This is a genomic window from Streptomyces sp. NPDC050997 (assembly GCF_040660135.1).
GTDB lineage: Bacteria > Actinomycetota > Actinomycetes > Streptomycetales > Streptomycetaceae > Streptomyces.
Map to the genome: position 1 here is coordinate 56,597 of NZ_JBFAGK010000001.1, position 97,924 is coordinate 154,520.

94 protein-coding genes and 7 pseudogenes (1 of these 101 only partly in view) are annotated in these 97,924 nt (G+C 70.0%); 46 read left to right on the top strand and 55 right to left on the bottom strand.

From position 1 onward, the window contains the following. Both AB0H86_RS00280 and AB0H86_RS00285 read right to left on the bottom strand, forming a co-directional pair. Positions 1 to 582, bottom strand: the 5' portion of a protein-coding gene (locus AB0H86_RS00280) for a carbohydrate ABC transporter permease (protein ID WP_362431025.1). The gene continues 261 nt to the left of window position 1, outside the view; the window shows 582 of its 843 coding nt (coding positions 1-582); its start codon is at positions 580 to 582; its stop codon lies beyond the left edge, outside the window. Beyond that, positions 572 to 1,207 (bottom strand): annotated as a pseudogene (locus AB0H86_RS00285) (sugar ABC transporter permease); the annotation flags it as partial. The gene AB0H86_RS00280 and the pseudogene AB0H86_RS00285, both read right to left, overlap by 11 nt. A gap of 118 nt (positions 1,208 to 1,325) precedes the next feature. Here AB0H86_RS00285 and AB0H86_RS00290 point away from each other — a divergent pair. The 4 genes from AB0H86_RS00290 to amaP are packed head-to-tail and all read left to right on the top strand — an operon-like array spanning position 1,326 to position 3,256. After that, complete coding sequence (locus AB0H86_RS00290) at positions 1,326 to 1,520, top strand: hypothetical protein (RefSeq protein WP_362432211.1); 195 nt, start codon at positions 1,326 to 1,328, stop codon at positions 1,518 to 1,520. Further along, positions 1,517 to 1,963, top strand: a complete 447-nt coding sequence (locus tag AB0H86_RS00295; protein ID WP_362431028.1) for an Asp23/Gls24 family envelope stress response protein — start codon at positions 1,517 to 1,519, stop codon at positions 1,961 to 1,963. Before AB0H86_RS00290 ends, AB0H86_RS00295 begins: the two co-directional genes overlap by 4 nt. Then, positions 1,960 to 2,640, top strand: coding sequence for a DUF6286 domain-containing protein (locus AB0H86_RS00300; RefSeq protein ID WP_362431031.1), 681 nt, complete (start codon positions 1,960 to 1,962; stop codon positions 2,638 to 2,640). Before AB0H86_RS00295 ends, AB0H86_RS00300 begins: the two co-directional genes overlap by 4 nt. 22 nt (positions 2,641 to 2,662) lie before the next feature. Continuing rightward, entirely contained in the window at positions 2,663 to 3,256 is a 594-nt protein-coding gene (gene amaP / locus AB0H86_RS00305) for an alkaline shock response membrane anchor protein AmaP (RefSeq protein ID WP_362431033.1), read from the top strand. Between the two features lie 242 nt (positions 3,257 to 3,498). Here amaP and AB0H86_RS00310 read toward each other — a convergent pair. After that, positions 3,499 to 4,020: pseudogene (locus AB0H86_RS00310) on the bottom strand (PP2C family protein-serine/threonine phosphatase); the annotation flags it as partial. Between the two features lie 484 nt (positions 4,021 to 4,504). On the opposite strand from AB0H86_RS00310, the gene AB0H86_RS00315 reads away from it, so the two are divergent. The 3 genes from AB0H86_RS00315 to AB0H86_RS00325 are packed head-to-tail and all read left to right on the top strand — an operon-like array spanning position 4,505 to position 5,814. After that, complete coding sequence (locus tag AB0H86_RS00315) at positions 4,505 to 5,146, top strand: DUF5994 family protein (RefSeq protein ID WP_362431036.1); 642 nt, start codon at positions 4,505 to 4,507, stop codon at positions 5,144 to 5,146. Continuing rightward, complete coding sequence (locus AB0H86_RS00320; RefSeq protein WP_362432272.1) at positions 5,143 to 5,316, top strand: hypothetical protein; 174 nt, start codon at positions 5,143 to 5,145, stop codon at positions 5,314 to 5,316. Before AB0H86_RS00315 ends, AB0H86_RS00320 begins: the two co-directional genes overlap by 4 nt. Before the next feature lie 6 nt (positions 5,317 to 5,322). Continuing rightward, positions 5,323 to 5,814: a DUF5994 family protein gene (locus AB0H86_RS00325; protein ID WP_362431039.1), complete on the top strand. Its 492-nt coding sequence runs from the start codon at positions 5,323 to 5,325 to the stop codon at positions 5,812 to 5,814. Positions 5,815 to 6,437: 623 nt separating this feature from the next. On the opposite strand, the gene AB0H86_RS00330 is transcribed toward AB0H86_RS00325, so the two are convergent. Then, on the bottom strand, positions 6,438 to 7,724 hold the full coding sequence (locus tag AB0H86_RS00330; protein WP_362431041.1) for an ice-binding family protein: 1,287 nt from the start codon (positions 7,722 to 7,724) through the stop codon (positions 6,438 to 6,440). A gap of 503 nt (positions 7,725 to 8,227) precedes the next feature. Here AB0H86_RS00330 and AB0H86_RS00335 point away from each other — a divergent pair. Together AB0H86_RS00335 and AB0H86_RS00340 are read left to right on the top strand one after the other, a co-directional pair. Next, positions 8,228 to 8,494: pseudogene (locus tag AB0H86_RS00335) on the top strand (VapC toxin family PIN domain ribonuclease); the annotation flags it as partial. A 284-nt stretch (positions 8,495 to 8,778) separates the two neighbouring features. Beyond that, positions 8,779 to 9,252, top strand: coding sequence for a DUF5131 family protein (locus tag AB0H86_RS00340; protein ID WP_362431043.1), 474 nt, complete (start codon positions 8,779 to 8,781; stop codon positions 9,250 to 9,252). A 67-nt stretch (positions 9,253 to 9,319) separates the two neighbouring features. On the opposite strand, the gene AB0H86_RS00345 is transcribed toward AB0H86_RS00340, so the two are convergent. From AB0H86_RS00345 to AB0H86_RS00355, 3 genes and pseudogenes are all read right to left on the bottom strand, one after another. Next, on the bottom strand, positions 9,320 to 9,574 hold the full coding sequence (locus AB0H86_RS00345; protein ID WP_362431045.1) for an integrase core domain-containing protein: 255 nt from the start codon (positions 9,572 to 9,574) through the stop codon (positions 9,320 to 9,322). A 144-nt stretch (positions 9,575 to 9,718) separates the two neighbouring features. Further along, positions 9,719 to 10,504 (bottom strand): annotated as a pseudogene (locus AB0H86_RS00350) (IS481 family transposase); the annotation flags it as partial. A 180-nt stretch (positions 10,505 to 10,684) separates the two neighbouring features. Next, positions 10,685 to 11,004: pseudogene (locus AB0H86_RS00355) on the bottom strand (hypothetical protein); the annotation flags it as partial. A 70-nt stretch (positions 11,005 to 11,074) separates the two neighbouring features. On the opposite strand from AB0H86_RS00355, the gene AB0H86_RS00360 reads away from it, so the two are divergent. Together AB0H86_RS00360 and AB0H86_RS00365 are read left to right on the top strand one after the other, a co-directional pair. Beyond that, positions 11,075 to 12,295: a metallophosphoesterase gene (locus tag AB0H86_RS00360; protein WP_362431048.1), complete on the top strand. Its 1,221-nt coding sequence runs from the start codon at positions 11,075 to 11,077 to the stop codon at positions 12,293 to 12,295. Positions 12,296 to 12,967: 672 nt separating this feature from the next. Next, positions 12,968 to 14,473 carry a GMC oxidoreductase gene (locus AB0H86_RS00365; protein ID WP_362432214.1) on the top strand — a complete coding sequence of 502 codons (1,506 nt, stop codon included), beginning with the start codon at positions 12,968 to 12,970 and terminating at the stop codon, positions 14,471 to 14,473. Between the two features lie 169 nt (positions 14,474 to 14,642). On the opposite strand, the gene AB0H86_RS00370 is transcribed toward AB0H86_RS00365, so the two are convergent. Beyond that, entirely contained in the window at positions 14,643 to 15,680 is a 1,038-nt protein-coding gene (locus AB0H86_RS00370) for a helix-turn-helix domain-containing protein (RefSeq protein WP_362431051.1), read from the bottom strand. Between the two features lie 372 nt (positions 15,681 to 16,052). On the opposite strand from AB0H86_RS00370, the gene AB0H86_RS00375 reads away from it, so the two are divergent. Next, positions 16,053 to 16,706, top strand: a complete 654-nt coding sequence (locus AB0H86_RS00375) for a hypothetical protein (protein ID WP_362431054.1) — start codon at positions 16,053 to 16,055, stop codon at positions 16,704 to 16,706. A 292-nt stretch (positions 16,707 to 16,998) separates the two neighbouring features. On the opposite strand, the gene AB0H86_RS00380 is transcribed toward AB0H86_RS00375, so the two are convergent. Beyond that, complete coding sequence (locus AB0H86_RS00380) at positions 16,999 to 19,119, bottom strand: SWIM zinc finger family protein (RefSeq protein WP_362431056.1); 2,121 nt, start codon at positions 19,117 to 19,119, stop codon at positions 16,999 to 17,001. 268 nt (positions 19,120 to 19,387) lie between these two features. On the opposite strand from AB0H86_RS00380, the gene AB0H86_RS00385 reads away from it, so the two are divergent. Beyond that, positions 19,388 to 19,864: a hypothetical protein gene (locus AB0H86_RS00385; RefSeq protein WP_362431058.1), complete on the top strand. Its 477-nt coding sequence runs from the start codon at positions 19,388 to 19,390 to the stop codon at positions 19,862 to 19,864. Here the strand turns inward: AB0H86_RS00385 and AB0H86_RS00390 are convergent. The 4 genes from AB0H86_RS00390 to AB0H86_RS00405 form a co-directional block, all read right to left on the bottom strand. Further along, the gene (locus AB0H86_RS00390) at positions 19,830 to 22,658 is read right to left on the bottom strand and encodes a DEAD/DEAH box helicase (RefSeq protein ID WP_362431060.1); all 2,829 of its coding nucleotides are present in this window, start codon (positions 22,656 to 22,658) and stop codon (positions 19,830 to 19,832) included. The two genes, AB0H86_RS00385 and AB0H86_RS00390, sit on opposite strands and share 35 nt — an antisense overlap. A 95-nt stretch (positions 22,659 to 22,753) precedes the next feature. Then, positions 22,754 to 23,338, bottom strand: a complete 585-nt coding sequence (locus AB0H86_RS00395) for a sugar kinase (RefSeq protein ID WP_362431063.1) — start codon at positions 23,336 to 23,338, stop codon at positions 22,754 to 22,756. Beyond that, the gene (locus AB0H86_RS00400; protein ID WP_362431066.1) at positions 23,335 to 24,483 is read right to left on the bottom strand and encodes an ROK family glucokinase; all 1,149 of its coding nucleotides are present in this window, start codon (positions 24,481 to 24,483) and stop codon (positions 23,335 to 23,337) included. The genes AB0H86_RS00395 and AB0H86_RS00400 overlap by 4 nt, the downstream gene beginning before the upstream one ends. Positions 24,484 to 24,763: 280 nt before the next feature. Next, positions 24,764 to 25,501 (bottom strand): GntR family transcriptional regulator, encoded by a 738-nt coding sequence (locus AB0H86_RS00405; RefSeq protein ID WP_362431068.1) that lies wholly within the window; start codon positions 25,499 to 25,501, stop codon positions 24,764 to 24,766. A gap of 129 nt (positions 25,502 to 25,630) precedes the next feature. Here AB0H86_RS00405 and AB0H86_RS00410 point away from each other — a divergent pair, with 129 nt between their 5' ends. Then, positions 25,631 to 26,653, top strand: coding sequence for a Gfo/Idh/MocA family oxidoreductase (locus tag AB0H86_RS00410; RefSeq protein WP_362431070.1), 1,023 nt, complete (start codon positions 25,631 to 25,633; stop codon positions 26,651 to 26,653). A 34-nt stretch (positions 26,654 to 26,687) separates the two neighbouring features. Here the strand turns inward: AB0H86_RS00410 and AB0H86_RS00415 are convergent, their stop codons facing one another. The 3 genes from AB0H86_RS00415 to AB0H86_RS00425 form a co-directional block, all read right to left on the bottom strand. Further along, positions 26,688 to 27,872 carry a cytochrome P450 gene (locus AB0H86_RS00415; RefSeq protein WP_362431073.1) on the bottom strand — a complete coding sequence of 395 codons (1,185 nt, stop codon included), beginning with the start codon at positions 27,870 to 27,872 and terminating at the stop codon, positions 26,688 to 26,690. Positions 27,873 to 27,916: 44 nt separating this feature from the next. After that, positions 27,917 to 28,597 carry a response regulator transcription factor gene (locus tag AB0H86_RS00420; RefSeq protein WP_362431075.1) on the bottom strand — a complete coding sequence of 227 codons (681 nt, stop codon included), beginning with the start codon at positions 28,595 to 28,597 and terminating at the stop codon, positions 27,917 to 27,919. A gap of 126 nt (positions 28,598 to 28,723) precedes the next feature. Then, on the bottom strand, positions 28,724 to 29,974 hold the full coding sequence (locus AB0H86_RS00425; RefSeq protein WP_362431078.1) for a histidine kinase: 1,251 nt from the start codon (positions 29,972 to 29,974) through the stop codon (positions 28,724 to 28,726). Between the two features lie 179 nt (positions 29,975 to 30,153). Between AB0H86_RS00425 and AB0H86_RS00430 the strand changes: the two genes are divergently transcribed. Next, positions 30,154 to 30,354 carry a hypothetical protein gene (locus tag AB0H86_RS00430; protein WP_362431080.1) on the top strand — a complete coding sequence of 67 codons (201 nt, stop codon included), beginning with the start codon at positions 30,154 to 30,156 and terminating at the stop codon, positions 30,352 to 30,354. A 34-nt stretch (positions 30,355 to 30,388) separates the two neighbouring features. On the opposite strand, the gene AB0H86_RS00435 is transcribed toward AB0H86_RS00430, so the two are convergent. Further along, positions 30,389 to 30,784 (bottom strand): ribonuclease domain-containing protein, encoded by a 396-nt coding sequence (locus AB0H86_RS00435; RefSeq protein WP_362431082.1) that lies wholly within the window; start codon positions 30,782 to 30,784, stop codon positions 30,389 to 30,391. Between the two features lie 234 nt (positions 30,785 to 31,018). Next, a complete protein-coding gene (locus AB0H86_RS00440; protein ID WP_362431084.1) occupies positions 31,019 to 31,627 on the bottom strand; it encodes a dihydrofolate reductase family protein in 609 nt (202 codons plus the stop codon). A 175-nt stretch (positions 31,628 to 31,802) separates the two neighbouring features. Between AB0H86_RS00440 and AB0H86_RS00445 the strand changes: the two genes are divergently transcribed. Beyond that, a complete protein-coding gene (locus tag AB0H86_RS00445; RefSeq protein WP_362431086.1) occupies positions 31,803 to 32,552 on the top strand; it encodes a 3-oxoacyl-ACP reductase family protein in 750 nt (249 codons plus the stop codon). A gap of 248 nt (positions 32,553 to 32,800) precedes the next feature. On the opposite strand, the gene alc is transcribed toward AB0H86_RS00445, so the two are convergent. Together alc and allB are read right to left on the bottom strand one after the other, a co-directional pair. After that, positions 32,801 to 33,916, bottom strand: coding sequence for an allantoicase (alc, locus tag AB0H86_RS00450; RefSeq protein WP_362431089.1), 1,116 nt, complete (start codon positions 33,914 to 33,916; stop codon positions 32,801 to 32,803). A 49-nt stretch (positions 33,917 to 33,965) separates the two neighbouring features. Next, positions 33,966 to 35,321: an allantoinase AllB gene (gene allB, locus AB0H86_RS00455; protein ID WP_362431092.1), complete on the bottom strand. Its 1,356-nt coding sequence runs from the start codon at positions 35,319 to 35,321 to the stop codon at positions 33,966 to 33,968. Positions 35,322 to 35,582: 261 nt separating this feature from the next. Here allB and AB0H86_RS00460 point away from each other — a divergent pair, with 261 nt between their 5' ends. Together AB0H86_RS00460 and AB0H86_RS00465 are read left to right on the top strand one after the other, a co-directional pair. After that, positions 35,583 to 36,374 (top strand): IclR family transcriptional regulator, encoded by a 792-nt coding sequence (locus AB0H86_RS00460; RefSeq protein WP_362431094.1) that lies wholly within the window; start codon positions 35,583 to 35,585, stop codon positions 36,372 to 36,374. Between the two features lie 178 nt (positions 36,375 to 36,552). After that, complete coding sequence (locus AB0H86_RS00465; RefSeq protein ID WP_362431097.1) at positions 36,553 to 36,861, top strand: antibiotic biosynthesis monooxygenase family protein; 309 nt, start codon at positions 36,553 to 36,555, stop codon at positions 36,859 to 36,861. A 19-nt stretch (positions 36,862 to 36,880) separates the two neighbouring features. Here AB0H86_RS00465 and AB0H86_RS00470 read toward each other — a convergent pair whose 3' ends face one another. Beyond that, positions 36,881 to 37,195, bottom strand: coding sequence for a DUF5955 family protein (locus AB0H86_RS00470; RefSeq protein ID WP_362431099.1), 315 nt, complete (start codon positions 37,193 to 37,195; stop codon positions 36,881 to 36,883). A 192-nt stretch (positions 37,196 to 37,387) separates the two neighbouring features. Here AB0H86_RS00470 and AB0H86_RS00475 point away from each other — a divergent pair, with 192 nt between their 5' ends. Together AB0H86_RS00475 and aceB are read left to right on the top strand one after the other, a co-directional pair. Further along, a complete protein-coding gene (locus AB0H86_RS00475) occupies positions 37,388 to 37,987 on the top strand; it encodes a nucleotidyltransferase family protein (protein WP_362431101.1) in 600 nt (199 codons plus the stop codon). A gap of 186 nt (positions 37,988 to 38,173) precedes the next feature. Continuing rightward, positions 38,174 to 39,808: a malate synthase A gene (gene aceB, locus AB0H86_RS00480; RefSeq protein WP_362431104.1), complete on the top strand. Its 1,635-nt coding sequence runs from the start codon at positions 38,174 to 38,176 to the stop codon at positions 39,806 to 39,808. Between the two features lie 3 nt (positions 39,809 to 39,811). On the opposite strand, the gene AB0H86_RS00485 is transcribed toward aceB, so the two are convergent. The 5 genes from AB0H86_RS00485 to AB0H86_RS00505 all read right to left on the bottom strand — a co-directional run bounded on the left by AB0H86_RS00485 (position 39,812) and on the right by AB0H86_RS00505 (position 44,196). Next, entirely contained in the window at positions 39,812 to 40,102 is a 291-nt protein-coding gene (locus AB0H86_RS00485; RefSeq protein ID WP_362431107.1) for a SelT/SelW/SelH family protein, read from the bottom strand. After that, positions 40,099 to 41,013, bottom strand: coding sequence for a HipA family kinase (locus AB0H86_RS00490; protein ID WP_362431109.1), 915 nt, complete (start codon positions 41,011 to 41,013; stop codon positions 40,099 to 40,101). Before AB0H86_RS00490 ends, AB0H86_RS00485 begins: the two co-directional genes overlap by 4 nt. A gap of 146 nt (positions 41,014 to 41,159) precedes the next feature. Beyond that, a complete protein-coding gene (locus AB0H86_RS00495; protein WP_362431111.1) occupies positions 41,160 to 42,170 on the bottom strand; it encodes a site-specific integrase in 1,011 nt (336 codons plus the stop codon). Positions 42,171 to 42,481: 311 nt separating this feature from the next. Continuing rightward, positions 42,482 to 43,525 carry a sensor histidine kinase gene (locus AB0H86_RS00500; RefSeq protein ID WP_362431114.1) on the bottom strand — a complete coding sequence of 348 codons (1,044 nt, stop codon included), beginning with the start codon at positions 43,523 to 43,525 and terminating at the stop codon, positions 42,482 to 42,484. Next, entirely contained in the window at positions 43,522 to 44,196 is a 675-nt protein-coding gene (locus tag AB0H86_RS00505) for a response regulator transcription factor (protein WP_362431116.1), read from the bottom strand. The genes AB0H86_RS00500 and AB0H86_RS00505 overlap by 4 nt, the downstream gene beginning before the upstream one ends. 230 nt (positions 44,197 to 44,426) lie before the next feature. On the opposite strand from AB0H86_RS00505, the gene AB0H86_RS00510 reads away from it, so the two are divergent. Further along, entirely contained in the window at positions 44,427 to 45,488 is a 1,062-nt protein-coding gene (locus AB0H86_RS00510; RefSeq protein WP_362431118.1) for an alpha/beta hydrolase, read from the top strand. 185 nt (positions 45,489 to 45,673) lie between these two features. After that, complete coding sequence (locus AB0H86_RS00515) at positions 45,674 to 45,853, top strand: hypothetical protein (protein ID WP_362431121.1); 180 nt, start codon at positions 45,674 to 45,676, stop codon at positions 45,851 to 45,853. A 148-nt stretch (positions 45,854 to 46,001) separates the two neighbouring features. Here AB0H86_RS00515 and AB0H86_RS00520 read toward each other — a convergent pair whose 3' ends face one another. Further along, the gene (locus AB0H86_RS00520; protein WP_362431123.1) at positions 46,002 to 46,412 is read right to left on the bottom strand and encodes a helix-turn-helix domain-containing protein; all 411 of its coding nucleotides are present in this window, start codon (positions 46,410 to 46,412) and stop codon (positions 46,002 to 46,004) included. 79 nt (positions 46,413 to 46,491) lie between these two features. Between AB0H86_RS00520 and AB0H86_RS00525 the strand changes: the two genes are divergently transcribed. Then, the gene (locus AB0H86_RS00525) at positions 46,492 to 47,202 is read left to right on the top strand and encodes an SDR family NAD(P)-dependent oxidoreductase (RefSeq protein WP_362431125.1); all 711 of its coding nucleotides are present in this window, start codon (positions 46,492 to 46,494) and stop codon (positions 47,200 to 47,202) included. A gap of 2 nt (positions 47,203 to 47,204) precedes the next feature. Here the strand turns inward: AB0H86_RS00525 and AB0H86_RS00530 are convergent, their stop codons facing one another. The 4 genes from AB0H86_RS00530 to AB0H86_RS00545 form a co-directional block, all read right to left on the bottom strand. Further along, the gene (locus AB0H86_RS00530; RefSeq protein WP_362431126.1) at positions 47,205 to 47,606 is read right to left on the bottom strand and encodes a hypothetical protein; all 402 of its coding nucleotides are present in this window, start codon (positions 47,604 to 47,606) and stop codon (positions 47,205 to 47,207) included. Between the two features lie 72 nt (positions 47,607 to 47,678). Beyond that, entirely contained in the window at positions 47,679 to 48,137 is a 459-nt protein-coding gene (locus AB0H86_RS00535) for a nuclear transport factor 2 family protein (protein WP_362431128.1), read from the bottom strand. 220 nt (positions 48,138 to 48,357) lie between these two features. Next, positions 48,358 to 49,242 (bottom strand): pyridoxamine 5'-phosphate oxidase family protein, encoded by an 885-nt coding sequence (locus AB0H86_RS00540; RefSeq protein ID WP_362431131.1) that lies wholly within the window; start codon positions 49,240 to 49,242, stop codon positions 48,358 to 48,360. A gap of 10 nt (positions 49,243 to 49,252) precedes the next feature. Further along, positions 49,253 to 49,708 carry a VOC family protein gene (locus tag AB0H86_RS00545; protein WP_362431134.1) on the bottom strand — a complete coding sequence of 152 codons (456 nt, stop codon included), beginning with the start codon at positions 49,706 to 49,708 and terminating at the stop codon, positions 49,253 to 49,255. A 167-nt stretch (positions 49,709 to 49,875) separates the two neighbouring features. Between AB0H86_RS00545 and AB0H86_RS00550 the strand changes: the two genes are divergently transcribed. Then, positions 49,876 to 50,418, top strand: a complete 543-nt coding sequence (locus tag AB0H86_RS00550; RefSeq protein ID WP_362431136.1) for a CGNR zinc finger domain-containing protein — start codon at positions 49,876 to 49,878, stop codon at positions 50,416 to 50,418. 188 nt (positions 50,419 to 50,606) lie between these two features. On the opposite strand, the gene AB0H86_RS00555 is transcribed toward AB0H86_RS00550, so the two are convergent. Beyond that, positions 50,607 to 50,906 carry a hypothetical protein gene (locus tag AB0H86_RS00555; RefSeq protein ID WP_362431138.1) on the bottom strand — a complete coding sequence of 100 codons (300 nt, stop codon included), beginning with the start codon at positions 50,904 to 50,906 and terminating at the stop codon, positions 50,607 to 50,609. 588 nt (positions 50,907 to 51,494) lie between these two features. Between AB0H86_RS00555 and AB0H86_RS00560 the strand changes: the two genes are divergently transcribed. After that, the gene (locus tag AB0H86_RS00560) at positions 51,495 to 51,893 is read left to right on the top strand and encodes a 6-carboxytetrahydropterin synthase (RefSeq protein ID WP_362431141.1); all 399 of its coding nucleotides are present in this window, start codon (positions 51,495 to 51,497) and stop codon (positions 51,891 to 51,893) included. Between the two features lie 995 nt (positions 51,894 to 52,888). On the opposite strand, the gene def is transcribed toward AB0H86_RS00560, so the two are convergent. From def to AB0H86_RS00580, 4 genes are all read right to left on the bottom strand, one after another. Next, positions 52,889 to 53,431: a peptide deformylase gene (gene def, locus AB0H86_RS00565; protein WP_362431143.1), complete on the bottom strand. Its 543-nt coding sequence runs from the start codon at positions 53,429 to 53,431 to the stop codon at positions 52,889 to 52,891. A 127-nt stretch (positions 53,432 to 53,558) separates the two neighbouring features. After that, positions 53,559 to 54,626 carry a DUF4331 family protein gene (locus AB0H86_RS00570; RefSeq protein ID WP_362431145.1) on the bottom strand — a complete coding sequence of 356 codons (1,068 nt, stop codon included), beginning with the start codon at positions 54,624 to 54,626 and terminating at the stop codon, positions 53,559 to 53,561. Positions 54,627 to 54,633: 7 nt separating this feature from the next. Next, positions 54,634 to 55,254 carry a hypothetical protein gene (locus AB0H86_RS00575; protein WP_362431147.1) on the bottom strand — a complete coding sequence of 207 codons (621 nt, stop codon included), beginning with the start codon at positions 55,252 to 55,254 and terminating at the stop codon, positions 54,634 to 54,636. A gap of 961 nt (positions 55,255 to 56,215) precedes the next feature. Next, positions 56,216 to 57,178 carry a helix-turn-helix domain-containing protein gene (locus AB0H86_RS00580; RefSeq protein WP_362431149.1) on the bottom strand — a complete coding sequence of 321 codons (963 nt, stop codon included), beginning with the start codon at positions 57,176 to 57,178 and terminating at the stop codon, positions 56,216 to 56,218. 111 nt (positions 57,179 to 57,289) lie between these two features. Between AB0H86_RS00580 and AB0H86_RS00585 the strand changes: the two genes are divergently transcribed. The 4 genes from AB0H86_RS00585 (at position 57,290) to AB0H86_RS00600 (ending at position 60,525) form a co-directional block, all read left to right on the top strand. After that, positions 57,290 to 57,586 carry an antibiotic biosynthesis monooxygenase gene (locus AB0H86_RS00585; protein WP_362431151.1) on the top strand — a complete coding sequence of 99 codons (297 nt, stop codon included), beginning with the start codon at positions 57,290 to 57,292 and terminating at the stop codon, positions 57,584 to 57,586. 84 nt (positions 57,587 to 57,670) lie between these two features. After that, positions 57,671 to 58,087: an organic hydroperoxide resistance protein gene (locus AB0H86_RS00590; protein ID WP_362431153.1), complete on the top strand. Its 417-nt coding sequence runs from the start codon at positions 57,671 to 57,673 to the stop codon at positions 58,085 to 58,087. A gap of 183 nt (positions 58,088 to 58,270) precedes the next feature. Then, positions 58,271 to 59,299, top strand: a complete 1,029-nt coding sequence (locus AB0H86_RS00595) for a methyltransferase (RefSeq protein ID WP_362431155.1) — start codon at positions 58,271 to 58,273, stop codon at positions 59,297 to 59,299. Positions 59,300 to 59,535: 236 nt separating this feature from the next. Further along, entirely contained in the window at positions 59,536 to 60,525 is a 990-nt protein-coding gene (locus AB0H86_RS00600; RefSeq protein ID WP_362431157.1) for a helix-turn-helix domain-containing protein, read from the top strand. Between the two features lie 318 nt (positions 60,526 to 60,843). Here AB0H86_RS00600 and AB0H86_RS00605 read toward each other — a convergent pair whose 3' ends face one another. The 4 genes and pseudogenes from AB0H86_RS00605 to AB0H86_RS00620 all read right to left on the bottom strand — a co-directional run bounded on the left by AB0H86_RS00605 (position 60,844) and on the right by AB0H86_RS00620 (position 63,871). Then, on the bottom strand, positions 60,844 to 61,482 hold the full coding sequence (locus tag AB0H86_RS00605; RefSeq protein ID WP_362432217.1) for a DsbA family protein: 639 nt from the start codon (positions 61,480 to 61,482) through the stop codon (positions 60,844 to 60,846). 47 nt (positions 61,483 to 61,529) lie between these two features. Further along, complete coding sequence (locus tag AB0H86_RS00610) at positions 61,530 to 62,369, bottom strand: oxidoreductase (protein ID WP_362431160.1); 840 nt, start codon at positions 62,367 to 62,369, stop codon at positions 61,530 to 61,532. A 59-nt stretch (positions 62,370 to 62,428) separates the two neighbouring features. After that, positions 62,429 to 62,536, bottom strand: a pseudogene (locus AB0H86_RS00615) (3-oxoacyl-ACP reductase); the annotation flags it as partial. 453 nt (positions 62,537 to 62,989) lie between these two features. Next, a complete protein-coding gene (locus AB0H86_RS00620; protein WP_362431163.1) occupies positions 62,990 to 63,871 on the bottom strand; it encodes an alpha/beta hydrolase in 882 nt (293 codons plus the stop codon). Positions 63,872 to 64,242: 371 nt separating this feature from the next. Here AB0H86_RS00620 and AB0H86_RS00625 point away from each other — a divergent pair, with 371 nt between their 5' ends. Next, entirely contained in the window at positions 64,243 to 64,782 is a 540-nt protein-coding gene (locus AB0H86_RS00625; protein WP_362431165.1) for a YbhB/YbcL family Raf kinase inhibitor-like protein, read from the top strand. A 41-nt stretch (positions 64,783 to 64,823) separates the two neighbouring features. On the opposite strand, the gene AB0H86_RS00630 is transcribed toward AB0H86_RS00625, so the two are convergent. Next, the gene (locus AB0H86_RS00630; RefSeq protein ID WP_362431168.1) at positions 64,824 to 65,282 is read right to left on the bottom strand and encodes a MarR family transcriptional regulator; all 459 of its coding nucleotides are present in this window, start codon (positions 65,280 to 65,282) and stop codon (positions 64,824 to 64,826) included. 80 nt (positions 65,283 to 65,362) lie between these two features. Between AB0H86_RS00630 and AB0H86_RS00635 the strand changes: the two genes are divergently transcribed. After that, positions 65,363 to 65,740, top strand: a complete 378-nt coding sequence (locus tag AB0H86_RS00635; RefSeq protein WP_362431170.1) for a VOC family protein — start codon at positions 65,363 to 65,365, stop codon at positions 65,738 to 65,740. A 422-nt stretch (positions 65,741 to 66,162) separates the two neighbouring features. Here the strand turns inward: AB0H86_RS00635 and AB0H86_RS00640 are convergent, their stop codons facing one another. Together AB0H86_RS00640 and AB0H86_RS00645 are read right to left on the bottom strand one after the other, a co-directional pair. Further along, positions 66,163 to 66,795, bottom strand: coding sequence for a DUF402 domain-containing protein (locus tag AB0H86_RS00640; protein ID WP_362431173.1), 633 nt, complete (start codon positions 66,793 to 66,795; stop codon positions 66,163 to 66,165). A 141-nt stretch (positions 66,796 to 66,936) separates the two neighbouring features. Continuing rightward, entirely contained in the window at positions 66,937 to 68,778 is a 1,842-nt protein-coding gene (locus AB0H86_RS00645; protein WP_362431175.1) for an ATP-binding SpoIIE family protein phosphatase, read from the bottom strand. Positions 68,779 to 69,079: 301 nt separating this feature from the next. Here AB0H86_RS00645 and AB0H86_RS00650 point away from each other — a divergent pair, with 301 nt between their 5' ends. After that, positions 69,080 to 73,243 carry a HAMP domain-containing protein gene (locus AB0H86_RS00650; RefSeq protein WP_362432219.1) on the top strand — a complete coding sequence of 1,388 codons (4,164 nt, stop codon included), beginning with the start codon at positions 69,080 to 69,082 and terminating at the stop codon, positions 73,241 to 73,243. Next, positions 73,240 to 73,827, top strand: a complete 588-nt coding sequence (locus AB0H86_RS00655) for a response regulator (RefSeq protein WP_362431177.1) — start codon at positions 73,240 to 73,242, stop codon at positions 73,825 to 73,827. Before AB0H86_RS00650 ends, AB0H86_RS00655 begins: the two co-directional genes overlap by 4 nt. Before the next feature lie 22 nt (positions 73,828 to 73,849). Here the strand turns inward: AB0H86_RS00655 and AB0H86_RS00660 are convergent, their stop codons facing one another. Continuing rightward, positions 73,850 to 75,403: an IucA/IucC family protein gene (locus AB0H86_RS00660; protein ID WP_362432222.1), complete on the bottom strand. Its 1,554-nt coding sequence runs from the start codon at positions 75,401 to 75,403 to the stop codon at positions 73,850 to 73,852. A gap of 59 nt (positions 75,404 to 75,462) precedes the next feature. Here AB0H86_RS00660 and AB0H86_RS00665 point away from each other — a divergent pair, with 59 nt between their 5' ends. Genes AB0H86_RS00665 through AB0H86_RS00675 form a run of 3 tightly spaced genes read left to right on the top strand, consistent with a single transcriptional unit; the run spans position 75,463 to position 79,118 of the window. Further along, positions 75,463 to 76,983, top strand: coding sequence for an IucA/IucC family siderophore biosynthesis protein (locus AB0H86_RS00665; RefSeq protein ID WP_362431179.1), 1,521 nt, complete (start codon positions 75,463 to 75,465; stop codon positions 76,981 to 76,983). Positions 76,984 to 77,028: 45 nt separating this feature from the next. Continuing rightward, complete coding sequence (locus AB0H86_RS00670; protein WP_362431180.1) at positions 77,029 to 78,300, top strand: VWA domain-containing protein; 1,272 nt, start codon at positions 77,029 to 77,031, stop codon at positions 78,298 to 78,300. Continuing rightward, positions 78,300 to 79,118: a hypothetical protein gene (locus AB0H86_RS00675; protein ID WP_362431182.1), complete on the top strand. Its 819-nt coding sequence runs from the start codon at positions 78,300 to 78,302 to the stop codon at positions 79,116 to 79,118. Before AB0H86_RS00670 ends, AB0H86_RS00675 begins: the two co-directional genes overlap by 1 nt. 109 nt (positions 79,119 to 79,227) lie before the next feature. Here AB0H86_RS00675 and AB0H86_RS00680 read toward each other — a convergent pair whose 3' ends face one another. Continuing rightward, positions 79,228 to 79,854, bottom strand: a complete 627-nt coding sequence (locus AB0H86_RS00680; protein WP_362431184.1) for a winged helix-turn-helix transcriptional regulator — start codon at positions 79,852 to 79,854, stop codon at positions 79,228 to 79,230. 87 nt (positions 79,855 to 79,941) lie between these two features. On the opposite strand from AB0H86_RS00680, the gene AB0H86_RS00685 reads away from it, so the two are divergent. From AB0H86_RS00685 to AB0H86_RS00700, 4 genes are all read left to right on the top strand, one after another. Then, positions 79,942 to 81,150 (top strand): pyridoxal phosphate-dependent aminotransferase, encoded by a 1,209-nt coding sequence (locus tag AB0H86_RS00685; protein ID WP_362431187.1) that lies wholly within the window; start codon positions 79,942 to 79,944, stop codon positions 81,148 to 81,150. 21 nt (positions 81,151 to 81,171) lie between these two features. Then, positions 81,172 to 81,771, top strand: a complete 600-nt coding sequence (locus tag AB0H86_RS00690) for a histidine phosphatase family protein (protein WP_362431189.1) — start codon at positions 81,172 to 81,174, stop codon at positions 81,769 to 81,771. 85 nt (positions 81,772 to 81,856) lie between these two features. Further along, positions 81,857 to 82,501: a hypothetical protein gene (locus AB0H86_RS00695; RefSeq protein WP_362431191.1), complete on the top strand. Its 645-nt coding sequence runs from the start codon at positions 81,857 to 81,859 to the stop codon at positions 82,499 to 82,501. Positions 82,502 to 82,553: 52 nt separating this feature from the next. Continuing rightward, positions 82,554 to 82,976, top strand: coding sequence for an acyl-CoA thioesterase (locus AB0H86_RS00700; protein WP_362431193.1), 423 nt, complete (start codon positions 82,554 to 82,556; stop codon positions 82,974 to 82,976). A gap of 37 nt (positions 82,977 to 83,013) precedes the next feature. Here AB0H86_RS00700 and AB0H86_RS00705 read toward each other — a convergent pair whose 3' ends face one another. Continuing rightward, positions 83,014 to 83,874 (bottom strand): NAD(P)H-binding protein, encoded by an 861-nt coding sequence (locus AB0H86_RS00705; RefSeq protein WP_362431196.1) that lies wholly within the window; start codon positions 83,872 to 83,874, stop codon positions 83,014 to 83,016. Positions 83,875 to 83,961: 87 nt separating this feature from the next. Between AB0H86_RS00705 and AB0H86_RS00710 the strand changes: the two genes are divergently transcribed. After that, the gene (locus AB0H86_RS00710; RefSeq protein ID WP_362431199.1) at positions 83,962 to 84,765 is read left to right on the top strand and encodes a helix-turn-helix domain-containing protein; all 804 of its coding nucleotides are present in this window, start codon (positions 83,962 to 83,964) and stop codon (positions 84,763 to 84,765) included. Between the two features lie 88 nt (positions 84,766 to 84,853). Here the strand turns inward: AB0H86_RS00710 and AB0H86_RS00715 are convergent. The 7 genes and pseudogenes from AB0H86_RS00715 to polX form a co-directional block, all read right to left on the bottom strand. Then, positions 84,854 to 86,221 (bottom strand): annotated as a pseudogene (locus AB0H86_RS00715) (8-oxoguanine deaminase); the annotation flags it as partial. A gap of 158 nt (positions 86,222 to 86,379) precedes the next feature. Further along, positions 86,380 to 87,309: a factor-independent urate hydroxylase gene (pucL, locus tag AB0H86_RS00720; protein WP_362431201.1), complete on the bottom strand. Its 930-nt coding sequence runs from the start codon at positions 87,307 to 87,309 to the stop codon at positions 86,380 to 86,382. A gap of 4 nt (positions 87,310 to 87,313) precedes the next feature. Then, the gene (gene uraH / locus AB0H86_RS00725; protein ID WP_362431203.1) at positions 87,314 to 87,712 is read right to left on the bottom strand and encodes a hydroxyisourate hydrolase; all 399 of its coding nucleotides are present in this window, start codon (positions 87,710 to 87,712) and stop codon (positions 87,314 to 87,316) included. Between the two features lie 49 nt (positions 87,713 to 87,761). After that, the gene (gene uraD, locus AB0H86_RS00730) at positions 87,762 to 88,271 is read right to left on the bottom strand and encodes a 2-oxo-4-hydroxy-4-carboxy-5-ureidoimidazoline decarboxylase (RefSeq protein WP_362431206.1); all 510 of its coding nucleotides are present in this window, start codon (positions 88,269 to 88,271) and stop codon (positions 87,762 to 87,764) included. A gap of 122 nt (positions 88,272 to 88,393) precedes the next feature. Beyond that, positions 88,394 to 88,762 (bottom strand): helix-turn-helix domain-containing protein, encoded by a 369-nt coding sequence (locus tag AB0H86_RS00735; RefSeq protein WP_362431208.1) that lies wholly within the window; start codon positions 88,760 to 88,762, stop codon positions 88,394 to 88,396. After that, positions 88,759 to 89,010 (bottom strand): hypothetical protein, encoded by a 252-nt coding sequence (locus AB0H86_RS00740; RefSeq protein WP_362431211.1) that lies wholly within the window; start codon positions 89,008 to 89,010, stop codon positions 88,759 to 88,761. Before AB0H86_RS00740 ends, AB0H86_RS00735 begins: the two co-directional genes overlap by 4 nt. A 132-nt stretch (positions 89,011 to 89,142) precedes the next feature. After that, positions 89,143 to 90,885, bottom strand: coding sequence for a DNA polymerase/3'-5' exonuclease PolX (gene polX, locus AB0H86_RS00745; RefSeq protein ID WP_362431213.1), 1,743 nt, complete (start codon positions 90,883 to 90,885; stop codon positions 89,143 to 89,145). A 158-nt stretch (positions 90,886 to 91,043) separates the two neighbouring features. On the opposite strand from polX, the gene AB0H86_RS00750 reads away from it, so the two are divergent. From AB0H86_RS00750 to AB0H86_RS00765, 4 genes are all read left to right on the top strand, one after another. Then, positions 91,044 to 91,901 (top strand): TIM barrel protein, encoded by an 858-nt coding sequence (locus AB0H86_RS00750; RefSeq protein WP_362431215.1) that lies wholly within the window; start codon positions 91,044 to 91,046, stop codon positions 91,899 to 91,901. 44 nt (positions 91,902 to 91,945) lie between these two features. Next, a complete protein-coding gene (locus tag AB0H86_RS00755) occupies positions 91,946 to 92,839 on the top strand; it encodes a 2-hydroxy-3-oxopropionate reductase (protein WP_362431218.1) in 894 nt (297 codons plus the stop codon). Positions 92,840 to 93,233: 394 nt separating this feature from the next. Further along, positions 93,234 to 93,485, top strand: a complete 252-nt coding sequence (locus tag AB0H86_RS00760) for a hypothetical protein (RefSeq protein ID WP_362431220.1) — start codon at positions 93,234 to 93,236, stop codon at positions 93,483 to 93,485. A gap of 156 nt (positions 93,486 to 93,641) precedes the next feature. Continuing rightward, complete coding sequence (locus AB0H86_RS00765; RefSeq protein ID WP_362431222.1) at positions 93,642 to 94,214, top strand: TIGR04222 domain-containing membrane protein; 573 nt, start codon at positions 93,642 to 93,644, stop codon at positions 94,212 to 94,214. Between the two features lie 67 nt (positions 94,215 to 94,281). Here AB0H86_RS00765 and gcl read toward each other — a convergent pair whose 3' ends face one another. Further along, positions 94,282 to 96,066: a glyoxylate carboligase gene (gene gcl / locus AB0H86_RS00770; RefSeq protein WP_362431224.1), complete on the bottom strand. Its 1,785-nt coding sequence runs from the start codon at positions 96,064 to 96,066 to the stop codon at positions 94,282 to 94,284. Between the two features lie 157 nt (positions 96,067 to 96,223). Here gcl and AB0H86_RS00775 point away from each other — a divergent pair, with 157 nt between their 5' ends. Beyond that, the gene (locus AB0H86_RS00775; RefSeq protein WP_362431226.1) at positions 96,224 to 96,928 is read left to right on the top strand and encodes a hypothetical protein; all 705 of its coding nucleotides are present in this window, start codon (positions 96,224 to 96,226) and stop codon (positions 96,926 to 96,928) included. 84 nt (positions 96,929 to 97,012) lie between these two features. On the opposite strand, the gene AB0H86_RS00780 is transcribed toward AB0H86_RS00775, so the two are convergent. Further along, positions 97,013 to 97,921 (bottom strand): Ig-like domain-containing protein, encoded by a 909-nt coding sequence (locus AB0H86_RS00780; RefSeq protein WP_362432224.1) that lies wholly within the window; start codon positions 97,919 to 97,921, stop codon positions 97,013 to 97,015. Positions 97,922 to 97,924: the final 3 nt, after the last annotated feature.

Below are 97,924 nucleotides of genomic sequence, written 5' to 3' on the forward strand. Positions count from 1 at the left end.
CACGATGATCTGGAGCAGGGTGCGCAGCGGGCCCGCGCCGTCCACCTTCGCCGCCTCGTCGAGGTCGCGCGGCACCGTGTCGAAGTAGCCGACCAGCATCCACACCGCGAACGGCAGGGAGAAGGTCAGGTAGGTGACGATGAGCCCGGTCCGGGTGCCCACGAGGTCGGTGCCGAGGTTCTGGTCGGCGTAGACGAACAGCAGGTACAGCGGCAGCAGGAAGAGGATGCCGGGGAACATCTGGGTCGCGAGCACCGCCGACTTGAAGCTCCCGCTGCCGGGGAACTTCCAGCGGCTCAGCGCGTACGACGCGAAGACCGCCACCAGCACCGAAAGGACCGTGGCGGACACGGCCACCACCAGCGAGTTGACGAAGTACTGGGCCAGCGGCACGGTGTGCCAGATGTCGATGAAGGACTGGATCGTCGGCGACGACGGGATCCAGGTGAACTCGCCCTGGACGTCGGGGAGCGTCTTCAGCGACGAGGCCACCATGACGTACAGGGGGGCCAGGACGAACACCGACAGCAGCGTCAGCGTGACGTACCGGAAGACCCGGTAGCCCGGGGTGTCATGATTCATGGCCGGTCCTCCGGGTGAAGGCGAGGTAACAGGCGCTGACCAGCGCCAGGAACAGCAGGAGCAGCACGCTCATGGCCGAGCCGAGCCCGAAGTTCCAGGTGGCGAACGAGCTTTGGTAGATGTGCACGGAGATCAGGTCCCCGGCCGGCGGGGCCGAGCCGCCGAACAGGACGAACGGGGTGCTGAAGTCGTTGAAGGTGTGCAGGAACATCACGAGGACCAGCACCTTGTTGACCGATGACAGCAGCGGCAGGGTGATCATCTGCAACTGCCGCCACGGGCCCGCGCCGTCGATGCTCGACGCCTCGTAGACCTCGCCCGGGATCGCCTGCATGCCGGCCATCAGGATCAGGAAGGCGAAGGGCCACATCCGCCAGATCGCGACGACGCACTCGGCCCAGAAGGCGTTCTGGCCGATCAGCCAGAACGGGTTGGAGTCGATCAACCCGAGCTGGCCGAGCAGGTGGTTGAGCATCCCGTTGTCGCGCTGGAAGATGAAACGCCAGGTGATGACCGCGGTGTACGCGGGCAGCGCGTACGGCACGAGGAACAGCGTCCGCAGCAACCCCCGGCCGCGGAAGCTGCGTTGCAGCGCCAGCGCCGCCGCCATGCCCACGAGCCAGGCACCGGTCAGGTCCGTCACGCGCGGGGTCAGCGTCGAGGTCGGAGAGCCGCAGGCGGAGCAGCCCGCCTGAGTGAAGGAGCGCGTGACGAGCAGGGCCGTGGTGGGCTTGACGGCCGGAATGGCGCTGGGCTTCGCCGCGTATTTCGGTGACTTCTGGGCCTTCCTGCTGGTGCTGGGGCTGGGCGTCCTCGGTCTCGCGATCGGGCGGTTCATGGAAGGTGAATTCGAACCGGGCGACTTCGTCCGCCGCAGGGACCGGCAGGAGCGGATCCGCGATGGCCGGCGACGGACTCGGGGAGACTGGCGGCAGTGACCGGTGAAGCCGATCGACGTCCGGGCATCCCCCGCGCGGAGCGCGGTGCGATCACCGTCGCCGACCGGGTCGTCACGAAGGTCACTTCCCAGGTGGCGCGCGAGGCGCTGAGCCGGTTCACCGAGTCGGCCGGCCGCGTACCGCCCAGCCGCCTGACGCCACGCGTGAGCACCTCCGCGCGGCGGGCACCGGAGCGGAACACCGCCGGAGAAGACGGCGACTCCGCCGTCGGACGACAGGCGGTTCTCGGCGAGGTAAGGATGCGCATCACCGTCGAACTCGGCTGTCCGTCCGACATCGGGGCGCAGTGCGCCGCGGTGCGCCGGGAGGTGACCGAACGGATCAGGACATGTGCCGGCATGGAGGTGTCCGACCTCGCGGTGTCGGTCGAGAGACCGCACTCGGTGCATGCGCGGCACACGGAACAGGAGAAGGTGAGATGAGCGCGAACACCTGGCGAGGGCAGACCGGTCACAGCGACCTCTCCTCCGGTCCGGAACAGGCGGCTCCGTCCGCCGACGGCACCCCGGGGGCGGCCGCGGACGCTACGGCGGCGAACGACGGATCAGACCGGTCGGCGCACCGTTTCTGGTCTGCGCGGCGGATTCCCGCGGCCTTGGTGGCCCTGCTGTCCGCCGCGGCCATTGGATTGCTCCTGTACGACGTGGTCTCGGTGCGGGCGGGCGGGCCTGCGATGCGCTGGCGTCGGCGGCTCGCCGAGGAACTGGCCACACGGCCACTGGACGACATCTGGGTGATCGTCGGGGCCGCGGTGGCGATGGCCCTCGGCCTGTGGCTTTTCCTGCTGGCGGTGACACCGGGTCTGCGCAGGCTGCTGCCCATGCGGCAGCCCACCGGTATCCCCGGGACAGGGGAGATCCGCGCCGGGCTCGACCGCCGCGCGGCAGCCCTGGTTCTGCGCGACCGGGCCATGCAGGTGCCCGGTGTCCAGTCGGCACAGGTCACTGTCGGCCGCCGGAAGGTCAAAGCCCGGGCGCGGGCACATTTCCGCGATCTCCAGGAGGTTCGCGCGGATCTGGACACCACGCTGGGGGAAGGCGTGTCGTCCTTGCGTCTCGCCCGGCAACCCACGCTGGCCGTGCGCGTCCGACGCCCGTAGAAGAAGGGCTGAGGTGATCCTGATGCTCAAGACGGTGAACCGGGTGCTGCTGGGGCTTCTCGGCCTCGGACTGTTCGCCCTGGGCGGCGGTGTGCTGCTGGGCGGGCTGGATCTGCCGCGCCGCTGGGGTTTCGGCATACCGGGCTGGTGGCCTTTCCGCGGGCCGGACGATGTGCTGCTGGGCGCCGAGGGACGCACCCGGTGGCGGGAAGAGGGCTGGTGGTGGCCGACCGTCATCGCGGCGCTCGCCGTGCTGCTGGCCCTGCTGCTGTGGTGGCTGATTGCGCAGCGCGGACACCGCCCGGGCCAGGTCCTCGTCAACAGCGAAGACGGCGCGGCGGCCCGACTCGACGGCCGCACGCTGGAGGTCGCCATCGAGGAAGAGGCGCAAGCCCTCCACGGGGTCTCGCGGGCTCAGGTCCGGCTGACGGGCCGACGCACTGCTCCGACCGCACGCGTGCGGCTGTTGCTGGAGCCTCGCGCGGATCCAGCGCGGGCTCTGGGGCAACTGAGCCGGGAAACACTCGCACACGCACGAGACTCGGCCGGCCTGGACCGCCTCCCGTCGAAGGTCCGACTCCGGGAAGTCCGCCACCGATCCCAACGCACCGCCTGAGATCCCCTGAGCCGAAGCCCATGGGGTACTGGCTGCGAGACGCCCCGGATTCCTGGCCTGCTCGACCGGGCGAGCGTGTGCTGTCGCCTGCGGTATTTGCGACCTTGGGTACGAAACTGCAGGTCAGCGCCATGCTTCAGTGAGGGAGCCAGTGCATTGGTGCGGGGACGCTGAGCCGCTTCGAGCCGACGAGGCGTCGAGCCGCACCATCTGCCCCGGTCCGGCATGCCTTCGCCGCGGGCTCAGTCGAGGCTGGCGAGGTGATCGGCGTCGCCGTCTCGCCACTCGATGAGGAAGATGGTCGCGTCGTCGGTCGACGTGCCGCCGCCTTCCTGTTTGAGGGCGTGGGAGAGCGCTCGTGTCACCGCCCGTACCTCGGTGCGGTCTTGGAGGATCCGGTTGGTCCACTCGATGAGCTGCTCCTCACCGAACTGTTCCCCGCCGGCCTGGTGCTCGTCGATCAGGCCGTCGGTGAAGCACAGCAACCGCTCGCCGGGTCGCAGCATCCGCTCGCTGACCACCGGCTCCTCGCCGCCGAAGCCGACGGGCAACGTGGTCGGGCTCTCCAGCCGGTCCAGCACGGTGCGGTCACGGATCAGGAGCGGGGCCGGATGGCCGGCGTTGACCCACTGCAGCCGGCCTGTGGTGATGTCCAGGATCATCATCTGTGCGGTGACGAAGTGGTCGGGGCCGAACTGGTCATTGATCGCCCGGTCCATGAACGCGTACACCTGGGACAGATCCGTATGGGCCCGTCGCGTGTGGCTCTCCGCGGTCGTGGACCGCTTTAAGAGAGCCCGTCCTGCGCCCCTTCGGGCCCACGACATCGTGGTCGCGACACTCCTGGCACCGGCGGAACGGATCACGCCCTGCTCCCGGCGGCCGCGTCCGTCGTGCTCCAACGACCCCGGCGTATACACACCGGGGTCGCCCTTCCGGGCCGGTCGCACGTGAGAGTGTGCCGACCCGCTTTCAGGCTATCCCTGGTGCACATTTCGGGCATCCGGCGCTTCGCGGTTCTCGTCTCCGTTCGGTTCCGTGCGGTCCGGGAAGGGCTTTCGCCCTGCGGCAGACGCGTTCCTCCTCCAGGGGGCGGTTCATCCGCCGACGGCACTGTCCGTTCGGCTTGGCCGAGGAGTAGCCTGAAGGCACCGAGGATATTTCGCGCACCGGCTACCACGCTCGTGTCGTTTTCGGCGATCGAATAGGCCGGACCGATCGCGGTCGGCCCGGGGCAGGGTTCGCGTCATGACTGCGACCATTTCCCTCTCGCCGACTCTCGACGAAGACCGGCTCTCGTCGTCCTCCCTCACTTCTTCTTCTCTCCGTCTGTCGCTGGCTCCCGCCGGTCCTGCCCCGGCTCTGCTGGACGGCGCATGGTGGCCCCGTTCCCGCGATCTGGTGGCGGAACTCCCCTCCCTGACAGCGGTACTGGATCCGCTGTGGGGGCGGATCACCCGGGTCACGGTGAATCCCACCCACTGGCCGGTCGTTCCGCGCAAGGTGCCCGTCGCCGGGCGTGTGGTGAACGTGGGCTGGTTCCTGCCCGAGCAGGATCCGCACGAACTGCTGCTGCTCTCCTACCGGATGGGCCGCTGGAACCTGCTGGTGATCCCGCCGCGGACGGACCTCGTCTCGGCCGCCTGGCTGATGGCCGCCGCGAGCGACCCCCTGGGCACGTCGACCGCGAGCCGGTTGATGGAGCAGGCCGCGCGCCGGCGGACGGTGACGGAGACCGACCGGGCCGTGGAGGCGGTCTGGGACTCCGAGGGAGGGCATGGGGCCCGCGATTCCACCGCACGGCCACGGATCCCGGCAGCCATGCCCGAGGGCGGAGATCGAGCCGCTGCCGCCGCCGCGACCCCGAATCGGCCGACGATGGGGATGTGAGGACCATGGAGACCTTCGTGACCGTGGTCGTGCTCATGGCGATGATCGCTCTGGGCGTGCTCCTCGTCCACATGGCCAACCGGCAGCGCGGCGACCGCATCGCCGCCTTCCACCGCGGCCGCTCCTGGGCGGCCGCGTGGGGACGCCGCACCTGGAAGGGAGTGGGGTGAGTACTCGTGATCCCCATCAGGCTTCTGGCAGACACCAGCACGGAGCCGATACTCCCGGGCACCGCGGTCCTGCGGATGGAGACGACGCCCAAGCGCACGGGGACGTTCGACGGCGCGTGGTGGCCGCGGTCACGCAACCTCGAGAGCCAACTCTCCGGACTGCTCGCCGCGTTGACCGCCCGACTGGGTCCTCTCGCCCGTGTCGGCCTCGACGCGGGCGCCTGGGACGAGAGGCCGGCCCAACTGGTCGTCGACGGTCGTACCGTCCGCATCGACTGGTCGGCCGTCGGCGACGACACCATGATCGTCACTCGGGGTGACCAGGACCACTTCATGTTCCTCGTGATCCCTCCACAGACGGCTCCGTCGCGCGCTCGCGCCGCGATGGCCATGGCCGTACGAGGCGACAACCACGCCTCGGCCGAACGGATTCTCGCAGCCACCGGCGTCACCCCCGCCGACCAGACGCGCGAACGGCGCGGTGCTCCCGGCTCGTAGCCCATCTGCTCGCACAACACGCACTCCGGTACCGGAGGCCGCCTTCAGGAACCGAGTTCAGGAACCGAGTTCAAGAACCGAAGGCAGGAACTCGGTTCGCCGGAGCGCAAGTTCATCCCGCCCCTCACCGCGCACGCACACCCACACCCTCATGCGTCGGGACAGAGGAGCCAGGCCCCTTCCACAGCTGAACGTCTACCGGCACGACCGCGAAACCCGAGCTCTGATCACCCTCGCAGGAGAGATCGACCTGGCCACAACACCGCGGGTGCACACGGACGACCGGAGCCTCGCCCGGCGCCTTCAGCAGCGCCTGCTCGCCGACCATCACGCCTCGCTCGGCGCGACGTTGATGGAACAAGCCGACTCGGCGGTCTGCGACGCCTTCCTGTCGTGGGGCTGGCAGGACAATGGGCTGGTTCGTCGGCCGTCGGACCAGCAGGTTCTCCGGGCGTCGGACCCCGTGGTGCTACGAGCGCTGAGGGGATCATCGCGTTGCCGGCGGCTCCGCCCGTTCATGGGGAAGGGGCACCTCGGTGAGAGGTGCCCCTTCCCCGTCTTGGTTATCTCCTCAAGGAGATACCGGCGAGGTTTCGCTTAGTCCCCGCATGCCGCCCAGGGCTTCAGCGACACGGCCCGTACCCAGGGGGACGGCCGTCGTGGTCGTTGCAACCGGGCTTGTGACCGCCGTGGTCGCCGTGGTCCCCGTGGTCCCCGTGGTCACCTCCACCGCCAGGTCCCTTGGGTCCGGTGTCTCCCTTGGGTCCCTTGGGTCCGGTGTCTCCCTTGGGTCCCTTGGGCCCGGTGTCTCCCTTGGGTCCCTTGGGTCCCTCAGGTCCGGCAACTCCGGCGTCGCCCTTGGGTCCGGCAGGTCCGGCGTCGCCCTTGGGTCCGGCGGGTCCGGAGACTCCGGCGGGTCCGGCGGGTCCGGTGGGCCCGGCAGGTCCGGCACCTCCGGCGTCGCCCTTGGGTCCGGCGGGTCCGGAAACTCCGGCGGGTCCGGCGGGTCCAGCGGGCCCGGCAACTCCGGCAGGCCCGGCGGGCCCGGAAGATCCGGCGGGTCCGGCAGGCCCGGAAGATCCGGCGGGTCCGGCAGGCCCGGCAGGCCCGGCGGGACCCGTGGGCCCGGCGGGACCAGTCGCGCAGAACGGCGTCGTGATGACGTTGCTGTCCAGTGTCACCGCGCCGATCCTCGCAAGGGCACGGCCTTGGATCGTGGTGCCCGTCGTCACCGTGATGGACTGGTCGGCCATGATGGTGCCGACGAAGGCGGAATTGGTCCCGAGAGTGGCGGAACTGCCCACCTGCCAGAACACGTTGCAGGGCTGTGCACCGTTGACGAGGATGACGCTGCTGGCCGAAGCGGTGGTCAGCGTCGTTCCGGCCTGGAAGATCCAGACGGCGTTGGGGTCACCCTTGGCGTTGAGGGTGAGGGCTCCGGTGAGTCCCATCGACGTCGAGGCCGTGTAGACGCCGGGCACCAGTACCTGTCCGCCGAGATCGGCCGTAACGGCGGCTCCGGGTCCCCGGCTGGCCGCATTGTTGTAGGCGGTGGTCAGATCCGACTTCGCCGTACCGGCCTGGGCGTCGGCCACGTGCAGGTCGCCGAAGATCTGCCCGGGGCCGGAGGGCGTAGACGTTGTGAAGCCCGTCACCGAAGAGCCCGGACTGAGTCCCAAGTCGCCGTTGATGACGGTGGGGCCGGTGTTGGTGACCGTTGAACCGGCCAGGACCGCGTAAGTCTTGGCGGTCCCCAGATCAACGGGGGCTTCTGCGGCGTGCGCGACGCTCGAAGCCAGCGTGACCGTGGCCAGCAGCACTACTCCGGGCAGGAGTGCGAGACGCGCCTTGAGCCGATGGTGAATACGGCTGCTACCTCGTGAACGGGGCGAGTGGGCAACCACTGCCATGCGAGTGACCTTTCTTGTCGCCGTTGAGCTCAGTCGCCCCGGCAAAGGGGACTCCGAACTTCCGTAGTGAGTTCCGGTCGGGCCGGAAGCCGCGTCTCTGCGGAGTCAGCCGCACATAGAGGTCCGCAGGGCGATCGCCTGCGGATGAGCTGATGAACCGTCACTCACCGGTCATAAATTAGCAATAGCCTCATAACGTACATACGGACAAAATGCTGAAGCGGGCGAAGAGGGGCGCGTAATTCACCCTGCTGGCCTTGCTGGTGCTTGATTCCGAGCCATCAGCTTGTTCTCGGGAGGCTGGACGCGAGTGATCGCAGCGGACAACAAAAAGGCCCAGGTCTATGGCCTGGGCCTTCGTCGTGGAGCGGGTGACGAGAATCGAACTCGCGCTCTCAGCTTGGGAAGCGACGGCGTCTGCGTGGCCTCCTGGTCTCGGACCTGGGCAGCTTCTAGGCGCTACGAAAGGGCTGGGGCCTGCTGGTACCGCCAATGCGGGCTCGAGTCCGGTCGATGACCTCCGGCGTTGGATGAGCCGGGGGCCGGGTCGGCCTGCCCGAGACCACGGAGGACCACCTGAGTGCCGCCCAGTCCGTCCGCGTCCGCTACGGCGCACTGGATCTGGACCTCGCCGATGCGGTGAACGTCGCGTCGGCCGCGACTACGACACCGACGCGATCCTCACCCTCGACCGGCGCGACTTCCGTGCCGTACGTCCTTCGGGCCGGTACAAGGCATTCCGGGTCCTGCCCGACGACCTGCCGCTGTGACGAGGGCTTCGGGAAGCGACGGCGCCGCACCGCGTCGATTCAGCGCCCCGCGTTCTTCGGTGCGGCGCGTTCCGGCCGGCCCGCGGTCGGGTCACCTGCGAGGCGGTGGCGGCCCGCACCAATGCGCAGGGGCCATCCACCGGCTCGCTGTGGGGGTTTGGGGCTCAGTGGTCGTCGCGGATGGTGGTCGCGATGCCGTTGCTGATCACGACCTCGGCGCTGAAGTTCTTCTCACGCTGCACCCAAGTGCCCTTGGGGTTCCCTTCCGCTGGAAGGCGCCCCGCATGGTCTTCGTGAACTCGATGAGCGACCTCTTCCACGCAAGGGTTCCTGTGGCCTTTGTGGAACAGGTATTTCAGGTCATCGCGAAGACACCGCAGCACACGTACCAACTGCTGACCAAGCGCGCCAGGCGCCTGCGTCGCCTTGCGGAGCGTCTCGAGTGGCCGCCCAATCTCTGGATGGGCGTATCCGTCGAATCGGAAGATCAGCTCGACCGCATCGACGATCTCCGTCAAGTCCCCGCCGCCGTAGGTTTCCTCTCCTGCGAGCCGCTCCTGGGACCGCTCTCCGGCCACAACCTGCAGGGAATCGGCTGGGTGATTGCAGGCGGCGAATCCGGCCCGAACCATCGGCCACTGAAAGAGGAATGGGTTACGGATGTCCGCGACATCTGCCGCGAAGCCGAGGTGTCGTTCTTCTTCAAGCTTCTCTGCACCAAGCAGAAGGGCACGTTCGCTGTCGGTGGTGCGTGGTGAGTACAGGAACGGCTGTTGAGTGGACCGAGGTCACCTTGAAGTCCCCGTGATGCTGGACACTCGATGCTTACCCTGTGAGGGCGTGTCCTTGTTCGTGTCGCTGTCTGATCTCCAGCGGGGTGAGGTAGCCCCAGCCCGGATGTTTCCGCAGTCGCCGCCGGTTGTAGAAGGTCTCGATGAAGGCGAAGATCTCCGCTCGGGCACTCGGCCGGTCCGGCCAGCAGCGGGTGCCGATCTCTTCCCGCAAAAGCGCGAAGAACGACTCGGCGGCGGCGTTGCCGAAACACGGCCCCGTGCGGTCCACGCTCTGCCGCAGCCCCAACCGGCTTATCTCACGCCGGAGTTCGTCCGAGGCGTATTCACTGCCGCGGTCCGAATGCACGATGCAGCCGGGCTGGAGCCGGCCACGTCCGGCAGCCATGCCCAGCGCGTCCACGACCAAGGATGCGCGGTGGCCAGCAGGGTGCCGGTTGAAGCGTTCGACCTTCCCGTTCGTTTGCGGCCAGTAGGGGCGGGTCCGCTTGTGGGCGATCCCGGCCGCGGCAAGGGCATCGCGCCAGTCGCATGAGCGGTAGCAGGAGCCGTTGTCGGTCAGCACCCGCTGGACGGTGATCCCGGCCTGGGCGAAGAACGTCTGGGCCCGGCCCCAGAAGGCGGTTGCGGCTTCCTTCTTCTCGTCGGTGAGGATCTCGCTGTAGGCGAGGCGGGAGTGATCGTCGACGGCGTTGTTCAGGTAGCTGTAGCCCACGCCGGAGCGGGTCTTGCGGCCTGCCTGGCGGCCCAGGGTCTCGTGGCCGCCGCCGTCGGGGATGTTGCCGAGCTTCTTGATGTCCACGTGCACCAACTCGCCCGGCACGGACCGTTCGTAGCGGCGAATCACCCGTCCGGTGGCGCGGTCGAGATGAGCGAGCCGGGCCAGCTTGTAGCGGGCCAGGACCCAGTGCACCGTGGACGGGTTCAATCGCAGCAGGTAGGCGATGCGGGCCGGTCCCCAGCGGCGCAGGACACGGACCTTGATGATCCGCCGCTCGGTGCGGGCCGGGGTCCGGCCCGGGCTGTGACGCGGTTGGGACGAGCGGTCGCCCATGCCTGCCGCGCCGAGCTTGCGGTAGCGGTCCGCCCATCGCTGAGCCGTGGTCGGCGAGACCTGGAGGCGTTTGGCGGCCCTGCGCAGGGTCCAGCCGTCCTCGACCACGCAGCGGGCCAGACGCAGACGGCCGGTCTCGGTCAAGGGTGCACTACGGTGGGGCACGAGGGCCTTTCTGTTGGTGTAGACGTCGCCATCCACACCGAACCGGAAGGCCTCACCCGTTCAAGGCCACCAAGCCTTGCTGTCCGTCTCCAACCTCCGTGGACAGAACAGCTAACCCTCATGCCGCTCAACTTCGGTGGTACGCGCTCAAGTCCGCGCCATGCCAATGAGGCTCCTGCGTCACCGCTGAACGCTGGCGCTGTGCCCCGCTCCGCGCGGCGTCGCTACAGCCACGCGCGCCTCGCAGCCCGGAAGAGCGAACCGGAGCAGCGCAAACCTCATCACACAGCCCCTATGAGCGGGGCCCGGCTGTAGCTGTTTGACCAGGTGGAAGACCTCCCGGGCAACTAGCGTTTGAGGCAACGGACGATTTCACGTCGGGTCTTGCCCTCCTTGGTGCGGCGCTCGTAGTAGTCCTGAGTGCGCGGGTCGATCCGCAGGCGGGTGAACACGATGCGATGGAGCGCGGCGTTGGCCTGCCGGTCGCCGCCGCGGTTGAGGCAAGACGCCCCTTAGGACGGCCGGATACAGTGCGCGCGACGGCAGTCTGGTTGCTTGAAAAGGGGAAGTGTGACCGCCACCAGCGAAACCCGATCCGCGGACGGTGCAGCGCACGCGACTCAGCAGAGCCGGCTGCGCCGCCTGATGCGCTACCTCCCCCTGATCGCCCCCGTCCTGCTGTGGACCGTGCCCTGCTGGCTGCTGCTGCACGCCGGCCAGCACTGGCCACTCCCCGTGGCGCTGGTCGGCACCGCCCTGTTCGTCCTCGGTCTGATCGCTATGCCGCTCGCGATGGCGCGCGGCCACGGCCGGCGGCAGCAGGACTGGGCGGCGATCGTCGGGGACACCCTCCTTGGGGCCAGCTGGGTGCTGTTCACCTGGTCCGTCCTGCTCGGCGTCCTGCTGCGCCTCGCCCTGACCGTGGCCGGCGTCGGCGACGGGCAGAGCCGGGCCCGGATCGTCACTTGGGCAGTCTTCGGCGTAGCCGCCGTGCTGCTCGCCTGGGGGTACGCCGAGGCCCGCCGGGTGCCACGGGTGCGCCGGCTCGACGTACAACTCCCGCGCCTGGGAGTCGGATTGGACGGCACCCGCGTCGTCCTCATCACCGACACCCACTACGGCCCGCTCGACCGCGCCCGCTGGTCGGCGCGGGTCTGCGCGAAGGTCAACACCCTGGAAGCCGACCTGGTCTGCCACACCGGAGACATCGCGGACGGCACGGCCGAACGCCGCCGGGCCCAGGCCGCTCCGCTCGGCACCGTGCAGGCCACCCGGGCCCGGGTCTACGTCACCGGCAACCACGAGTACTACAGCGAGGCCCAGGGCTGGGTCGACCTGATGGACGAGCTGGGCTGGGAGCCGCTGCGCAACCGGCACCTGCTGCTCGAACGCGGAGGCGACACCCTCGTGGTCGCCGGCGTGGACGACGTCACCGCCGAATCCTCCGGCCTCGCCGGCCACCGCGCCCACCTCGCCGGAGCCCTGAACGGCACCGACCCCGACCTGCCCGTCCTGCTCCTGGCCCACCAGCCCAAGTTCATCGACCGGGCCGCAGCCGACGGCGTCGACCTCCAACTCTCCGGCCACACCCACGGCGGCCAGATCTGGCCCTTCCACCACCTCGTCCGCATCGACCAACCCGCCCTCGCCGGCCTCAGCCGCCACGGCACCCGCACCCTCCTCTACACCAGCCGCGGCACCGGCTTCTGGGGCCCGCCGTTCCGCGTCTTCGCCCCCAGCGAGATCACCCTGCTCACACTCCGCTCCCCGCAGCGACCCCCCACGCGATAGCACGGAGCGGGCCGACAATCCCTCGTGGGCCGGTTCACCGAGTCAGATCCTGCCTCGTCCTCCCTTGCGCGGACGCCGCCGGTCGGCCATTTCAACCCAGAACGCATCCCTGACCTTGCGCCGCCGTCCGACGCGCACCGCTGTTGAAACCCTGGACAACGCAGACTGAGGCCAACCTTCCCGGTCAGAGCTCTTCCCCGCGTGCCGTTGTCTTATGGCGCTCAGGTTCCGAACGGACGTCGCGGTGGTTCAAGTGCGTGCTGTGTCGGTTTTCCTAAGCTTCGACGGCAGAGGGAACACCGGGCTGTTCCTGGACGGCTACACACCAAAGACGAGAAACTCGTGAACCAAGAGAATTCCGGCCGCGTGGGCCACCGGGTCACCTCGGTGTCCGTCAGCACCGGCAACGCCCCACACCAGCAGGGCGCGCGGCGGCCTCCATCCGCACAGCCCTGCTCCGCTGGAGCCCGCTCGCTGCTGATCAGCCGGTTCCACGCCTTCTGCGCGCCGAGCCCGGACGCGGCTGAGCGACCCACAGGGCCGACGTGAAGACAACCAGCCTAACTTTTAGGCCCCTTTAGTACATAAACGTAATCAGCTCCTTGATCGTCGAAGAGCTGTTTTTCTGAAATCCGGTGGTCGGACAAGGCTGCCGTGGAAAGCGGAGACATGATGGGCAAGAGTCCTTATGACTATGTCGTGGTGGGAGCGGGAACAGCGGGATGCGTGATTGCCTCCCGGCTTTCGGAACGCCCCGGCGTGCGGGTGTTGCTGCTGGAGGCGGGAGCCCGGGACGCAACCGAGACGATGGCATCTCCTTGGGGCTTCCTGGGGTTCGACCCGTCGTCCCTCTGGCTGGGCGCCTCGACCGTGCAGGCCGGTACAGGCAGGGCCGCTGACGTGCTGCGCGGCAAGGCGCTCGGCGGATCGTCGAGCATCAACGGCCTCTACCACCTGCGGGGGCACCGCTCCGGTTACGACGAATGGCCCGGCCTCGGTGCTCCAGGCTGGGGTTTCGACGATCTGCTGCCCTATTTCCGCCGCAGCGAGAGCACTAGCAGCCGTAATGCCTCCGTGCGAGGCACGGACGGGCCGGTCGTGGTCGCCCCGGTCCCGGAACCCCACCCCCTGGCCACGGCGGGCGTCGACGCCGCGGTGGAGGCCGGGTTCGCACGCGCCGATGACATCGGCAGCGGGCTGGAGACCGGGTTCGGGTGGAGTGACATGAATCTGCCCGGCGGCGCCCGCCAGAGCGCGGCCGACGCCTACATCCGTCCGTTCCTCGACCGGCCGAACCTGGACGTCGTCACGGACGCGACCGTGCGGCGGCTGCGCACCACCGTGGGCCGCTGCACCGGCGTCGAGTACACCATCGGAGGGGAGCACCTGTCCGTCGACGGCGCCGAGGTGGTACTGACCGCGGGAGCCATCGGTTCCGCACACCTCCTGATGCTGTCAGGGATCGGCCCGGCACAACACCTCGAGGAACACGGCATCGATGTCGTCGCCGACCTGCCGGGAGTGGGCTCCCATCTGCAGGACCATCCGATGGCGGGCGTGGTGTACGAGGCCATCCAGCCCGTACCGTTCGTTCCTGCCAACCCGCCGGCCGAAATGATGGGCCTGCTGTACAGCGACCCCGCCGCGGCCCGGCCGGACCTTCAGGTCTACATCGTCGCCGCACCGCTCCCGTCGGCATGGGGCCAGCCGCCGGCCAACGGCTACTCCATTGCCTTCTCCGCGATGGCTCCGCACAGCAGCGGCACCGTGCGCCTGGCGGACGCCGATCCCGGCAGCGCTCCCGTCGTCGACCCCGGCTACCTGAGCGACGACCGTGATCTGGAGGTCATGCGCAAGGGCCTGGCCCTGGCACGCCGTATCGGGGAGGCGGACGCGTTCGCCGACTGGCGCAAGCAGGAAGCGGTACCGGGCTCCGGGACGAGCGGCGAATCCGTGGACGAGTTCATCCGCAAGGCCACCGGCCCCTACTTCCACTTCACCGGCACCTGCCGCATGGGAACCGACACCGATGCCGTCGTCGACCCTGCGAACCTTCGCGTGCACGGGATGGCCGGACTGCGGGTCGCCGATGCCTCGGTGATGCCGTCCATCCCCTCGGCCAACACCAACGCGACCGTCTACGCCATCGCCGAACGGGCCGCCGAACTGCTCGACTGAGCCTTCTTCAGCGCCCACGGCGCTTCCATAACGCGCTCATCCCCGACGCCTGGGCCGCCGGTAACTGGTCGGAGTCTTCGACCAGTTACCGGCATCCTGCTGGGGGAGCTGACGCCGGTCCGTCGTCGGTCGGCCAGCGGCATCCGCTGAACTGCGGTCGCACCTCTGGTCACGCGCTTTCGGCCGGTCCGTGGCCCGGCGGGTGCCGGTTCGGCGAGAGCGAGGCTGCTCGGGTCGAGCGGGCGTACTCGGTGGGAGTCTGGCCGTAGTGCTTCTTGAATGTCCGGGTGAAGTGGCTGCTGTCCGCGAACTGCCAGTGTGCGGCGAGTTCCGAGATACTCAGGCGGCCTGACGGCGCGGTGAGGGCGAGCCGGGCCTCTTGCAGTCGCCGGTGGCGGATGTACGCGGTCACCTGCTCTCCCACCGCGGCGAATGCCCGGTGCAGCGTACGGACGGAGACGTTGAGTTCACGCGCAAGCATTGCAGGAGAGAGTTCGGGATCAGCGAGCCGGCGGTCCGCGAGGTCCTTGGCCGCCTGGGTGAGCGCGGGAGCCAGCCGGGGTTCTACGTCGTCGAACCGGCCCTTCGCCACTGCCTTGGCCAGCTCGATCAGGGCGCCGTGGGCGGCTTCCACACCGGCCGGGCCGAGGTCGGCCACAGTTGTGTGGATCATGTCCGTGAAGGCCGTCAGCAGGCGTATCTCGGCCGAGTCCGCCGGCCCGGTGATGACCCGGTTCCCGAGTAGGGGTTTGAGCTCGCCGGGGGGCAGGACGAAGAACTTCGCCGTGAGGTACGCCGTCGTCTCGAAGGCCGACAGGCGCCCGACGTGCCGGACGAGGAACTGCCCGGCCGATACGGTCTGATCGCCGCGACCGGGCGGGCCGCCCAGAGTCCATGCGCCGCGCTGCACCACGTACATTGCCACCAGATCCTGATCGCCGCCCGGGGCGTCCGCGGTCCGGGTTGACGACGCGGCGTGAAGGTCGGCGATCGCCGCGCCGTGCACCTTGGCCACCTTGCCCTTGACCCGGAAGTCACCGGTCGTGTCCGGGCTGAAGGCCGGCAGTTGGAAGACATCGTCGCCGATCTGCGTCTCCCACCCGAGCCGAAAGGCGTCGTGTCCCCGCGGTGCGGCGCCCGGGGCGGTCGAGTCCACTGCGAACACCCCGCGCGCGCCGTCGACCTCCGCTCCAGCACGGTTCGTCACTCTCCGATCCCCTCACATTGTTGTTTCAACGCCATCCTGTGGTGCCCGTGTTCCGTACAGGCGTCACCGTGGTTCATGTGGGCGCTGCGCCAATCTTCCTATGGACGGCCCTCAGGGCAGCGGTCGAGGGGCAGGGCTGATGCGCAACCGAGCAGCAGGAGGCCCCTGGTGCTGCGGTCTTCCGCGGCGGCATTGTTGGCGTCCAACTCGGCTTCCCTCACGTGTGATTGCCTCGCTCGCCGGTTCGGGAGGGGCCGACCGCCCGAGTTCCACGACCGGCTGCCCGACCGGGTCCGCGAGGCTGCGGTGAGGGCCTCGGTGCGTCGCGGTGGGGAGGCGGGGCTGTCAGACCCCTGTGCCATTGTTCGTGTCATGACCTCAGTCAAGGATCCAGAAGATTTCGTGGGCGTCACGGACACCATTGACGCCTTGTTACGGCAATGCGTGGATCACATCAACCGCAATCGCGAAATATGCACGATCAAAGCAGAATGGTTCTCCTACATAGGGGAGTTGACGCTAGCGGGGGAGGTTACCTGGTTCGGGATGGGTCGCGGCGGCTGGTGTCACGATGGGCTGCCCACAGGACTGAGCAAGGCTCCGGTATATGCGGGCTTCTACTGGTGCCGGGAGGACGACAAGCCTCCGGTTGCCCGGGCCAACATCGTCGTCGTGCCGCTGGCGGACGCCGCCCGTATCGCGGCGGCCGACTGGGGCGCCGGATATAACGGCTACGAACCGGCCCCGCTGGACGGATACGCCGTCTTGTGCAGCTCCCCGTTCGACCCGAAGCGGGCCGGAGTGGAAGGCGCCGAGGCCCATCTCCGCAATGCCAAGCGCATCATCGCGGCCGGAGACGCTGAGGGTCGCCAAGCCAACTATGCCGAGATCATCACCGATCCGGATCGCGGAGGCAACGCCCTGTTCTTTCCTGTCGAAGGGGAGGAGAGGGACGGCTACTCAGCAGTGGAGCCGGACGGAACCGTTGTCTGCCTCGCCTTCATCGACTACGACTTCGACTACTGAGGTTTTCGGCCCAGGGTGACGGTGATCTCGCTGATAGGTGTATCCCGGTGTCATGCGGTATCCCGATGGGGGTGGCCTGACCGCGGACCAGCGGGCCCGACGGGAGCAAGTGCGGTTCGAGGCTGCCGAGTTATTCACGCAAGGGGTGACGCCGCCGCAGCTCGCACGGCGGTTGGGGTCACGGGCCTGGCCGGCGTCGGAGCACCTGCCTCCCGAACATCGCCGGGAAAATCCCACACCGCCTTCACCGGATGCCGGACGACGGCGTCGAAACGACCGGCGGCATCGGGGCTCAGAGTCCGCCCGGTGCCCCCAGGCCCGTCAGGGCGCCGACCGGGTCCAGGTCGGGGGTGCCGCGGGGCCACCAGTCGTCGTGGCCCGGTTCCGATTCGTAGGCGTACCAGAGTCCGTCGCGGCCGAGGCGGAGCTGGACGTGGCCGCGGGGGTGGGTGAGGTGGTTGTGCCAGGGTCGGAAGGCCGGGAGATCGGCGGCGAGGAGGAGCGGGCGGGCACGGTCGAAGCGGCCGGCCGGCGGATCCCAGGTCTCTTCGAGGACGCTGAGGCCCTCCAGGCCGCCCTGCCGCCACGCGGCGACCGCGCGCGCCAGGTCGGCGGGGGTGCGGCCGGCGGCGGTGGCCAGCGAGGAGTAGAGGGTGCGGGTGCCCGCGGTGAGTCCGGAACCGGGGCGGGCCGCGGCGAGTCGTACCGCGTCCTGCCACAGGGTCAGTTCGCCGACCGGGTCGCGGCCGGTGGCGAGCAGCGCGTGGGCCCGGGCCGCCGCGTCGGTCGCCAGTTGGTCCAGGGCGAAGGGGTCCGGGCCGCCCGAGGTCGCGGGGTACACCGGCGGCTGGCCCGGGTGCGGGGGCACCGGCAACGGCGTCGGAAGCGGCGGGAGGCGACGGGGGGTGAGGGCGTCCGTGGCCCGTACGCCGGGTACGGGTGCCGGTCCCTGTTCCTGGGCGGCGCGGGCCGCGCGGGCGGCACTGAGGCGGGACAGGGCGTCGAGCAGTTCGCGTTCGCCGCGGCCGCGCAGGAGAAGCAGGACGAAGGGGTCGGCGTCCAGCAGGCGGGCGGTCTGATAGCAGAGGGCGGCGGCGTGTTTGCAGGGGTGACCGGAGTCGGGGCAGCTGCAACGGGGGTCCAGGTCGCCCGGGCCCGGGAGCAGCGGCACACCGGAGTCGGCCAGGGTGTGGGGCATCTCCTTGTCGAGCAGCGCGGCGATGTCCCCGGGGCGTTCGGCGGCGCGGTCCAGGAAACCGTCCCAGTCGGCGTCGTCGAGCGTGCGCAGCCGTACCTGGACGCGGTACGGCCTGGGACGGCTCCCCTGCACGTACGCGAGCACGAGCCCCGGTGTCACCGTGATGGCGTCCACGTGCCCCTGCTCGGCGTACGCACGGCCCCGCGCCAGCCGCTTGGCGTCCAGCGCGCCCTCCTCCAGCGCGGCGACCCAGGCATTGCCCCACCATGTCTCGGCGAACCCGGCATCGTCCGAGGCCCTGGGCGGGAACGCGGGGAACGTACGACGCAGCTCGCTGTCACGGGCGGGAGCGGCCATGGAGCGGGGATGGCGGGGCGGGGCGGGCGGGGGCGAGGAAGCCGCGCCTGTGGACGACTGCGGCGAGGCTGAGGCCGGCCACGTGAGGGCAGCGTCGGTGTCCCCGGGCGCCGGGTCAGACACCGACGTTCCGGCGGGCGGACTCGCCTGGCGCGCATTGGGGTCGCCGTCGGTTTCCACTTCCGGCGAGGCCACCGTGTCGGACACCCGAAAAGCACCCGGCGCCTGCGACCCCGCACGCGAACTCCCCGACCCCGAACCGGAGCCGTCACCGGAGTCCGCCTCCGGCGAGGTCGCGGTGTCGGGCATCCGGAAGGCGTCGGCCAGCATGGCCCGTACGTCCCGCGCTCGCCGCTCGGCGGTCTGTTCGGCCGTGTCTGTGCGAGCCCGGCCCGTGGCCGGGGTTCGCCCCGGTCGGCGCGCGGTTTCGCCCTTGAGGCGTGCGGCATTCCCGTCGGAGGGCATGGCGGCGCCACGAGCCTGCCGGGCCTCACTGCGCGCCGCACGCAATGCCTCGCGCACGACATCCGCGGGGCGCGCGTCCCGTCGCCAGGACGCTTCGGCCTCGGCCTCCACATCGGGTGCCTCGGGTGTCTCCGGTGCCTCGGCGCGGGGCTTCGCCGGACCCCCGGTGACGTCTGTCGCCCCGCCGGCGGCGTCATTTCCCCCGGGACGCTCCTCGGCGGCCGACGCCGCACCGCGTCGAGCGGAAACGGCCTGCCGGAGAGCCGCGCGCGCGGCGTCACCGGGGCGGGGCTGGGACGATGCGGGCTTCGCGGGCGCGGCGGGCCCGCCAGATCCGGCAGATCCGACCGCTCCGGCAGACGCGGCAGACCCGGCAGATCCACCAGGACCCACAGGTCCGCCAGGTCCGACAGGCCCGGCAGATCCAACCGGCCCCGCGAATCCGGCAGGCCTACCCGGCCCGGCAGGTCGGACCCGCTCGGCAGATCCGGCGAGTCCGGCAGATCCACCAGGCCCCACCGGTTCGGCAGGTCCGCCAGCTCCGACCGGTCCGGCGGATCCAGCAGGCCCACCCGGTCCGACGGATCCACCAGGCCCCACCGACCCGGCAGGTTCCTCGGGCTTCGCGGCTTCGGCAGGCCTCTCGGATGCCGTGCTGTCGTTGCCCGCACCGGCTTCGTCGGCCGTCGTCGCTGCCTCGGCCACAGTCGCCACCTCGGCCGCCTCAGCCGCCGCCTCAGCCGCAGTCGCCGCCTCGGCCGCCTCAGCCGCCTCCGGCACCTCGGCCGCGTCGGACGGCTCCGCGGCCCCGGGTGCCGACGGCTCCCCTGACGCCGTGGGCCGCTCGGACGGCCCGGTTACCCCCGTCGCCTCCGTCACCCCGGCCCCGTCGGACGGCTCCGCGCCCCCGGGTGCCGACGGCTCCCCCTGCGCCGTGGGCCGCTCGGACGGCCCGGGCACCCCCGTCGCCCCCTCGGGCGCCGCCCATTCCTCGTCCCGTCCGGACGGCGTCGTCGGCCCGTCGGTGGGCGTCGTCGTCTCCTGGGCGGCGTTTGCCCGCGCCTCCCGCAGGGCCCGGCGTACCTCGTCGGCGGGGCCGGCCGTCATGACGTCCTCCGGAGCGAGACCAGGTCGGTGAGCTCGCGGTCCGTCAGTTCCGTCAGGGCCGACTCGCCGGAGCCGAGGATCGCGTCGGCGAGGGCCCGCTTGGCCTCCAGCATCTCCGCGATGCGGTCCTCGACCGTGCCCTCGGTGATGAGACGGTGGACCTGGACCGGCTGGGTCTGGCCGATGCGGTAGGCGCGGTCGGTGGCCTGTTCCTCGACGGCGGGGTTCCACCAGCGGTCGAAGTGGATGACATGCCCGGCGCGGGTGAGGTTCAGTCCCGTGCCGGCCGCCTTCAGCGACAGCACCAGGACGGGGGTCGCCCCGCTCTGGAAGCGGTCCACCATGCGTTCGCGCTCCAGCACCGGTGTGCCGCCGTACAGGAGGTCGAGTGGGACCGCGCGGGCGGCCAGGTGGGAGCTGATCAGCCGGGCCATCCCCACGTACTGCGTGAAGACGAGCGCCGAGCCGTCCTCGGCCAGCAAGGTGTCCAGCAGTTCGTCCAGCAGGGCCAGCTTGCCGGAGCGGGCGGCGAGTCGGTCACCGGCCGTCGGCGGTACGTCCTCCTTCAGGTACAGCGCGGGGTGGTCGCAGATCTGCTTCAGCGCGCCCAGCAGTTTCAGCACCATGCCCCGGCGGGCGATGCCCTGCGCCGTCTCGATGGCCAGCAGGGACTCGCGGACAACCGCCTCGTACAGCGCGGCCTGTTCGCGGGTGAGCGGGACGGGGTGGTCCGTCTCGGTCTTGGGGGGCAGCTCGGGGACGATGCCGGGGTCGGACTTCTTGCGGCGCAGGAGGAAGGGGCGCACCAGACGGGCCAGCCGGGCCACCGCCTCCTCGTCCTCGCCGTTCTCCACCGCGCGGGCGTGCCGGGCGCGGAAGGACTTCAGGGGGCCGAGAAGCCCGGGTGTCGTCCAGTCGAGCAGCGCCCACAGTTCGGAGAGGTTGTTCTCGACCGGGGTGCCGGTCAGGGCCACGCGCGCGGGGGTCGGGATCGTGCGCAGGGCCTTCGCCGTGGCCGAGTACGGGTTCTTGACGTGTTGTGCCTCGTCGGCGACGACCATGCCCCAGCGCTGCTCGACCAGTTGTGGCGCCGCGGACCTCATCGTGCCGTATGTCGTGAGGACGAAGCCGCCGCCGGCGAGGTCGTCCAGGCTGCGGTCCGGGCCGTGGAAGCGGCGGACCGGGACGCCCGGCGCGAACCGGTTGATCTCCCGCTGCCAGTTGCCGAGCAGGGAGGCCGGGCAGACCACGAGAGTGGGCTCCTGCCGGGCCCGGCGCAGATGCAGGGCGATGACGGTGATCGTCTTGCCCAGTCCCATGTCGTCGGCCAGGCAACCGCCCAGGCCCAGGGAGGTCATGAGGTCGAGCCAGGCCAGTCCGCGGAGTTGGTAGTCCCGGAGGGTGGCTCGCAGGCCGGCGGGCGGTTCGGCGGGACGCAGTCCGGCCGTGAGGCGGTCGCGCAGGGTGGCCAGGGCGCCGACTGGTACCGCCTCCACCGTCTCGCCGTCGACCTCCGCGCTGCCCGTGAGGGCGACGGAGAGCGCGTCGACCGGGTCGAGCAGGCCCAGTTCGCGCTTGCGGGCCTTGCGGACGAGTGCCGGGTCGACCAGTACCCACTGGTCCCGGAGGCGGACCACCGGGCGGTGGGCCTCGGCGAGCGCGTCCATCTCGGCCTCGTCGAGCGGGTCGCCGCCGAGCGCCAACTGCCAACGGAACCGCAGCAGTTCCTCGCTCTCGAAGAAGCCGGTCCCGTCGGTCGCCGAGCCCGGCGCGGGTCGGACCACCGCGGTCGCGCTGAGGTCCTGCGCGAGGTCCCGGGGCCAGTGCACGGCGACCCCGGCCGCCGCGAGCCGGGTCGCGGCCACGCCCAGCAGATCACCCAACTCCTCGTCGGACAGGGCGAGTACGCCTGGTACGTCCTGTTCGGCGAGCCGGTCGAGCGGCGGCCAGACGCGGGCCGCGCGCCGCACGGCGAGGGCGGCGTCCACGCGCGCGCGGGGGCCGAAGGCCGCGTCCGCCCGGCCCGCCCACAGAGCCGCCGCGTCCGTCATGAGGGTGGGGTCGGCGAGGCTGTGCACCTGGACGATCGCGGCGCCCGCGCTGCGTACACCGTCGCCCGAGTCGTCGAACAGGTCGTACGCCGACAGGTCCAGGCGGAGCGAGATCCGCACGCCGGCGTCCATACCGGCGGCGACCTCCGCGGCCCAGTCCCGCGCGTCGGGCAGGCGCTGGGGCTCGCGCGCCGCGAAGGGCCTGCCGGAGGCGTACGGCGCGGCCGGGGTGCGGGGCAGGGTGTCCGCCACCGCGTCCAGGAAGGAGCGCATCAGCGCTTCCGGTTCGGGCAGCCGGATCGCGCCCGGGCCGGACAGCGGGACCGCGTGGCCCTCGTACGGCAGGGCGGCGGCGACCGCGCGCAGGTGGGCGATGTCGTCCGGGTCGAGGGGGCCGGCCCGCCAGGCGTCGTGGCCGGTGGCCGTCAGGCCCGGGAGCAGGCGGCCGCGGGCGGTGAGCCGCAGCGCGTGCAGCGCGGCCGCGCCCCAGCAGGCGGTGGCGGGATGGGCTGCTCGGTCCCCGCGGGCGCGCACGAGGAGGGGCAGGGCCTCGCCGAGGGGCAGCGACAGTGCGGGGGCGGTCCTGCGGCGCACTCCGGCACCATGCCGTCGTACGACGGTGATCTCGGTCTGGGCGACGGGCAGTTCGCCGTCCTCGGGGTCCCAGAACGCGACGCGGCCGTCGCGGGGCAGAGGCGCGGGCAGGAAGACGGCGGCGAGCCGGAAGGGGACGGTGTCCGGCGCCCGCCCGACCATCGAAGCCGTGTCGCTCATACGTCCTGCCACCTCCCGCCCTGTCGGATCAGTCGTCTTCGACTCTACGGGCGGGGTCTGACAATCGGCTCCGGTGTCCGGCCGCAGCCCCCTTGTCACGGAACCGTGCGCGAGACGACGTACACCATGGGGGACACCGGGTTGGACAGGTTGACGACTATGTCCTGGGTGGGGGCCGGGTTCTTCTGCGCGTGGTGGAAGCCCGACCAGGGGCCGGGGGTCTTGAAGGACCAGCCGGTGATGTGCTGGTCCCGGGCGCTGACGGTGACCTTGCCCTGCTTGAGGTCGCCCCGGTTCACGCCCAGGCCGGTGAGGAAGGCGTCCAGGCCCGCGCTCGAGGTGCGGAACTGGGCGTACAGACGGCTGGTCTTCCAGTTGTTGGTCTCGTAGTACGCGACCTGGTCCGCCGGGTGCGGGATCGGCACCTGGTACAGCCGGCGCTGGACCTTGGAGGGCCAGCCTTCGGTGAGGCCGGTCGCCGAGTACTTCGCCTCCTTGTCCTTGCCGCTGTCGCGGCTCTGGTTGGCGGAGATCACCAGATAGCCGGCCGGGACGCCGATGAGGAGCACGATGATGCTCAGCGTCAGCGCCCTGCGGCGGATCATGTGCCGGCGGTCCTCGGCCGGCCCGCCCGCCTCGTCCTGGGACGACGAGGCCTGATGTGGGAGCGCAGGGGTCACGCGGACCCCTGCGACGGGCGGCGAGCCTCCACGTACCGCTCGTAGCGCTCGTGGCGCTCCACCCGGCGGCGGTTGGCGCGCCGGAAGCGGCGGGCGACGAGGCGGGCGAGGTCGGCGGCACCGACCATGCCGGCCTCGGGGCCGAGCTGTGCGCGGGCGATGCGGGCCTCGGGGCGGTAGCCGCGCCCGGTGAGCTGCCGCTTGAAGGCGTCCCGCGCGGGGCCGATCAGCAGGTCGTCGGCGGCCGAGACGCCGCCGCCGATCACGAAGCAGGACGGGTCGAGGGCGGCGGCCAGGTTGGCGATGCCGACGCCGAGCCACTGTCCGATGTCCTGGAGCAGTTCGATGCACATGGCGTCGCCGTCGCGGGCCAGCTCGGTGATCATCGGCCCGGTGATGTCCGCGATGTTGCCCTTGACGTGCTCGATGATCCCGTACGCCACCGGGGAGTCGGCCGCGGCCAGTTCGCGGGCCTCCCTGACCAGCGCGTTGCCGGAGCTGTACTGCTCCCAGCAGCCGCGGTTGCCGCACGGGCAGCGGTGGCCGCCGGGGACGACCTGCATATGGCCGAACTCCCCCGCGACGCCGTACTTGCCGCGCTTGACCTGGCCGTCCTCCAGGATCGCGCCGCCGATGCCGGTGCCGAGCGTGATCATGACGAGGTGGTCCTCGCCGCGGCCGGCGCCGAAGCGCCACTCGGCCCAGGCGGCGGTGTTGGCGTCGTTGTCGACGAGGACGGGGACCGCGAGACGGCCGGCGATGCGGTCGCGCAGGGGCTCGTTGCGCCAGGACAGGTGGGGTGCGAAGAGCACACGGTTGCGGTCGGCGTCGACCCAGCCGGCCGCGCCGATGCCGACCGCGTGCACGTCGTGCCGGTCGGACAGGTCCAGGACCAGCTCGCAGATGGTGTCCTCGACCACCTTGGGGCTCTTGGACTTGTCCGGGGTCTCCGTGCGGAGCACCTCCAGGATGTTGCCGTCGGCGTCGACGACGCCCGCCATCACCTTCGTGCCGCCGATGTCGATACCGACCGTGGGCACGCGGGGGGCGGTGAGGTGCGAGCGGCGCTCCCTCGTGCCGACCGTGCGCAGCACTGGCGCGCGGCGGGAGCCGATGGGGGCGCTGAAGTTGCCGTAGGTGCTCATCGCGCCCGATTCTGCCTCACCGTCGGGGTGGGTGCCGTACGGGGGAGCGAAGGGGAGCGTTATCCGTACCGGGGGCGGGCGCTTTGTGGCTGGTCGCGCGTTTTTCCCGCGCTCCTGACGTTCTGCGCTCCTGGAGGACGTGCGCGGCTCGCATCTCACATCATCGAGCTTCTGACCTACGCGAGGGCCTGTTGCCGTGACCCGTCGGTCGATTTGTCCTGACATTGCGACGAAGTCAAGGGACGGTTCGCGCCCGGCCGGGACCGTCCGAGGGTGGGGATCATGACCGGACGAGCAGCTGGAACTCGAACGAGTAGCGCGTCGGCCGGTACGTGTGGGTGCCGAACTCGACCGCGCGGCCGGTGTCGTCGAAGGTCGTGCGCTGCATGGTGAGCAGGGGGGCACCCGCCTCCTCGGCGAGCCGCTCGGCCTCGACGGCGGTCGCCGCGCGGGCGCCGATGGACTGGCGGGCGCTGTGCAGGGTGATCCCCACGGAGCGCATCATCCGGTAGAGGCCGGTGCTCTCCAGCTGCGCGGTGTCCAGGTCCATCAGACCGGGCGGCAGGTAGTTGCACAGGTACGCCATCGGCTCGCCGTGCGCGAGACGCAGCCGTTCCACCCGGTGTACGTCGCTGCCCTCGGCCACACCGAGGGCGGCCGCGATCTCCGCGGGCGCCGGGACGACCGTGTTGACGAGGACCTTCGTCGCGGGGCGCTGGCCGGCCGCCTCCAGGTCGTCGAAGAGGCTGCTGAGCTCCAGCGGGCGCTTGACCTGGCTGTGCACGACCTGGGTGCCGACGCCGCGGCGGCGCACCAGCAGGCCCTTGTCGACGAGCGACTGGATGGCCTGGCGCACGGTGGGGCGTGACAGGCCGAGCCGGGCCGCGAGCTCGATCTCGTTGCCCAGCAGGCTGCCGGGGGTGAGCGCTCCGTGTTCGATCGCGGCCTCCAGCTGCTGGGACAGCTGGAAGTACAACGGCACGGGGCTGCTGCGGTCCACGCGGAGATCGAGCGTCACGGTCGGGTCCACTCCTGGTTTCGGCACGGGCCGAGCGTAGCTCCGTGCGCTGATGACGGGAAGTTGTGTAGTTCGATTGTCCGGACATGCGCATTGACAGCGCGGCGGGTCCGCACGCACTTTGTTCACATGCGCATCGGAGTCATCGGTACGGGTCGCATCGGCACCATTCATGCGAACACCCTCAGCAAGAACCGGGAGGTCGGCTCCCTGATCCTCACGGACGCGGACCCGGCACGGGCCCAGGACCTGGCGTACCGGCTGGGTGAGACGGCGGCGCCGGGGGTGGACGAGATCTTCCGGTGGGGCGTGGACGCCGTGGTGATCACGACGACGACGTCGGCACACGCCGAACTGATCGGTCGGGCAGCACGCGCGAAGCTTCCCGTGTTCTGCGAGAAGCCGATCGCCCTCGACCTCGCCGGCACCTTAGAGGCGATCCGTGAGGTCGAGACGGCGGGCACGGTCCTGCAGATGGGGTTCCAGCGCCGCTTCGACGCGGGCTACTCGGGCGCGCGCGAGGCGGTGCGTTCGGGGCGGCTCGGGCGGCTGCACACCGTGCGGGCGCTGACGTCCGACCAGGCGCCGCCGTCGGCCGCGTATCTGCCGGTGTCCGGCGGGCTGTACCGGGACGCCCTGATCCACGACTTCGACATCCTGCGCTGGGTGACGGGGCGCGAGGTCGTCGACGTGTACGCGGCCGGTTCCGACGCCGGTCCCGCGATGTTCCGTGAGGCGGGCGACGTCGACACCGGGGCGGTGCTGCTCACCTTGGACGACGGCACACTCGCGACGGCCACCGCGACCCGGTTGAACGGGGCCGGATACGACGTGCGGATGGAGCTCGCCGGGGAGCTGGACCAGATCGTGGTGGGCCTGGACGACCGTACGCCGATCGCGTCCACCGAGCCGACCGGGCCGCCGGCCGCGGACAAGCCGTGGACCGGGTTCCTGGAGCGGTTCGGGCCCGCCTACGAGGCCGAGCTGTGCGCGTTCGTCGATGTGGTGCGAGGCGGGCGGCCCAATCCGTGCGACGGCCGGGAGGCCTTGCAGGCGTTGCGGATCGCCGAGGCCTGTGAGGTGTCGCGGCGGGAGCGACGGGCCGTGGGGCTGACGGAGATGGTGGGCGGGGCGTGGCCGATGGCGGGCTGAGCGAACGCCTGGCGAATAGCCGCTCATCGGGGCGCTACCAGCGCACCGGCAGGCTGCGCAGCCCGCGGATCAGCATGCCGGGAAGCCAGTCGCCGGGGCGGCCGTCGAGGGCGAGGGCGGGGGCGCGGTCCAGGAGGGAGCGGATCGCCGTGCGGGCTTCCAGGCGGGCCAGCGGGGCGCCGAGGCAGTAGTGGATGCCGTGGCCGAAGGCCACGTGGCCGCGGGTGTCCCGGCGGATGTCGAAGCGGTCCGGGGCCGGGTAGCGGGCGGCGTCCCGGTCGGCCGAGGTGAGGCCGATCATCACGGTGTCGCCCCGCTCCACGGGGGTGCCGGCGATGTCCAGGGGTTCGGCGGCGTAGCGGAACGTGGCGTTCTCCACCGGGCCCTCGTAGCGCAGCATCTCCTCGACGGCGCTGCCCATCAGGCTCATGTCGGCGCGCAGGGCGGCGAGTTGGTCCGGGTGGGTGAGCAGCGCGTGGACTCCGCTGGTGATGAGGTTGACCGTCGTCTCGTGGCCGGCGATCAGCAGGATGAAGGCCATGCCCCGCAGTTCCTGCGGGGAGAGCCGGTCGCCGTCCTCGGCGGTGGTGCGGATCAGGTCGCCGAGGAGGTCGCCGCTCGGTCCGGCCCGTCGCTTGTCCTCGATCAGGTCGGTGAGGTACTCGGCGAGCCGCGTCACGGACTCGTACTCGGTGTCGCCGTTGGTGGGTGCGACCACTTCGGTCGACATCTTCCGGAACTCCGTCCGGTCCATCTCGGGCACTCCGAGGAGCTCGCATATCACGGTGATCGGCAGCGGATAGGAGAGCGCCTCCACGAGGTCGGCACGGCCCTGCGGCAGCATCGCGTCGAGCAGGTCGTCGGTGATCTGCTGGATCCTCGGCCGCAGTTCCTCGACCCGGCGCATGGTGAAGGCACGCGAGACGAGCCCGCGCAGCCGGGTGTGCTCGGGCGGGTCGGCACCCAGCAGATGCCTGCCGATCAACTCCTCGTCGGGGAACGTCACCCCCAGCCTTCGGCTGTCCTTGGACAGCCGGGAGTCGGCGAGCGACGCGCGCGCCTCCTCGTGCCCGACGACGAGCCAGGTCCAGTAGTCGGCACGGGATCCGGGCGGTCGCACCCGGTGGACCGGGCCGCGGGCGCGCAGTCGTGCGTACACGGGATGCGGGTCGATGCGGAACGCGTCCCCGTACTCCCCCAGGTCGATCACCTCTGTCATGGCACTCCCCCTTCTGCCACTTTCACAACGCCCGGCCTTCGCGGTTAGTGCCCGTTTCCCTCCGGTTCCTCAAGAAGCCCCGCGTCGTACGCCAACAGGGCGATCTGCACACGGTTGTTGAGGTCGAGCTTGGCCAGGATGCGGGAGACATGGGTCTTGACCGTGGCGACGCTCATGAAGAGCGCGGTGGCGATCTCGGCGTTGGCCATGCCCCGGCCGACCGCGACGGCGACCTCGCGCTCTCGGTCGTTGAGGGCCGCGACGCGCTCCCGCGCGCGCGTGCGGCGCGTGTCGGCGGTGGTGCCGGCCGCGTGGTCCATCAACCGGCGGGTCACGGTGGGCGACAGCACGGGGTCGCCGGCCGCGACCCGGCGTACGGCGTCGAGGATCTCGGCCGGCGGGGTGTCCTTGAGGACGAAGCCGGCGGCACCCGCGCGCAGGGCCCGCAGCACCTGCTCGTCGGCGTGGAAGGTGGTCAGGACCACGACCTGCGGGGCCTCGGCCCGGCCGCGCAGCAGCTCCGTGGCGGTCAGGCCGTCCACCAAGGGCATCCGGATGTCCATCAGGACGACGTCCGGGCGGGTGCGGTCGACGAGCGCCTCGACCTCGTCGCCGTCGGCCGCCTCGCCGACGATCTCGATGTCGTCGGCACCGCCCAACATCAGGGACAGGCCGGCTCTGACCAGCGGGTCGTCGTCGACGAGGAGCAGTCTGATCGCAGTCATGAGGCCTACGTAACCACGGTTGTGTCGTGTGGGATCACGGTTTTGGGCTTGCGGGATCAGGGTTGCGCGAGGCGTTGCGCGATGCGGAGTCGCGGTGGTGCCGCGGAAGTTGACGTGTGCCGGCGCTCAGGCCCACGGCAACCACGCCCGCAGCCCGAACCCCCCTTCTCCCTCCACTCCGTGCTCCAGCCGGCCGCCGGTCAGGGTCGCGCGTTCGGTCAGGCCGATCAGTCCCTGGCCGGAGCCGGGGACGTGCGGGATCTCGCCCTCGGGAGGCGGGTTGCGCACCGACAGGGTGAGGCCCTCTCCCGGGGCGCCGGTGACGGACACCGAGACCTCGGCGCCGGGGGCGTGCTTGCGGGCGTTGGTCAGGCCCTCCTGGGCGATGCGGTAGGCGGTGCGGCCGACCGAGGCGGGGACCGCGCCAGGGTCGGTGACGCGGCTGTCGAGGGTGACCTTCATGCCGGCCTCGCGGGACTCGGCGACCAGCACGTCCAGCGCGGCCAGCGTCGGCTGCGGGCGACCGGCGTCGTCGGAGTCGCCCGTCCGCAGCACGCCGATGATCTCCCGCAGGTCCTGCAGGGCCTCGTGCGCGCTCTCCCGGATGACCCCGGCCGCCCTGGCGACCTCCTCGCGGGGCGCGTCCGGCCGGAACTCCAGGGCGCCCGCGTGCACGCTCAGCAGCGTCAGCCGGTGCGCGAGCACGTCGTGCATCTCCCGGGCGATGGCCTCGCGGGCGAGCCGCTGCGCCTGCTCCGCGCGCAGCCGCGCCTCCGTCTCGGCCCGCCGGGCGCGATCGCGCAGGCTCAGCATCAGGTGCCGCTTGGCGCGTACCAGCAGGCCCCAGCCGACCAGCGCGGCGGTCAGCAGCACGAAGATGGCGACCGCGACGACATACGGCAGGTCGGGGTCGGGGCGCAACCGGTAGTAGATCGGGACCAGCGCCATGCTGATGCCGCCCACCCAGGCCACGTACCGGAAGGGGCGGTGCACGGCGAGCGTGAACAGGGCGATCATGCACGCGCCGCCCGCGGTGTCCGAGAAGGCCCCGGCGGGGATCGTCGCCACGGCCAGTCCGAGCGGCCAGCGGCGGCGCAGCCACACCGCGGCGCAGGCCAGGGCGCCGATCCACTGGTCCAGGACGGCGAAATCGTGAGAGACGTTCGGATTGTCGCTCACCGCGTCGGCGCCCAGCAGACCGACGCCCACGGCGAGGAAGAAGGCGGAGAAGTCGACGATCCAGTCCCGCCCGGTGCGCCGGGGCCGCCGCCCGGGTCGGTCGGTGTCCGGGTCGAACTCCGCCAGCAGGGCCGACGGCAGGAGCCATCGCGGCCCGGAGAGGGGCTGCGGCACGGCCACGTTCTCGTCAGCACTCATGGTCGACAAATCTACGCAGTACGGGGGCGGGGCACCCCTCCCTGCACGGGATGGTCGACCAAAGTCGCGGCGGCGGAGACTTTCGACGCGTCCGCCCCGGTGGGAGAGAGGCTTACGTCGGACGTGCCTCGCCCCGCGGCCGATGTGGGTGGGGGGTCCGCGGGGCGAGGGTCTTACCCATGAAGCAGTTGCTGGAGCTACTCGGATTCCTGGCCCTGGTGCAGGGTGCGATGGGCCTGCTGCACGAGTTCACCGACTGGCACATCGGTCTCGTACAGCGGATCGGTTTTCTCGACGGCTACGAAATCTACGCGAGCGTCGCCCTGATCGTGCTGGCGTTCGCGCTGTTCGCCGTGGCCGAGAGCCGGAGGTCCGACTGATTCCGCGCCGGTCCTCCGGCCGGGACCACCCGGCTCAGCAGCCGTAGTCGACCAGGTCGAACGTGACGTAGTGGTCCGCCGTGTAGTAGTCCTCCTGGGTCTTGTTGCCCGTCACGATGCGGCGGGCTCCGCGCGTGGACGAGCCAGGTGTCTTCACCGTGTACTCGTGGTAGTAGCCGCTGGACTGGCTGGGCAGGACTCCTTCCCGGTTCTGGAAGACGCTCCCGTCCTGCGAGTACGGGTAGGGACCGCCCTGCTCGATCAGTTCGAGCGTGTCGTAGGCCTGTGAGGGCAGGTCGCCGTAACAGATGCTGCCGACCGCGGTGGCGGTGGCGTTCGCCGAGGTGGCGGAGACGGTGCCGCCGATGAGGACGGCGGACAGGAGCGTGGCCGCCGCGCCGATGCGAGTGATTCGTGGGGGGAATCTCATGGCCTTATGATGACGCGCGTAGACAGTGACATGTCAATGACAACTCCAGAGATTTTTCCATGACGCCGGATGAGTTTTCCGGGAGTTAACCTTCGCCCCGGGTCAACTCTCCGCCCCGTCACCCGAACTCGATCGACACCTCGTCCGGGGGCTGCGGCAGATCGCGCATCCTGTACGAGAACACGTCCACCCCCGGTGACGGGCCCGACAGCGCCGGATCCGGCCGGGCCGCGCTCAGTACGACCCGTACTCCGGGCGGCCCGCCAGGTCGTACGACTGGATGGAGACGCCCGCTGCCGTGACGCGTCCGCCGGTGTGCCGGAAGGCGGTCGGTACGGCGCCCTCGGTGAACAGGCGACGGCCCGCGCCCAGCACGACCGGGAAGCTCAGCAGGTGCAGGGTGTCGACGAGGTCGAGGGCCAGCAGGGAGCGGACGAGGGCGCCGCTGCCGTGCAGTTGGAGCTCACCGTCGGTGCGCTCCTTGAGGGCGGACACCTCCTTGGCGAGGTCGCCGTCGATCACCGTGGTGCCGGACCACTCGGGCGCGTCGAGGGTGCCGGAGACGACGTACTTCGGCAGCGCGTTCAGCTTCGAGGCGATGGGGTCGGACGGGTCGGTCATCTTCGGCCAGTAGGAGGCGAAGATCTCGTACGTACGGCGGCCGAGGAGGAAGCCGCCGACGCGCTCGAAGACCTCGGTGACGAACCGGCCGAAGTCGTCGTCGCCGTACGGGACGCTCCAGCCGCCCTGGTCGAAGCCGCCGCTGGGGTCCTCCTGGGGGCCGCCGGGGGCCTGGTAGACGCCGTCGAGGGTGACGAAGATGGTGGAGACGAGCCTGCCCATGGGGTGCCTTCTCTCTGCGGTAGGGGTCTGTTGTCATCAGGGCAGACCCCATCGGCACCCGCAACTCATCGGAGAACACTCCGCCGGTCGGGCCCCGCTCGGATTGCTCCGGACAGCTGACGTCGATGTCCGTTCGCCGCCGGTCTTCCGGGGCGGGGGCGGCTGAGATGGACCCATGACGACGACGTACGGATCTCTGAACGGCAAGGTGGCTCTGGTGACCGGCGGCAGCCGGGGTATCGGCGCGGCGACGGCCCTGCGGCTCGCCCAGGAGGGCGCGCATGTGGCCGTCACCTACGTGAACGGCAAGGAGGCGGCCGAGGACGTCGTACGGGCCGTGCGGGCGCTGGGACGGCAGGCGGTGGCGCTGCGGGCGGACTCCTCGGACGCGGACGAGGCGGCGGGAGCGGTGGAGCGGGCGGCGGAGGCGCTCGGGGGCCGGCTGGACGTGTTGGTGAACAACGCGGGGGTGGGGCTTCAGGGGCCCCTGGAGAGACTGTCGGTCGGTGAGGTGGACCGGGTGCTGGCCGTGAATGTGCGCGGGGTCTTTCTGGCGTCCCAGGCGGCTGCCTCCCGGATGGGCGCGCGGGGCCGGATCATCACCATCGGTACGTGTATGTCACAGCGGGTTCCGGGGCCGGGTGGGACGCTCTACGCGATGAGCAAGTCGGCGTTGATCGGGCTCACGAAGGCGCTGGCCAGGGAGCTGGGGGCGCGGGGGATCACGGCGAACATCGTGCATCCCGGGCCGATCGACACGGACATGAATCCGGCGGACGGGCCGTATGCGCAGGCGCAGGCGGCGATGACGGCGTTGGGGCGGTTCGGGACGGCGTCGGAAGTGGCGGGGACGGTGGCGTATCTGGCGGGGGCGGAGTATGTGACGGGGGGCGAGTTCTCCGTGGACGGGGGTCATGCGGCGTGACGGGCGTGGGGCTTTTTCGCCCCCGCCGCCCCTACCCGTCCCGACCCGGGGGCGCCGCCCCCTGGGCCCCCTTCGCGGGGCTCCGCCCCGCACCCCGCTTCGACCCGAAGGGCCTCGTCCTCAAACGCCGGACGGGCTGGATTTGGCTGAGCTGAAATCAGCCCCTCCGGCGTTTGAGGAGCGGGGGTCCGGGGGCTGGCCCCCGGGTCGGGACGGGTAGGGGCGGCGGGGCCGTAAAAAGGTCTGGCTCAGCCGCCCAGCTCCTGATGGCGGGCCGTCAGGGCCGACGTGCCCTCTTCCGTCAGGGAGCCGAACAGGCGCAGTCGGGAGATGCCGCCGTCGGGATAGATGTCCACGCGCGCGTGCGTGCTGACGGCCGGGGCCGGGAGGACGAAGCGGTGGTTGGTGTCCGGCTGGAGGCGGGTGCGCGGGAGGATCTCCGTCCACTCGCCTTCCTCGCCGTCCCGGACCGAGACGGACGCCCAGCCCGCGCTGTTGCCCTTCAGGTACGCGGTGTCGATCTCGAGCGCGCGGATCTGGGACCGGGCCACCAGCCGGTAGCGGATCCAGTCGTTGCCCTGGTCCCGGCGGCGGCGTGTCTCCCAGCCGTCGTCCATCTTGCGGGAGCGGCCCGGCTGGATGGTGTTGGAGGCCGGTGAGTAGAAGAGGTTGGAGGCGTCCTCGGCCCGGCCGCCGTTCTCCAGGGCGACCACGTCGAAGGTGCCGAGGACCTCCAGCCACTTCGGGTCGGGTACGACCTCGCCGTACACCCGGAGCCGCGCGATGCCGCCGTCGGGATGCTGGTTGACGCGCAGGTGTGTGAAGCGCTGTTCGACCGATACGGCGAAACCGTTCGCCGCGTGGCCGCCGACCGGCGTGCGCGGGACGAGCGTCGTCCACTTCACGTCGCCCCCGAGGAGTTCCGCCGGGGACGGGTGCCCCGGCACCGACGTGCCCTCGATCGAAACCGCCTGGGGGTAGTTGCCGCGGAAGTGGGCCGTGTCGACGACGATGCCGCGGATCACGCCCGCCGCGCCGAGGCGGACCAGCGCCCAGTCGTGGTCCTCGGCCGTCGGCCACGGGTGGTCGGCGGATGTGCCCCGGCGGCGCCTTGTCTCCCAGCCGTCCATGATCTTGCCCTTGTGCCCGAAGTGTTCGGGGTCGAACTCGGCGGGTCCGGGCAGCAGCAGGTTCTCGCGCTGGGCGAAGAACTCGTCGTTGGCGGCGATGACTGAGGCACCGAGCTGTCGGTCGGCGAGGTTGGCGTACTGGGTGAAGGGAAATGCGGCGGTGCGGTAGTCCGCGTACGGGTCACCGCCTCCGTAGGGGTTCGCGTCGCCGGTGAAACTCTCCATCGCCGTCACGGTGATCAGGCCTTTCTGGGGGGCTCAGCTGGGCAGGCGGCCCATCGGTTCAAGGGGTTGAGGTCGGGGTGGGGGTTCGCGTGAGCATGTGCCCCTTCGGCTCGGTGAACTCGCCGTCCACGAAGACGCGTTGGCCGCGCAGCCAGGTGGACCGCACCACGCCGTGCAGTGTCTTCCCCGCGTACGCCGTCACACGGTTGCGGTGCTGGAGGGCGGCCGGGTCCACGGTGAAGGTGGCGTCGGGTGCGAGGACGGCGAAGTCGGCGTCGCGGCCGGCCTCGATGGCGCCCTTCTGCCGCAGGCCCACCAGATCGGCCGTCCGCGCGGACATCCAGCGGACCACGTCCTCCAGGCCGTGCCCGCGTCCGCGCGCCTGAGTCCACACCGCGGCGAGGCTCAGCTGGAGGCCCGAGATGCCGCCCCAGGCGGTGGCGAAGTCGTCGGTCTTCAGGTCGGCCGTGGACGGGGAGTGGTCCGTGACCACGCAGTCGATCGTGCCGTCCGCCAGCGCCTGCCACAGCAGGTCCTGGTTCGCGGACTCGCGAATCGGCGGGCAGCACTTGAACTCGCTGGCACCGTCCGGGACTTCCTCGGCGGTGAGGGTGAGGTAGTGCGGGCAGGTCTCGACCGTGACGCGGACACCCTCGGCCTTGGCGGCGGCGATCAGCGGCAGCGCGTCGGACGACGACAGATGCAGGACGTGCACGCGCGCGTCGAGGCGCTTCGCCTGGGCGATGAGCTGAGCGATCGCGGTGTCCTCGGCGTCGCGCGGGCGGGAGGCCAGGAAGTCGGCGTACCGGGGGCCGCCGTGCTGCGGGGCGGCGTCCAGGTGGCCCGGGTCCTCGGCGTGCACGATCAGCAGGCCGTCGAAGGACGCGATCTCCGCGAGGGACTGGGCGAGTTGGTGCCGGCCAAGGTGCGGGAACTCGTCCACGCCCGACGGCGACAGGAACGCCTTGAAGCCGAAGACACCGGCCTCGTGCAGCGGGCGCAGGTCCTTGACGTTGTCGGGCAGGGCTCCGCCCCAGAAGCCGACGTCGATGTGCGCCTTGTCGGCGGCCACGTCCCGCTTCGTACGGAGATGGTCCACGGTGGTCGTGGGCGGGAGGGAGTTGAGCGGCATGTCGACGAGGGTGGTGATGCCACCGGCGGCCGCGGCGCGGGTGGCGGTCCAGAAGCCCTCCCAGTCGGTGCGGCCGGGGTCGTTGACATGCACGTGGGTGTCGACCAGGCCGGGCAGCAGGACGTCGTCGCCGACGTCCTCCAGGTGGGCGCTCTCGGGTACGGGAGCGTCGTAGGGCAGGACGGCGGTGATCGTCCCGGCGGTGACCGCGACCGAGGCGGCGCGCGTCCCCTCCGGGGTGATGACCCGCGTCGAGCGCAACACCAGTTCTACGTCGGACACCGGGGCCTCTTTCACTCCGCTTCCACTCCGCCGTTTACTTCCACGTAACGGAATTCAACTTTCTGTTGAAGGAGTCTTCACTCCCGCTTCCGAGCCGTCAAGGGCACACTTCCCCACAAGGCCACGAGGCGCTCACTCTGGACGTTTCCACAAAGTGGAAATAGAATTCCGGCAAGCAGAACGTACTGACGTACCAGCAGGGAGTCAACCGACTGGCGGGTAGGCTTCTGCTCTTCCCGCCTGTGCCGAAAGGAACGCGCCGTGCCGACGTCCAGCGCCAGCACCACCGACTCCGCCAAGTCCGCCAGCGGCGGAGTCCAGTCCCTCGAGCGCGCCTTCGATCTGCTCGAGCGGATGGCGGACGCGGGCGGCGAGGTGGGACTCAGCGAGCTCTCCGCGAGCAGCGGACTGCCGCTGCCGACCATCCACCGGCTGATGCGCACCCTCGTGGTCTGCGGATACGTCCGCCAGCAGACCAACCGCCGCTATGCGCTCGGCCCGCGCCTGATCCGGCTCGGCGAGTCCGCCTCCCGTCTGCTCGGCACCTGGGCGCGCCCGTACCTCGCCCGCCTGGTCGAGGAGACCGGTGAGACGGCGAACATGGCGCTGCTGGACGGGGACGAGATCGTCTACGTGGCGCAGGTGCCGTCCAAGCACTCGATGCGCATGTTCACCGAGGTGGGCCGCCGGGTGCTGCCGCACTCGACCGGCGTCGGCAAGGCGCTGCTCGCCAACACCCCGGACGGCGAGGTGCGCGCCCTGCTCTCCCGCACCGGTATGCCCGCCGCCACGGAGAAGACGATCACCACGCCGGAGTGCTTCCTGGCCGCTCTGGAGGAGGTGCGCCGAGCCGGCTACGCGGTCGACGACAACGAGCAGGAGATCGGCGTCCGCTGCCTCGCGGTCTCGGTGCCCAACTCCCCTACCGCCGCCGCCATTTCGATCTCGGGCCCTGCGGGCCGGGTCACCGACGCGGCGACGGACAAGATCGTGCCTGTGCTGCAGCAGGTGGCGTCGGAGCTGTCGGAGGCACTGGCGAGCTCGGGGCCGTGAGCTCCGCTGGAGGACGGCGACAACTGCGGGCCGGTGGGGGCGCGCGGTTCCCTGCGGGCCGGTGGGGGCTGGTCGCGCAGTTCCCCGCGCCCCTTACGGGGCCCGGTGCCGCAAGCGACGCGGACACCTTGGGCCTAGCCTGGAAGCAGGGGGCCGGCAGTGGAGCGAGGTGTCCATCATGCTGCAGGAGAACAAGTACTGGTCCTCGGGGAAGTGGCAGGTCAAAGAGGGAAGCGCCGACGAGTTCATCGACCGCTGGCGGGAGTTCCTCACCTGGACCGGAAAGGAACACCAGGGGCTCCTCGGAGCCCGTCTGGTCCGGGACCTCAGGGACCCGAACGCCTTCGTGTCCTTCGCTTCCTGGCACGACCTCGACTCGATGCGCGCCTGGCAGGCCTCTCCTGAGTTCACAGAGCGCCTGAACGCCGCCTCCGCCCTGTGCGAGGACATGCAGAGCGGTGGCTACGAAGTGGTCGTCGACATCTGAGCCGGCCCGGGAGGGCGGTTCAGCGGCGCGGTGGTTCCCCGAACAGGTCCACCGCGCTGCGCACGTCCGACAGCCCCCGGGTCAATGCGCTCACGGATCCGATCGCCCCGGCGATCAGCAGCAACGACCGGCGCAGCCGCGGGATCTCGGGCGTCCCGTCGGTGGTCATCGCCGCCAGGGTGGCGAGTTCGTCCTCCGCGATGGCGCGGTCGGGGAACTCGGCCGGATGCGCGGCGAGTTCGCGGCGCAGCCGGGACACCGCGGCCCGTAGTTCCGCCACTTTGAGGTCCTCGTCGCCGCCGGTCTCCGGTCTCTGTCCCAAGCTCCGCAACACAGCCGTCCCCCCCTCGCACGCCGTCGTGCGCCCGCACGTTCCCGTCCCACCCAGCGCTACCCATGGGCGCTGGTCGGGCGCCGGGGGACGCGGGTCAGTAAACGCCACCAGATGACGGATGCGCCACCGTCAGGACCGAAATTCAGCCCTGCGGAACCGGGTGTCCGCCTGGGCGTCAGGTATGCAGGACGCATGACGGAGAACGAACAGCGGCCGGCCGGACTGCTTCTCGCGGCCGGCGGCGGACGGCGACTCGGCGGACGGCCCAAGGCCCTGCTGCCGTACCGGGGACGACCCCTGGTCGAGCACGCGGTCGGTGCGCTGCGCGCGGCCGGCTGCACCCGCGTCCACGTGGTCCTCGGGGCCGCCGCCGACGCCGTACGGGAACGGGCGGAGCTCGGCGACTGCGTGCTCGTGGAGAACCCCGACTGGGCCGACGGCATGGGCTCGTCGCTGCGGGCCGGGCTCGGCTCGCTCGCCGGGACGGGAGCGCGGGCGGCGCTGGTCTCGCTGGTCGACCAGCCAGGCATCGGGGCGGCGGCGATGGCCCGGGTGATCGCCGCCGGGTCGGACGAGACGTCACTGGTCTCGGCCACCTATGAGGGGGTGCGCGGGCATCCCGTCCTGCTCGGAGCCGCCCACTGGGCGGGCGTCACCGCGACTGCGACCGGCGACCGGGGGGCACGCGCCTATCTGAAGGCGCGTGAGGAGGCGATCACGCTCGTCGAGTGCGGGGATGTGGCGAGGCCGTACGACATCGACACCGTGGCGGATCTGAAACACCTTGAGTGAACGTGATGACACCGAGCGCCACCTTGCCTCGGTGCGGAGAGTCTCGATATCAACAAACCATTGAAGTTCCACGATGAGGAAACTAGTATCCACTGTTCAGAAGCGCCCGGCCCCTCCCGGGTGCTTCCCGCCTCACCCGGGTCGCCCGGCACCCGGTGCCAAGCTCGCTGAAGGAAGTGACAGCTCATGTCCGCACCAGCGCCGTCCCCGCTGGCCATCGTCGACGCCGAGCCCCTGCCCCGGCAGGAGGAGGTCCTGACCGAGGGGGCCCTCGCCTTCGTGGCCGAACTGCACCGCCGGTTCACGCCCCGGCGTGCCGAGTTGCTCGCCCTCCGCGCCGAGCGCCGCGCCGAGATCGCCCGCACCTCCACGCTCGACTTCCTCCCTCAGACGGCCGCGATCCGTGCGGACGACTCCTGGAAGGTGGCCCCATCCCCGGCCGCCCTCGAGGACCGGCGGGTCGAGATCACCGGTCCCACCGACCGCAAGATGACCATCAACGCCCTCAACTCGGGCGCCAGGATCTGGCTCGCGGACTTCGAGGACGCCTCGGCGCCGACCTGGGAGAACGTCGTCCTCGGCCAGCGCAACCTGATCGACGCGTACACCCGGAACATCGACTTCACCGATGCGGGGTCGGGCAAGTCGTACGCCCTGAAGGACGACAGCGAGCTCGCCACCGTCGTCATGCGTCCGCGCGGCTGGCATCTGAACGAACGTCACCTCGTCGACGCCGACGGCACCCAGGTCCCGGGCGCCCTCGTCGACTTCGGGCTCTACTTCTTCCACAACGCCCAGCGGCTGCTCGACCTCGGCAAGGGCCCGTACTTCTACCTCCCGAAGACGGAGTCGCACCTCGAAGCCCGCCTGTGGAACGACGTGTTCGTCTTCGCGCAGGACTATGTGGGCGTCCCGCAGGGCACCGTCCGCGCGACCGTCCTGATCGAGACGATCACCGCCGCGTACGAGATGGAGGAGATCCTCTACGAACTCCGCGACCACGCCTCCGGGTTGAACGCGGGCCGCTGGGACTATCTGTTCTCCATCGTCAAGAACTTCCGTGACGGCGGCGCCAAGTTCGTCCTCCCGGACCGCAACGCCGTGACGATGACCGCCCCGTTCATGCGGGCGTACACCGAACTCCTCGTCCGTACCTGCCACAAGCGCGGCGCGCACGCGATCGGCGGCATGGCGGCGTTCATCCCGTCCCGCCGGGACGCCGAGGTCAACAAGGTCGCCTTCGAGAAGGTCCGCGCCGACAAGGACCGTGAGGCGAACGACGGCTTCGACGGCTCCTGGGTCGCCCACCCCGACCTGGTCCCGATCGCCATGGAGTCCTTCGACAAGGTCCTCGGCGACCGGCCCCACCAGAAGGACCGCCTCCGCGAGGACGTCCACGTCGAGGCGGCCGACCTGATCGCCGTCGACTCGCTGGACGCCAGGCCGACGTACAACGGTCTCGTCAACGCCGTCCAGGTCGGCATCCGTTACATCGAGGCCTGGCTGCGCGGGCTCGGCGCGGTCGCCATCTTCAACCTCATGGAGGACGCGGCGACCGCCGAGATCTCCCGCTCGCAGATCTGGCAGTGGATCAACGCGGGCGTCGAGTTCGAGCACGCCGGGAACACGGTGAAGGCCACACCGGAACTGGCCCGCGAGGTCGCCGCCGAGGAGCTGCGGAACATCCGCGCGGAACTCGGCGAGGAGGCGTTCGCGGCCGGTCACTGGCAGCAGGCCCACGACCTGCTCCTGGAGGTCTCCCTCGACGAGGACTACGCGGACTTCCTGACCCTGCCGGCGTACGAGCAGCTCAGGGGCTGACGCTCACCCGGGTCCGTCCGAGTGGCCCAGGGACTTCCCCGGGGCCACTCGGTCGCGTACCGCCTGCTTCACGGCGGTCGGCTCCGGGAAACCCTGCTCCCGGCGGTCCCACACCACCTCGTCGTTCACCCGGACGACGAAGACACCGCCTTTGCCGGGCTTCAGGGACAGCTCGGTGAGCTCGGTCTCGAAGGTCGTCAGGAGTTCCTGGGCCAGCCAGGCGGCACGCGGCAGCCAGCGGCACTGCGTGCAGTACTCGATCTCCACCCGCTGGACATCCGGCTGAGCTGTCATCCCAGGTGCACCGACCAATCCTGTTCCGCGGCCGGTTCGCCGTGCAGGTCGGGGACCCGCTTGAGCCAGTTCGGCCGTCCTCGTTCCGTTCTCGCCGCCCGCTGGGCCTCCTCGGCGGCGCGTTCCTCCCGGGTGGGGAAGTCGGTGGGCAGCCAGGCGGCGGAGGCCCGCACGCGCGCGTGCAGATAGTCGATGTACGCCTCGCGGACGTCGTCCGGGGTCCGGAAACCCGCCTCGTCGGACAGCCAGGCGTCGGGGACCTCGGCGGCGATCCCCCGCAGCAGCTCCCGTGTGACCTTGGGCGCCAGCTCCGCGTCGGCGGCCCGCACGTCGGGCGCGCTGTGACCGAGCGCGTGGTGGCGGAAGTCGTACGCCTTCTCGGGGTCCGAGCCGTCCCAGCGGTGGTGGAAGACGAGCGCGGCGCCGTGGTCGATCAGCCACAGCCGCGGGGGTGCGACCCCGAGGGTCGGCCAGACCATCAGGTTGGAGCTGTGGACCGTACGGTCGACGTTGACGGTCAACGCGTCCAGCCAGACGATCCGGCCCGCCTCCAGCGGGTCCACGCGGAAGTTCTGGGCGATCTCCGGGGTGAAGTCCGCGGCACCCGGCAGGTAGTCCATGCCCAGGTTGAGTCCCGCGCTCGCGCCGTGGAGTTCCCGCACCTCCTGGTGGGGCTCGCTGTCGGCGATCGCCGGATCGAAGTCCACGAGGACCAGCTCGGGGAACCGCAGCCCCAGGGCGCGCGCCAGCTCGCCCACGATCACCTCGGCGACCAGCGCCTTCCTGCCCTGCGCGGAGCCGGTGAACTTGACGACGTACGTGCCCAGGTCATCGGCCTCGACGATTCCGGGCACGGAGCCGCCGGACCGCAAGGGTGCGATGTAGCGGGTTGCGGCGACTTCCCTCAGCATCTTCTCAGGCCACCTACCTCATAGACCTTGTAATCCACGGTCGACCTCACCGGCGTCAAACATCGGGACCTGCCCAACATCAGCCCTGGGGAGAATCTGGGGAGTTTGGACTGACCTGCGGATCTCCCTGCCTCCCCAGCAGTCCGTCAATGACAGTCCGCCCCTTGCTTCCGGCCTCCGGCATGAAGTGAGCATAGTAACCGAGGGTGATCGCCGACGAGGAGTGCCCGCGCCACGGTCACTACGGACTCTCCCGCCTCCAGCATGATCGAGGCGTAGGTGTGCCGCAGCATGTGGAAGCCGTCCTTCGGAGCCGCTTCCCACTGCCAGTCCTTCGCCCCCTCGGCGCGCGGCGGGATGACGCCTGCCTTAGCCAACGCGGGTTTCCAGGTGTAGGTGTTCCACGTGTTGACCGCAATGGCGTTGCCGAATCGTGTGGTGAGGAGCAGAGCGAACTTCTTCCGCTGCCCCTCCGCGTCCGGCTTCCCCCACGGCAACTCTACCTTCACCGGCGGAAACGCCTCGACATGGCGCTTGAGCTCGGCGGCCACCGAGGATGGCATGTCGACGAGACGGGTCTTCTTCCCCTTCGGCAGAGCGAAGTACAGCCTTCCCTTGATTGCCTGGACTTGGCGGCGGACGTGAATCACTCCTCTCGCGTAGTCGACGTCGTCTGGGCTCAATCCGAACACCTCGCCCTGACGAAGTCCGCATCCCAGACCGAGGACGACCGCTATCCGGTTGCGCGGGTTGATGACGTCGCGGACTCGCATCGCCGTCATCAACGGCCAAGCGTCGCGTCGCTCCTGTGGCGCCTTGGGCCACCGCACGGACTTCGCATGCATGGGGTTCCCGGCAAGCCGCTTGTCATCGACGGCCGCCTCCAGAATGGAGGAGAACTCGGACAGGATGCCACGCTGATAGTCGACCGAGGAGATAGTTGACTCCAACTTGGCTATGTACGCGCGCAGATCCGCTGCCGTGATGTTCCTGAGGGGGAGTCGGCCCAGGTGCGGAATGATGTGAAGGCGCGCTCTCCGCTCCTGGTTGTCCTGGGTCTTCGGAACACCGCCTCTGCCCGGCGCCCAGTGCATCGCGATGTAGTCGGCCAGGGTGATGGGTCCATCGCGCGGGTCTACGAACTCGCCCCGCTCCACGTCCCTGGCTGCCCGACGAAGCCACGCCTTGGCGTCCTCCAGGGTGTCGAAGGATGGGTCCCGGACCCCGGGGGGCCTTGGGTCAAGGCCCGAGGGTGCAAGCGTAAAAAGAATTAAGCAATTTCACGGCATAACGCTTACGGCGTAACGGTCACTGCGTACGTTTCGTAGCAGCCTGAAGCGCTCCGGGTCTGATGGAGGCTCGGGGCCGTAGCGTCTCCGGGTCCCGCCAACACGGAGAACGAACTGAAATCGAAGATCCCCTGCTCGATCCACGGGGCACGTCCCCGTTGGGATACTCCAGAGCATGTCTACTGCCTGGAACGTCGCTTGGCACGGCGGGGTATCAGCAGGGTGACGCAGGTGCCCTCGCCTGGGGTGGAACCAACGCTGAGGTGTCCGTCCAGCAGGTGGCCGCGCTCGCGCATGGCCGACAGCCCGGTACCTGTGGAGACCAGTGTGCGGAGCGTGGATCGGTTGGCCGATGCTGACGGTTGCTGGTCGATCCCGCGGCCGTTGTCCTTGACCACCACGCTGATCGCCTGGTCGTCGCTGCCGAGTTCCACGAGAAGGCGGCTCGCCTGAGCGTGCTTGACCGCGTTGTTCACCGCTTCCTGCACGATGCGGTAGACGTGGGCCTGGGCCTCCGGCGACAGTTCGTCCTCAAGCCCGCGCCACTTTGCGCCGACGCGCAGTTCGACGTTCAGTCCGAAGGTTTCCGTGGTGCGTCGGCACAGCGTCTCAAGAGCGGGCGCAAGTCCGAGCTGGTCGAGGGCGAACGGCCGCATTTCCAGGATCAGGTGCCGCAAGGATGTGATCTGGTTCGCGATCAAGTTCCGTGCCTGGTCGATGGCCTCGTTCATGGCGGCGGACTGGCCCGTGCCTGCGGCGGCGGACAGAACCATCTGAACAGCGGCAAGCTCTTGAAGGGTCTCATCGTGCAATTCACGGGCCCAGCGTCGACGTTCTCGTTCTTCGCCGTCACTGCGGGCCTGAGCCCGCTCCCGCGCGAGACTGTGGCGGCGCGCCACCGCACTGCGGCCGAGCATGACGGCGCAGCCGATCAGCAGCAGCGGGACGATGTTCAGGCCGTTGAAAAGCGGCTCCTTGGTCATGCGAACCAGCTGTGACACGGCGAGTATGAGTGCGAGCCCGCACAGGGCTGCCAGCCATGCCCTCCGGACGGCGTTGCTCAGTGCCGCTGCCACGACGAGGGCGACGGCGGCGCCTAGGGAGAAGCGCATCACCCAGCGAGGCTGCTGCTGGAGGACCTCGACCGCGAAGGCGATGACGAGCAGTGTGGCACCGGCGGCCTCCATGATCGGGCCGGCCTTGATCCGTGGCCTGCTGTTCATCTCAGCAGTCCGCGCTCGCGAGCGGCGGCGATGAGTTCCGCCCGCGTCTCGATACCGAGCTTGTCCCGAACCCTGGCGCGGTGGGTCTCCACGGTCCGAACGGAAACGTAGAGACGCCGCGCGACCTCCTGGTTGGTGTGGCCCAGGGCGAGCAGCGAGAGTACCTGAAGCTCGCGCGCTGTCAGAGAGTCATCCCCCTCCGCACCGTGAGCGCCGGTGTCCGCGATGGCCAGTCGGGCGCCCATGGCAGGTTGGAGGTATATGGCTCCCCGCGCGACCTGGCGAGCCGCGCCGACCAGCTCCTCCGCTGCCGCCTCCTTGAGCAGGTATCCGCCCGCTCCGATCCGCAGGGCCGCGCGGGCGAAAGCGGGATCCTCCTGCATCGTGAGGATCAGAATGCGGGTACTGGGTGACGCCGCGAGCAGGTCAGGGATCGAGGGCAGGCTGGATTGGCCCGCCATGGTGAGGTCCAGTACCAGCACGGACGGTTGCTCTTCTGCCACGGCCTGCACGGTCTCCGCGACCGTCGAGCTCTCGGCGACGATCTCGAAGGACTCGTCCCTGGACAACAGCGCGCGCATCCCCGCACGGACCACGGGATGATCGTCGGCGATCACCACGCTGAGACGCGACACCGCCTCCACCTCCTGCTCAGCGCGGTCGGCATTCATGGGAGCAAAGGTACTGCGTGAGGCCGGTCGGCCCGGGTCCAGGGGATTGGGTGGAGCGATCGGATGAACCCTCAAGCGACGGGTGCCGAAGGGCGGGTGCGGGAAACCCGAAGGACGACTGCGGACTGTCACTGAGGCCCCAAGGGCGTCGGAGCACCACGATGGCTGGTCAGAGACCTCGGTCGGGCGCGAAGCGCTCGGCCGGCCGACATGGAAAGAACGGTTCCCAGATGATCGACAGGCGTACCTTCGGCAAGGTCATCGGCGCAGGCGCAGCGGGGACAGCTGCGGCATCACTGATTGGCCTGAGTGGCCCCGCGGCAGCAGCGTCTTCGTCGTCCGGGCCCGGCGCCGAAAAGGCGGCAACAGCGCTGACGCCGGACAAGGGCGACAGGTCCTTCCCGGCGCTGAAGCAGGTCAGGGCCGGCGAGCTCACCGTCGGCTACGCCGAGGCCGGCCCGGCAGACGGACCAGTCGTCATCCTCCTGCACGGGTGGCCGTACGACATCCACAGCTACGTCGACGTCGCGCCTCTGCTGGCAGCCCAAGGCTACCGAGTCATCGTTCCCTACCTGCGCGGACACGGCACCACGACCTTCCTCTCGTCAACCACGTTCCGCAACGCGCAACAGTCGGTGATCGCCTACGACATCATCGCCCTGATGGACGCCCTGAGGATCAAGAAGGCCGTGTTCGGAGGGTTCGACTGGGGGTCGCGGACCGCCGACATCATTGCCGCCCTCTGGCCGAAGCGGTGCAGGGCTCTGGTCTCCGTGACCGGCTACCTGATCACCAACCGGGAGAAGAACAAGCTGCCGCTGCCGCCCGCGGCCGAGCGGGCATGGTGGTACCAGTACTACTTCGCGACCGAACGTGGCGCGCTGGGCTTTGAGAAGTACCGGCACGATTTCGCGAAGCTCATCTGGCACAACGTCTCCCCGTCGTGGAACTTCGACGACGCCACCTTCGACCGTACGGCGGCGGCATTCAACAACGAGGACTACGTCCCCATCGTGATTCACAACTACCGCTGGCGGCTGGGCCTGGCCCAGGGCGACCCCCGCTACGACGGCATTGAGGCCCGCCTCGCGGCAGCGCCCGACATCGCGGTGCCCACCATCACTCTCGACGGGGAGCTGGACCCCTTCACCCCGGCCGGCGACGGCGCGGCATACCGGGCCAAGTTCACTGGCCCCTATGACCACCGGACGCTCAAGGGAATCGGCCACAACGTGCCGCAGGAAGCGCCCGACGCATTCGCCCGGGCCGTCCTCGACGCCGGCCGATTCTGATCGGCGGTGTAGCTTCCGCTGCGGCACAAGTCGTCTGACAAGGAAGGCGAAGCCCACCAAGCTGCCCGATGCGGAGCCAGGCTCAACAAGATGATTCAAGGCACCCGTGGCCGAGGCGATGTCCCGCAGTCCAAGCATGATCCTGGGCTGCGGAGTCGTGGCGTCTCACAACTGAGGAGGACGGAATGACACCTGAAAAGGCAGGCTTCTCGGATGCCGCCGATACCGTGCGGCGTGCCCGGTTCGGTAAGTTGCCGGAGCGCATTAGCCCGGAGCAACTGGTGGAGGAACAGCCGGCCACGGTGCCGGATCCAGCCAGGGATACGTACAATTCCGACGACTGGCTCACCCGTACCTGTCTGTAGACGGGCGTCATGCCTCGCGGGTCGGTCGGTCAGTAGGGTTTACCCCTGTTTGTGGTCATCTTTTGAAGATCGGATCGCAGAGTCCAAGGGGGCGGTGTCCAGGAATGGGCCGAGGCCCCAGGCTGTGACCGACACGGACGGAGCCGCGTCAGCGGGCGTCATAGCGCTGGCGGGATTCCCCGATCTCGTCGTTGTGGTCGGTCGCCCACTGCACGAACGCGTAGACGGTTTCGCGGAGGCCTTCCCCCAGCGTGGTCAGCTCGTACTCCACCCGTGGCGGGACTGCGGCATAGACGGTCCTGGTGAGGAGCCCGTCGCGTTCGAGATGGCGCAGGGTGAGGGTCAGCATGCGCTGGGAGATGCCAGGGACCCGGTCTCGCAGGGCGCTGAAGCGCAGTGGGCCCGCCGCGAGGATGCCGATCACCAGCACGGACCACTTGTCGCCGACGCGGTCGAGGGTCTCACGGATGCCGGCACCGTTGTCCGGCCATGCCGCACAGGGGTGCGGTGGGACGAACCCAGGGCCGCCGTGGCTATCACCGGTGTTACTACCGAACATAAATGTGCCTTTTGTGAAGGTCTTCTTGCATCAGTATCGTGCGGTTACGTACAAAGCATAACTACGAAGGAGACCTTCCTTGTCCTCGTCCTCGTCCCCGTCCACCATCGCCGTCGTCGGTGCCGGCGCCAACCTGGGCCTCGCCATCGCCCGCCGCTTCGGCGCTGCCGGCCACTCCGTCGCCCTGATCTCCCGCAATCAGGCGAAGTTGGAGGCCCTCGCCGCCTCCCTCTCCGACGAGGGCATCACCGCCCGCGCCTACCCGGCCGACGCCACCGACGAGAAAGCCCTGACCGGCGCACTCAAAGCGGCCTCGGACGAGGTGGGCCGCATCGGCGTCCTCTCCTATAGCCCCGCTCCTGTGTGGGACCACTCCGGCGGCGGCCTCCCCGACATGGCCACCATGGGCATCACCAGCACCCTGGAGACCACGCCTGCCTCTGCCCGCGCCTCTTTCGACCTCGCCGTCGGCGGCGCCCTGACCGCAGTCGCCGCTGTCCTGCCTGCGATGCGTGAAGCCCGCGACGGCGCCCTGCTGTTCACTACCGGGCGCTCGGCCATCACTCCCATGCCGATCCTCGGCAACGCCGGCATCGCCCAGGCGGGCCTGCGCAACTGGGCCGGCGCCGCGCACACCGAACTCGCCCCCGAGGGCATCTACGTCGGCCACATGTGCATCGGACTGCCGATCCTGCCCGGCAGCGGCGACGGCGACCCCGCCGCCATCGCAGACCGCTGGTACCACCTCAGCCGCGCCCGCGACACTTTCGAGACCACCATCGGTTTCTGATCTCACCGTCCATGCCCGGCTTCCTGGACTAGAAGCCGGGGCCCAGCCGTTCCGGACGGGCGGCCTCTTGAGAGTGCGTCGAGGAGGATGATGAGGCCCTCGGTGATGACGGGGTGGTTGATGATCATGCCCCGGACGGCCGTGTAGGGCATCTTGCCGAGCACTGCGGTCTGCACTGCGGTGATCGCCTCACCGGCCTCCGGTCCGAGCAGGGTCCCGCCGAGGATCAACCCGGTGCCGGCGCCGACCACGGCCTTCCACAGGCCGGTTGCCCACGTAGGGGGATCGTCGCGACCGGGATGGGGTGTGGGCGAGCTGCGGGCCGCCGGTGGTGCCGTCCGGCGGCCAGGTGTGCTCGGCAGCGGTGCGCGGGTATTCGTCGACGACGAGGAAGCCGCGGGCATCGATCTCCACTCCGACTTTTTCCAGGCAGAGTTCGGCGGTCTCCGGGGCACGGTCTCGTGCGATGCGAGGCGTTACCGGAGTGGGAAGGGGACACCCAGCTCGGTCGCCGGCCGCGGGCCGAAGACGCGCCGGTCCGCTTCGCGGATGAGGATGTCGTTGATGCTGGCCTCCCGGCGGCGCATCAGGCCGTCGTCAGTGAACTCCCATAGTTCGTTGCCGTAGCTGCGCCGCCACTGGCCGGTCGCGTCGTGGCACTCGTACTGGAACCGCACCGCGATCCGGTTGCCCTGGAACGACCAGAGTTCCTTGCGCAGCGCGTAGTCGAGTTCCCGAGCCCATTTCTCGTGCAGGAAGGCCACGATGTCGGCGTGGCCGGTGACGAATGCGTCCCGGTTCCTCCAGACTGAGTCCTCCGTGTAGGCGAGCGCAACGCGTTCAGGATCGCGAGTGTTCCACGCGTCTTCGGCGGCCTGGACTTTCTGGATCGCGGTCTGCTCGTCGAAGGGCGGGAACGGTGGCCGTGGCGTCATGGCGAGCTCCTCTTCTCGTAACTTGTGTGGTGTATTCGGCGGTTTCGGCGACGGTGCCCCGCCGGGGTCCGCGACGTGTCCTGGGTCTTCGCTGGCGGTACGCTCGGCGACCGCTCTTCAGCGTGGTGGGCACTTTTGAGGCGGATCGGCCCTGGTGCCCGTGGCCAACCGGCGAGTTGGGCGTGCCCTCACACTCGAGGGCCCCTCCTGACCAGCATGTTCATGCGCTCTCCGGTAGGGGCGGGTTGGCGGGTGAGTACTCGGGTGCGGACCAGCGCAAGGGGCTGGCGTGCGGGGTCTCCACGGCTTCGGCGACCGTGAAGCGGGTAGTGCGGCCTTGTGCGCTGAACTCGGTTGTCGCGGTGCCGGTGAGTTGGAGGGTGGTGCCGGTGCTCCAGTCGAGGAAGAGCAGTCCGGCGCGCGGATCGTTCTCGATGTTGCCCAGGGTCAGGAACATCGAGTTGCCCGCGTAGTCCTGCCAGGTGAGTTCGTTCGGCGATGTCACCCGGACGAATCCAGGGTTGCCGCCGCGATGGCTGGCGTCGGCACCGTCGGCCGACGTGGTGGCGATGAAAAAGGTGTCGGAGGCGTGAACGAGCCTCTCCTGACCGGAGGTGAGTTCCCGGCCGCGCCGCACGGCGCCGGACGGGACCGGGACGGGCGGGCCGGGCTCCCGCTTTTGCAGATACTTCGGGCAGTTGGAGAAGACCTGCTCAGCCTCCACCGTGAACCCGCGCGCCGTCGGCCCGGCCGTGCCGTTGAGACGCATACGGCGGCGGGTCCGCGGGTCGAGGGCGATGGTGCCGACCTTGGTCCCCTCGGTCGCGAGAGCCCCGGCGAGCGGGTCGCTGTCCGGGAGGCCGTCCGCGACTGAAATCTGGCGGCGTCCCGTGGCCCTTACAAAACCGGGCCGACCGGTGAGCAACGAGCCCCACATCCGGCCGGCTCCATCTGCCGCGCCGATGACCAGCATCGGCTGAAGACCGAGGAACGTTGCGGCCACGTCACGGATGTCCCGCCCGATCGAGCGGCCGACGTGGTCGGCCGCTTCGCGTACGCCGACACGGTTCTGCACCGCGCGCGAGCCGTCGTGGTAGGGATTCACAACCGGCCCCTCAGAAGAATCCGCAGGTCGGTGCGCCTGCCACCGGGGCGGGTGCACCGGCCGCTCCGGTAGGTACGGAGATCTCCAGCCGGATGCCGTCAGGATCGTGGAAGAAGATGCCGCCAGAGGGCGCGCCCTCGCGGTGGGCGACGACCCCGTCGTATGCGAAGGTCACGCCCTGCTCCCGCAGTCGGATCTCGAACGCCTTCACCTCGTCGATCGTCCCGGCCTCCCACGCCAGGTGGTGCAGTCCGGCCAGATCTGGGGCGTATACGCCGTCCGCCTGCTGCCACAGCGTGAGCGTGAGCTGTCCGTCCTGCCCCAGGAAGGCGAAGCGTCGACCGTCCTCATCGCCTTCGCCGAGCACGTCGAACCCGAGCACCTCCCTGTAGAAGTCGAGCGAGCGCTCGAGATCGGTGACGTTCAGGCCGACGTGGCCGGTCCGCAGTGTGTTGGTCGCAGTCAAGACAGATCCCCTTCTCCTTCTCGGTTCGACCCCTTCGATCTAACCTCTCAATCAGACATTACTGGTTATGCGAAGGGGGGGCAACCGGTCACGTAGACTTGAGGGGTTAGTCCAGAGGTCTCGGCCAGGAGACCCGGAGGGGAGACGGACATGGGAAGGAGATACGGATGCCCGCGACAGACCCGCGCCCGCTGACCGGAGAGCCCGTCTCACTGGACCTGCTGAACACCCGCTGGATGCACGACGGCGTACGCCAGGACCTGCTGGTCGGCCCCGAGGGGCTGCGCATCTGGCTCGCAGGCAACGGCCTCGACCGCCGCTTCCCCGCCGACGCCGCAGCGCTGGAACATGTACTGCTCGCCCGGGAGGCGCTCGCCTGTGCCATCGACAGCCCGGGCGACAGAGCCAGCACAGAGCGCGTCAACGCCGTCCTCGGTCACGGCCGGATCCGTGTCGCCCTTACGACCGAGGGGCCCGGGGAGGAAGCGGAGTTCGACGCCCCGTCCTGGGGCGCGGCCTGGACCGCGGCGTACGACTACCTGAACCTGCTGCGCGCAGCCCCCGACAGGATCCGGGGCTGCGCGCACGAGGCGTGCATCCTTCGCTTCTTCGACACCTCGCGGAACGGCACCCGCCGCTGGTGCTCCATGGCAACCTGCGGCAACCGCGCCAAGGCCTCCCGTCACTACCAAAAAACACGCGAGACCTGAGGGCATCTGCGATCTCGCGGACCAGCGCGGCCCTGGACGAGCCAGCCACCGCCCTCCGCGCCCGACGCGTTGGAGAACCCGAGGTCGGTCTGCGCCGACGGGAGGGCGGGCCTCGGACGGGGGCGCCGCCCACCCGCCGCCGCGTCCTTCGCTGTCCTCGGTCGTGGCCTTGCCGCCTTGCAGGTGTATCAGAACGTGCGCTTTGCACACTCTGGGGCGCTGTTCCAGACCGTCACGGCGGTTGGCATGATCACCACTGCTCGGGCCTCAGCGATCTCCGAACGCATGCGGTCGAGCAACGAATTCATGTCGCCGATCCTCTGGGTTGTCTCCCCCGTCCGGACGTCGGTGCGGAAGGCGGCCATGGACAGAGCACGGTAGGTCTGAACGACGAGCGGGAGGATGACGGCGTCTTCCGCGCCACCCATCGGTGTTGTCGCCGAGAGCCTGGACGGGGGAAGCCGCCATTCCTGGAACAGGGAGTACACGCGCGCTCCCGCTCCCAGGTCGGTTCCATCGACCGTGAGCGCTTCAGCGATGGCTTGCAGAACGGCCCCGGGTCACCGGCTCGGCTCACGGGTATCGAGCTGCGGCGGTCCGACTGGCGGAGCCCGGCGCCCGGGGCGGCGGCCCAACGGGGGCAACGGATTGACGGACCTCGGCGGACGCACCCGGAAGTCGACCATGGTTGGCCTGGCCCGAGATCGCGACGTGTGGGAGCGTGGATGCGGTTTCGGTGAGGTCCTGGCCGCTGAAGTGGTCGACGAGGTCTCTCCACACGGTGAGCGGAAACGTCGGCCAGGCCTGTCTCGGGCGAGCGGAATCGATGTCGGTCAGTACGCCCTTCCACCCGCGCTCGTTCTCTTGGCACTTGACGCGTTGTCCCAGCCTTGCGTTGCGAGCCGGACGACGACGCGGGTCATTCAGCCGAGGGCGAGTCGCAGGTGGCAGCGAGCCGCTCATCAGCTTCCCCGGAGCCTCGGAGACCTCTCGCCCCCTGTCGCCGTGTTGTCCACAAGCCCCGAAAGACGGCCGCGCGTTGTCGAGGCCAATACCCGATCCTGGAGGAACACCCCTTGTTCAGCATCACCGTTCGCGATCACGTCATGGTCGCCCACAGCTTCCGTGGCGAGGTCTTCGGTCCCGCCCAGCAACTGCACGGCGCGACGTTCCTGGTCGACGCCACCTTCCGCCGCCGGGAGCTGGACGCCGACAACATCGTCGTCGACATCGGCCTGGCGACTCAGGAGCTCGGCGCTGTGCTCAGCGATCTGAACTACCGCAATCTCGACGACCATCCCGCCTTCTCGGGCATCAACACCTCGACCGAGTTCCTGGCCAAGGTCATCGCCGATCGGCTGGCCGACCGGGTACACGCGGGTGCCTTCGGCGAGGGGGCCAGAGGTCTGGCCGCGCTCGCCGTCACCCTGCACGAGTCCCATGTCGCCTGGGCAGGCTACGAACGGTCGTTGTGAGCCCGACGGCCCGTCGGCGGCGAACGTCCGGCCGGCCGGTGTCGCCCTGTTGACGACCCGGACCAACGGCACGGCATCGGGTCGATGACCAAGCTCACTCGGCATGACGGCTCGTGCTCGTGGAAGCCTCTGGCCGTCGCCTCGGCCGTCGACCGGGCCGCCCGGGAGCGGGGCCGGAGAGAGCGACCAGGGTCTTCCACGGGGGCGATCAGGCGGCGGGCGCGGCAGGGTTTGTGGCGAGCAAGTCACGAACCGCGACACAGCCCCCGTGGCGCCCGCGGCGTGCGAAGGACGATCCGCGCGACGGAGACGCTGAATGAACGAGATGTGTCGAACTGTGAGCTCCTCGCCCCTCCCCTCCTCCGTACGGCCAACCACCGTCCCGCCCGTCGCTCCGGCCAGACAACGGCTGACGGATCATCTGCTCGGGCATGTCGCCGCCGACGGTTCGGTGCGGGGCCGCTGCGCCAGCCGGGCGCTCGAATCGGCCCTGCTCCTCACCCTGCTCCGCGACTCCGGCCTCCATCCGCAGCAGGGGCAGGAGATCGCCCGCCACCTGCGCCACCCACCGGCCTCGCCACGTACCACCAGCGCCGCGCCGCGTCCCCTACGCCGGCCCTCGAACAGTCCGCCCAGCAGCGCGTACTCGCGGGGTCGCCCGCACAGTGCGCGGGGCGAGTCGATCAGCCGGCCGGATGCTCCGTCATCGGGCTTCGCCAAGCTGTCGAGTGACATCAGTACTCCGTACGTTGCTGGGGCGGTCCTCCGGCCTGGCCAGGGGGACGTGGGGAGACCTTGATCCGGGCCAGGGGGCCCGTCGGTCGTATGACGGCGTGTCCACAGGCCATGACGTTCATGTCCCGGCATCTGCCGGCCGCGGAGCGAGGCCACCGGATCAGGTCGAACCCGTGCGCCATCTCCCCGGACGCACGTCAGCCGGATGAGAGACGTGCGGAAAGCGATGTTGAGACGCTTTCCGCACAGTCGGCCGCGCTCTACTGGTGTGGTGAGTGTTTGATCTTCGCCATGGCATTCCCGTCGAACCAGGAAGCCGAGCGCAGCGTGGCCATCCACTGCTCCTGCTGCGCGGGAGTCAGCCTGTCGATGAACAGCACACCGTCCAGGTGATCGGCCTCGTGCTGGATACAGCGGGCCAGTAGTCCGTCCCCGACGACCTGGACCGGGTCGCCCCGCCTGGTGAAGCCCTTCGCCACGACGTTCATCCGACGCCTCGTATCCAGGTAGACGCCGGGGATGGACAGACATCCCTCTACGCCGTCCTGTTCCTCCTCGTCCGGGAAGTCGAGGACGGGATTGACCAGGTGGTCCAAACTGCCGTGGGACAGTTTGGGGCTCCAGACGAACACGCGGAGCCCGACACCCAGTTGGGGCGCGGCAAGCCCGGCGCCTCCGCTGTCGCGCAGCGTCTCGCGCAGGTCGCCGATCAATCTGCGCAACTCACCGTCGAAGTCGGTCACCGGCTTGGCCGACTCCCGCAGAACCGGGTCGCCGAGTTCCCTGATCGGCACAACCGTCATATGAAACTTTTCCTATCAAGCGGACATCGTCTGTGTTCGGGGGTGATGAGGCATTCGGCAACGGAACCGCCCGCTGTTCTGGATCCCCCAGTCCGTCCAGGTGCGGCTCGGCGACCACCGCGAGGGGTCAGGAGACCGGCGGCTCGGAGAGGTACGGGAAGTGGTCGAGGAGCGGACCGTGGTTGAGTCCCGAGGAGAAGTCCTGGTTCACGATCATCTTGATGATGTTGGACGCGATGTCCTCCCTCACGCCCTTGCCGTTGTGGAGGTCGCACCACGGGTCCCAGTCGGCGACGGTTCCAGGTGTGAACGTGAGGACGTTCGGGAGCAGCGTGTCCGCCGCCCACGCACCGTAGGCCCGTGCGGTCGGGAAGCGGTGGGGACGCTTCCCGTACGTCCCGCCGGCCTCGACGACCGCCGCGATGTTGTCCCGCACCTGACCCCAGATTCCCGAGGCGGGATCGGTCGCGGGGCGGGCGGGCCGGCCCACGAGGTCGTCGGTGGGGACGGAGGCGTTGTAGTCGACGTGCGCAGAGCCCTCGGCGAAGTCGAAGAAGGTGGTCATGTTGGGCTCGGCGGCACGCTGCAGCTGGACCCAGGTGCTGTGGCCCTTGTCGAAGTACGCGGTGGTCGCCCAGAAGTGCACCCGGCCGTGGCCCGTGACCTCGACGGGCACCTCAAGTGCGAAGGATCTGACGCTGGTGTTCGCGAAATCGTCGTGGGCGGGACGCAGCGCGTCGAAGTCGGGAAAGGTTCCGGTCAGCAGTGCGTTCCTCGTCGCGACGGGGAAGGGGATGAAGTTGTAGAACGGGTCGCGGCGTTGCCCGGCGAAGAGCTTGATGCCGTGGCGGCATTCGATGACCTCCCCAATGGGGGCGTTGGGAGGCGTGATGATCGAGCCGGAGGCGCTGCGGTCGGTGGCCGCCGCGCCGGTGAGCTGCTCCACCTGTACGTACTGCGTGCCGTCGGAGCCGATCGGGAAGGTGGCGCGATACGTGATGTTCTCGACGTAGTCGCCATTGGTGTCGATCTTCAGCTCGTAGTAGCCCGCGGAATTCCAGGGCGTGCCGTTGGTCGGCGAGGTATTCATCCCGAATACCGTGCGCGGGCCATGGCGGTCGCCGGCCCCGGCAAAGCAGTAGGCGTCGGTGATGTCCAGTGTTTCGTCTGCCGGGTAGTCGAAGTGGTGGGACATTGCGCTCCTACTTGGTCAGGGTGTTGCGGGAATACGGATTGCAGGAATGCGGTTGCAGCGCGAGCGTGTAGAACCAGTTGTGGTACGGAGCCTCTTTCGTGGCGCCGAACTCGGTGTAGAACCACAGGAACGGGAGCTTGCGAACATCCCACGTCACGCGGTCGGTTCTTCCGTTCGCGTGACTGAGCTCGTACCAGCCCTCGGTGAAGCCGCTCAGGATCGCGATACGGGTGGGAGCGCCGCGTTCGGGGATGATCGACGCGTCGACCGTGGTGCCGTCGGTCGCCGTCATGTGCGGCCACGTGGACTGGGCCGACGCGAGGTGCGGACGGTGGTAGTAGTCGTGGACGGGCACGGCCTTGATGCCCGTGGGCAGCACCAGACGGGTTCCCGCGGCCAGCAGCGGGGCGTGGTACCTCCGCTCCGTTCCACGCACCAGGTCACCGGTGGCCTTCGGGAGGCTGTCCGGCCGCGCCGCCGTGGCGGCCACGGCAGGGGTGGCCGAACCGATGCCGTACAGGACGGGAAGGGCGGCAAGACCGCCAAGAACGCCGCGACGGCCCAGGGTTCCCCCATCCGCGCCGTCGGCTCGCTCGGCTTCCGCCCGCGCTCGTCTGCCTCTGATCATGTTCGTTCACGTTCCTCTCTTGCGCTGGTCACAAGCCGCCGACGCTGTGAGCGCCCGATCCGGCCATGGACGCTGTCGTTCCGCGGGAACTCGGAAAGGGGCAGTGGCCCAGGCCCGACCTGGCCGGCAACGCTCGACAGGCCGACCTCGCTGATCTCACAAGCCAGGGTCTGTGCCGTACGAGTGGTCTCCTCGATCGCGGAAGCCCGGCGTCGAGGGCGTCGAACACTGCCGAAGGCAGTGGCGTTCTGACGGAATGCGGACCGTGTGACCGTGCGCTGCTCCTGCTGAGCCGACTCCTGCGCGCAGCGCAGCACGGTCCCCGCTCCGTCGGCGCATTCGAGCCTCGCTGCATACGCACCAGCAGACCGATCTTCACCGTCGCTCCTCGTGAACAATGGCCGGATCACCGGCTCGGCACGAACCTACGGTGCTGATCGATGGCCACGTCAGCGGCAGATACGACACTGCTCATAGCGTTTCCGTCATGCAGGGAGCGGCCTCGTCTACGACCGTGTGTTCGACACCAAGCTCGCGGGAATCCGCGACGCGCTGGATCATTCCCGTCACGGACCGTCCGCCTGCCCGTCGAGGCAGCCGACTGTGTCGACTCAGAACCGTCGCTGCCCGCCCAGAAGTTGCTGGTCCGGACGCGCGAGCACGGTACACCGATCGCCTTGGCGGGGGCGGGAGCGTTTCCGGTGGTCGAGGCCGTGATCCTGGACGGCCTGCGCTCGACGACCTGGTGGCTGTCCCGGCCTTCAGTGTCAGGTACGCCGCGGCGCCGCTTGAGCCGAGCCAAGTGGTCACCACGTCGGACGGCGTCATCACCGCGGGCGCGGCGCTCCGTCAGGTCGGCCTTGCTCTGGCGATTGTCCGAGGTTCCCGACCTGTATAGCCCGTAGCGGCGCGCGGTCGGGTTGGCCGCTCGTAGCGTTCCGTCCTGCGTGGAGGTGCCGGGTCACCTTCTGCCGCGGAGGGCTGACGTGGTCTTCCCGGTGCGTTCACGGAGGAGTACGCGCAAGGTGTTGGGGTGTTCGTAACCGACTCTCCTGGAGATGGTCTCCAGGGACAGGTCGGTGGTGCGCAGGAGGTGCGCAGCGCGCTCGACTCTCAGGTCCTGGACGAACCTGATGGGGGACGTTCCGACGGTGCGCTGCACGGCACGCTGCAGGGTCCGCTCGCTGACGCCGATGGCACTGGCCGCCTCGGGGATCCTGATGGGTTCGGCCAGATGCTCACGGGTCCAGCGTTCGAAGGCCGCGACGGTGGGATCGCTCTGGGCCAGGGCGCTGGGAATCGTGTACGCCGCCTGGGAGGGGCGTTCGTCGACCACGAGATAGCGGGCGACCAGGTCAGCGAGCGCGGGGCTGCCGTCCCGGACGATCGCCAGCGCGAGATCGACATGACCGAAAGCGGCACCGGCGGTAATCACGCCCTCGCCGCCGATGACCATCTGGCTGTGATCCAGTTCGACCTTGGGATACCTGTCCCGGAACACCGGCGACAGCCACCAGGTCGTCGTGGCGCGCAGCCCGTCCAGCACCCCCGCCTCGGCCAGCAGAAAGGTACCCGCGCACGCCGACGCGATCGTCACACCGCGGCCGCGAGCGCGCGCGATGAGGTCGCGGACGGCAAGAGACGCCTCGCCGCCGACATGGTCGAGCAGTACCGAAGGGTCGCTCCCCCCTAGGGCGGGTACGACCAACAGGTCCGCGGTGTCCGCCTGTTCGAGTGGCTCGGGCGCCACGAGGAATCCCGCCCCGGTCCGCACCTGCGGAGCGGGGCCGACCAGTGTCACGTTCCAGGTGGGCGACGACTCGTGGATCTGCCCGCCCAGCGCGTTGGCGTTGTCCAGCACGTCGAGGACGGCTGAGAGTCCCGAGTCGAACACCCCGTCGTATACGACGACTGCTATGCGCATGGCGGGAACACTATCAACCGTGTCGCTTCTGCCGCTGATGTGATCACCAGCCGCCGTCATAGGTTCGTTGTGCGCCGGGAGCCCGGCGGTCCTCACGCAAGGAGCGGTCACATGAAGGTCGGTCTGCTGGTACGCATCGAGGCCAAACCGGAGTTCGCCGACGAGGTGGCGGCGATGCTGCGGGGCGCGCAGGAACTGGCCGAACAGGAAGACGGCACGGTGGCGTGGTTCGCGTTCCGCGAGAGCGCCACCACCTTCGGGGTGTTCGACACCTTCGAGGACGAGCAGGGACGCCAAGCGCACCTGTCGGGCCGGATCGCCGCGGCGCTGGGGAAGGCCGCGCTGACGAAGCTCAGCGTGGCGCCGATGATCGCCCGGGTCGACCTGCTGGGGACCAAGGTCTCCTGACCGGCGCGCCGGGAGCCCTCGTTCTCCCCCTGAACTCGGCACATCAGAACAGCAGTTGAACAGTCAAGGGAAGTGGTTGGAATCATGGACGCTGTCTACACCGCGGTCGTCACCGCCAACGGCCGGGACGGCCGCGCCGCCAGCAACGACGGACACCTCGATGTGCGCCTGGCGTTCCCGCCGGCCCTGGGCGGCGACGGCCAGGGCACCAACCCCGAGCAGCTCTTCGCGGCCGGCTACGCGGCTTGCTTTACCAGCACGCTCGGAGTCGTAGGCCGGGCGGCCAAGGTTTCCACCGGCGACATCTCGGTGACCGCCGAGATCGGCCTCGCCAAGGACGCCTCGGACGGTGGCTTCGCCCTCACCGCGGTGCTGCGCGTGAAGCTGCCCGAGACCCTGCGCAACCGGACCGGCCGCAAGCTGGTCGAGCAGGCGCACGCCGGCTGCCCGTACTCCAAGGCCACCCGCGGCAACATCCCGGTCGAACTCGTCGTCGAGTAGCGGCTCGCCCATACGCGACGCAACTCGGCGCCACACCAACCCACTTCCGGTTCAAAGGCCATGGGGGCCGGCACGAACCAACCGTGCCGGCCCCCAGCCATGAGCGGTGTCGCCCGGCGGGCGGCCCCGCGGTTACGTGATGTGACGGCGGCGCCATGCCGTCGCCCTGTAGAGGAGACTGATTTGACCAGCGCACGAGCGTCGGCAGCGGCTCAGGACTATGAGCGCATGATGGGCATGGTGACGGGGTTCTGGGTCACCCAGACGGTGCGGGCTGCCGCGTTGTACAACTTCGCGGACCACCTCGCGGCGGGAAGGGACACCGCCGAAGCGATCGCCGAGGCGGAGTCCACCGACCCGGACGCGACCCGCCGCCTGCTGCGCACCTGCGCCTCCCTGGGCCTGATGACCTCCGACGAGGGACGCCACTTCACCGGCACGTCCCTGCTGAACACGCTGCAGCAGGACGACCCCCACTCTCTACGGCACTTCGCCATCTCCCAGTCCGCACCGGGCCATTGGCTGTCGTGGGGCAGGTTCCCCGACGCCGTCCGGACGGGCCGACACCAGGTCACGGCAGCGCACGGCGAGGCGAACATCTTCGACTACTTCGCCAAGCACCTCGACGAGGCATCTTCCTTCACCGAGTCGATGAGCAACCTGTCCCAGGCCGCCGCCCTCGACATCGCCGCCGTTCTGGACACGAAGGGGGTCACCCTCGCCCTGGACATCGGCGGAGCCGGCGGTGACGTCGTCCGGGCCATGATGAGGGCCAACCCCGAACTGAACGGCGGGGTGTTCGACCTGCCCCACATCGTCCCGGCCGCCGCCGAGGCCGCCAAGGCCGAGGGCCTCGACGACCGATTCACCACAGTCGGCGGGGACTTCTTCGAGTCGGTTCCGCCGGCAGACCTCTACGTACTCAAGTACATCCTGCACGACTGGGACGACGCCAGTTGCGTCCGCATCCTTCGGAACTGCCGGGCACAGCTGGCGAAGGGCGGGCGCGTCACCGTCATCGATCTCCTCGTCGGAGAGGTGGGACAGCCTGGACTCGCCCCCCTGATGGACATGAACATGCTCGGCATGACAGGCGGCAGGGAACGCCAACTCGCCGAATTCGACGCCCTGTTCACCGCGGCGGGCCTGCGCCGCGTCAACACGACTTCCGCGGGGGCCTTCGCCGTCATCGAAACACAACCCACCACCTGACCCCGCGTGCCGCGACCTTGCCCCTGATCCTGGGGCGATTTCGGCGGGAGTGAAAGCGCCCCTGCGTCCCACGGTCGCAGGGGCGCTCAGGGTGGATTCACGGGGCGAGACGGCAGCGGCTCGCGTGCTGCTCCACCTTCTCCCCGACACGGAAACCTTCGACAAAGGACCCCGGCCATGTAGGCGACGGAAACGAAAACTTTAATAGCGTTTCCGACACTGGTACGGTGCGCGGTATGGAGATCGCGGTTCTTGTTCATGACGGTGTCTTCGACTCCGGACTTGCCTCGATTCTGGATGTGCTGGACCAGGCCAATGCGATGGCGGGAGATGTCGGTGACGGCTTGTCCTGGCGTGTGCGCAAGGTCGGCTTCCACCGCGAGATCCGGACCGGGGCCGGACACCTGGTCACCGTCGAGCCCGTCGAGTGCGCGGAGGAGACGGATCTGTTGATTGTGCCCGCCCGGGCGGCGCGCGGCCCCGAGGAGGTGCTGGCCTATGTCGCGGACCACGAGTCGCTGCCAGTACGGAATCTGATAGCCGAGGCCCGTGGACGCGGCACCAGGATCGCGTCGGCGTGTGCCGGCACCTTCCTACTGGCCGAGTCCGGGATTCTGGACGGGCTGCGTGCCACGACGACCTGGTGGCTGTCTCCGGCATTCCGCGGCCGCTACCCCGGCGTGTACCTCGACGAGAGCCACATGGTGGTCTCGTCCGACGGCGTCACCACCGCGGGAGCGGCCTTCGGACACGTCGACCTGACGCTGGCGATCATCCGGGAGAGCAGCCCCGCGCTGGCCGACCTGGTCGCCCGTTACCTGATCCTGGACGAGCGCCCTTCGCAGTCCGCCTACACGATCCCCAGCGCACTGGCGCAGAGCGACCCGACGGTCAGCGCGTTCGAGCGCTGGGTCCGCGAGCGCATGACCGGGCCCATCAGCATTCCCGAGGCCGCCCGGGCCATCGGCGTCACCGAAAGGACGCTGCAGCGTTCGGTGCAGCGCACCTTGGGGACGTCACCGATCCGCTTCGTCCAGGACCTGCGGATCGAGCAGGCGTCCCATCTGCTGCGTACTACCGAGCTGTCCCTGGAAACCATCGCGCGCAAGGTCGGATACGAGCATCCCAACACGCTGCGCGTGCTGCTGCGGGAGCGGACCGGCAAGACCACCAGCGCGCTGCGCGGGAACGGCCTGCCCATGAAGGTCGCGCCCGCACCGATCTGACGGGGGCTCGTCCCCCAGTCGCTTGCTCGTCCTTCGGCCGAGGAGGTCTGCGCACACCAGCCCGCACTCCTCCGTGACTTCACCCCATACTGCCTCTTCCCATGACTCCTCCGGAGCCGCACCCCCCCCGCCGGGACGTGCGTGCGGGCGGCAGGTCCGCGTCGTGGTCGAACACGAGCAACTCCACCGACCGTCCCGCGCGACGGCGCAGGACGTAGGCAGCCACCCGGATGCGCATCGTCGACCCCCGCATTCCCGCGGCGTAGGGGTTACACCATCTCGATCACGAGAGATCCCCCAAGATCGAAGAGACCGGCCCTAGTTGAAGATCGGGCCGACTGCGCGGGTCCGTTTGATTTCGTAGAAGCCCGGGGTGGAGGCGACGGCGAGCGTGCCGTCCCACAGGCGGGCGGCCTGTTCTCCGGTGGGCGCGGGGGTGACGACGGGGCCGAAGAAGGCGATCCTTTCGCCGCCGTCGGGGCCGGGGACGGCGATGATGGGGCTGCCGACCTCCTGGCCGACCAGGGTGATGCCCTCCTGGTGGGACCGGCGCAGCGCGGCGTCGTAGGCGTCGGTTTCGCCGGCCTCGGCGAGGTGCTCGGGCAGTCCGACCTCCCGCAGGGCTGCTTCGATGGTGGCGCGATTCTTGGGCAGTTGCTCAGGGTGGTAGCGGGTCCCGAGCGCGGTGTAGAGGGGTTCGAGGACGCGAGAGCCGAAGGCCTCCTGTGCGGCGATCAGTACCCGGACCGGTGCCCAGGCCTGACCCATCAGTTCGCGGTTGTGCGGCGGGAGCTGGTCCAGGCGTGCTTCGTTGAGGACGGCCAGGCTCATGACGTGCCAGGTGACCTGGACGGGGCGGGTCTTTTGGACCTCCAGCATCCAGCGGGAGGTCAGCCAGGTCCACGGGCACACAGGGTCGAACCAGAAGTCGACGGTGGTGGTGCGGGAGTTGTTCATCGCGGGTGTCCAAACGACGGCCGCGGCCTCGGCGCGCGGCAGGTGGGTCACGTGCCAGCGGGGTAGCTGGTCGATGCGGTCAGGTCGGCCCAGGCGACGATGTCGTCGTTCAGGCGCTGCCGACCCTGTTCGATCAGGTTCAGGGCGTCGGTCCCAAGGACCAGGTGGACCGGTGGTTTGTCCGCGTCGAGCACGGTCAGCAGGGCCTTGGCGGCGCGGGCGGGGTCGCCGGTCTGGCTGCCGTCCTTGGTCTGGCGGGCGGCCCGGATCGGGTCGAAGACGGTGTCGTAGTCGGGAATGGTGCGCGGCACGCGGGTCATCGAGCGGCCTGCCCAGTCGGTGCGAAACGCGCCAAGGGCGAGGGCGGTGACATGGATGCCGAGGTGGGCGACCTCTTGCGCCAGGGACGCGGTGATGCCCTCGACGGCGGACTTGCTGGCGCCGTAGAACGCGACACCGGGCAGCGCGGTCAGTCCGGCCATGGAGGACACGGTGACGATGTGTCCGGTGCGACGGCGCCGCATGGACGGCAGGACCGCCTTGATCGCGGCGACGGTCCCGTAGACGTTGGCGTCGAACTGGCTCCGCAGGTCGTCCATGGAGGACTCCTCGACGGTGCCCTCGACACCGTATCCGGCGTTGCTGATCAGCACGTCCACCGGACCGATGCTCTCCTCGACGTACTCGACCGCCCGGGAGACGGCCGCGTCGTCGGTGATCTCCAGCAGCAGGCCGGTGGCGCGGCCCGGCGCCAGGGCCTCGAAGCCGGCGATCTGGTCCTTGTTGCGGACGGTGCCGGCGACCCGGTGGCCGGCAGCCAGGGCCTCCTTGGCGAACGCACGGCCCAGGCCGCTGCTGACACCGGTGATCAGGAATGTCTTGCTCACAGGGAACTCCTTGGTGGTGGCGGCGTCCTGGCCGTCCGGGCGGCGGGCAGGCCGCCTGCTCAGTGACCCGCGCTCTGTCCGCCGTCGACGTGGAGGATCTCGCCGGTGACGAAGGAGGCGCCCTCGAGGTAGACCACGGCCTCGACGACGTCGTCGACCTCCCACAGGGGCCGCCAGCGCCACGGCGGTCGCGCGGCATGCCTATTCTTCTGCTTCTTCTCCTCGGCGGTCCGCCGTTGGGTACGGTTCCACAGAAGCGAGGCGAGCCTGTTGGGACCGGTGAGCTGGTACTGGATGGCCTCCAGCACATCGAGGACGATGCTGGCCAGTTGGGCGGCGTCGTAAACGATGTTGCGTTGGAGATCAGCAGCCGGAGCAGACAGAGTTGACCAGCTGGGCCGCTCCCAGACGTTCCCGGCCCCCTCGGACACGGCCTGCGCGAGACCTCTTACACCTTCGTGCAGTGGGCAACCGACCACAACGACGGATCGCAGCGGCCCGGCGCAACTCCGACGAAGCGACGTTAGCCCGAGTCACCGTGACGTCGGCAGTACTGGTTCCGTGGAGGGCGGGACGGCGGTGGCCCAGAGGCGCCCCGCCCTGAACGGCGACGCCGTCTTTCAGCGCGCCTGGCGCAGGAAGTCGACGACCAGGTCTGTCGTCGCCTGCGGCTGCTCTTCCGTGATCCAGTGCCCGCAGTCCGGGATGACGGCGTCTTCGACGTTGTCGGCGACACACCGGATCACCTCGCCGATTCCGGGGCCGAAGGTGGCTTCGCCGCCGAAGGCCAGGACGGGCATCTGGAGCTTGCCCTGGGCTAGGAACTTGTTGTTGTCGGCGGCGTCCTGCGTGAACGCCAGGAACTGGGCGAAACTGGCTCGCATGGCGCCGGGGTGTGCGTAGAGCGCCGCGTAGTGCTGGCGCTTGGCCTCGTCGAACCGCTCCGGGACCACGGAAAGCTCGTTCCAGAAGCGGTCGAGATAGATGCGCTCGCGGCCGTCGACCAGGCGTTCCATGTCGTGACCGCCGAAGCCGAAGTGCCACATGGTCGGATCCTGTGTGATCTGGTCCCAGGGCCCGATGCCGGGCAGCGGCGCGTCGATCGCCACCCAGCGGCTGACGCGCTCGGGGTGGGTGGCGGCGACCGCGTAGCCGACCATGATGCCGATGTCGTGCGTGACCAGTTCGATCGAGCCCACGCCCAGGGCGTTCAGCACGCCCCAGATGTCCGCCGCCTGGTTCTTCTTGTCGTAGCCGCCCTCGGGCTTCGAGGAGAGGCCCAGCCCTCGCAGGTCCGGCGCGATGACCGTGTGGTCTTCGACGAGTGCGTTCGCCAGATGACCCCACATGTCACCCGTCGTGCCGAAGCCGTGCAGCAGGACGACCGCCGGCCCCTGCCCGCCGATGCGTACGTGGATCGTGGCGCCGTTGGCTTCGATCTCACGTGTCCGCATGCCGGCCGGGAAGGGGTGGATGCCGTCCTGACGTCCGTTGTCGTTCATCGCTTTACTCCAGGTTTGAAGCGAACAGGGCTCCCATGGCGAGGACGGCCGGGAGGGCAGAGCTGCGTCCAGGCGCGGAAGCCCTGCCTCGACGGCACGACCCGCCGGCTGTACGCGCTCATGGGTACGTCCTCATGAGGAACTGGATCTGGAGCGGTCGCAAATCCGCGCCACACCCTGAAGCTAGCCGACCGGTCATCTAACTTCCATCGCGTGCTGGACGCCGTTTCCGCAGGGATAGAGCGCTGACCTGCGATGGAAGGAAGGGGCTATCAGCTGGGAGGAAGCCGGTCGGTGATCTCGCCCCGCTCGGAGCGCAAAGTGGCCCATGGGTGCCTGGAGAGGGGCCCCGTCCACTGGAAGGATTCACCGTGAGTACCAACGACCCGTTCGCTCGCCTCCCCGAGGTGCCTCGCTTCACCGTCACCAGCACAACGGTGTCCGACGGGGACGCCTGGCCCGCCGCGCAGATGTCCGGCCTGTTCGGAGTCCCGGCCGGCAAGGACATCTCCCCGCAGTTGTCGTGGAGCGGCGCCCCCGAAGGCACGAAGAGCTACGCGGTGACGGTGTACGACCCGGACGCCCCGACCGGCTCCGGCTTCTGGCACTGGGCGGTGGCGGACATCCCCGCGACGGTCACCCAACTGTCCGAGGGCGCCGGTGACGAGACCGGCCCAGGCCTTCCCGAAGGCGCCTACCAACTACCCAACGACGCCCGCGCGGCACGCTACATCGGCGCCGCCCCACCGGCCGGGCACGGCCCACACCGCTACGTCATCGTCGTGCACGCCCTTGACGTCGAGCAGATCGGCGTACCCGCCGAGGCCACGCCGGCCTACCTCGGCTTCACCATGACCAACCACATTCTCGGCCGCGCGGTCCTGACCGTCACCGCCGAGATCCCCGCCTGACGGCCCCCGCACAGGCGACCGGGCCTTGACCCAAGGCCGGTTCACCCACCGAGTGTTTCCGTCATGCGGTCCAGGTCGGTGAGAAGGGTGTCGAGGCGTTTCGGCGGGACGGCGTCGGTCATCTGCTGGTCGATGGCGTAGACGGCAGAGCGTGCCGCGGCGAGGCGGCGGTGGCCCTCCTCGGTGAGGTGGGCGGGCAGGGCGCGGCCATGGTCGGCAGTGGTCGCGCGGATGATGAGGCCGGCGTCCTGCAGTCCACGCAGGACGACGTTCATGGACTGCCGGGTGACGAAGGTGCCGCGGGCCAGTTCGGCGTTGGACAGCCCGGGTTGCTGGTCGAGTAGTTCGAGGCAGGCGTATTGCGGCACGGTCAGTCCGTACTCGCGCAGGGCCCTGTCCATCGCGCCACGTAGGGCGGCCGCGGCGCGCTTGAGGCGATAGCCCAATCGCTCGGTCACGTCGGCGGCCGGGATCGGGTCGGTGGTTGTTCCCTCACTCATGTCAGGAGTTTGACATAGGCGAGGAGAGGTACCTACCGTCACCCATGTCAAAGTCCTGACATCGAGCATGGGAGCACCCTATGACCATCGCCGTTTCCGTCACCGGGCCCGACTTCATCGCACTGCAGGTGCGTGACGTCGACACGGCCGCCGCCTTCTTCGAGACGCAGCTCGGGCTGCACCGGGCCCCCGCCTCACCCCCCGGCGCCGTGGTGTTCAGGACCGAGCCGGTCGCCTTCGCCGTCCGCGAGCCCCTGCCGGGCGTGGACCTCGACAGTGTGGAGCGGCCCGGCCTCGGCGTCGCCCTGTGGTTCAAGACCAGCGACGCCCAGGCCCTCCACGACCGCCTCCAGGCCGCCGGGACCCCCATCGTCAAGACACCGGAGGACGGCCCGTTCGGCAGGATGTTCACCTTCCTCAGCCCCGAGGGCTACGCCATCACCGCGCACGGGAACTGACCGTGCACGCCATCACCCCGCGGACCCGGACGGCCCACCCCTTCTGACCGACGCCACCGTGTTCAAGACCTCCTGAACCCGTCAGAGTACGGGCGGCCGGGGCAAGCAGGCCCCGGGGCCGCCGGGCGGAGACACCCGCCGAGGCGCCCGTGCCCCTGAAGGCGGAGAACGCGGCCCTGCGCAGGAAGCTCGCGAACTGGAGAAGGAGCGCGAGAGTCCGGGTCACCGACTCGGTGCACGTGGGTGTCGAGCGGTTGAGGGAGGCTTCGGGGCTCACCGCGCGGCTGCGTGACCGGGGCGTAACCGAGGCGGATCTCGATACCCGGGTGGCCGGAGTCAGCGGGAATCTGGGCAACGGCCCGGTGGGGGCGACTGCGGACGCGGGCTGGCCGCGCGCCCTTTCGCGGAGGCCCTCTAGCCGTTCACGCAAGGGCTCCGCAGTCGTCGTAGGGTGCTCGCCGCCCCTCATCCGAGAGTGACACCGCCGCCGGTGCCTCCCACTCCTTCGGTGCCCGCCAGTCGCGCCACGGTTCCCACCAGCCGGCGCCGCGTTCCACGAGATCGACGACCGACGCGGCGGCCGACCTGACCGCGGCGGCTTCCTCCTCGGTGAAGCCCCCGGAGCGGCGGCGGGCCTCGAAGTGGTCCTCGTCCTTCCAGCGGTGGGGCGAGCCATCGGCGGGCAGCAGCAGGTCCAGTTCCTGGTCGAGGGTGTCGAAGCCCCGGTCGGTGCGGCGCATCGGCTCCTGGAAGTTGACGTACCAGTCGGTGAACTCGCCGCCGCTGCGCCGCGCCCACACCGCGTACCCGTCGCCGGGGCGCTGGAGTTGGAGCACGCCCTCCGACCGCCAGTACGGTTCGAACGCCGTCCAGGGGTGCGGCCCCCAGCGGAACTCCCCGCCGCCGAAGGTCAGGGGAGTTCCCTGCGCCAGGTGGACCGCGAGGAGGTCCCCGGTGTCCTCGACCACCCGTACCGGGTAGACCATCCATTCCCGGCCGTCGAGGATCTCGCGACGGACGATCACTTCGTTCGCGGAGAATGAGCGCGCCACCATGCGCGGCACCGTAGCAGCCGCCGGTACGGGGCCCGGCGCGAACGTTCCGTCCACGCACTGTGGGCGTTCGCCGCCTGTCACGGCCCGTGGAGCATCGGTCCACGCCCGCTCGGGAGTCCGGTCCGTGGCACCAGAGCGGCGTCAACCGATCCGGCCGCCCGGGAGAGCCGTCGCCACCGTTTCCGCGCTCCTGGGCAACGGCAGCGCCTCCAGTACCAGTACGGCGAGGTCGTCCTCGATCGGCTCGACGCTGAAGTCGTGAACGGCTCGCCGGACGTATTCCGCCACGGCCTTCGCGCCGAGTCCCACGCATCTCCGCAGCACCTGCGCCAGGCCGTCGTCGTCGTCCAACTGCCGTGTGCCCCTGCGGCGTTCGGTCACACCGTCGGTCACACACAGCAGCGTCTCACCCGGCACCAGGGTGAGGGAGTTGGCGTGAAACTCCGCATGCTCCTCGATGCCGAGCAGCATCTGCGGGCCCGCGGCCGGTGTCACCGAGCCGTCCGTCCCCAGCCGCAACGGGGGCGGGTGCCCGGCGCAGGCTATGGTGCACCGCGCGCCGCCGGCGACCGAGTCGGGCTCCAACTCCCCGTACAACAGGCTCAGGAAGCGGGAGCCCTCCCGCTCGCCGCGGAGCGTCATGGCCTCGGCGACCTCCTCCGCCATCGCGTGGTTCAGCCGGTTGAGCAGGGACTCGACGCCGTGTCCCTCACGTGCCAACATCCGCACGAGGTGCCGGACCAGGCCGGTGACGGACATCGCCTCCACGTCGTGGCCGCTCACGTCACCGAGCAGGAAGCACCACTTGCGGTCTTTTATCGGGAACAGGTCGTAGAAGTCCCCGCCGACGGTCTGGCCCTCACCCCAGGGCTCGTAGACGATCGCTGTGTCGACGCCCGGAATGGCGGCGAGGGACGCGGGAAGCTGCCTGCGCTGGAGCGTCCGGCTGATTCTCGCCTGCCGTGTGTAGTGGCGGGCGGTGACCACCGCCTGGGCCATGCGCCGGGCCACATCCCCCGCGAGCCGTACCACGCCGTCGGTCAGCTGCGGCAGCCCCGCCTGGCCGATCATGAGTGTGCCGTGGTAGAGGCCGCCCGCGACAAGGGGGAACGCCAGCGCCGAACCGCCTGTGTTCCCATCGCCTCTGGACGCGGGCCAGGGCCATGAGACGCCGGTCGTACTCAGCCCGGCGGGCGGACGGTCCTTCTCCAGTACCTGGCGGAGTGCGCGGATCTTTTGTTCGTCCATGTGCCAGACATGGGAGAGCCGCACCTCCGCATTGTCCGTGGTCAGCCATACGCCGCACCAGTCGGCGAGTCTGGGGACCAGGAGCTGTCCGGCGAGCGCCGCGACCATGTCCTCGTCCAGCTGTCCGGCGAGGAGCTCTCCGGCCTCGGCGAGGAACGACTGCCCCGCACGCTCGGCCCACTCGGCGCTGCGGGCCGTGCGGTCGCGTGGCAGGACGGACTCGGGGACGGACGGCCCGCGGCGGACGGCCTCGGTGAGGGGGCCGGTGAGGCCCTGCTCCGTGGTGGCGAGCGGGGTCACCATCACGCACTCCAGACGGAACCACGTGACCGTCCCCGTGCGCCGGTAGGTCACCCCCCAGGAGTCGGCCAGTGCGCGCATCAGCTGTCGCCCATGGCCGCGCACGGGGCTCTGTACGCCGTCGTCGCCGTCGAGGCTGCCGGCGGAGCCGCGCTCCGTCACCTCGACCACCACCCCCACCCCCTCGCCCTCGGACTGCGCGGAATCGGCCGGGGGGCCAGGGCCGGTCTCGATGCGGCAGGCCACCTCGACCTCGAACCCGGCGTGCGCGACAGCGCTGGTGACCAGCTCGCTGGCGAGGAGCACGGCGTCATCGACGGACCGACCACTGATCATCGGCGCCCCTGGCACCTGCGGCGCGGTCCGCTCGGCGAGCACGGCACGCACGAACCTGCGCGCCGCCGAGGCCGCGAGTTCGTCGGCGGGTACGCGCATCCGAGCCGCCGCTGCGCGCGGATCAAGGGACGGCCCCACTGGCGACCCCCTGCCAAGGTCTAGCTGTCGACGGATACAGGACGAATGTAGCCTAATTGGGAAGTACTCGTATGTTTGTCCTGAGAAATGTGTTGCCATGGAATCTCACCCCGAGTCCGAACTCGCTTCCCCTGAGCCCGAATTCCGGGAGCGGGAGCCCGCCGAAACCAGACCTGAGGCCACAGACCGGCCCGCCCCGGCCCGGGAAACCCGGGACGGCGAGTGGGTACATGTGTCCGAACTGCGTCCGCTGCTCGCGGCGATGAATTCCCTTTGTGACGGCGACTTCACCGTACGCATGGGAAATCCTCGCGAAGGGGTACTCGCCGAGATCGCGGGGGTGTTCAACCAGGTCATGACGCGGAACGCGCACCTGGCTTCGGAGCTCGAGCGGGTGCGCCGGGAGGTGGTCCGACCGGGGCGGCTGGACGAGCGGCTCACGGCGAGTCCCGGGGCGGGAGGGTGGACGACGAGCGTGGATGCGGCCAACACGCTGCTGGAAGCGCTGGCCGTCCCGATCGTCGATGTCACACGCGTCCTGGACGCCGTCGCGGACGGTGATCTGACGCAGCGCGCCGAGCTGCACGACGGCAGACGCCCGCTCCGCGGCGAGCTACGGCAGCTGGGGAGCGGAGTGAACCGCATGGTGGAGCAGTTGTCGCTGTTCACCGGCGAGCTGACCCGCGTCGCCCGGGAGGTCGGTACCGAGGGTCGTCTCGGCGGGCGTGCCACGGTGGAGGGGCTGACCGGCGACTGGCGCTATGTGACCGAGGCCGTCAACACGATGGCCTCCCGGCTGACCGCGCAGGTGCGCGACATCGCGGTGGTGACCACGGCGGTCGCGCGCGGCGATCTGACCCGGCAGGTCACCGTGGAGGCGACCGGCGAGCTGCTGGAGCTGAAGCTCACCGTGAACACGATGGTCGACCAGCTGCGCGCGTTCGCCGACGAGGTCACCCGGGTCGCGCGCGAGGTCGGCACGGAAGGGCAGCTGGGCGGCCGGGCACAGGTACCGGGCGTCTCCGGGGTGTGGAAGGACCTCACCGACAACGTCAACTTCATGGCGTCGAACCTGACCTCGCAGGTCCGCAACATCGCCCAGGTGACCACGTCGGTCGCCAACGGCGATCTGAGGCAGAAGATCACGGTCGATGCGCGCGGCGAGATCCTGCAGCTCAAGAGCACCGTGAACACCATGGTCGACCAGCTGTCGGCGTTCGCGGGCGAGGTCACCCGCGTCGCCCGTGAGGTCGGTACCGAGGGGCAGCTCGGTGGCCGGGCCCAGGTCCGCGGCGTCTCCGGGGTGTGGAAGGACCTCACGGAGAACGTCAACTTCATGGCCGACAACCTCACCTCGCAGGTCCGCAACATCGCCCAGGTCGCCACGGCCGTCGCCGAGGGCGACCTCGGCAAGACGATCACAGTGGAGGCAAAGGGCGAGATCCTGGAGCTGAAGTCGACGATCAACACGATGGTCGACCAGCTGTCGGCGTTCGCCGACGAGGTCACCCGGGTCGCGCGCGAGGTCGGCACCGAGGGCAATCTGGGCGGGCAGGCGCAGGTCCGCGGGGCCTCGGGTGTGTGGAAGGAGCTGACGGACAACGTCAACTTCATGGCGTCGAACCTGACCTCACAGGTCCGCAACATCGCCCAGGTGACCACGTCGGTCGCCAACGGCGACCTGTCGAAGAAGATCACGGTCGATGCGCGCGGCGAGATCCTGCAGCTGAAGGAGACCGTGAACACGATGGTCGAGCAGCTGCGCGCGTTCGCCGACGAGGTCACCCGGGTCGCGCGCGAGGTCGGCACGGAGGGGTCGCTGGGCGGCCGGGCCCAGGTCCGCGGGGTGTCCGGGGTGTGGAAGGACCTCACCGACAACGTCAACTTCATGGCCGACAACCTCACCTCGCAGGTCCGCAACATCGCCCAGGTCGCCACGGCCGTCGCCCAGGGCGACCTGTCGAAGAAGATCGACGTGGACGCGCGCGGCGAGATCCTGGAGCTGAAGACCACCATCAACACGATGGTCGACACGCTCTCCTCGTTCTCGTCCGAGGTCACCCGCGTCGCCCGGGAGGTCGGCAGTGAGGGGCAGCTGGGCGGTCAGGCCCGAGTCGAGGGCGTCTACGGAACGTGGAAGCGGCTGACCACCAACGTCAACGAGCTGGCCCTGAACCTCACCACCCAGGTCCGGGCGATCGCGGAGGTGGCCAGCGCGGTCACCCAGGGCGACATGTCCCGCGCCATCACGGTCGAGGCACAGGGTGAGGTCGCCGAACTGAAGAACAACATCAACCTCATGGTCGCCAACCTCCGCGAGACCACCCGTGCCAAGGACTGGCTGGAGTCCAACCTCACCCGCATGGCCGCGCTCATGCAGGGCCACCGCGACCTGGTGGAGGTCGCCGACCTGATCCTGCGCGAGCTGACCCCGCTGGTGAACGCACAGTTCGGTGCGTTCTTCCTGGCCGAGACAGGGGCGACTCCCGGTGAGGGCCTCCAGTTCATCGCCGGGTACGGCGCCGATCAGGCCGACGGGGACAGTCCGCTCCCCGGCACCGGCACCCCGGGCCGCGGACTGATCGCACAGGTCGCGCAGGAGAAGAAGCGCATCATCATCATGGACGCCCCGCCCGACTACATCACCATCAACTCGGGTCTCGGCACGGCCCGTCCGGCCAGCATCGTCATCCTGCCCATCCTGTTCGAGGACCAGGTGCTCGGAGTGATCGAGCTGGCCTCGCTCAGCAGGTTCAGCGATGTGCACCTGGCCTTCGTCGACCAGTTCGCCAACACGATCGGCGTCTCGATCAACACGATCATCGCCAACTCGCGCACGGAGTCGCTGCTGTCGGAGTCACAGCGGCTCACCTCCGAGTTGCGCGAGCGGTCGGACGAACTCCAGCGCTCCAACGCCGAGTTGGAGGAAAAGGCCGCTCTGCTCGCGACCGCCTCGCAGTACAAGTCGGAGTTCCTCGCGAACATGTCGCACGAGCTGCGCACGCCGCTCAACTCCCTGCTGATCCTGTCCCGGCTGCTCGCCGACAACCCCGACGGACACCTGGCCGAACAGGAGGTGCAGTTCGCGACCACCATCTACCGCTCGGGTTCGGACCTGCTCCAGCTGATCAGCGACATCCTCGACCTGTCGAAGATCGAGGCCGGGCGGATGGACGTGCGTCCGGGGACGCTCCCGCTGATCAAGCTGCTCGACTACGTCCATGCGACCTTCCGCCCGCTGACCATCGATCGCGGTCTGGGCTTCGAGATCGCGGTCGACAAGGACGTGCCGGCCGAGCTGTACTCCGACGAGCAGCGCCTCCAGCAGGTGCTGCGCAACCTGCTGTCCAACGCGGTGAAGTTCACCCACGACGGCACCGTGGAACTGCGCGTCGACCGGGTGCCGGGGAAGCAGTTCGCTGAGGAGACGCTCAAGAACGCGGAAGCCGTCATCGCGTTCTCCGTGAAGGACACCGGGATCGGTATCGCCCCCGAGAAACTTCCGATGGTCTTCGAGGCGTTCCAGCAGTCCGAGGGCACCACCAACCGCAAGTACGGCGGCACCGGCCTCGGTCTGTCCATCAGCCGGGAGATCGCGGGGATGCTCGGCGGCAAGATCGTCGCCGAGAGTGAGCCGAGTGTGGGCTCGCGGTTCACTCTCTACATTCCCTCGTGCCACCCCGGCGCCCCTGCCGCGCAGGGCATGGCGGACCTGCGCAGCGTCGCGCCCGTGCTTCCTTCGGAGATCCGGGAACCGGCGGCCGTCGGGGAGGACGTGTCACGCGAGCAGGTGCTCGACAGCGCGAGGACCTACAGCGCCGACGTCCTGGCTCCGGACGGCCACGCGGACGACCTGCCGGGCAAGGGATCCACGGGGACCGCCGAGGGCCGCGAGGACACCTGGCCGGAGACGACGCGGCTCAAGGAATGGCTCACCGGGCGCCCCGGCCGCGTCCTGGCGGGCCGTCGCATCCTCATCGTCGATGACGACATCCGCAATGTCTTCGCCCTCACGCACGCTCTGGGCCGGGTCGGCGTCACCGTGCGGTACGCGGAGAACGGGCGGGAGGGCCTTGAGGTCCTGGAGCGGTTCCCTGAGGTGTCCCTGGTCCTGATGGACATCATGATGCCCGAGATGGACGGGTACGAGGCTATTCGCGCCATCCGGGACACCCCTCGTCTCGCTCACCTGCCGATCATCGCGCTCACCGCCAAGGCGATGCCCGGAGACCGCGACAAGGCGATCGACAGCGGCGCCGACGGCTACGTACCCAAGCCGGTGAACATGGACCGCCTGCTGTCGGTCATCTGCGATCTGCTCGACCCGCAGAGCGACTCCCCGGCACCGGCGCTGGACCTCGGCGTCGCCGATGGACCGCCGGGCGCGCACGACAGCGCCGACGATCCCCCCGGAGACACGCCATGAGCCCCAAGCAGGCCGACACGGGCAGCATCCTCATCGTCGATGACATCGAGGAGAACCTCATCGCGTTCGAGGCCGTGCTCAGCCCGCTGCACCAGAACCTGGTCCGCGCGCGCTCGGGGGAACAGGCACTGAAGGAGATGCTGCGCCAGGATTTCGCGGTCGTCCTCCTGGACGTCCGGATGCCCGGCATGGACGGTTTTGAGACCGCCGCCAACATCAAGCGACTCGACCAGACCAAGCACGTGCCCATCATCTTGGTGACCGGGACCGAGAGCACTGCCGACTACGCCTACCGGGGATACGCGATCGGAGCCGCCGACTTCATCGCCAAGCCCATCGATCCGTGGGTGCTGCGCACCAAGGTCAATGTCTTTCTCGATCTCCACCGCAAGAACCGCCTGTTGGCGATGTGCGCGGTGGCGGAGGACGCGGACCGGCTCACGGACATCATCGAGCGGCTCACCCAGATCGAGCTGCTGCTGCGCGACCGGCCGGAAACCGAAACGGCCGAGCTCGCCGACCGCGTCGCGGAGATGGAACGCGCCGTGGGAACCCTCCTGCCCGGTCGCACCGGGATCGAATAGAAGCGCCCTTCCCTGCCGACCCTCACCCGGCGAGCGGGTTGGGCAGCGGCCGGTAGCGGGCGTCGGCGCCGTCCGCGCCGGTCCAGCGCAGCAGCAGGTTCGTCTTGCCGGGCAGAGTGGGCGAGGTGAGCAGGGCGGCGATCTCCGGAAGGTGGTGCCGGGACAACTCGCGGCGGACGGCGGGCCAGGGATCGAGGCCTGGCGTACGTTCGGCCAGGGCCGCGGCGACCTCGGTGAGATGGTTGACGACCAGGCAGTACACGAGCCGCTCCCAGCCGGCCGCCCGGGACACCTCCGGCACCAGCTTCACCCCCTCGGCGTCCCGGAACAGGGCCTGCACGGGTGTGCCGTCTGCGTCGACGGCGACCAGCGTGTTCTGCAGATGTGCCTCGAGTACGACGCCGTGGTCGGCGAAGGCCGTCAGAGCCGGGGGTACGACCTGGGCGAGGTACGCCTCCCACCATGCCGCCGGGTCCCTCGCCCCGTCGAGCGGGCTGCCCTCGAAGCCCTCCACCAACCCCGCCGCCAGCAGCGGTGTCGCGCCGGGCACGAGGTGGCCGCGCAGTCCGTCGCGGACGAGGACGGCGAGTTCCTCGAAGGCGAAGGCCGCGGTCCGGTACCCCGTGTCGCTCAGCCAGGCCGCCGGGCCGCCGATCGCGGCGAGGGCCTCGCGTGCCGCCGCGTCCGTCCGGCCGAGCTTCAGCAGGTCGTGCCGCCACAGCCGGCGGATGTCGTTGGTGATGCGGACGTCGAGGCTGAACTTCAGGAAGAGGTCGCGGTCGGGCGCGTACACGGTGCGGATCGCGGCGGTCGGCCAGGTCTCGAACGTGGTGTCGCCGAGCCGGATCAGACGGCCGTCCGCGAAGGCCGGGGCCAGGGCGGGGGCGGCCAGGTCGAGCTGCCAGGGGTGGGCGGGCAGCAGTCGGTAGCCGGGCGGGGCCTCGCCGAGCGCGTCCAGCGCCGAGGTGTCGCCCTCCTCGACGACCGTGTCCGCCCGCAGTCCGAGCAGGGTCAGCGGGAAGCGGGCGCGCGCCTCGGGGGCGTAGGGCAGCCAGCCGGCGACGGGGCCGCCGCCGCGCGCCTTCGGAGCGGGATGGTGGGGGTGGCCGGTGATGAGGGACTGCTCGGAGCGCAGATAGGGATCGCCCGGCGGGGTCACGCGGGCGCGGGCGGTGAGCAGCGCCGCGACCGCGTCCCGGCTGTCGATCATCTCGGTGGGCAGGTCGAGGTTGGACAGGCCGGTGTACCGGTCCAGTTCCTCGGCGACGAGTTTCACGAGTTCGCTGTGGCCGACGCGCCGCCAGCCGCCTTCCGTGTGGACCTCCGGATCGGCGGGCCGCCGCTGCCCGCACACGCGCAGCAGTCTGCCCCCGGGCAGCCGGTACACCCGATGGGCGCCCTGTGCGGCGGACCGGTCAAGGGGCTCGGCCACCTCCCGCAACAGACAGTTCAGAAGGGGCGCCGCCGCGTAGGCGTCGGCGCGGTCCGAGATGTCGTCGCGGGGGGCGGCGTCGGGCGAGGTAATGGGATCCACGCGTTCCACTCGTTCTCTACGGTCCGTTCGGGCGGCGATCATCAGTATGTCTGCCGTCACCACCTGCCGTGACATCCCATGCGTACCCGAGGAGCCCGCCCGTGCACCGTCCCCCCACCGCCGAGGCCGAGGTCGCCGAGGAGCTGGCCGCCGTACGCCCCGGCCTCGTGCCGCGGTACGAGGCCGAACTTCCCGGTGCCCGCGCGGCCGTCCTGACCCGGTTGTGGCGTGCCCTCACCCATGAGCCGCTCCCCTGGTTCACGGACCGCGCGGCCGGCCCCGACGGGCTCACGCTGCGCCTGTCGGACGGCCGCCGGCTGCACGGCCCGCGACCGGACCCGTACGCCACCGCCGCGTACGTCTCCGTCGTACGACTCGACGAGGTGGCGTACGACGATCCGGCGCGGCTGATGACCGACCTCGCCGTAGCGCACGGTACGGACTTCGCCGTCGAACTCGGCCACAGTGCCGTCTCGTTGGCGCTGTCCCGGGCCGGGCAGGAGCGGCCCGCCGCCGAGGAGGGGCCGGTGCACGACTGGGAGTGGGAGCGGCGGGTGGTCGACGGGCATCCGTACCACCCCGGCTGCCGTTCCCGGCCCGGCTTCTCGGTGGCCGAACAGCTCGCCTACGGGTCCGAGCACGGGCCGCTGGTGCGGCTGGGGCTGCTGCCGGTACCGGCGGGCGAGTGCCTGGTGGCGGGTGACTGGCCGGACGAACTGCGGGACGGTGAGCGGTTGTTGGTGCCGACGCATCCCTGGCAGGCGGAGCATGTGCTCAAGCGGGCGTGCGACACCGGGATCGACGCGCGTCCGCTGATGTCCCTGCGCACGCTGGAGCTGCCGGGCGGGGCCCACGAGCCCCGCGGTCCGCATGTGAAGACCGCGCTGAGCGCCCGGCTGACGTCGTCGGTGCGGGACATCTCCGTGTACTCGATCGCGCTGTCCGCGACCCTGTCGGCGTTCGCTCAGACGCTGGCCGCCCGGCTGGACGGCCTGCTGCACATCACCCGCACCCTGGGCGCGGTCACCGCCAACAGCCCTGACCTGGGGGCGGTGTTGCGGGAGTCGCCGCAGGCGTACGCGACCCCGGGCAGCGGTGAGCGTGTGGTGCCGGTGGCCGCGCTCGCCACCACCGGGCTGCCCGACTCCCCGGCCTGGCTCGCCGACTTCACCCGGCTCGCGCTCACGGTGGGCCTGCGGCTGCTGGATCTGGGGGTGGCGCTGGAGGCGCACGGCCAGAACCTCCTGGTGGTGCTGTCCCCGACGGGCGCGCCCGTGCGGTTGGTCTACCGGGACCTCGCCGACATCCGGGTGAGCCCGGCCCGGCTGACCCGGCACGGCATCCCGGTCCCGGAGCTGACCGGACGCATCGTCACCGACGACGTGACGGCCCTGCGCCGCAAGCTGTTCGGCTCGCTGGTGGCCGGAGCGCTCGCCGGTACGGCGGGGTCGGCGGCGGCGCTGGGAGGGGCGCTTGAGACCGCCGTACGGGATCTGGCGCGCACGCCGGACCTCGTCGCACTCCTCGAAGAGCCGCTCCCCGCCAAGGCGTTGACGCTGATGCGGCTGTCACCGGGGACGCCCGGGGACCAGTGGACCGGGCTGCCCAACCCGCTGCGCTGAGCGGCCGTTTTGGAGCCCGGCACCCCTGATCAATAGGATCCGCCGATGATCACAAGTAAACGGCTGGCGGCGGGAGTGTGCGCCCTGCTCGCCGCCCTGACGGCCGGGATCGCGTTCCCGGTCGCGGCAGTCGCCGACGAGACCACCGCCAACGCGCCGAAGGTCGACCTCGTCCTCGACGTGAGCGGTTCGATGCGAGCGAAGGACATTGACGGCCAGTCGCGGATGGCCGCGGCGAAGCAGGCCTTCAACGAGGTGCTGGACGCGACGCCCGAGGAGGTCCGGCTCGGTATCCGCACACTGGGCGCCAACTACCCGGGAGACGACCGCAAGACGGGCTGCAAGGACACCGCGCAGCTCTACCCGGTCGGCCCGCTGGACCGCACCGAGGCGAAGACGGCGGTGGCGACCCTCACGCCCACCGGCTGGACGCCGATCGGACCCGCCCTGCTGAAGGCGGCCGACGACCTCGACGACGGCGAGGGTTCCAAGCGGATCGTGCTGATCACCGACGGCGAGGACACCTGCGCCCCGCTCGACCCCTGCGAGGTGGCCCGCGAGATCGCCGCCAAGGACATCGGTCTCACCATCGACACGCTCGGCCTGGTGCCGAGCACCAAGCTGAGCCGTCAGCTCAGCTGTATCGCCGAGGCGACCGGCGGCACCTACACCTCGGTGGAGCACACCGACGAACTCACCGACCGGGTCAACCAGTTGGTGGACCGGGCGGCCGATCCGGTGGTGACGCCGGTGGCGACGCAGGGCGCGGACGCGTGCGCGAAGGCGCCCACGCTCAAGTCGGGTCTGTACACCGACCGCGAGGAGTTCGGCCAGGAGCGCTGGTACCGCGTGGATGTCCAGGCGGGCCAGGAGCTGCGCGCCTCGGTGAGCGTGGCCGCCGACCGGGCCGTCAACCCCGACTACGGGACGCTGCTGCGGGCCGTCACCGTGCACGGCCGCGAGATCGTGCGCGGCGAGGCCGCCGGAATCGGCCGTACGGACGTCATCTCCACCGGGCTGCGCTACCCGAAGCCCGAGCGGGACGACGACGACAGCGACAAGCCGGCCGCCGAGACCGTGTGCCTCCAGGTGACCAACTCCTTCTCGGCGGCGTCCGGGGTGAAGACCACGCCGGGCATGCCGCTGGAGCTGACGGTCGACCTGGTGGACGGTCCGAGCAACGCGAGCGACGTGGCCTCCTTCGGCCTCGGACGCGGCTGGTGGCTGCTCGGCGCACTGATCCTCGCCGGCTTCCTCGCCGGTCTCGTCTGGGGCTGGCTTTCGCGCTGGCGGGTCGCGGTCTGGAGGACCAACTGATGCGAATCACTAGCGTGTTGAGCGCTTCACTGCTGATGCTCGGGCTGGCGGTGGCTCCGGCGGTCGCCGACTCCTCGCCGTCCCCGAGCGCGTCCGACGACAGCTCGGCGCCCACCGCCGCGGGCACCTCGTTCCGTACCGCGACCGAGATCGAGCAGGGCCAGGCGGCCACCGCGAACGGGTCCGCGGGCGACTACATGTACTGGTCGTTCCCGGCGGACGCCGGCCAGCGCCCCACCGTCGGGGCGACGGTGAAGCTGCCTGCCGCGCACGCCTCCGAGACCTGGCAGATCGACGTGTACGACGGCTTGCGCCGACGTCAGTCCTGCCAGTACGGCGCGCAGACACGCACCGCCGCCGCGGGCACCGCCTCCGTGCGGCTGACCTGCGTCCTGCGCACGGTCCGCGCCTGGTCGGAGCAGTGGGCGAACGACCCGCTGCCCGGCACGTACTACGTCCGGCTGACGGCCGTCGACCTCACCACGGCCGACCTGGGCCTTTCCGTCGACACGGAGCTGCGGGTCGACTCGAAGGACATCGGCGGTTCGGCCGCCGTGGACGGCTCGCTGGCGGAGCCGCTGGTACCGGGCATCGCCGTCACCTCGGAGTCCGACAACTCCGAGTCCGACGAGGACAGTTCGTCGGACTCGGCCGTGCTGTCCGCCATCGAGCCCGATGACGGCTGGTCCTCCGGGTGGTGGTCCGACCGGTGGGTGTGGACCGCCCTCGGCGGGGTGCTGGCCGCGCTCGCGGGGGTCGGCGGGTACACGCTGACCCGGGGCGCGGGGCGGCCGTCACGGGTACCGCCGGGCGCCTGACGGTTCGTGGAGAGGCCCGCCGTGCTGCCGCGGCGGGCCTCTCCCGTGTCCCGTGACATGTCCCGTCGCATGTCCCGTCACATGTCACGTCCACACGTCACATGACCCGTCACATGTCCCGCAGCGCCTTCGCCAGCGTGCCCTCGCCGGTCACCTCGACACGGCCGTCGCGCACCGCGTCGGTCATGCTCAACTCGCCCCGTGCGACCGCCGTGCAGGTGGCCACGTCCAGCACCAGCCGGGCGTCGGGCTCACCGGGAGCGGGGCCGTCGCCGTACACGGGCCCGTCCTCGGCGCCGAGGAGGAGATGGAACTCCCCTTCCTCCAGCCGGACTTCGACGACACCTTCGCCCTCTATCGCGCGCAGCAGCGGCAGCGCGAACCAGTGCGCGCGTACCGCGTCCGTGGGCCGCCGCTCCCCCAGCTCGGCCACGCCCCACGCCCCCAGGGCCTGCAGCACCGGCAGCAACTCCCGCCCGCGTCCGGTGAGTTCGTACACCGTGGCCGCGCCGGGCGGCGGCAGCCTGCGCCGGGTCGCGAGGCCGTCCCGCTCCATGTCCTTCAGCCGTGAGGCGAGGACGTCCGTGCTCACGCCCGGCAGGTCGGCGTGCAGGTCCGTGTAGCGGCGCGGGCCGGCCAGGAGTTCGCGGACGATCAGCAGGGTCCAGCGGTCGCCGACGACGTCGAGCGCCCTGGCCGCGGAACAGTACTGGTCGTAGCTTCGGCGAGGTGACATGCGACGCAGTCTAGACAAGTTGTTGGACTTTCCAAGCCGATACTTGGTAAAACCAAGCAACACCACGAACCGGAGGGGCGTAAGCGCATGGAGTTCCGGCAGTCGAACAAGCTGAGCGAGGTCTGTTACGAGATCCGCGGCCCGGTGATCGAGCACGCCGACGCACTGGAGGCGGCGGGCCACAGCGTGCTGCGCCTGAACACCGGCAACCCCGCGCTGTTCGGCTTCGAGGCGCCGGAGGAGATCCTCCAGGACATGATCCGCATGCTGCCCCAGGCGCACGGCTACACCGACTCGCGCGGCATCCTCTCCGCCCGCCGGGCCGTGGCGGGGCGCTACCAGTCGCTGGGCCTGGAGGTCGGCGTCGACGACGTCTTCCTCGGCAACGGCATCTCCGAGCTGATCTCGATGGCCGTACAGGCGCTGGTCGAGGACGGCGACGAAATCCTCATCCCGGCCCCCGACTTCCCCCTCTGGACGGCCGTCACCACCCTCGCGGGCGGCAAGGCGGTGCACTACCTCTGCGACGAACAGGCCGACTGGTACCCGGACCTGGACGACATGGCGTCGAAGATCACGGACCGCACCAAGGCCGTGGTCATCATCAACCCGAACAACCCCACCGGAGCGGTCTACCCGAAGGAGATCATCGAGGGCATCCTCGATCTCGCCCGCCGGCACGGACTGATGGTCTTCGCCGACGAGATCTACGACCAGATCCTGTACGACGACGCCGTGCACCACTCGGTCGCCGCGCTCGCCCCCGACCTGGTGGTCCTGACCTTCTGCGGCCTGTCGAAGACGTACCGGGTGGCCGGCTTCCGATCGGGCTGGCTGGTGGTCACCGGCCCGAGGCAGCACGCCAGAAACTATCTGGAGGGCCTGACCATGCTGGCCTCCATGCGGCTGTGCGCCAACGCGCCCGCGCAGTACGCCATCCAGGCCGCGCTCGGCGGCCGCCAGTCCATCCACGAGCTGACCGCGCCCGGCGGCCGTCTGCACGAACAGCGCACCGTGGCCTGGGAGAAGCTCAATGAGATCCCCGGCGTGTCCTGCGTGAAGCCGAAGGGCTCGCTGTACGCGTTCCCACGTCTCGACCCCAAGGTGCACAAGATCCACGACGACGAGAAGTTCGTCCTGGACCTGTTGCTGCGGGAGAAGATCCAGGTGGTCCAGGGCACCGGCTTCAACTGGCCGACCCCCGATCACTTCCGCATCCTCACCCTCCCCCACGCGGACGACCTGGAGGCGGCGATCGGGCGGATCGGGCGGTTCCTCGGCGGGTACCGGCAGTAGCGCCCACCTAACCTGGACCGTATGAGTGATCTCTTCCTGGTGCGGCACGGTGAGACCGAGTGGTCGCGGTCGGGCCGGCACACCGGCCGGACTGACGTCCCGCTGACCGAGCACGGCCGGGCCGAGGCGCGCGCGCTGGTTCCGCTGATCCGGTCGCACCGGATCGGGGCCGCCTTCGTCAGCCCGCTGCAGTGGGCCCGGGAGACCGCGGAGCTGATCGGGCTGCACGACGTGCGGGTCGACACCGACCTCTACGAGTGGGACTACGGCGGGTACGAGGGGATCACGACCGTCGAGATCCAGCGCACCCGGCCGGACTGGTTCCTGTTCACGGACGGCGTCGTACCCGGGCCGCCGGACCGCCCCGGGGAGACCCCGGAGCAGGTCGGGGAGCGCGCCGATCGCGTGCTGGCCAGGGTGGACGCCGCGTTCGCCAACACCGAGGGCTGTGTGGTCCTGGTGGCGCACGGCCATTTCCTGCGTGTCCTCACGGCCCGTCGGCTCGGACTGCCGCCGTCGTCCGGGGCACTGTTCCAGCTGGCGACGGGGGCGCTCGGCCGGCTCGGCACGGAGCACGGGCGGCCGGTGATCTCGGGGTGGAATGTCAGAGCCCCGTCGTAGTCTTCGAAGGGTGATCGCAGCGAGGCGACCGGGGGGTCGCAGCGGTGTGACGCCTTCGAGAAGGCCCGACGGGGAGGAGCAGGCAGTGACCCGACCGCCGACCGCCGCGCAGCGGCGTGTCATCGACGCCGCCGATCCCGTCACCGGGCGGCTCCGGGGGACGGACGCGCAGCTCGCGGCGCTGGTCGCGCGAGGCCTCGCCTTCCGGCACCCGCGGCCGCCGCACGACCACTTCCTGACCCCGGCCGGACACCGGATACGCGAGGCGGCCCCGGAGGCTCCCGCCCCCGCCGTCGCACCACCCCCGGCACCCGGCGTCTTCACCGCCCGCATCGGCGGCGAGGAGGACGCCCCCGACGACGCCCAGGTGGCCGGTCCGTCCCGGGCCCGTGAGGTGCACAGCGCCTGGCAGGGGCTCCTGGAGCTGCGCCGGATGACCGACCCGCACGGCGCGACGGAGCGGCCCTGCGCCTGGGAGCGCACGCATCTGGTGCAGGCCGCCGCCCTCGCCCTGGAGGCCGCCGGACACCGCCCTGCCGGGCGGGACGGCGCCGGGGGCTACCGGGTGCGCGCGACACCGCAGCCGGAGGCCGTCGCCGTGCACGCGCCGGACACCGAGGAACTGCGCGCCTGCGCGGCCACGTTGGAGAAGGCGGGCTGGCAGGCCGGCGAGCACACACAACCACGGACGAGAGCCCGCTATCTGCTGGCGTCCCCGCGCCGGGCGTGATGGGCATGCCAAGATCGGTCGATCAGATCATCCATGACGAGAAGGGGAAGCCGTGACCGAAGCGTTTTCCGTCCCGGTGACCGTCCGCGGGTACGAGACGGACGTGCAGGGCCATCTCAACCAGAGCGTGTACATCAACTACGCGGAACACGCCCGCTGGTCGCTGCTGAAGGCCGCCGGGATCAGCCAGTCCGGCCTCATCAAAAGCGGCGTGGGCCCGGTGGCCCTGGAGACCACCATCCGCTACCGCCGCGAGTTATTGGCCGGCGACGAGGTCGAGGTGACGTGCGGCTTCGACTGGGGCGAGGGCAAGACGTTCCGGGTCGAGCAGGTGATACGCAAGACCGACGGCACGGTGGCCGCCGAGATCACCGCCGTCGGCGGCCTGATGGACCTCAAGGCGCGCAGGCTCGTGGCGGATCCACGGGAGCACTTCAAGCAACTGGCGGCGGACCCGGGCCTGTTCGGGCTGTAGGGCTGGGAGCGAGGCGGGGGGCAGCCCGCCCCCGGGGTCAGCCCGCCACGAACACCCCCTTGTGGTCCTCGGCCCACTCCCGGTAGGTACGCGCCGTGCGCCCCAGCACCTCGGGCACGTCCCCGGTGACGACGGCGTTCCCGCCCCCGCGCACGTAGGCGGTGCCCGCCAGGACACCGTCCGCGGCCTTACCGTCGAGGCCCCAACCGAGCACGTACTGCCGGACCTCCGCCGCCGAGAGGTCGCGTGCGGTGACGCGGCGGCCGAGGATCTCCGCGAGTACGGCGGCCTGACCGGGCACGCCGATCGTCTCCGGTCCGGTCAGCGTGTACGTCCGTCCCTCGTGCCCGGGGTCGACCAGGGCGCGGGTCGCCACTTCGGAGACATCCCGCGGGTCGACCACTCCCTGCAGCCCGTCTCCGGTCAGGTTCGGCACCGGCTCGCCCGCCCCGATGGGGTCCGCCCAGCTCAGCGTGTTGGACGCGAACGCCGAGGGGCGCAGGATCGTCCACCGCGCGCCGCTGTCCCGGACGGCACGTTCGCCGTCGAGGTGCCAGGAGCCGGACGGGCCCAGCTCGGGATCGCCGGTGCCGATGGCGGAGAGCTTCACCAGGCGGGACACGCCGGACGCCCGCGCCGCCGCCACCAGCGCCTGGTCGTGCCACGTCCCAGGGGCGGGCACGCCCACCAGGAACGCGGCCGTCACCCCGGCCATCGCCACCTCCAGGGAGCCCGGGTCCCGGTAGTCCCCGCGCAGCACCTCCACGCCCGGGGGCACCACAGCCTTTGCCGGGTCGCGGGTCAGGGCGCGCACCTTCTCGCCACGCGCCGCGAGTTGTCGTACGACTTCACTGCCGATGGTGCCCGTGGCACCCGTCACAAGGATCATGTGGACCACGGTGGCGGGCGGCGGGCGCCGGACTCTAGGAGATTCCGGCACGGTTGAGGCGCCCGCGCGGGCGGCCGGCGCGCTTACCGTGGTCGGGTGACGACCGCCCTGACCGAACGCCTCCTGCCGGTCCCCGACGCGCTGCGACCCTGGATCGCCGACATCGCGGCGGTGGCCGTGGCGGGCCCGCTGCCCGAGTCGTTCACTCATGTGCCGGACACCGCGACCAAGTTGGTCGTCCGGGTCGAGGACACCGGGCGGCGCGACACCCTGGTGGTCGGTCCGCGCACCCGTGCCTCGTACCACGCGGACGCGGACAAGCGGGTGGTGTCCTGCGTCCAGGTGCGTCTGGGCCCGGGCACCGCGCGCCCCCTGCTCGGCGCGTCGGCCGTCGAACTCGTCGGTCACGTCGTGCCGTTGGGTGCCCTGCCGACGGGGACGGCCCGGCGACTCGCGCGCGAGCTGGTCGACCTGGGGCCGGAGGAGATGACCGCGCGTCTGGCGGAGGTGCTGATCGACCGGCTCGCCCCGGTCGCCGACGGCACGCGCACCCGGCTGCTGCGGGCCGCCGTCGACGCCCTGTCGACCCGGCCGGGCCGCGCCCCCGCCACCGTGCGCGATGTGGCCCGCGAACTCGCTGTCAGCGAGCGGCAGTTGCGCAACCTCTTCGCCGAGGGCGTCGGCCTGTCACCGAAGCACTACGCCCGCATCAGCCGCGTACGCCATCTGCTGACGCACGCGAGGGACGCTCCCTGGGCGGAGCTGGCCGCCTCCACCGGCTACTACGACCAGTCGCACATGACGTCCGACTTCCGCACCGTGATGGGGGTGCCGCCCGGGTCGTTCTTCACCGGCCGGCTGCCGGCCCCCCGGCCCTGCCAGGCGATTCCGCGGGTGTGACGCCCGTTCGGATCCACGGCCACCGGTCGGGAGCCGTCCCTCCCGACCGGAGATCAAGTGCCGTACGTCGGTACGGGGTCAGGCTCCCGGCGATCTCCGCCAGCCTTCGCGCCTCGGCGCGCGTGGAGCGGGCGATCGCGTCCTCGTCGGCGGTGAGCAGCCGGTTGTCCTCGACGATCTGACGGCCGTTCACGAAGGACGCGGTGACCGGCGCCGCCGCGCCGAAGACCAGCGCGGTCACCGGGTCGGCGATCGAGGCGTGGGCGAGGGTGTCGAGCCTCCAGAGCACCAGGTCGGCGAGCTTGCCGGGCTCCAGGGACCCGATCTCGCTTGCGCGGCCCAGCACTTGGGCGCCGCCGTGGGTGCCCAGGCGCAGTGCCTGACGGGCGTTCAGGGCGGCTTCTCGGTGGGAGCCAAGGCGGTTGATGAGGAGCGCGTTACGCAGCTCGGTGTGGAGTTCACCGGACTCGTTCGACGCGGTGCCGTCGACCCCCAGGCCGACCGGGACGCCGGCGGCGAGCATGTCGGGGACACGGGCGATACCGGCGGCCAGGCGGGCGTTGGACGAGGGGCAGTGGGCGACACCGGTCCTCGTCCGGGCGAAGGCATCGATGTCGGAGTCGTTCATGTGGACGCAGTGCGCCATCCACACGTCCTCGCCGAGCCAGCCGGTGGACTCGAAGTAGTCGGTGGGGCCCATGCCGAACAGTTCCTTGCAGAACTGCTCCTCCTCCACGGTCTCCGAGCCGTGGGTGTGCAGCCGTACGCCGAGACGGCGGGCCAACTCGGCGCCCTGCCTCATCAGTTCGGTGGATACGGAGAAGGGCGAGCAGGGCGCGACGGCGACCTGGGTCATCGCGCCGAAGGAGGCGTCGTGGTGCTGCCCGACGGTCTCCTCGGTGGCGGCGAGGGCACCGTCCAGAGTCTCCACGGCGAAGTCCGGTGGCAGTCCGCCGTCCTTCTCGCCGCGGTCCATGGAACCGCGGGCGAGGGTGAAGCGGACGCCCATCTCGCGGGCGGCGCCGATGATCGCGCCGGACAGGTCACCGGAGCCCCGCGGGAAGACGTAGTGGTGGTCCATGGCGGTGGTGACACCGCCGCGGGCCATCATCGCGAGCGAGCCCTCGGCGGCCGCGCGGACCATCTGCTCGTCGATGCGCGCCCAGGTCGGGTACAGCGCCACGAGCCAGTCGAACAGGTTGTGGTCGGTGGCCAGCCCCCGGGTGATCCACTGGTAGTAGTGGTGGTGGGTGTTGACCAGGCCGGGGGTCACGAGGTGGCCTTCGGCGTCGATCCTGCGTTCGACGTTCGCCAGGCCCTCGGGTGCCCTGCCCGCGCCGACCGACTCGATGCGGTTGCCGACGACGACGACATGTCCACTGGCGTACTCGGTGTCGTGGGCGTCGACGGTCGCGATCGAACAGTTCTCGATGACGATGCGCCGGTCTGCTGCCATGGTGCGTCCTTTTCGCTCGTGGACTCAGGGGGAGGGCACGGCAGGACCCTGAAGTTTTGAGTGCCGTGGCCGGGGTTGCGGGTGGGCGGGTGCCCCGGCCACGGGTGCCGAAAATGGGGTGACGTCAGCGGTGGGTTCGATTGGTTTCAGCGGTGGGTTCAGAGGTTGGTGAGGTCCACCGGGATCTTCGCCTCGCAGCCGTCCCGCAGGACGGTGGCCTCGATCAGGCCGTAGGGGCGGTCGGCGGCGAGGTACACAGCACCGTCCTCGGTCTCGTTCTTCAGCCCGAACGGCTCCAGGTCCACCAGGAAGTGGTGCTTGTTCGGGAGCGAGAAGCGGACCTCGTCGATCTCGCCGCGGTTGTCGATGATCCGCGAGCCCATGGCGTAGAGGCTCTGCTGGAGCGACAGGGAGTACGTCTCCGCGAAGGCTCGCAGGAGGTGCCCCTTGACCTGTGCGTACGACTCGTCCCAGGCCGGCATCCGCTGCGCGTCCTCGGTCCAGTTGAAGCGCCAGCGGCTTGAGACCTCGGTGGCCAGGATGCGGTCGCGGGCCTCGGGAAGGGTCGTGTACTTGTCCTTGACGTAACCCCAGAACTCGGAGTCGGTCGAGTTCATGACGGTCAGGTCCTTGAGACCGGAGACGACCTCCCACGACGAACCGTCGTACGTGATCTGAGCGAGACGGGTCTCCTGGCCCTTGCGGACGAACGAGTGCTCGCCCTGCCCGGTGTGCTCGATCCGTTCCCAGGCGTACTCCTCGATGCGGATGCGGGCCCGGTGGATCGGCTCCTGACTCGTCACGAAGTGGCGGGCGAGATGGATGCCGAACTGCTCGGCGGACTCGATGCCGTGCTCCTTGGCGAACGCGTACACCGTGTTCTTGGTGGTGTCGGTCGGCAGGACGTTGGCGTTCGAGCCGGAGTAGTGGACCTCTTCCATGTCGCCGCTCAGCGACACCGAGACGTTCAGGTCCTTGATGTGGTGGGTGGCGCCGTTCCGCGTGATCTTGACGACTCGGTTCTCGGCCTTGCCGTACTGGTTCTGTCCCAGGATCACAGGGCGGGAAGGGCGGGAAGTGTCTGTCATTTAGCTAGCTCCCTCGGTAAACGGAGTAGCCGAACGGGTTGAGCAGCAGCGGTACGTGATAGTGCTCGCCGGGTTCGACGGCGAAGGTGATCGCCACCTCCGGGAAGAACGCACCGCTGTCCCGATTCGCGGGGGCGTCCTGCTGCGCATCGGCTTGCTTCTTAGCGGATGTCTCGAAATACGGCTCCACCGCGAAGTCGAGCCGTACGTGTGTGGTGCCCTCCGGCAGCGCCGGCAGGTCCTTGCACCGGCCGTCCGCGTCCGTCGCGGAGCCGCCGAGTGCCTGCCAGTGCCCGTCGCGTCCGGAGCGGGCGGCGAGCTGGACGGCGACGCCCACGGCGGGGCGGCCGATGCTGGTGTCGAGGATGTGGGTCGACACCGAGGCGGTGGTGCTGGTGCTCATGGGTCAGGCGTCCTCTTCAGTCGTCCTCAGTCGTCCTCAGTCGTCGACTTCAGCCCTCGTCGACCAGTCGGGCCAGGCGGATACGGTTGATCTTGCCCAGCTCGGTGCGGACGATCTCCCGCTCCTGCTCCGGCGAGTTCCCGATGCGCTCCTTGACCGCGTGCCGCATCTGTTCGCCGGTCCGTCCGGTGGCACAGATCAGGAAGACATGGCCGAACCTGTCCTGGTAGGCCAGATTCAGGTCGAGCATCTCCGCCCTGAGCTCCTCGGAGGCGCCGGCCATACCGCGCTGCTCGCGCGTCGACGCGGGGTCGCCCGGCTTGGGGCGGCCGATCGGCGGGTGCCCGGCCATCGCCTCCGCGAGGTCCTCGCCGGTCAGCTCGGCCATCGCGGTGTCACTGGCGGCGTAGAGGCCGTCGGCGTCGGCGTACGGGCGGGCGGCGACCAGTCGCTTCACCCACGCCGTGGACGCGCACGCCTCGTGGAGTACGGCGAAGGCAGCGCGCTGTTCCAGGGCGTTGAACCGGGCCAGGCCCGGGGGCGTGGAAGTCGACGTCACGGGAGCCTCCGTGGCCGCGAAGGGCCTTCGTGCTGAACGGGCTGGGGCCAGCTAACGCCCCTCCGCGACACCACGTCAACACTTTGTTGAAAATTCGAGGTGACGAAACCCTCGGGCTTCACTCAGCCCTCTTTGTCACGATTCAGGTAGTTGTAGACCGTGAAGCGACTCACCCCGAGCGCACCCGCGACGGTTTCCACGCCATGCCGTACCGAGAAGGCGCCACGCGTCTCCAGCATGCGGACGACCTCCTGCTTGGCCTTGCGGTCCAGGTCCGCCAGGGGCTTGCCCTTCTTGCGCTCCATGGCGGCCAGGATGTGGTCGAGGGAGTCGGCGAGCTGCGGCAGCCGTACGGCGATGACCTCTGCCCCCTCCCAGGAGAGCACGATGTCGTCGGGCCCCGCTTCGTCCGGCGCGAGTATCTCGCCGCCCATGGCGTCGACCAGCGGCTTCACGGCCCCGATGAAGGACTCACCCCCGGCGCCGGTCACTCGGCACCCTCTCCGATCACGTTGAGCTGGAGAGAGATACGGGTGGCGCCGGAATCCAGGGTCCGGCGCAGCACGGCGTCCACGGCGCTGAGCACGGCGTCGGCGCCCCCTTCGGCGGTGTTGCCGAACGGGCCGACGTCCACCGCGTCCAGCCCGGCCGTCTCGACGACCTGGCGGGCCACCACCGCATGCGCGGGCGCCTCGTCGAGGTCGAAGGGCTCCGTAGTGAACTCCACTCGCAATCGCATTGTGCCCCCAGAACACGCCTATGACCTGCACCTTTACCCAGACCGCCCACCGCGAGAGCACATCGGGGCACAACGGAGGTCACATTAGTCGACTGCTTCCCAGCCGCGATGCGCCAAGCCCCATCCTGCCGGTCACGGCCTGCCCTGGCGCAGGAAGCTCCGTAGCCGCCGTTCCGGCCAGGTGTTGATCACGTCATCCTTTGCCAGCCAGCCGCGCTGGGCGGTGCCGATGCCGTAGCGCATGACGGCGAGGTGGGGGACGGCGTGGGCGTCGCTGTTCACGGCGAACCTCACGCCGTGCCGCCGGGCCCGCAGGATGTCCTCGTCGCGCAGGTCGAGGCGGTCGGGGTGGGCGTTGATCTCCAGCGCCGTGCCGGTACGGGCACAGGCGGCGAAGACCGCGTCGAGGTCGGCGTCGATGCCGGGCCGTCTGCCGATGAGGCGGGTCGTGGGGTGGCCGATGATGTGAACGTACGGGTTCTCGCAGGCCCGTACGATGCGGCGGGTGAGGGCGTCGCGCCCCTGGTTGAAGTGCGAGTGCACGGAGGCCACGCACAGGTCGAAGCCGGCGAGGAATTCCGCTGGCCAGTCCACCTCGCCGTCCGGGCCGATGTTCAGCTCGGCGCCGTGCAGCAGCCGCAGCCCGCCGCGCCGGCCCCGGGCGGGATACGTGCCGTCCAGCTCACGCACCCGCTCCCGCTGGGCCAGCATCCGCTCGTCGGTCATGCGCTGCATGGCCAGGTCCGGGCCGTGGTCGGTGATCGCGTAGTAGGCGTAGCCGCGCGCGGCGGCCGCCTCGACCATCTCCTCCAGTGGGGCCAGCCCGTCGGTGAGGTCGGTGTGGGTGTGCAGGTCGCCCCTGATGTCGGCCTCCGTCACCAGGTCGGGCAGCTCGCCGCGCAGCCCGGCCCCGATCTCCCCGCGGTCCTCGCGCAGCGTCGGCGGGATCCACGGCAGGCCGAGCCGGGCGTACACCTCGTCCTCCGTCTCGGAGACGATCTTCTTGCCGCTCTCGACGTCGAAGATCCCGTACTCGGAGAGCTTCAGCTTCTGGTGTACGGCCAGCTCGCGGGTGCGGATGTTGTGGGCCTTGGAGCCGGTGAAGTACTGAAGTGCCGCGCCCCAGGAGTCCGGCGGTACGACGCGCAGGTCGACGGCCAGCCCCTTGGAGGTGCGCACGGACGTCTTCTTCTCGCCCCGCGCGATCACCTCCGTGACGTACGGCAGCTCAGTGAACGCCTGCATGATCGGCGCCGGCTTCTTCGCCGCGGCCAGGATGTCGATGTCGCCGATGGTCTCCCGGACCCGGCGCAGCGACCCGGCGTACGCGCACCGCAGGCAGCCCGTGACCTGGGACAACGCGGCGACGATGGCGTCGGCGAGGTCGCTGGCGACGTCGAGTTGGACGCGGTTGCCGGCGGATTGCAGGAGCTCGATGCCGTGGAGGATGTTCTCCTCCGTCTTGGGCCCGAAGCCCTTCAGGTCGCGGAGCCGTTCCTCGTGGATGGCGTCGGCCAGTTCCTCGACCGACGAGATACCCAGCTCCTCGTACACCGTCAGCGCCTTCTTCGGGCCGAGGGTGGGGATGGCGGTCAGGCGCCGGACCCCGGCGGGGATCTTCGCCCGCAGCTCTTCGACGGCGGACACGCTGCCGCTGTCGAAGTATTCGAGGACCTTCTGGGCGATCGACTTTCCGACGTTGGGGATCGCCTGGAGGCCCTTGAGGTCGAGCGTGGAGACATCGGCATGGTGGCCGCCGACCGCTCTGGCAGCCTTCTCGTAGACACGTGCCTTGAACGCGTCTCCGCCGGTGATCGAGATCAGGTCCGCGTACTCCTGCAGCAGCGCGGCGACCTCGTCGTTGGACCGGGCCACACCTTCAGGGTAGGCACGCCCCTCGCGCATCGCGTGCGGGGGCGGATGTGCGCGGGCGGTCTTGACAGGCCTCCCCAGCTGCGTGCAATCTTCCATTAGGTAGAAATAAACTTCCGCTACACGGAATTAAGTCAGCCCGGAAGGGAGCGCCGACCCAGATGTCAGGTCTTGAATGGGGCACAGCCTCAGACCAGCGCTTCAACGTCAACCTGTCGATTCTCTTCACAGAACTCCCGCTCCTGGAGCGCCCCTCGGCCGCCGCCGCGGTCGGCTTCACCGCGGTCGAGCTGTGGTGGCCCTGGGTCGACTCCCCCACCCCCGAGCGGTCCGCGCTCGACGCCCTGAAGAAGGCGATCGAGGACGCGGGCGTCCAGCTCACGGGCCTGAACTTCTACGCCGGCCGGCTGCCCGGCCCGGACCGCGGCGCCCTGTCGATCCCCGGCGAGGAGTCGGAGAAGTTCCGCGCCAACATCGACGTGGCCGCCGACTTCGCCGAGTCGCTGGGCTGCAAGGCTCTCAACGCGCTGTACGGCAACCGCGTCGAGGGCGTCGACCCGGCCGAGCAGGACGCGCTCGCGCTGGAGAACCTGGTGCTCGCGGCCCGGACCGCGAACACCATCGGCGCGATCCTGCTGATCGAGGCCCTCAACCAGCCCGAGTCGCCGCTGTACCCACTGGTGAGCGCACCCGCCGCCGTGGAGATCGTCGACAAGGTCAACGAGGCGACGGGACTCGGCAACGCGCGCTTCCTGATGGATCTGTACCACCTGTCGATGAACCGCGAGGACCTGCCGTCGGTGATCGAGCGGTACGCGTCGAAGACCGGCCATGTACAGATCGCCGACAACCCCGGTCGCGGAGCGCCGGGCACCGGCTCGCTCCCCCTCGAAGACCTCCTCGGCCGGCTTGGGAAGGCCGGTTACGAGGGCTGGGTCGGCCTGGAGTACAAGCCGGGCGACGGGCCGAGCGCGGCGGCGTTCGACTGGCTGCCCGCCACGGCCCGAGCCGCGCACTGAGCGCCGCCCCACAGACGTAGCGAAGCAGCCAGAGAGGCGCCCGCATGACCACGAACCTTCCCAAGATCGCCTGGATCGGCCTCGGCATCATGGGCTCCCCCATGTCCGAGAACCTGATCAAGGCGGGTTACGACGTCACCGGCTTCACCCTGGAGCGGGACAAGCTGGATCGCCTGGTCGCAGCCGGCGGCACAGCGGCCGGGTCCATCGCCGAGGCCGTGCGGGACGCCGACGTGATCGTGACGATGGTGCCCGCCTCCCCGCAGGTCGAGGCGATCGCGTACGGCCCCGACGGCATCCTCGAGAACGCCAGGTCCGGGGCGCTGCTGATCGACATGTCGTCGATCACCCCGCAGACCTCCGTCGGCCTGGCGAAGTCGGCACTGGCGAAGGGCATCCGCGTCCTGGACGCCCCCGTCTCCGGCGGTGAGGCCGGGGCCGTCGAGGCCGTGCTGTCCATCATGGTCGGCGGCGGGCAGGCCGACTTCGACGAGGCCCAGCCGATCTTCGAGGCGCTCGGCAGGACCATCGTGCTGTGCGGTCCGCACGGCTCGGGCCAGACCGTGAAGGCCGCCAACCAGCTGATCGTCGCCGTGAACATCCAAGCGTGCGCCGAGGCCGTGGTCTTCCTGGAGAAGTCGGGCGTGGACCTGAAGGCGGCCCTCGACGTCCTGAACGGCGGGCTGGCCGGCTCCACCGTGCTGACGCGCAAGAAGGACAACTTCCTGAACCGCGACTTCAAGCCGGGCTTCCGTATCGACCTGCACCACAAGGACATGGGCATCGTCACGGACGCCGCCCGCGACGTCGGCGCGGCCCTGCCCGTCGGTGCCGTGGTCGCCCAGCTGGTCGCGAGCCTGCGGACACAGGGCGACGGCGGCCTCGACCACTCGGCGCTGCTGCGGGCGGTGGAGCGCCTGTCCGGCGCCCGGATCTGAACCGCCCCCTGCGAACTCCGGACGGCGTCGGCGCTGACATCTGTCCTGTCGCGCCCAGGCGTCGGCGCCGCCCGGAACCCACGTCGACAACCGGAACCCACGTCGACAACAGGTGTCCGAACTCCCTGGCCGCGCCCGACCACTGGGTGACCCGGATGACGGTGACACGGATGACGGGTGACCCGGATGAAGGGTGCCCCCTCAGCGGCGTGACACGGCCAGGGTCAGACCGCGGCGGCGTGCGAGCCAGTGCGGTGGTGAAGGACCCGGGACGCCCCTCCCGACCTGAGGGAGGTGCGCTCCCGGCTCCGTCGCGGCTGTCGCGGTCCCAGCATCGGCGGGTCCCCGGGGGCGCCGGGGTGCGGAGACGCCCCTCCCGCAGGAGCCTGAAGGCATGGCACCAGCACACCCGGCACACCACCCGCACATCGTGGTCCACCCCCCGGCCCTGGACGGCTCCCGGCGGGTCACCGCGGACGCCGAGAACCTCGGCGTCGCCTCGCACCTGGACGACGTCGTGGAGCTCCTGCGGCTCGCCGATCTCGACCAGGTCGAGGTCGAGGAGAGCGACATCGTCGAATGGCAGGGCGGCGGTCCCGACGACTGGCCGGGACTGTCCGAGCACCACGAGCACCACGAGCGGTGAGCGCGGCTACGGCAGCGGTCGTACGCCGACTACGGAACCCTCAAATCAAGCTCTGAACCCACGCCCGAAGGCTTCAAGTACCCCCGGGTGCGGGCACATTCTGGTCACACGGGGCCCGCCGGCACGGGGGCGGTGGGTCCCGTGCCAGGGGGTGCCATGGGCAGCGGTACGACGGTCCGGCTGAAGCCGCACGAGGTCGCGCTGCTGCGGGGCGGTCCCCGCGCCGCCGTCACGGTCGCCGTGCTGGCCCTGCATCTGCTGGGGGCCGTCGAGGCCGGCCGACCGGGCACGGTACGGGTCTCGGGGGAGCCCGCCGGCGCGGGGCAGGCCCTGTCCCCGCTGTCCGAGGCAGTGCTCACGAGCCTTCAACAGCCCGCCGGGGTAACCGAGTTGCTCGACCAGCCGAGCGTACGACAGGCACTGGACCACATCCGCGGCAGTCTCCTGTCCGCCGACCTGCTGCGGACCCTTCCGCCGCGCCGGACCCGCGCCGCCCGGCGCGCGCTCGACGCCCTGTACGCGGCTCATCCGCTTCCGGCCGGCCGGCGGGGTCTGTCCGCGGACGACACCCTGATGGCGGTGGCCCTGTACGGCGATCCGGCCCTGACCGTCCTCGCGGCGCGCTTCGCCCTGCGGGCCGGCCTGACCGCCCGCGTGGAGGTGGCGGACAAGGGGCTCCTGCGGCACTCAGAACGCTCACCGTACTCCTGCGGCGGCGTCTCGGACTGAGGGCACGCACGCCGTAGGGGCGGCCCTCCCCCGGCGGGCCGCCCCTTGGTGAGGCGAGTGTCCGCTGTCAGACCTTCAGCGTCCTGATCGAGGTCGGGGCATGCGCCGGCTCGGTCGCGATCTCCTCGAACTCGACGACATCACCGATGTCGTTCGTCCTCGACATCGCGATGTTGGTGACCCGCTCCAGGATGACCTCGACGACCACCGGGACCCGGAACTCGGCGGCGAGCTTCTTCGCCTGCTCGAAGGCCGCGCCCAGCTCGTTCGGGTCGGTCACCCGGATCGCCTTGCAACCGAGGCCCTCGGCGACCTTGACGTGGTCGACGCCGTAGACGCCCAGCTCGGGCGAGTTGGCGTTCTCGAACTCCAGGCTGACCTGGAAGTCGATGTCGAACGCCAGCTGCGCCTGGCGGATCAGGCCCAGGTAGGAGTTGTTCACCAGGACATGGATGTACGGGATCCGGTGCTGCGCCCCGACCGCCAACTCCTCGATCATGAACTGGAAGTCGTAGTCGCCGGAGAGGGCGACGACGGACGCCTCCGGGTCGGCCTTCGCGACGCCCAGCGCGGCCGGGACGGTCCAGCCGAGCGGGCCGGCCTGGCCGCAGTTGATCCAGTGCCGCGGCCGGTAGACGTGCAGCATCTGGGCGCCGGCGATCTGCGAGAGGCCGATCGTGGAGACGTAACGGGTCTGAGGGCCGAAGGCCTTGTTCATCTCCTCGTAGACGCGCTGCGGCTTGATCGGGATGTCGTCGAAGTGCGTACGGCGCTGGAGGGTCGCCTTCTTCTCCTGGGCCGAGCCCGCCCAGACCGAACGGTCAGGGAGCCTGCCCGCCGCCTTCAACTCCCTTGCCACCTCGACGAAGAGCGTCAGAGCCGCCTTCGCGTCCGACGCGATGCCGTAGTCCGGGGCGAAGATCCTGCCGATCTGGGTGGGCTCGATGTCGACGTGGACGAACGTCCGGCCGGCCGTGTAGACGTCCAGTTTGCCGGTGTGGCGGTTGGCCCAGCGGTTGCCGATGCCGAGGACGAAGTCGGACTCCAGGAAGGTCGCGTTGCCGTAGCGGTGCGAGGTCTGCAGGCCCACCATGCCGGCGTTGAGGTCGTGGTCGTCGGGCAGGACGCCCCAGCCCATCAGGGTCGGAACGACCGGAGTTCCGGTCAACTCGGCGAACTCGACCAGGAGTTCGGCCGCGTCGGCGTTGATGATCCCGCCACCGGCCACGATCAGCGGCCGCTCGGACGCGTTCAGCATCCCGATCGCCTTCTCGATCTGGGCGCGGGTCGCGGCGGGCTTGTAGACCGCGAGCGGCTCATAGGTCTCCGGGTCGAACTCGATCTCGGTCAGCTGGACGTCGATCGGCAGATCGACGAGGACCGGGCCGGGGCGGCCGGAGCGCATCAGGTGGAAGGCCTGCTGGAAGACGCCCGGGACCTGCGCGGCCTCCAGGACGGTGAGCGCCAACTTGGTCACCGGTTGGGCGATCGAGGCGATGTCGACGGCCTGGAAGTCCTCCTTGTGGATCACGGCGGTCGGGGCCTGGCCCGTGATGCACAGGATCGGGATGGAGTCGCCGGTCGCGGAGTACAGGCCGGTGATCATGTCGGTGCCGGCGGGGCCGGAAGTGCCGACGCAGACACCGATGTTGCCCGGGTGGGTGCGCGTGTAGCCCTCGGCCATGTGCGAGGCGCCCTCGACGTGCCGGGCGAGGGTGTGGTGGATGCCGCCGGAGGCCTTGAGAGCCGCGTAGAAGGGGTTGATCGCCGCGCCCGGGACACCGAACGCGTCGGTGACGCCCTCTCGCTTGAGGATCTCAACTGCCGCGCGGGCAGCGGTCATTCGAGCCATCGAGTACTCCTGCTTCGGCTGCCGGATGGGCACTCCCGTCGCGCCCCGCGGTGAGTACTTCCGTATTGCAGAAATTAACTTCTACGATCTGGAAATAATGTAAGTGGGTGGATGAAGGCAGTCAAGAGACGGACAAGCGGGGGTTTTCTGGAGGACGATGTGGGCCATGTCCGAGAGCGTTCCGGTGCGCTGCCCGGCCTGTCGGCGCGAGCATCTCTACGCGGCACCGTCGTATCCGTGCGCGTGCGGCGCACCCGTCAGTCCCCACCTCGACCGGCGCGGGACGGCCACCGCCGTCACCCACCGCGCCTGGGACGAGGAGTGGGTCACCGTGCGCTGCGACTCCTGTGGCCGCAGCGACCAGTGGCCGTGTCCGGAGCTGGGCTGCCCGTGCGGGACGATGCTGCGGGTCACGGTGGCGGGGGCGCCCGCCGAGGCACCCCCGGACCCGGTCCCGCAAGCCGCCGCTCCGGCACCCCGGCGCCCCTTCCAGCCCGTGGCGATCCGCACCGCCCGGGACGCGGTCACGGCCACCGCCCTCTATCTGCGCTGGCTCGGCTACCGGGACATCCGTCGCGCCGACCAGCGCCCGCCGTCCGGTATCGGCATAGCCGCGCGCGGCCTGCTGGCCCAGGTCGACCCGACCGTGCGGCCCGCCTCCGTGCGCGACGTGGAGTGCCTGTGGCTGACGGCCATGACGGAGTCCTCGTGCTGCGCCTATTTCTCGCTCGCCGGGTACGCGGACGACGCCCGCCGTCGCGCCGACGGCCTGGGGGTTCCGTTGTTCGTGCTGGACCTCACGGGCACGCCACGCGCGGTCAACGACATGGCGGACCAGCTCGACGCGTCGGGAACGGCGTGACGGGTCGAGTTGACGCCCGACCGGTCTTCCCGGTCGGGCGTCAACTCCTTGTCGAGGCACAAGTCGGCTGCTGTGGCTGGGCTGCTAGGCCGCTTCGTTGACCACCTGCGTGTCCGTCGCGGTGTCTCCGGCGAAGTTGACGTCCCCGCCGTACGAGGCGCTGATCGTGTACGGACTGCCCGTCGTGTCCGTGTAGACGTGGGTGGCCGTGGCCGTCCCGCCTGCCACCGTCGCGGTGGTCGTCCCCGACCCGTCACCGAAGTCGAAGGTGACCGTCCCCGTCGGCGTCCCCGCACCCGGAGCATCCGCGGTCACCGTCGCCGTCACCGTCACCAACTCACCCACCACCGACGGATCGGGAGCCGACGTCACCGCGACCGTGGTCGCAGCCTGGTTCACCGTCTGAGTGTCCGTCGCGGTGTCCCCGGCGAAGTTGACGTCCCCGCCGTACGAGGCACTGATCGTGTACGGACTGCCCGTCGTGTCCGTGTAGACGTGGGTGGCCGTGGCCGTCCCGCCTGCCACCGTCGCGGCGGTCGTCCCCGACCCGTCACCGAAGTCGAAGGTGACCGTCCCCGTCGGCGTCCCCGCACCCGGAGCATCCGCGGTCACCGTCGCCGTCACCGTCACCAACTCACCCACCACCGACGGATCGGGAGCCGACGTCACCGCGACCGTGGTCGCAGCCTGGTTCACCGTCTGAGTGTCCGTCGCGGTGTCCCCGGCGAAGTTGACGTCCCCGCCGTACGAGGCACTGATCGTGTACGGACTGCCCGCCACGTCCGTGTAGGTGTGGGTGGTCGTCACGGTTCCCCCGGACAGCGTTACGGTGACGGCCGGCGACCCGTCACCGAAGTCGACCGTGACGGTCCCCGTCGGCGTCCCCGCACCCGGAGCGGTCGCTGTCACCGTCGCCGTCACCGTCACCGGCTCACCCACCACCGACGGATCCGGCGCCGACGTCACCGTGGCGGTCGTCGCGGCCTGGCCCACGGT

Excerpts from the sequence above, each read along its gene's own strand:
- AB0H86_RS00740 (WP_362431211.1), bottom strand. The coding sequence starts at position 89,010 with ATGCGATTGCGAGTGGAGTTCACTACGGAGCCCTTCGACCTCGACGAG.
- AB0H86_RS00340 (WP_362431043.1), top strand. The coding sequence starts at position 8,779 with ATGGTCTTCGTGAACTCGATGAGCGACCTCTTCCACGCAAGGGTTCCT.
- AB0H86_RS00680 (WP_362431184.1), bottom strand. The coding sequence starts at position 79,854 with ATGTCACCTCGCCGAAGCTACGACCAGTACTGTTCCGCGGCCAGGGCG.
- AB0H86_RS00490 (WP_362431109.1), bottom strand. The coding sequence starts at position 41,013 with ATGCTGAGGGAAGTCGCCGCAACCCGCTACATCGCACCCTTGCGGTCC.
- gcl (WP_362431224.1), bottom strand. The coding sequence starts at position 96,066 with ATGGCTCGAATGACCGCTGCCCGCGCGGCAGTTGAGATCCTCAAGCGA.
- AB0H86_RS00685 (WP_362431187.1), top strand. The coding sequence starts at position 79,942 with ATGGAGTTCCGGCAGTCGAACAAGCTGAGCGAGGTCTGTTACGAGATC.
- AB0H86_RS00530 (WP_362431126.1), bottom strand. The coding sequence starts at position 47,606 with ATGCCCGCGGCTTCCTCGTCGTCGACGAATACCCGCGCACCGCTGCCG.
- AB0H86_RS00425 (WP_362431078.1), bottom strand. The coding sequence starts at position 29,974 with ATGAGTGCTGACGAGAACGTGGCCGTGCCGCAGCCCCTCTCCGGGCCG.
- AB0H86_RS00655 (WP_362431177.1), top strand. The coding sequence starts at position 73,240 with ATGAGCCCCAAGCAGGCCGACACGGGCAGCATCCTCATCGTCGATGAC.
- AB0H86_RS00290 (WP_362432211.1), top strand. The coding sequence starts at position 1,326 with ATGGCGCTGGGCTTCGCCGCGTATTTCGGTGACTTCTGGGCCTTCCTG.
- AB0H86_RS00570 (WP_362431145.1), bottom strand. The coding sequence starts at position 54,626 with ATGTCCCACCACTTCGACTACCCGGCAGACGAAACACTGGACATCACC.
- AB0H86_RS00390 (WP_362431060.1), bottom strand. The coding sequence starts at position 22,658 with ATGAGCGACACGGCTTCGATGGTCGGGCGGGCGCCGGACACCGTCCCC.
- AB0H86_RS00605 (WP_362432217.1), bottom strand. The coding sequence starts at position 61,482 with ATGAACAACTCCCGCACCACCACCGTCGACTTCTGGTTCGACCCTGTG.
- AB0H86_RS00750 (WP_362431215.1), top strand. The coding sequence starts at position 91,044 with ATGTCAGGTCTTGAATGGGGCACAGCCTCAGACCAGCGCTTCAACGTC.
- amaP (WP_362431033.1), top strand. The coding sequence starts at position 2,663 with ATGCTCAAGACGGTGAACCGGGTGCTGCTGGGGCTTCTCGGCCTCGGA.
- AB0H86_RS00400 (WP_362431066.1), bottom strand. The coding sequence starts at position 24,483 with ATGAGCACCTACGGCAACTTCAGCGCCCCCATCGGCTCCCGCCGCGCG.
- AB0H86_RS00375 (WP_362431054.1), top strand. The coding sequence starts at position 16,053 with ATGACCTCAGTCAAGGATCCAGAAGATTTCGTGGGCGTCACGGACACC.
- AB0H86_RS00365 (WP_362432214.1), top strand. The coding sequence starts at position 12,968 with ATGGGCAAGAGTCCTTATGACTATGTCGTGGTGGGAGCGGGAACAGCG.
- AB0H86_RS00675 (WP_362431182.1), top strand. The coding sequence starts at position 78,300 with ATGCGAATCACTAGCGTGTTGAGCGCTTCACTGCTGATGCTCGGGCTG.
- AB0H86_RS00440 (WP_362431084.1), bottom strand. The coding sequence starts at position 31,627 with ATGGGCAGGCTCGTCTCCACCATCTTCGTCACCCTCGACGGCGTCTAC.
- aceB (WP_362431104.1), top strand. The coding sequence starts at position 38,174 with ATGTCCGCACCAGCGCCGTCCCCGCTGGCCATCGTCGACGCCGAGCCC.
- AB0H86_RS00590 (WP_362431153.1), top strand. The coding sequence starts at position 57,671 with ATGGACGCTGTCTACACCGCGGTCGTCACCGCCAACGGCCGGGACGGC.
- AB0H86_RS00300 (WP_362431031.1), top strand. The coding sequence starts at position 1,960 with ATGAGCGCGAACACCTGGCGAGGGCAGACCGGTCACAGCGACCTCTCC.
- AB0H86_RS00755 (WP_362431218.1), top strand. The coding sequence starts at position 91,946 with ATGACCACGAACCTTCCCAAGATCGCCTGGATCGGCCTCGGCATCATG.
- AB0H86_RS00690 (WP_362431189.1), top strand. The coding sequence starts at position 81,172 with ATGAGTGATCTCTTCCTGGTGCGGCACGGTGAGACCGAGTGGTCGCGG.
- AB0H86_RS00645 (WP_362431175.1), bottom strand. The coding sequence starts at position 68,778 with ATGCGCGTACCCGCCGACGAACTCGCGGCCTCGGCGGCGCGCAGGTTC.
- pucL (WP_362431201.1), bottom strand. The coding sequence starts at position 87,309 with ATGACAGACACTTCCCGCCCTTCCCGCCCTGTGATCCTGGGACAGAAC.
- AB0H86_RS00465 (WP_362431097.1), top strand. The coding sequence starts at position 36,553 with ATGCTGCAGGAGAACAAGTACTGGTCCTCGGGGAAGTGGCAGGTCAAA.
- AB0H86_RS00505 (WP_362431116.1), bottom strand. The coding sequence starts at position 44,196 with ATGAATGCCGACCGCGCTGAGCAGGAGGTGGAGGCGGTGTCGCGTCTC.
- AB0H86_RS00670 (WP_362431180.1), top strand. The coding sequence starts at position 77,029 with ATGATCACAAGTAAACGGCTGGCGGCGGGAGTGTGCGCCCTGCTCGCC.
- AB0H86_RS00485 (WP_362431107.1), bottom strand. The coding sequence starts at position 40,102 with ATGACAGCTCAGCCGGATGTCCAGCGGGTGGAGATCGAGTACTGCACG.
- AB0H86_RS00650 (WP_362432219.1), top strand. The coding sequence starts at position 69,080 with ATGAATTCCCTTTGTGACGGCGACTTCACCGTACGCATGGGAAATCCT.
- uraH (WP_362431203.1), bottom strand. The coding sequence starts at position 87,712 with ATGAGCACCAGCACCACCGCCTCGGTGTCGACCCACATCCTCGACACC.
- AB0H86_RS00775 (WP_362431226.1), top strand. The coding sequence starts at position 96,224 with ATGTGGGCCATGTCCGAGAGCGTTCCGGTGCGCTGCCCGGCCTGTCGG.
- AB0H86_RS00435 (WP_362431082.1), bottom strand. The coding sequence starts at position 30,784 with ATGAGATTCCCCCCACGAATCACTCGCATCGGCGCGGCGGCCACGCTC.
- AB0H86_RS00515 (WP_362431121.1), top strand. The coding sequence starts at position 45,674 with ATGACACCTGAAAAGGCAGGCTTCTCGGATGCCGCCGATACCGTGCGG.
- AB0H86_RS00315 (WP_362431036.1), top strand. The coding sequence starts at position 4,505 with ATGACTGCGACCATTTCCCTCTCGCCGACTCTCGACGAAGACCGGCTC.
- AB0H86_RS00640 (WP_362431173.1), bottom strand. The coding sequence starts at position 66,795 with ATGGTGGCGCGCTCATTCTCCGCGAACGAAGTGATCGTCCGTCGCGAG.
- AB0H86_RS00620 (WP_362431163.1), bottom strand. The coding sequence starts at position 63,871 with ATGAACGACAACGGACGTCAGGACGGCATCCACCCCTTCCCGGCCGGC.
- AB0H86_RS00500 (WP_362431114.1), bottom strand. The coding sequence starts at position 43,525 with ATGAACAGCAGGCCACGGATCAAGGCCGGCCCGATCATGGAGGCCGCC.
- AB0H86_RS00410 (WP_362431070.1), top strand. The coding sequence starts at position 25,631 with ATGCGCATCGGAGTCATCGGTACGGGTCGCATCGGCACCATTCATGCG.
- AB0H86_RS00415 (WP_362431073.1), bottom strand. The coding sequence starts at position 27,872 with ATGACAGAGGTGATCGACCTGGGGGAGTACGGGGACGCGTTCCGCATC.
- AB0H86_RS00430 (WP_362431080.1), top strand. The coding sequence starts at position 30,154 with ATGAAGCAGTTGCTGGAGCTACTCGGATTCCTGGCCCTGGTGCAGGGT.
- AB0H86_RS00580 (WP_362431149.1), bottom strand. The coding sequence starts at position 57,178 with ATGCGCATAGCAGTCGTCGTATACGACGGGGTGTTCGACTCGGGACTC.
- AB0H86_RS00445 (WP_362431086.1), top strand. The coding sequence starts at position 31,803 with ATGACGACGACGTACGGATCTCTGAACGGCAAGGTGGCTCTGGTGACC.
- AB0H86_RS00420 (WP_362431075.1), bottom strand. The coding sequence starts at position 28,597 with ATGACTGCGATCAGACTGCTCCTCGTCGACGACGACCCGCTGGTCAGA.
- AB0H86_RS00765 (WP_362431222.1), top strand. The coding sequence starts at position 93,642 with ATGGGCAGCGGTACGACGGTCCGGCTGAAGCCGCACGAGGTCGCGCTG.
- AB0H86_RS00600 (WP_362431157.1), top strand. The coding sequence starts at position 59,536 with ATGGAGATCGCGGTTCTTGTTCATGACGGTGTCTTCGACTCCGGACTT.
- AB0H86_RS00635 (WP_362431170.1), top strand. The coding sequence starts at position 65,363 with ATGACCATCGCCGTTTCCGTCACCGGGCCCGACTTCATCGCACTGCAG.
- AB0H86_RS00550 (WP_362431136.1), top strand. The coding sequence starts at position 49,876 with ATGCCCGCGACAGACCCGCGCCCGCTGACCGGAGAGCCCGTCTCACTG.
- AB0H86_RS00510 (WP_362431118.1), top strand. The coding sequence starts at position 44,427 with ATGATCGACAGGCGTACCTTCGGCAAGGTCATCGGCGCAGGCGCAGCG.
- AB0H86_RS00660 (WP_362432222.1), bottom strand. The coding sequence starts at position 75,403 with ATGATCGCCGCCCGAACGGACCGTAGAGAACGAGTGGAACGCGTGGAT.
- AB0H86_RS00535 (WP_362431128.1), bottom strand. The coding sequence starts at position 48,137 with ATGACGCCACGGCCACCGTTCCCGCCCTTCGACGAGCAGACCGCGATC.
- AB0H86_RS00585 (WP_362431151.1), top strand. The coding sequence starts at position 57,290 with ATGAAGGTCGGTCTGCTGGTACGCATCGAGGCCAAACCGGAGTTCGCC.
- AB0H86_RS00330 (WP_362431041.1), bottom strand. The coding sequence starts at position 7,724 with ATGGCAGTGGTTGCCCACTCGCCCCGTTCACGAGGTAGCAGCCGTATT.
- AB0H86_RS00475 (WP_362431101.1), top strand. The coding sequence starts at position 37,388 with ATGACGGAGAACGAACAGCGGCCGGCCGGACTGCTTCTCGCGGCCGGC.
- def (WP_362431143.1), bottom strand. The coding sequence starts at position 53,431 with ATGACGGTTGTGCCGATCAGGGAACTCGGCGACCCGGTTCTGCGGGAG.
- AB0H86_RS00520 (WP_362431123.1), bottom strand. The coding sequence starts at position 46,412 with ATGTTCGGTAGTAACACCGGTGATAGCCACGGCGGCCCTGGGTTCGTC.
- AB0H86_RS00630 (WP_362431168.1), bottom strand. The coding sequence starts at position 65,282 with ATGAGTGAGGGAACAACCACCGACCCGATCCCGGCCGCCGACGTGACC.
- AB0H86_RS00575 (WP_362431147.1), bottom strand. The coding sequence starts at position 55,254 with ATGATCAGAGGCAGACGAGCGCGGGCGGAAGCCGAGCGAGCCGACGGC.
- AB0H86_RS00760 (WP_362431220.1), top strand. The coding sequence starts at position 93,234 with ATGGCACCAGCACACCCGGCACACCACCCGCACATCGTGGTCCACCCC.